Here is a 95830-nt window from a genome sequence, read left to right on the forward strand (position 1 = left end):
AGGAAAGGTATATGGGCCAATTTCGCCGCACCGTTACCTTGCCTACCACGGTCAAGGAGGATGAAATCAAAGCTACTTATCGCAACGGTATCCTGGAAATCCGGATGCCCAAAGAAAATCCCGGGCGCCGGAAGACCATCGATATTGAATTCGCATAAACCCACGAGCCCGGTGCTACCACCGGGCGATTAGCTTTACGGGCAACAAGGAGATGATGTTTTTATGTCGAATTAAAAGCTGGTCGTAAAATCTCCGAGGAGAAAAGCGTAGAGCCATGGAAAGACAGCGTTACCTCGAACTGGACTTTCTCCGGGGCATTACCTTAATTGCCATGATCCTTTGGCACCTGGCCTGGGATTTGATGTATTACTACGACTATCCTTTTCGCCTGGACCGGGGAGTGATGTACTGGGGCTTTCAATTTATCGCCCCTACCTTTATGCTGCTGGCGGGCATCAGCTGTTCTTTCACGCGAAATCATTACCGCCGGGCCTGGCGGGTGTTGTTGTTCGCTATGGTGATTACAATAGGTTCGTATTTTTATGACCCGGAGCAGGCCATCCTGTTTGGGATTCTTCATTTCATGGGTGTGAATATGCTGCTCTACCCGGTCTACCGCCGTTGGCCCAACTGGCTGCTCTTGACCATGGCCCTGTTACTGGTTTTGTCCGGTAGGATGGTAGCCGGAGTAGATATGTCCCATAACTGGTTGCTGCCCCTGGGTTTCAGGAGTTCCACTTACCGATCTTTCGATTATTTTCCTTTGATACCTTATGCCGGTTATTTCCTCACCGGCGTGGTCTTGGGGCGTGTTCTTTACCCCAACGGGCAAGCCCGCTTCCGGGTGCCCATGCCGCCGAATCCCATCAGCCGGCTGGGGCAGCATTCCTTGACGGTTTACCTGGTGCACCAGCCGGTACTATGGTCCGGCCTGTATTTGCTTCACAGGTGGGGATTGATTTAGGATGCAAAAACCAGGCAAAATCTTGTTGCAGGCTGATTTAGCTTATGATCTCTCAAAATTTGTGTAAATTGCGGCAGGATTAACTGTTCTTCTGACGAACTTAAGTAAGCTAGAGTGCAATTAGTACAATTCATAATTGTGCAATAATTTACCAGATCCCTTGGTTTAGGAGGAATTGTGATGGAAAACCGTTTTAAGAGTTCCTTGTTGGACAAGAACACAGTTTCTGTCACCTGGGAATTGGTGCCCGGTAGAGGAGCCAAAGAGCCGCAGCAGGAGTTTGCCGTTCAAGCCGCCGAACAGGCCGCCAAGGGGGGCAAAGTTCATGCCCTGACCATTACCGACAACCCCGGAGGAAACCCGGCCATGCTGGCCGATTACCTGGGGATGGAGGTCTTCCAAAAAGGCATTGAACCGCTGGTGCACTTTACGTGCAAAGATAAGAACCGCAACCAGATGGAGAGCCAGTTGTATGCTTTAGATAGAGCGGGAGTACGCAATTTGCTGGTCATGACCGGCGACTACCCAGTGACCGGTTTCAAAGGGCGCCCGAAACCGGTGTTCGACCTGGACCCGGTGCATGTGCTGGAATTGATTGAAGAAATGAACAAGGGGTTAGAATACCCGGGCATGAAAGGGACCATCAAGCACCAGCCCAGCGACTTTTTTGCCGGGGCGGCCGTATCCCCCTTTAAAGCCACGGAAGCGGAGCAAATGGTCCAGTATTACAAGCTCAAGAAAAAGCTGGATGCCGGCGCCAAGTTCATCATTACCCAAGTGGGGTACGATGCCCGCAAGTACCACGAGCTGCTGCTGGTCATGAAGCAGCTGGGCTACGACCATGTGCCGGTGGTAGGCAATATCTACGTGCTGCCTTTCGGTGCTGCTAAAGTGATGAATGCAAACCGCATTCCCGGCTGTGTGGTGACGGACAAATTAGTCGCCGATATCGAGAAAGAAAAAGACGCCCCGGACAAGGGCTTGGAAGCAAGACTGTTACGTGCCGCCAAGATGTATGCCTGGATGAAAGGCCTGGGCTTTGCCGGGGTTCATATCGGCGGGCACAACGTCAAGTACGAGCATGTGGAGTTTATCATTGAAAAAGGCGAGGAACTGAGTGCTAACTGGCAGGACCTGATTCATGAGTTCGATTACTCCATGCCGAACGGTTTCTACCTGTTTGAGAAAGACGAACAGACGGGCCTCAACAAGGAAGTGCCGGTGGACCGGAAGAACAGGCCCCTGGATGCGCCTGTGCCTTTCGTTTACAAGCTGTCCCGGTTTATGCACAACCTGATGTTTGAACCCGGGAAGAACTTGTTCGGCACCATGCAGAGAATCGCCGCCAACGCGGAAGGAACGCCCCGGGCGAAGCGTCTACACCGCTTTGAACACGCCAACAAAGTATGGCTGTATGACTGCAAGGATTGCGGGGATTGTGCCCTGATGGATTTGGCTTACGTGTGCCCCATGTCCCAGTGCCCCAAGAACCAGCGCAACGGGGCCTGCGAAGGCAGTTATTACGGTTGGTGTGAGGTGTATCCCAACGAGCGCAAGTGTGTCTGGGTGCAAGCCTACGCCCGGTTGAAGCAGTACGGTGAAGAGGAACAGCTGAATTCTTACCGGGTGAAGCCCTGCAATTGGGACCTGTACCAGACTTCCTCCTGGATCAACTTCTACCTGGGCAAGGACCACTCGGCGGAACGCCTTGGCATTAAGCACCCCAAGCAAAAAGAGGAGAAAAAGTAAAAGCTGGCCACCTGCGCCAGCTTTTTTGTATGAAATTGTATAAAAAGTATTGATCAATTTGCCATAATGGATTAATATGTCTAAGAATGGATAAAAATTACAACTCATGTCGTGCTTACTGCTTGGCCTCGGAATACTCTTCCCGGATTTCCTGAATCACCAGGCGGATTAACTCTTTTAACCCGTCGTAGCTGTAGGGGGTGGTCATGGCCGGGTGGTCTACACGCCCTAACAGGTAGTCCGTGGATACCTGGAAGAAATCGGCAAATTTGATAATGGTCTCTATATCCGGCTCCCGTTCATCTAATTCATACATGGACAAGGCGGAACGGCTGATGCCGATGACTTCCGCCAGCCTTTCTTGGGTCATGTTTTTTTGCATCCTGAGGTATTTTAGTCTCTGTCCCAGTCCCAAGTTCAACACTCGCTTTGCTTAATTAATCATTGTTTATGTCTTCAGATTCAAGGATAGCATAAAGGATTCCGGCTTTGAGCCACTAGTTGAGGCTCACGGGGCGGATGCCCTGCTGCCGGTAGTTGCATGTAGAGAATAAATATTTTATGATTAAGCTATCAACTACTTGCCACAAGATGTGATAAGACGGGAAGGTTAATGGAAAATGAAAAGAAGTTGCTGTGTAGTTTATCATTGTCCCCATTGTCACTTTCCTATAACTATTATCGGTGATCCTGCTCCCGTAGATGAATTGCTGGCCCGGTATTTGGCGAAAAATCCCCTGTGCCATCAATGTCTAAAAGCCATAAGTTAATTTCGTTTATTTTTTTTCCGCCTGAAAAAGGAATGGAGGCATTTAGGTAGAAACATAGAAAAAGTTTTAAATGAAGGAGTGGCACTAGATGTCTAGTGAACATGTTTATAATGATGTTATTGACCTTGCCAGAGAATTAGTCAGGATACCGAGTGAAAACCCGACCGGTACGGAAAAAGAAATCGGGGAATATGTGTTTGACTGGTTGAAAAGGGCCGGTATTGAAGTATGGAAGGAGCCGGTGGAAGGGGAGCGCTTCAACGTCCTGGCCCGGATCAAGGGAGAAACCGGGGATGTTCCTTCTCTCATCTGGCTGGCTCACCTGGATACGGTGCCGGCCGGGGAAGGGTGGACGAAAGACCCTTTCGGTGGAGAAATCATTGACGGCCGGCTCTACGGCCGGGGCAGTGCCGATATGAAAGGCGGCCTGGCGGCAGCCATGGTGGCTTTAAGACGGCTGGCCTCCCAAGGCTTTAAACCCAGAGGGGATTTGCTGCTGGTCGCTAGTGTGGATGAAGAGGGGCCCCATATGCTGGGCGCCATGGATGTTTACCGGAAAGGGTTCGCCAGTAAGGACTGTTACCTGGTGGCGGTGGAACCCTCGGACCTGAAAATCCTGGCCGCCCATAAAGGGCCCTTGTGGTACCGGCTGGAGGTCAAGGGTAAAATGGCCCATGCCGGCATGCCCCAGCAGGGCATCGATGCCATTCATGGGATGAGTGCAGTTCTTTTGCGGCTGAAAGAGGCGGTGCAGGCCCTGCCTTATGATGACGACCTTTTAGGGCGGGCCACGGTCAATATCGGCAAGATCCGGGGCGGGGTAAAGACCAATGTGGTGCCCGATTATTGTTACGCGGAAGTGGATCTTAGGGCCACTTATCCCATGACGGTGGAGGAGGCCGATGCCGTGATTGACAGGGCCTTGCAAGAGGGTGTGGCCCCGGTGCCCGGTGCGGTCGCCGCTTGGCAGCGATTGGGCCTTAAAAGACCGCCCCAGAAGATACCCGCTGATTCCCCTTTGCTTCGTTCATTTCGAGCTGCGGCCCAGGCGGTGCTGGGCCGGGCGGAAATTGCCGGTTTTCCCGCTTATACCGATGCGGCCATCATTGCCAGTTTGGTAGGCAGTCCCCATTGTTTAACCTTCGGTCCCGGCAGTCTGTCCCAAGCCCATGCCGTGGATGAATTTGTTCCTGTTCAGCAATTGCCGCTGGCTGCCCAGGTGTTAGCCCAGGCAGCAGTTCACTTACTTAACCCGTAAATTTGTTGGAGGTGGTAGATGATGCACAAAAAGCTGTTTATTCCCGGACCGGTAGAGGTGAAAGAGGATGTACTGGCGAAGATGGCCACGCCGATGATTGGCCACCGGAGCAAGGAAGCTTCCGAGCTGCAGCGGCGGATCAGCGCCAAAATGCAGCAGCTCTGGTATACGAAGCACCGGATCCTGCTTTCCACTTCCTCCGGCAGCGGTTTGATGGAAGGAGCCATCCGTTCCTGTACCAGGAAAAGAGCTGCCGTGTTTTCCGTGGGTGCTTTCGGGGACCGCTGGTATGAGATGGCCGTGATGAATAATGTGCCGGCGGATAAATTTGCCGTGGAGTGGGGCAAGGCGACCCTGCCGGAAATGGTAGATGAAGTGCTGGCCACCGGCAAATACGACCTGATCACCATTACCCATAACGAAACCTCGACGGGTATAGCTAACCCCCTGGAGGAAATTGCCCCGGTGGTGGAGAAATATCCAGACGTGGTCTACTGTGTGGACGCAGTCAGTTCCGCCGGGGGTATGAAAATCGAGGTAGATAAATTAGGGATTGATATTTGTATCACTTCCACCCAGAAAGCCCTGGGGCTGCCGCCGGGACTGGCCATTTGCACCATGTCGGAAAAGGCCGTCCAGGCGGCCCGGGAGGTTAAATACCGGGGGTATTATTTAGATCTATTGTCGTTGTATGAATTTATCGAAAAGAAAGATTACCAGTATCCTTCCACACCTTCGTTGTCCCACATGTTTGCTTTGGATTACCAGCTGGACCGGATCCTGGCCGAAGGGCCGGAAGAACGTTTTGCCCGGCATAAAGCCATGGCGGATTACGTGCGCGGCTGGGCGAAGACCTATTTTGCCCTTTTCCCGGAAGAAAAATACGCTTCCGATACTTTGACGGTGATTGCCAACACCAGGGAAATCAACGTGGGAGAGCTGAATAAGAAACTGGGTGAGCGGGGTTTTGCCATTTCCAACGGTTACGGCAAGTTGAAGGATAAAACCTTCAGAATTGCCCATATGGCAGATCTCACCTTGGATGAAGTGAAGGAACTCTTAGGGTGCATCGAAGAAATCCTGGCGTTGAACTAGTGAGGCTGTGGATGGTACAGACAAGGAGGCACAAAATGGCGATTATCAGACCTTTTCGTGGGATTAGACCCCTTCCGGAACGGGCGGCCCGGGTGGCCGCTCTTCCTTATGATGTAGTAACCACGGAGCAAGCCCGGGACATTGTACGGCATAATCCCGATTCCTTTCTCCGGATCGATAAAGCGGAAGTGGATTTGCCTGAGGATATTGATTTATATGACACCCGGGTGTATGAACAGGCGGCCGCCAACCTGCGGGAGTTCCGCCGGCAGGGTATTCTCGTGCAGGACCAACAACCCTATTACTACATTTACCAGTTGACCATGGCGGGACGCACCCAGACCGGTTTGGTGGCGTGTACCGCCGTCGATGACTATTTAAGGGGTGTCATCAAAAAACATGAATTGACCAGGACCGATAAAGAGGAAGATAGGATCAAGCACGTGGATTACTGCAACGCCCATACCGGACCGATTTTCATGACTTATCGCGCCCAGGCGCAGGTTAACCGCTGGCTGCAAACCTGGATGGAGGAGCACCCGCCCGTTTATGATTTTGTCGCCGAGGACTGGGTGCGGCATGAAGCATGGATGATTGATGATCCTGCTTTGATGGAAGACCTAACCAGAGCCTTTCAAGGGATCCAGCCTCTCTACATTGCCGACGGGCATCACCGGTCCGCCTCGGCGGTGAAGGTGGCCTTAAAAAGGCGGGAGGCGAACCCGGGTTACCGGGGGGATGAAGAGTTTAATTACTTCCTCGCCGTTCTCTTCCCCCATGACCAATTGCAAATCTTGCCCTATAACCGGGTTGTCAGCGATCTGAACGGACTGTCCCCGGCCGGATTCCTGGCGCAGGTGGGGCAAAAGTTTGATATAGAAGAGATAGGCGAAAAGCCCTACGCTCCCGCGGCACCCCATACCTTTGGCATGTTTCTGGAGGAAAAATGGTACCGGCTCGTGGCTAAACCCGGTTCTTTCGATGAACAGGATCCGGTTAAATCCCTGGATGTCTCCATCCTGCAGGAGAACCTCCTGGCCCCGGTGCTGGGCATCACGGATCCGCGCACCGATGCCAGGATTGATTTCGTCGGGGGTATCCGCGGGCTGGAGGAATTAGAAAGGCAGGTGCGGCAAGGGAAAGCCTGCGCTTTTGCCCTGTACCCCACCACGGTGGAACAGCTCATGGCCATCAGCGACGCCGGGGAGATCATGCCTCCCAAATCCACCTGGTTCGAACCTAAACTACGAAGCGGTCTCTTTATACATGAATTGTAAAGGCCGTCAACTATTGCCCTTTAAAGTCGCCGGCCCGTGTAGTAGAATAGACTTGTATTTCGTAGAGAGAGGTGAAACCATTGGCAAAGGTATGGTATTCCCCCGTATCAGACGGTGAAAGCCGGGAAGCGGTGGCAGCAAAGGTGCTGCAGTTGTTTGACGCCGCAGGTTTTGAGCAGCTTTTCGCTAAAGACGACCTGGTAGCGGTGAAGCTGCATTTCGGGGAACAGCATAACACCGGCCATATCAAACCGGATTATATCAAGCCCTTGCTGCAGCGGCTGAAAAGCTATGGGACTAAACCCTATTTAACTGATACTAATACCCTCTACAAGGGCCAGAGAACCAATTCCGTGGATCATCTCATGCAGGCTTATGAACACGGTTTTTCCATCGAGAACTTAGGTGTGCCCGTGATCATTGCCGACGGGCTGTTGTCCCGCAATCACAGGGATGTACCCATCAAGGGCAAGCATTTTGCGACCGTGACCCTGGCCAACGACATCCTGGACAGTGACGCCCTGGTGGTGTTGAGTCACTTGACAGGGCACATCATGACCGGCATGGGAGCCGCCATCAAGAACCTGGGCATGGGCGGCGCCAGCCGCAGCGGCAAGCAAAAACAGCATGCCGATGTAAAACCGGTGGTAGATAAGGAGAAGTGCCGGGCTTGCGGGGCTTGTCTCCGCCGCTGCCCGAAAGGGGCCATTTCCTATGTGGAAGGCGTGGCCTTTATCGATCATGAGACCTGCTACGGCTGTGCCGAGTGCATCGCCGCTTGCCGGACCGGGGCCGTGAAAGTGAGCTGGAGATCCTCCGGGATACGGCTGCAGGAGAAAATGGTGGAATACGCCCTGGGCACCGTGCAAGGGAAAGAAAACAAGATTTGTTTCTTCAACTTTTTGATGCATGTGACCAAGGAATGCGACTGCGTGGAGCGAGCCCAGGATAAGGTGATTGGCGATATCGGCATCCTGGCGTCTTACGACCCGGTCGCCATTGACAAAGCTTCCTTGGACCTGCTTGCGCAGGCAGCGGGGCGCGACTTGTTGAAAGAGCTGTGGCCGGAAAACGATGCCGGGGTCCAGCTCCGGCATGCGGAGGCACTGGGCCTGGGTTACTTGCAGTATGAATTGGTACAAGTTTAATTGTTAAAGAGGCTTGTATCGCGGCTAATCTTCGTCTACAATGGAAGGGATTAGCCGCTTTTTGTCACAAAAGGGCAGCAGAGGGCGGCGATTCCCGCAAAATGGAGGATGATGATTTGAACAGAATTGCCATTATTACCGACAGCACCTGTGATTTGGACCGGGAACTGGCCGACAAACTCAACATTCACGTACTGCCCTTAAAGGTGGTTTTCCCAGATGGAACAGAGTATCAAGACGGCGTTAACATCACCCCGGAAGAGATTTACGCCAAGATGCCGGCAGAAACCCCCGGTACTTCCATGCCGGGGCCGGGGGAAATCAGGGCCTTGTTTGAGAAGCTGCGGGATGAGGGTTACCGGCAGGTGATTGCCATTCATATTTCCTCCGGGTTGAGCAGTACTCTGGACGTGGTACGCATGGTAGCGCAGGATTTCCCGGAGTTGGAAGTGGAAGTCATCGATTCCAAAGCCTTGTCTCTAGCCCTTGCCTTCTTGGTGTTAAAAGCTGTGCAGCTGCGGGACCTGGGTATCAAGTTCAGGGAGATCGTGGAGGAGCTTTACCGGGCGCGGCCAAGAATTAAGGTGTTCTTTGTGGTGAAGACCCTGGAGTACCTGAAAAAAGGCGGCCGCATCGGCCTGGTCAGCGGCTCCCTGGGGGAAATACTGGACGTCAAGCCTATTATTTCGATTAATGAGGACGGGAAATATTATACCTACGGTAAAGTACGTGGTCGTGGCAAATCCCTGGCCAAATTGAAAGAGATCTTTCTGGAAAAAACGAAAAATAAGACAATTAACTTTGCCGTGGCCCACAGCGATGCGTTGGAGGAAGCCAAAGCCATTTACCAGGAGCTGCTGGAATGTACCACGTGCAAGATTAAGGAGAGCTGGTTTGGGCAAATCGGACCGGCCATGGGAGTCCATGCGGGTCCCGGCTTGGTGGGGATTGCCTACGAAGAGCTAGGTTGATAAAAACCCGTAGCTGTTACGGGTTTTTTTATGCGGGCAGGTAATGACCTGGTTTCCGTCGAATGTTAAGGTAGTAGATATGGGTCTATGGGAGGCAAACAGACAGTGGTTATACCCGGGCATTGGTGGATCATCAGTGCCGTTGTCGCACTGGCCTTGTACTTAATAGGAGACTACTTGTGCCGGCTGGAAGCAGCCGCGCCCGTAGGGCTATATGAGATAGACCGGATGGACAAGAAAAGTTTCCAGAGGTTTTGCGGCCGGCTGCTGAAACAGGTCGGCTACCGGGTGTCCCGCCCGAAAGAAGCCAGGCAATGGGTGAGCTTTGTCTTGGAAAAAGACGGTTTGAAGATGGCCCTGGTGGCAAAGCAGTACGGCGGGCCCGTCGGGGTAAGACCGGTGGAGAAGGCCAGTGCAGGAGCTGCCCGTAATCGCTGCGCCCGGGCCATTGTGTTAACCAACCGGGAGTTTACCCCGGAGGCACGGCAGCGGGCGGCGGAGCTGGGGGTGGAGCTGTGGGACCGGGACAAGCTGGCTGACCTGATTATCGTTTCCCGCAGCCGGCATCTATAAGGAGTTAGAGGTTATGCCGGTAGCCTCCGGCAGCTGGGCACCCGTTACGGCTGCCGGTATTTTTATGCCCGGGAAAATGGTTTATTTTCCCATGACCTAAAAAAGCAAAAATGGGCGAGAATAGTATTAATATTGGCATAATTACGAGAGGAGCGATGAGTTACATTGCGTAAAGCATGGGCAGTGATGTGGAGTGCTTTCCTAGCCTCCGTAGCGGTGGTGTACAACCAATTTAAAGTGTCGCCGGCCATGGCCGTCTTAAGGGAACAGTTACAGGTGGACATGGTTACCGGCGGCTGGTTGATGTCTATCTTTGCGGTGGCCGGGGTGATGCTGGCGCTGCCGGCGGCCGCCGTTCTCATGCGCCTGGGACCCAAGCTGAGCGGTTTGCTGGCGGTGGGCAGCGTCATGGTAGGTGCCGCCACCGGCGCTTTCGCCGGTAACCCTGTGACCCTGCTGATTTCCCGGGGCATCGAAGGCATCGGTCTAGGGCTTATCTCCGTGGTGGCCCCGGCGGTGGTAGCCATGTGGTTTGAGCCCCATGAACGGGGTCTGCCGATGGGCATCTGGGCCGCCTGGGTGCCGGTGGGAGCTACCCTGGCCCTGAACCTGGGGCATCCTTTCATTAATGCCTTTGGCTGGCGCGGTTTCTGGTGGTCCGGCGTGTTGCTGGCGGGAATTGCTTTCCTCCTCTACGCTTTAGTCGTCACCAGCCCGGAAGGGAAAAAGGAAGGCGGGGCGGAACCGGCGGGGCCGGCTCCTTCCCTGGTGGAAGGCTTAAAAGTGCCGGCTATTTGGGTATTGGGCTTATCTTTTGCCGGTTATAACTTTGTGGCCATCAGTTTCGGCACCTGGGCACCCTCTTTCTTCCAGGAACGCTTCGGTTTGGATGCCGGTCTGGCCGGCTTTTATGCGGGTTTAGTGTTTCTGGTTGCCGCTTTCATGGTGGTGGTGGCGGGTAAGGTGCTGGATCAAGTGCGGAATCGCTATCAAGTGCTGCTCATCTCGGTGGTGCTGACCTCTTTGATTTACAGCTGGGCCTTCCTCTTGCCCAAGCCGGAGTTTATTCTTCCCTATGTCATGGTTGTACCGCTCATTTCTTCCTTCTACCCGCCCTCGGTATTCACCTTGGCGCCGGAGACCATGCCTTCTCCGGCCTTGGCGGGCGTGGCCATGGCGGTGGTCAACATGGGTTCCAATTTCGGGGCTCTGATAGGGCCGCCCCTGGTGGGGTTTGCGGTCAACGCCGGCGGGAGCTGGTCTTACGGCAGCGTGCCGGTAGCGTTTGCCATGCTGGTGAGCGTGATCCTGGCCTTCGTCTTTGCTGCCCTGGCGGCGAAAAAACGCCCCTAATAGGGCTCCTGGCAGCCGGCGATTAACACCGAACGGTAGACTAGCGGTTTGTCAACAAATTGGGGAGTGCGGCAACCCACACTCCCCTTTGCTTGTAGTGATAAGCTATTTGACTTTGAAAGCTGTAGTAGCGGCTGGTTTAGAAGTTGAGTAGGCCGGGTAATAAACCTTGGCGGTGTAATTGCCTTTGGGTAGGTCCGGCAGGTACACAAAGCTATAGCTGGCTCCGCCGGCGGCCAGGGTCGTGGTGCCAAGGCTGCTGCCCAGGTTGGCGCTGTAACGCCAGGTGTACCCGTTGTCACCGGTAACGACTACTTCGAGAGCTTTGCTCATGGGATAATGAATTTTAACATCTTTGTTGGTAACGTTCTTCACTTCGAAAGCCACTTGGGGCTGCTTGCTGCCGTTGTACCAGGCTCTAAAGCTCAACTTGCCGGCCAGATTCCAATCGGTATCGCTGCTCCCGCTTCCTTGGTTATAGGAGAAACTGTAAGAAGCCACCGGATCGCTGCCTTTAGTCCCGTAGAAATAGGCGTAGGCATGATAGGTGCCTTTACTCAATTTAGGCAGCTTGGTGGTATACACTTTGGCTTGCCCCGGTGCCAAAGTTTCTGTCTTGGAACCCTGGGCGTACCACTTGGTCCAGGAGTCCTGCCAGACCTTTTGCCAGGCGGAGTTGAAGACGGTAATGTCAAACTCCTTGGCGGAGGGGAAGGATAACTTGATGCTCTTAGAGGAAGTGTTTTCCACCACGAACATGAGCTCTTGCTCATTCACTTGGAACAAGCGGTAGCTCAGGGTTTGCTTGTCCCGGTCCGGCGTCGGGTTTTGGCCGCTGCCGACGGTGAATTGGGTTTGGGCCACCACTCTGCCGGCGGAAGGTCCAGCGGCGAAGTACGCACTCAGGGTATAGTTCCCATTGGACAGCTTGGGCACATCTACTTTATAAAACTTGGCATGCCCGGGTAGGAAGTTTTCCTGCTTGCCTGTTTTGCCGAATTCCTTGGTGTCGGAGTAACGCCAGACTACTTGATTACCCTTTTTCAACACAAGTTCAAATTCCCTTTCCGTGGGGAAGTTCAGTCTCACCACTTGGCTGGATGGGTTGGTAACCAGGAAATAAAACTGGCCCTGGTCTTTCATGTAGTACACGAAATAACCCAGCGGGTCACCGGCCGCGGGAGCGGCAAGGGTGGGTGCTGCCAAAACAGGCAGCAAGAAAGCGGTTACGATTAGGATGCACAACCATTTCTTTGTACGGGATACCATTATAATTCCTCCTTCGGTCTTCTGGTTTATTCAGTTTTGGAGCACCGCTACTGACATCAATTATAGACGATGGGTGGTCGGGATGGTTGCATATTATACCCGGTAATTGTTGGGCCCCTTGGCAGAGTTGGCTAATAGGAAGCAGCCGGAGGAGCTTAATTCCGTCACGGGGTTTTCAGCACAACCGGCCATGTTGTTCACCCGGGAAATCTTTAGGTTAAGTCTAACGCCCTGGGCAGCTCGTTGCCTGTCAATTTTAAAAATTTAAAAGAAACTGCCATTGGATTTATCTAAATGAGCTTTTTTAAAAACTTTACAAGGAAGAAAAACAATTATATAATGAAAACATTAAGAGAGCAGACTAGAATACCGGTAATGCCGGAATAAGGAGGTTGTAGCATGGTGGAGTTTGATGCCGACCAGCCTTTGTATACCATTGGGGTCGTGGCGGAGCTTTTGGGGGTCCATCCGGAGACCCTGCGGGTGTGGGAACGGAATGGCTTGATCAAACCTGCCAGGAGCAACAAGCAAAGGCTCTATTCCAACAATGACTTGAAACGTCTCCGGTTTGTGAACAAGATGATTGAAGAAAAAGGCTTGAACCTGGCCGGGATCAAGCAGCTGATCCAGCTTTATCCCTGCTGGTGGATGAGAAACTGCGAGGGTGGAAGGTTTAGAGAAGATCAGCCGCAAAATTATGCCAAACCCTGCTGGAAAGAAGAAGGAACTTATTGTATCATAATTGAGGATAAAGCTGACATGTGCAGTTCCTGTGAGCATTGCCCGCATCGCGTGGCAGATTGAGGAGGATGGTAGTTTGGCAAAACGTAAGGTTGCGGTGGTTGGTTACGGCAATGTAGGCCGTTATGCCGTAGAGGCGATACAGGCCAGCCCTGATTTTGAACTAGCCGGTGTGGTGAGGCGGTCCCGGGGACAAAAGCAACCTCCTGAATTGACAGGGGTGCCGGTAGTGGCGGATATTAAAGAGCTTCCTCAGGTGGAAGGCGCCGTGCTGGCCGTACCCACCAGAATGGTACCGGAGTATGCTAAGCACTGCTTATCTTTGGGAATTAACACCGCGGACAGTTACGATATCCACGGGGAGTTAGCTCATCTGAGAAGTGAATTAGATGGGGTAGCCAAAGCCCATGGCAGCGTGGCGGTTATTTCCGCCGGCTGGGATCCGGGCACTGATTCCGTCATCCGCCTGTTAATGGAACTCATGGCACCGCGGGGCATTACCTATACTAATTTCGGCCCCGGCATGAGTATGGGGCACAGCGTGGCCGTGCGGGCCATCCCGGGCGTTAGAGATGCCCTCTCCATGACTATGCCTGCCGGTTTTGGCGTCCACCGGCGCATGGTGTATGTGGAGTTAGAGCCCGGCGCAGAATTTGAGCAAGTCAAGCAAGCTATTTTACGGGATCCGTACTTCATCCATGATGAGACCTTCGTATATCAAGTGGACGACGTTAAGCAATTGATGGACGTGGGGCATGGGGTCCTGATGGAAAGAAAAGGGGTCTCGGGCCAAACCCACAATCAAATCTTCAAATATGAAATGCGGATCAATAACCCGGCTTTGACGGCCCAAGTGATGGTGGCGGCACTGCGGGCAGCTTTCCGGCAGCAGCCCGGGGCTTATACCATGATTGAAATACCGTTAATCGATTGTCTCCCCGGCAACCGGGAAGAAATCATTAAACGGCTGGTATAAAAGAGGCAAGGGAAAAAGATACCTGCCTCTTTTTGTTTTTGTTTTTCTCCACAAGGATAATGGCAGGAGGTGCCGAATTCATTGCTTATGATGGTGAAATTTAGAAGATTTTGGCGAAACCTTCATGTAGGGAGTTTCGTCAATAGGTGTATGAGCTTAGCATAATTGTGGCGAGCTTCATATAATCTTATTGTGCACTGAGAGCAGGAAACCGGGGAGGATCAATCATGGGGAGAAAAATATTGATTGCGGCGCTTAGTTTAATGCTGGCTTTTGCGGTGGGTTGCATCTTTGGTTTTGGTTATTACTATGTCAGTTCCGGATTTCCCGGTGTGAGCGCCACTCCCTTGGAACCTTCCTCTCCCCCACTGCCTGAAGAGGGGCAGGAGGTCTCCCGGGACAGTCTTCCTGCCGGTGAGGATGCAAGCCAAGAACTGCCTGCCGGGGAGAGGGGTCTGCCGGCAGGAACCGGTGAGCCGGATCAAACAGGTACCATCTTTGCGCCGGACGTGATTGAGGAACCCGGTGCCGGCCCAGGCGGCGGTGCTGACCCGGCCGGAGGGGCGGCAGGAGCCAAAATTGCTTATATCACCATAGACGACGGGCCTGACCCGGTCCACACCCCGGCTATTTTGGAGATCCTGGACCACTACAATGTAAAAGCATCCTTCTTTGTGCTGGGCACCAATGCCCAGAAATATCCGGAGTTAATCAAGCTGGTGCACGAAAAGGGGCACACCATCGGCAATCATACCTACAATCACATCTACAAAGAAACCTATGCCAGCGACGACAGCTTTTGGGATTCCGTAAAGAAAACCGAGGATATCCTGTACGAGCTGCTGGAATACCGGCCCACTCTCATCAGGGAACCGGGCGGCCGGTTCAGGACCAATCCGGAGAAACAGCAGATGATCCGGGATCAAGGGTATGATCTAGTATATTGGAATATAGATTCCTACGATTCCCGCAGCCCCATCCCGGATAAGGATACGATTTTTGCCAACGTCAAGCGGCAGGCGCAAAAAGAGCACCTCTGGCCCGCCATGGTGATCCTGTTCCACGAAAGCGGCGGGCACCGGAGTACGGTGGAGGCCCTGCCCCTGGTGATTGAATACTTGCTGCAGGAAGGCTTTACCCTGAAGCCTTTGGCGGAAATGGACAAAACGGTGATGGCGGACCTGCCGAGACCATAATTATCTACAGTATGCATTATTGGAATGCTGTTTTTTGGCACAGCGACCTTTTGCCCTGAGCAAAAGGTTTGTTTTTTTGCCTCATACAGCCAAGGGCGGCAATACATTAGTTTTTCGTACCTGGATAAACTAAAGGCAGGCAAGGGCCGCGGTGACAACCGTAACATTTGTTCAAAACATCAAAGCAAGCAGGATTCTGCTCCTCTAAAGAGAATTAAAAATATACAGAAGATGTTAGACATCTATACCATAGGAAAAACTCTCTGCCAAGAACATAAACGCATAAGGAGGATCAAAAATGGGTGACCTGATGCGACCTATTCCGTTTAAGAAGATGGTGAATTGGGTGCTGCAAGAACTTGAGGACAGCGGCTCCATCTACGGGGTGCCTAAGAACAAATTCTACCGTAAGAAGACTGAGGCATGCCTGCCGATGTTTGACAGCTGCTTGGGTATTCCCATCGGTCCCGCCGCCGGTCCCAATACCCAACTGGCCCAGAACATTGTGACTTCTTTCCTGGCAGGCGGGCGGTTTATCGAATTGAAAACCGTGCAAATCCTGGACAAGTTGGAACTGCCTAAACCCTGTATTAATGCCCAGGATGAATGCTACAACACCGAGTGGTCTACGGAACTGGCGATTGAAGATGCTTTAAACGAGTATATCAAAGCCTGGTTCTTACTCCATGTCCTCGATAGAGAGCTGTTTCATCATGAATCCCCGTCTTTCATTTTCAACATGAGCGTCGGCTATGACCTGAAAGGAATCCAGTCTCCCAAGGTGGATGCTTTCATTGAAGGTTTAAAAGATGCCTCCCGAACGGACATCTTCCAGGAATGCAAGGGCGCTCTGAAAGAAATGCTTCCCCGCTTTAAGCACATTGATGAGGCCTTTGTGGACAGTATCTCGCCGCATATTTGCAATTCCATAACCTTGTCAACGCTGCACGGGTGTCCCCCGGCGGAAATTGAAGCTATTTCCAAGTACCTGCTGACGGAGAAAAAGCTGCACACCTTCGTCAAGATGAACCCAACCCTTTTGGGATACGATTTCGTGCGCCGTACCTTCGACAGCATGGGGTACGATTATATTGCCCTGAAAGAAGAATCTTTTACTCACGATCTGCAGTACAGCGATGCGGTACCCATGCTGCAGCGGCTGAAGCAGGTAGCCAAGGAACAGGGCAAGGAATTCGGCGTGAAACTCTCCAACACGCTGCCGTCTCCCATTAAAAGAGGAGAACTGCCCGGGGAAGAAATGTACATGTCCGGCCGTTCCCTGTATCCATTGACCATCAATCTCGCCAGGAAGCTGGCCAACGAGTTTGACGGGGAATTGAAAATCTCCTACTCCGGTGGTGCCGATTACTACAACTTAGGCAGGATCCTGGCAACGGGTATCTACCCGGTAACCATGGCCACCACCCTCTTAAAACCCGGCGGTTACCAGAGGTTCTACCAATTGGCTGAGATCGCCGAGGAAGCGATGGGCCAAGGGCTGCCCGGAAAAATCGATCTGGAGAAACTGAATAGACTGGCCGATGACGCCCTCAAAGATCCGAATTTCCAAAAAGGCAAGCGGACGGTGCCCAGCCGGAAGATTGACCGCCGGCTGCCGCTTCTGGATTGCTTCGTGGCACCCTGCACCATCGGCTGTCCCATTGAGCAGGATGTGCCGGAGTATATCCGCTTAGTCGGGGAAAAGCGCTTTGAAGATGCCTTCCGGGTGATCGTGGCGAAGAACCCCCTGCCCTTTATTACCGGTACCATCTGTAACCACCTGTGCCAGACCAAGTGCACCAGGATCGACTATGATATTTCCGTGATGATCCGGAACCAGAAACTAGAAGCGGCGGAAAACGGCTATGACAGCTATATGGCCAAGCTGGAAACACCGGCCAAAACCGGCAAAGCCAAGGTGGCCGTGATCGGAGCCGGTCCTTCCGGTTTGGCGATGGGTTACTTCCTGGCCCGGGCCGGGCTGGATGTGACCATCTTTGACAAGAGAACAAAAGCCGGCGGTACCGTCCAGTGGGTCATCCCGGACTTTAGGATCCCCAGGGATGCTATCCAAAAGGATATAGAGCTCATCAAGAGGATGGGTGTGAAGTTGGAACTGGGTGTGGCTCCGGACTTTTCCGTGGAGGAATTGAAGCAGCGGGGGTTTGACTACATCTACTTAGCTATCGGCGCCGGCAAGTTCCTTCCCCTGGACATCGAGGGAGAACGGGACAAGGTGCAAAGCGCCTACCAGTTCCTGGCCCAATTCGTGGAGGATCCCAGCCGGTTGAACCTGGGGAGAAATGTCGCCGTCATCGGCGGCGGCAATACGGCCATGGATACGGCCCGGGCAGCTACCCGGGTGGCCGGTGTGGAGAAAGTCTATATCGTTTACCGGCGAACCAGAGAATACATGCCCGCCGACCGGGAGGAAATCACGCTGGCCCTGTCTGAAGGCGTGGAACTGCTGGAGCTCCTGGCGCCGGTTTCCCTGGCAAACGGCATCTTGAAGTGCCAAAAACTGCAGTTGGGTGAATTCGACAGCGCCGGGCGGCGTAAACCGGTACCCATTGAAGGTGCTTTCCTGGAGCTGCCGGTGGACACGGTCTTGACGGCTACCGGCGAGGGTATCGACTCAGAAATCTATGCCAAGAACGGCATTGCCCTCGATGACCGGGGCTACCCGAAAGTGAACCCGGATACCCTGGAAACCAACTTGGAGAATGTCTATATCGGCGGCGACGGCTTGTACGGGCCGAAGACGGTGGTGGAAGCGATTGCCCATGCGGCGAAAGCAGCCAGGGACATTTTGGCCAAGGAAGGCATGGGCGCAGCCAGTTGGGATCCGGAAACCAGCTTTGATCCGGAAAAACAGAACCAAGAGATCCTGGCGAAGAAGGGCGTCCTGAAAGAGCCCGAGGAGGCGCCGGAAAGCGAAAGATGCCTGGAATGTAACACCATTTGCGATATCTGCGCGGAGGTCTGCCCGAACCGGGCCAACTTCACCGTGGAAGTTCCTTCCCTAAGCAATAAGAACCAGATTGTGCATATCGACGGCATGTGCAATGAGTGCGGCGACTGTGCTACCTTCTGCCCGTACCAGGGTGCCCCTTACCGGGAAAAGATGACCCTGTACTGGAGCGAAGAGGACTTCTTCAACAGCGCCAACCCGGGCTTCCTGCTCCTGGAAGGCGGGGATACACCGACCTTCAAGGTGCGCCTGGACGGTGAAGTGAAGACGGTGAAATTTGATGCCGACGGCAAGACCAAAGACCTGGCCAATGAATACATTGCCGACTTGATCTGGACAGCTTATGCCGATTACAACTACCTGTTCTAAGGGTGAGCGGCAGTGCTGCGGCTTTCGGGAAGGGAACCGGCCTTCCCTTCCCGGAGTCCCTATTCTAAATAGGAGGTGTTGCTATGTTCATTGTAGGCAACGGATTGGTGATTACCGTTGATGAACAAGGCACGGTGTTGGAAAACGGTGCGGTGGTGGTGGAGGGCAATCTAATCAAAGAGATCGGTGATACGGCAGCCATGAAAGCCAAGTATCCCCAGGCGGAGTTCATGGATGTCAAGGGCAAAGTGATTATGCCCGGCATGATCAACGCCCATCACCATTTTTACAGTACCTTTGCCAGGGGCATTCCTTCCAAAGGCGGGAAGCCGGCCAAAACTTTCGGTGAAGTGCTGGAAGGTTTGTGGTGGCGGTTAGATAAGACCTTGACTTTGGAGGATGTTTACTACAGTGCCATGCTGCCGATTATTGACTGCGTCAAATGCGGAGCCACCACGGTTTTTGACCATCATGCCAGCCCCCATGCCGTCAAAGGCAGCCTGGACATGATTGCCAAAGCGGTGCTGGAAGCAGGTATTAGGGCCTGCCTGTGTTATGAACTGTCCGACCGGGACGGGGAAAAAATTACCCAGGAAGGTATTGAGGAAAACGTGGACTTCCTGAAGAGAGTTGCCCAGAATAACGAAGGGGACATGCTGGCGGCTTCCTTCGGGCTCCATGCTTCCCTGACCTTAAGCGATGAAACGTTACGAAAAGCCAAAGAGGCCGCCAGTGCCTTAGGGGCCGGTTTCCATGTCCATACCGCCGAAGGACCTGAGGATGTGGAAGACAGCCTCAAAAAATCCGGCATGCGCGTGGTGGAAAGGCTCAACAGCTTTGGTATTCTCGGTCCCAAGACCTTGGCCATTCACTGTGTCCATGTCAATGACCGGGAAATCGAAATCCTGGCAGAAACGGGCACCAACGTAGTCCACAACCCGGAATCCAACATGGGCAATGCAGTCGGGGTTTCTCCCGTGACCAAGATGTTAAATGCCGGGGTCACCGTCGGGTTAGGCACCGACGGGTTTACCTCCGATATGTTTGAAAGCGTGAAAGTGGCTAATGTGCTGCATAAACACGCTGCCCAAGATCCCAGCGCCTCCTGGGCGGAAGTGCCGCAGATGATCTTTGACAACAACCAGAAAATCGCGGCTAAGTTTTTCCAAAAACCCTTGGGTAAACTGGTGCCGGGTGCTTATGCGGATATTATCGTGGTGGATTACTATCCCTGGACCCCGGTCCATTCCGGCAACTACTACGGCCACGTGCTTTTCGGCATGTCCGGGCGGGCTGTGGAAACCACTATCGTTAACGGTAAAGTTTTGATGAAAGACCGGCAGCTGTTGTTTGTGGACGAGGCGGAAGTAGCCGCCAAGGCCAGGGAACTGGCTGTGAAAGTTTGGGAAAGATTTTAACAGTAGTTTTCTGGACGGGTGGAGTTTTGCCTAGCCGCGGCTCCACCTTTTCCTGACTTCAAACAACTTCCTGCAGGGCAGATGAGGAGGGGGTAAACATGTTACAGTTTGTGCTGAACGGTCGGCAAGTGACTGTCGACCCCGCCCAGGAAAGTTGGAACTTGCTGGAGTACCTGCGCCGGGAAGCCCGGTTAACTTCCGCAAAAAACGGTTGTTCGGAAGGAACCTGCGGCGCTTGTACGGTGCTCGTTGACGGTAAGGCCACCAGGGCCTGTACCGTGAAAATGTCCAAAATACAGGGTAAACAAGTCATTACCGTGGAAGGTTTGTCTGAGCGGGAAAAAGAGGTGTATGCTTGGGCCTTTGGCGTGGCCGGCGCCGTCCAGTGCGGTTTTTGCACTCCCGGCATGGTGATGAGCGCCAAAGGGCTCTTGGACCAGAATCTTAACCCCACGGAAGACGAGGTCAAGAAAGCCATTCGCTTCAATATTTGCCGCTGCACCGGCTACCGCAAGATCATCGACGGCATTTTATTGGCTGCCAAAGCGCTGCGGGGGGAAATTACGCCGGAAGAGTACAAGGGCAGCGGTCGCCTGGGCGAGCGTTTTGTACGGCCCGATGCGGCGCCTAAAGTACTGGGTACGGCGGAATACGTGGATGATTTGTTCTTCCCGGGTATGCTCTATGCCAAGGTCTTGCGGGCTCCCAAGCCCCGGGTTTTGGTGAAAGCCATTGATGTGTCTGAAGCCAGAGCTTTGCCCGGGGTGACGGTGCTGACGGCGGAAGACATTCCAGGTGACAATTACCAGGGATATATTGTCCATGACTGGCCTACCCTGGTGCCGGTGGGAGAAGAAACCCGTTACGTGGGCGACGCCCTGGCCATCGTGGCGGCACCTACGCCGGAAGAAGCGGAAAGGGCCCGGGAACTCATTAAAGTGGACTATGAAGAGCTGGAACCGGTGACAGACCCGATCCGGGCCCTGGCTGAAGACGCCCCTAAAATTCACCCGAAAGGGAACTTGCTCACTACCACCACCGTTAAAAGAGGCAACGTGGAGGAAGCGCTGGCCCAGTGTGACCATGTGGTCACCAACACTTACCGGACTCCCTTTACGGAACATGCTTTCCTGGAACCGGAGAGTGCCCTGGCGGTACCGGAAGGGGAGCGGCTGACGGTTTATGTGGGTACCCAAAGCGTCCACCATGACCGGCACACCTTGGCAAAGGTGCTGGGCATGCCGGAAGAAAAGATCCGGGTGGTCAACAAGTTTGTGGGCGGGGGTTTTGGCGGCAAAGAAGACATGAGCGTGCAGCACCATGCGGCTCTGTTGGCCATGGCCACCGGGAAACCGGTGAAACTCACCTTGACCAGGGAGGAAAGCCTGAAAGTCCATCCCAAGCGCCACCCCATGATCATGGAAGTGACCACCGGGTGCGACAAGGAAGGCAAAGTCCTTGCCATGAAAGCCAGGATCTACTTCGATACCGGTGCCTATGCTTCCCTGGGAGGACCGGTGCTGCAGCGGGCTTGCACCCACGCCACCGGGCCCTACTACATCCCCCATATCGATATTGTCGGGTACGGCGTCTACACCAACAACCCGCCGGCCGGGGCATTCCGCGGCTTTGGCGTGACCCAGTCGAACTTTGCATTAGAAAGTCAACTGGACATTCTAGCCGAAAAAGCCGGCATCAGTCCGTGGGAAATCCGGTACCGCAATGCCCTCCGCCCGGGGGACCGCATTGCATCCAACCAGATTGCCGCAGAGGACACTAATATTGTGGATACCCTGCTGGCGGTGAAGGAGGAATTTGAAAAGCACCCCTATGCCGGCATCGCCTGCGCCATGAAAAACGTGGGTCTCGGAGTCGGCAACCCGGATACCGGGCGCTCGGTACTGGTAGTGGAAAAAGGCCGGGTGAAAGCCTACACCGGTGCTGCCTGTATCGGACAAGGTATCGGTACCGTGGTGCACCAGGTCATCTGCGAAACCACCGGTTTGGCCCCCGATTCGATCGAGGTGACCCTGGCCGATACGGATCTGACCCCGGATTCCGGTGCCACCACCGCTTCCCGGCAGAGCTTGTTTACCGGCGAGGCTGTCCGCAGGGCGGCGGCCCAACTGGCGGAAGACCTGAAGCATCATTCCCTCGAGGAGTTGGAAGGAAAGCGCTACGAAGGGGAATACCTGGGTGTTACCGACCCGCTGAATGCGCCGGTGGAGAACCCGGTTAACCACGTGTCCTACGGCTTTGCCACGCAGGTCTGCATCCTCAATGAAGAAGGCAAGGTCCAGAAATTCATTGCCGCCCATGACGTCGGTAGGGTGGTTAATCCCATTGCCTTGGAAGGCCAGCTGGAAGGCGGCATTGTCATGGGGATGGGGTACGCCTTGACGGAGGATTTCCCCGTGGAAAACGGGGAACCGAAAGTCACCAAGTTCGGTCGCTTGGGACTGCTCCGGGCTACCGATATGCCTGAGTTTGAGATTAAGCTAATCGAGCCCAAGATCGGCAAACTGGCTTACAGCATTAAAGGGGTAGGGGAAATTGCGTCCATTCCCACCGCTTCCGCCATTGCCAATGCTTACTATCGCTTTGACGGGAAGCGGCGGTTTAGCTTACCCTTAGAAGATACCCCTTATCGTAAAAAATAGCGTACGGTTCATGGTTGGTTTGATGCCGGCAGGTGGTACTGCCTGCCGGCATCGCTGTTTGTTATGGGATTTAATGCTATGCAATCTTCTCTATAATGCCAATATTCTCTTTATACTCTATTATTGCTTTATTCTGCTTTCGTTCCGGAACGAGGCGGGGGAAAATAAAAGGCGTAAAAGCTGGGCAAGCTATTCACGCCGGTCCTTTTACGCCCGTAAAGGGGGTGGTACTATCGATTGGCGGAGCTGATTGACCAATGAAGCTGTTCTGTTTCGCTAGGCTTGAACTGCTAATCATGGGAGGATGATGGAATTGTCTGCTGAAAAAGTTGCCGGTGTAGCAGAAGAAAGACGTATTCAGCCCCTGTATGATGTAGAAGATGTGCCCCCGCTTAAAGAGGCCGTACCTTTAGGGATCCAGCATGTCCTGGCGATGTTCGCCAGCAACGTGTCCGTGCCCATCACGGTAGCCGCTGCCATCGGCTTGTCAGTGGCTGACCGGGCATTCTTGGCCCAGTGTGCCATGCTCGTAGCCGGTATCGCCAGTTTTGTGCAGGCACGTCCCGTCGGCCCTATCGGTGCCAGGCTGCCGGTGGTGATGGGTACCAGTTCCGGTTTTTTACCTGTCTGTCTGTCCATCGCCCAGCAGTACGGCATGGCCGCTTTGATGGGGGCCGCTTTTGTCGGTGGTTGGCTGGAAGTGATTCTTGGGTTTTTCTTAAAAGGATTACGTCGTTTCTTTCCCCCGGTAGTGACAGGTACTGTGGTGCTCACCATTGGTTTGTCTCTCTTGCCCATTGGCGTGAAAAACGCCGCCGGCGGGATTGGCGCTGCAGACTTCGGGAGTTTTAGTAATCTATTATTAGCCGGAATCGTCTTTGTTATCGTGGTTGTTATCCATCAACTAGGGAAAGGCTTCCTCGGGGCTTCCGCCATATTAATCGGTACCATCGTTGGCTTCCTGGTAGCAATTCCCATGGGTAAAGTAGATTTTACGCCGGTAGCGGAAGCCGGTTGGTTCTCTTTTCCCAATCCCCTGGCTTACGGTATGTCTTTTGAGTGGCCGGCCATTATGGCCATGCTGTTCATGTACATTGTGACGACGGTGGAAACGGTGGGCGATATCTCCGGGATTACCATGGGAGGTGCCGGCCGGGAGGCTACGGATAAGGAATTGTCCGGCGGTATTATCGCCGACGGCTTCTTCTCCAGCTTTGCTGCCATCTTTAACGCCCTGCCTAATACTTCTTTCAGCCAGAACGTCGGTCTCATTTCCTTCACCGGCATCATGAGCAATTATGTAGTGAAAGTAGGTGCCGTTTTCTTAATCCTCTGCGGCTTGTTTCCCAAGATCGGCGCTCTGGTGGCCTGCATTCCCATGCCCGTTTTCGGCGGCAGCCTCCTGATCATGTTCGCCTTTATTGCCACCTCCGGTATTACCCTCATTGTTTCCGGGGGGTTGACCAAGCGCAACCTGCTGATTGTCGCCGCATCCTTGAGCTTGGGCTTTGGTTTATCCGGTGTACCGGAAGCCATGCAGTATTTCCCGGAAAGCGTGAAGCTCATCTTCTCCGGGGCCGGGATCGTGCCGGCTTGTATCGTAGCTTTAGTGCTGAACCTGGTGCTGCCGCAAGACGAACGGCAAAACGGCACGGCCCGGGCTTAAAAAGCGCAAAAAGTTGAAAACGAAGGTCTCTAGGCTGCCCGCCTTGCGGAAGACTGGGGACCTTCCCCTTTAATCATTACCGGCTTTAGGGAGGGATGATACTCGTGTTGGTACATGGCCTGCCCCGTTGCTCGAAAAAATTTTTTGCGCTAAAGAAGGATTTTTGACACACAAGTGGAAATATAGATATAGTTGTCTGACATCTAAACAACACCCATTAACGCCCGCCGTTTGTAATTATCCATACTTGGGGGAAAAACAATCATGTTTCATACCAGGGTACCTCTTTATATAGAGATTGCCAAAGAGCTAAAAAAGCGCATCAATGATGGAGTTTATGCTCCGGGGCAGCAGCTCCCTTCCGAACCGGAGCTGGCCAACCAGTTTGGCGTGAGCCGCGGGACTTTGCGGGAAGCGTTGTCGGTGCTGGAAAAGGAAGGCGTCATCCGGAGAAGACATGGTATAGGTTCTTTTGTAGAGACACATTATAATAAAGTAATTGCTGGTATGGAAAAACTGGATCCCCTCATTGAGACCATTCGCCGTGCCGGGTACGAAGCGGAGGACCAGGTCCTTTCCATCCGCCAGACGGAGATCGATGCCAAGGCAGCGGAAGCCTTGGAAGTAGAGATGGGATCTGTGGGATATGTGATTGAAAGTGTTCGCCTGGCGGACAAAGTACCGGTAATTTACTGTTTTGACATCCTGCCCGGCTGGTTGGTACCTGATCCGGGGCTCTTGAACCAGCGCTACCGGTACGATTCCTTATCGGCCCTGTTAAAAGAAGTCTTTCGTTTGAAACCCCATCAATTTGTTTCCACCGTCAGTGCGGTGCTGCCGTTCCCCAAGACCCAGCGGATTCTAGGGATAGACAAGAAAACCCCGTTAATCCTGATTGAAGGCACATTGTATGACGAGGACGGGAGAGCCTTAAACTACGGCAAGCAGTTGTTCCGTTCCGACAAGTACCAGTTCCGCCTCGTCAGGAAATAAACAGCAAGAAACTTGGCCTTACCTATCGTGATCACCGTAAGGAGGTGAAGTAAATTCAGGGACCTTTGGAGGAGAGCATAGCGTTATAGGTTAGGCGAGTTCAACAAAATTTTGAGCAAGGAGTAGATAGGCAAATGGATTTCAAACAGATTTTACAAAAAGCTGAAGCTTATAGAGGCGACATGTCCAAATTCCTGCGGGATCTCATCGCTATTCCCAGCGAAAGCTGCCAGGAAAAAGGTGTTATTCACCGCATTAAAGAAGAAATGGAAAAAGTCGGTTTTGACAAAGTGGAAATCGACCCCATGGGCAACGTCCTGGGCTACATCGGCAAAGGCAAGCACTTAATTGCTATGGACGCCCATATCGATAACGTCGGGGTTGGCGACCGCCGTTTATGGGAATTTGATCCCTACGAAGGCAAGGAAGACGATGAATGCGTTTACGGCCGCGGCGCTTCCGACCAGTTGGGCGGCATGGCTTCCATGGTTTACGCCGGTAAAATAATTAAAGACTTAGGTTTGGAAGACGACTACACCTTGTTGATAACCGGTACCGTCCAAGAGGAAGACTGCGACGGGCTCTGCTGGCAGTACATCATCGAAGAATCCAAAATCAGACCTGAATTCGTCGTGCTCACTGAACCCACCAGCTGCCGGATTTACCGGGGCCACAGGGGCAGAATGGAAATCAAGGTGACCACCTACGGTGTCAGCTGTCACGGCTCCGCACCTGAAAGAGGCGACAACGCTATCTACAAGATGGCACCCATCCTCACCGAGCTGAGGGCACTGCACGAAAACTTGATGGACCATCCCTTCTTGGGCAAAGGTTCTTTGACCGTATCTGAAATCTTCTTTACTTCTCCCTCCCGCTGCGCAGTGGCGGACTCCTGCACCATTTCCATTGACCGCCGGCTGACCGCAGGGGAAACCCACGAATACGCCCTGCAACAGATTAGGAACTTGCCTTCCGTGAAGGCAGCCAATGCGAAAGTGGAAATGTACACCTATGAACGCCCGTCCTGGACCGGTTTGGTTTACCCGACGGAATGTTATTTCCCCACCTGGTTGATTGAAGAAGATCATCCAGCCACCAAGTCCCTGGTTGATGCTTACAAAGGTCTCTTCAACGATGCGCCTGAAGTAGACAAGTGGACCTTCTCCACCAACGGTGTTTCCATTATGGGTCGTTACGGCATCCCGTGCGTCGGCTTCGGTCCGGGGGCGGAAAAAGAAGCCCATGCTCCCAACGAGAAAACTTGGAAAGATCACCTGGTGAAAGCTGCCGCTATGTATGCCGCCATACCGAAGATTTACGTCCAAAAATATGCCCATGAAATGCCTGAGCAAACGGAAAACCTGGTCGCTGTGGATAAAAAATAAAAATTAATCATAGAAGCTCATAAAAAACATGAGGAGGTACATTGACATGCAAACCATTTTTAGAGGCCGTCATTTTATCACTTTGAAGGACTTCACCAAAGAAGAAATCGATACCATGCTGGATGTGTCCTTCGACCTGAAGAAAAAATTCGCTATGGGGGTTGACACTCCTTACCTGAAATACAAGACCATCTTCTTGATGTTCTTTGAACAGTCCACCCGGACGCGGAACTCCATGGAAGCCGGTATTGCCCAACTGGGCGGCCATGCCAACTTCTTGGATACCAGCAACATGCAGATTGCCCACGGCGAATCCGCCAAGGACACCGCCGTCATCCTATCCCGTTTCGGCCACGGTATTGCCGTCCGGAACTGCTTCTGGGGCGAAGGTAACAAGTATATCACCGAAATGGCCAAGCACTCCACCGTGCCCATTATGAACCTGCAGTGCGACTTGTATCACCCGTTCCAAGCTTTGGCCGACTTGATGACCATGCAAGAAAAACTGGGCGACCTGCGCCGGAAGAAAGTATCCATCATCTGGGCTTACGCTACGAGCCATAAGAAACCCATTTCCGTACCCGTGTCCCAAGTGCTGCTGTTCCCCCGTTACGGCATGGACGTATGTTTGGCCTACCCGAAAGGCTGGGAGCTGCCTGACTGGGTCATCGAAGAAGCCAGGAAGTTTGCCGAAGAAAACGGCGGCAGCCTGACCATCACCCATGACGAAGAAGAAGCTTACCGGGATGCTGACATCGTTATTCCGAAGAACTGGGGCAGCTGGGTCACCAACCAAAGCACTGCCGTAGTGGACGATGCTCTGGAAGCCAACCGGCACTGGAAGTGCACCGAAGAGAAAATGAAACTGGCCAAACCCCACGTCATGTACATGCACGCCCTGCCTGCCGACCGGGGCAATGAAGTGGAAGACTCCGTCATCGACGGGCCGCACTCCATCGTCTATGATGAAGCGGAAAACCGGCTCCACACTGCCAAGGCAGTGATGACCCTCCTCATGAACGGCAAGTAAATTGCAGTCTGAATCCCCGCAGCGATGCGGGGATTTTAATTGTGCTTAAATATAGAAAAATTTATCACAGGATACTTTACAATAAAAAAGATTAATGCTAAAATGGCATTAGGGAAAGTACATAGGAGAACTTTCACAAATACAAAGCGGAGAATGAAGGATACGGGAGAGTTCCCGGCGATACACGCGCGGGCACCGAAGGAGCAAGCTTCAAACCGCCAATTTGAAGCGAAACTCTCAGGTCAAAGAACCGTATCCTAACTCACCTCTGGAAAGTCTTCCACGGACGCCGAAGGAGTAACACTCTCAGGCAAGCCAGACAGAGTGCAGGCAGCAATGCCTGCCTATTTTTATGCCAAGATTGCACTATTTTTCACATAAGCCAGAAATTTTTGCTGGCATAAATTATTGGTCCTTACTAACACTAATCTTGACGCAAAATCCCTTGCTGCCCGGGAGGGAAAGCCCATTGACACCGGTTTTAATCAGCAATAATCCCCTTGTTTGGGAAAGGTATCCATCCGCCGTCAAAGTACAGGGCACGTTGAAGGACGTGCTCCTCCGGACCAGGGACGGGATCCATCGCGGCATGAAACTTCTCACCCATCCTCTTACCGGTAGTATTAAACCCAATCAATCGCCCTATAAATCCGTGCTCCTCATCCAGCAAAGGGGCAATACCGTAGACTTGTTTTCGCTGCAGCTCATTGAGGAGGCTTTAGCCACGGTGGCAAAATTTCGATCCTTGTCCTGCGATTTGCCTGCTGCCATTAAGCAAGACTATCAAGTGATTGATTTATCCTTTGTGGTATCCGCCTGGGATAGCCTCAGACCGTTAGGCATAACGGAACCAAATGACCAGCCAAAGGAGGCATGATTACATGGAGAAAAAGCTGTGGGACATTTTAATCGTGGGCGGCGGTCCTGCCGGCCTGGCGGCGGGGATCTACGCCTCCCGGGCTAAAATGCAAGCCCTGCTCTTGGAAAAAGCCAAACCCGGGGGGCAAGCCGCCACTACTGAGGAAATGGAGAATTACCCCGGTTTCGGCAGGGGCGCCACGGGGCCCGGCATTATGGAAGCCATGCGCAAGCATGCGGAGGAATTCGGCACCACCATCATCAAGGAAGAAGTCGTGGATGTGGAACTGGAGAGCCATATCAAAAAAGTGATCACCAAAAGCGGCAACGTTTATGAAGGCAAAGCCCTGATCCTGTGTCCCGGCAGCAAACCGCGCTCTTTAAACATTAAAGGGGAGCAAGAATTTATCGGTAAAGGTGTTTCCTGGTGTGCCACCTGCGACGCGGATTTCTTCGAGGACCTGGATGTGGTGGTGGTGGGCAACGGTGACGCCGCCATTGAGGAAGCCATGTATCTCACCAAATTCGCCGAAACCGTGACCATTATCGTCATCCACGATGAAGGGATCCTGGACTGTAACAAGGCCAGCGCCGAAAAGGCCTTTGCCAACCCCAAAATCAAGTGGGTCTGGAATTCAGTGCTGGAGGAAATCAAAGGGGACGGTTTGGTGGAAGCGGTGGCGGTGAAGAACCTGAAAACGGGCGAAATCTGGGATCTGCCCACCAACGGCGTGTTCTTCTTTGTCGGAACGGTGCCGCAAACCGGTTTTCTCAAGGGAAAGCTGGAACTGGATGCCCAGGGATACATCGTCACCAATGAAAAAATGGAAACCAGTGTGCCCGGTGTCTATGCCGCCGGGGACTGCCGGCGCAAGTACCTGCGCCAGGTGGTAACAGCAGCCTCCGACGGGGCCATAGCAGCGGTGGCGGTCGAGAAATACCTGGCGGAGGAGGAAGCTTTCCAAGTACAGGTGCTGGAACAAAAAGTGCCGGTGGCAGTGGTGTTCTGGGCCCCGCAAAATGAGAAGAGCATTGAAATGGTATCGGCCCTGGAGCAGGCCATGACCGGTTTTGAAAAAGCGAAGCTGGCGAAAATCGACGTCTATCGCAACCAGCTCACGGCATCCCGTTACCAGGTGAAGGAAATCCCTGCAGTCCTGGTCTTCCGGAACGGGGAAGTGGCGGCCAGGTTTGAAGGGGATTTCCAAGCGGATGAAGTGGTGCAGCAGATAGACGCCGGTTTGGCATAAATGGTGACTAAACTGAGACCATAATTAGGGGGTGAGCAGATGATTATCGTTGACAAGGATAATTTTCAGGCGGAAGTGCTGGAGGCTGAGGGGCTGGTGGTAGTGGATTTCTGGAGCCCGAAATGCGAACCCTGCCAGGCGCTGATGCCGGAGGTAGCCAAGTTGGCGGAAAAATACAGCGGCCAAGCCAAGTTCTGCAAGCTGGACACGGCCGCGAACCGGCGGCTGGCTATCAGCCAGAAGGTATTAGGATTGCCCACCATTGGTTTTTACCGCAACGGCGAGAAAATCGCTGAACTGACCAAAGAGTTTACCATTGATGACGTGGAAGCGAAACTCAAAGAACTGCTGTCATAGGGCAATACGCGAGGAGGTGACAAGCATGCGCTTAGAAATCGGCAACATTTATATCAAAGACGTACGGTTCGGCAGTCAAACGGAAGTAAAAGACGGGGTGCTATACATTAACAAAGAAGAGCTGGCCAGGGTCACCGCTAATGATGAGCGGATTGCTTCCGCGGAAGTCTTTTTGGCCAAGCCGGGGGATGAAACCCGAATCATTCCGGTCAAGGACGTGATTGAACCCCGGGTGAAAGTCTCCGGCTCCGGTGGGATGTTCCCCGGCTTTATCGCCAAAGTGGATACGGTGGGCGAAGGCAGAACCCACGTGCTGAAAGGTACCGCTCTGGTGACCACCGGCAAGATCGTCGGCTTCCAGGAAGGCATCATCGACATGTCCGGCCCCGGCGCGGAGTATACTCCTTTCTCCAAGACCCTGAACATCGTGGTCAAAGTGGATCCCATCGACGGGCTGCACCAGCACGAGCATGAAGCCGTAGTCCGCCTGGCGGGCTTAAGAGCCGCCGCATACTTGGGCGAAGCGGGTAAGAACGTGGAACCCGACGATGTGCAGGTATACGAAACGAAACCCCTCCTGCAGCAAGCAGCCGAGTATCCCGATCTGCCTAAGGTAGCCTATGTCTACATGCTGCAGACCCAAGGATTGTTGCATGATACCTACGTCTACGGCGTGGATGCCAAGCGCATCATCCCCACTTTGATTTACCCGACGGAAGTCATGGACGGGGCCATCGTCAGCGGTAACTGCGTCTCCGCCTGTGACAAGAACCCCACTTATGTGCACCAGAACAACCCGGTGATCCATGATCTGTACGCCCGCCACGGCAAGGACTTGAATTTCATCGGCGTGGTCATCACCAATGAGAACGTCACTTTGGCCGATAAAGAACGTTCCTCCAACATGACCGCCAAGCTGGTGGAGTTAATCGGCGCCGAAGCCGTCATCATATCCGAAGAAGGTTTCGGCAACCCCGATGCGGACCTGGTCATGAACTGCGCCAAGATTGAACAGAAAGGCATTAAGACGGTCCTGATTACCGACGAATACGCGGGGCAAGACGGTGCATCCCAGTCCCTGGCCGACTCCACGCCCCATGGTGATGCAGTTGTGACGGCGGGCAACGCCAACGAAGTAATCACCCTGCCCCCCATGAAGACTGTCATCGGCTATCCGGAAGTGGCCGATGTGATTGCCGGCGGCACTGCGGGCAGCTTAAAACCCGACGGCAGTATCACCGCAGAAATCCAAGTGATTACCGGTGCCACCAATGAACTCGGTTACCATTATCTCACCGCAAAAGGGTTTTAACAGCGAATGGGAATTTAATGACTAAAGAAAGGAGCGAGATAGAGATGCTACAAGGGAAAAAAGTAGCCATCTTGGGCGACCGGGACGGCATTCCGGGTCCGGCCATCGAGGAATGCGTCAAGTCCGCCGGCGCGGAAGTGGTTTTTTCCACTACCGAATGCTTTGTCTGAACGGCGGCCGGTGCGATGGACCTGGAAAACCAAGCCCGGATCAAAGAATTAGCCGAAAAATACGGTAACGAAGACCTGATCGTGGTCTTAGGCGGTGCGGAAGCAGAAGCCAGCGGTTTAGCCGCCGAAACCGTATCCCAAGGCGATCCGACTTTTGCAGGTCCATTAGCGGGAGTCTCGTTGGGACTCAAGGCTTATCACATTTTCGAACTGAAAGACGAAATCGACCCGGCAGTCTACGACGAACAAGTTAGCATGATGGAAATGGTGCTGGATGTGGATGCCATCGTCAACGAAGTGAAGACTTACCGGGGCTAATTGCCACAGAAAAGGGGGGATCAGCGTGAAGCGCGTGGTACACTATATCAACCAGTTCTACGCAGGTATCGGCGGCGAAGAGAAAGCGGACCACAAGCCGGAGGTCCGGGAGGGCCATGTGGGACCCGGGATGGCCTTTCAACAAGCCTTCAAAGACGAAGCGACCATTGTCGCCACCGTCGTCTGCGGGGACAGCTATTTTAATGAGAATATGGACACGGCTTTAGCGGCAGTCCTGGACATGATTAAGCAATATGAACCGGATTTGGTCCTCGTAGGTCCGGCTTTTAACGCCGGCCGTTACGGGGTGGCCTGCGGCGCGGTGGCCAAGGGAGTGGCCCAAACCCTGGGCGTGCCGGTAGTCGGCGGCATGTTCCCGGAAAATCCCGGTGTCGACATGTACAAGCAGTACGCCTATTTCATTGAGACGGGCAACTCCGCCGCCGGCATGAGGAAAGCCGTGGCAGGCATGTCGGCCCTGGCCCTGAAACTCTTGCGAGGCGAAGAAGTGGGCGAACCTGAAACCGAAGGATATATTCCCCGGGGCATCAGGAAAAACTTCTTTGCCAAAGAAAGAGGCTCCAAGCGGGCGGTAGATATGCTCCTCAAGAAGATCAGAGGGGAATCCTTTGTCACCGAATATCCCATGCCCGTCTTTGACCGGGTACCCCCGGCTGCCCCGGTGAAGGACATTACCAAGGCTAAAATCGCCTTAGTATCTTCCGGCGGCCCGGTGCCCAAGGGCAACCCTGATCATATTGAATCCTCCAGCGCTACCAAGTACGGCAAGTACAGTTTGGCCGGCATCAATGATCTCAACCCGGACAACGGCCAAACGGCTCACGGCGGTTATGACCCGGTCTACGCCAACGAGGACCTGGACCGGGTGCTGCCGGTGGACGTCATGAGAGAATTGGAAGCCAACGGAGAAATCGGCAGCCTGCATGAATACTGGTACTCGACGGTGGGTAACGGCACATCCGTGGCCAACGCCAAGAAATACGCGGCGGAAATTGCCCAGGACTTACTGGCAGCAGGAGTGGATGCCGTCATCCTGACCTCCACGTGAGGGACCTGTACTCGTTGCGGTGCAACGATGGTGAAAGAAATTGAAAGAGCAGGCATTCCTGTGGTGCACATGTGTACGGTAGTACCCATTTCCCTGACCGTAGGTGCCAACCGGATTGTCCCCACGGTGGCGATTCCTCACCCCCTCGGGAACCCAGCCTTGTCCCGGGAGGATGAAAAAGAGCTGAGACGGACGCTGGTCCGGAAGGCCCTGATGGCCTTGCAAACGGAAGTCAGCGGGCAAACTGTGTTTGAGCAGTAATTGCCTTGTCGGGGCGAGGTCCCTGTGCCGCCCGGGCCGAGCCAGTAGAGGGCTCAGGTTGGTTCTCGCCCGTGCAGCAAAATGTCACGCTCAAGGGGACACCTCCAACCGGTGTCCCCTTGCAGTTTTTCAATAGTGGTGGAGGTGAGACGATGAATTACCCGGTCATTAAAGGTGCCAGTTATGCTTTAGTGCATGCGCCGGACCTGGTGCTGCATTTAGGTACCACCCAGACTTCGGAAGCTTTGAAAAACCCCAATTCGGAACATTTACAAAAACTGCCTGAACATTTTCGCACCTTTGCGGAAGCGGTGCAATACGCCCCTAACCAGGTGTATATCGGCAACATGGAGCCCGATGCCCTGGCGGGAATTGCCAAGCCCTGGTATGAAAACCCGGTGGAAGGAGCCCAACGTTTCGGCCGCTTCGGGGAAATCATGCCTTTAGATGAGTTTTTCGGCCTCATGAAAATTGTGGACGCCTTTGACCTGGTTCACCTGGAAGACAGCTTCCAAAGCCGGGTGAAAGAGAAACTGGCGGCCCACCCGGTTTTGCAGGGGTTGAAAGACCTGGGCAAGTTGGACAAAGCCGGCACTGCTTTAGAAGCCATTCGGGATTTAGTAGCGAAAGACCTGGCGGAAGGCATGTATCTCGACGGCAAGCTGGTGGGCTGTGTCAAGCGAGCCCATGAGTTTGACGCGGCTTTATCCCACCATGTGATGTTTGAAAACCTGGCCAGCAAAGCCTCCGCCGTCCTGGCCTTAATGCACTTGTTTGCCAAGACGGGCCTGAAACCGGAAGAGGTGGATTATATCATCGAGTGTTCCGAAGAGGCCTGCGGCGACATGAACCAGCGCGGGGGCGGCAATTTTGCCAAAGCCATCGGGGAAATCTGCGGCTGCATTAACGCCACCGGTTCCGATACCAGGGGCTTTTGTGCCGCGCCGGCCCATGCTCTGGTGAATGCGGCGGCCCTGGCCCAGGCAGGTGTGTATGCAAACATTGTCGTGGTGGCCGGCGGCTCGACGGCGAAACTGGGGATGAACTCTAAGGATCATTTGAAGAAAGGCATGCCGGTGCTGGAAGACATGATCGCCTCTTTTGCCGTCCACGTCAGCCAAAATGACGGCGTCAGCCCCGTGATTCGCACCGATATGATCGGCAAGCACAATATCGGTTCCGGGGCTTCACCGCAAGCGGTCATGCAAGCCATCGTGATGGACCCGCTGGAAAAGGCCGGCATCAAGCTAAGTGACATCGATCGCTTTGCGCCGGAAATGCAAAACCCGGAAATCACCGTACCGGCCGGCGCCGGGGATGTGCCCAATGCCAACTACAAGATGATTGCCGCCTTAGGGGTGAAAAAGGGGTATCTTGAAAAAGAGAAGCTGGCGGAAGAAGTGGAAAGGTTCGGCATGCCAGGCTTCGCCCCGACCCAAGGCCATATCCCCTCCGGGGTACCTTTCATCGGCTTTGCGCGGGAAATGATCATGGACGGCCGCATCCGGAGAGCCATGATCATCGGTAAAGGCAGCTTGTTCTTGGGCCGCTTGACCAACCTCTTTGACGGGATCTCCTTCATCATGGAGAAAAACTCCGGCACAGTGGAAACGGGGGTTAATAAGGACGAGATCAGGCTGATGATTGCCGATGCCATGCGCGACTTGGCCAAGGCTTTCAAAGGAGAGTAAGTCTAAAATCTCCTCATCAGGGAGGTGAGACGATGGATAACCGACAAATCCGTGCCACCATCGGGACGATTTTTGAAGAAATTGCCGATGGTTTGGTTACCGGCAGTTTTGGCAAGAAAGTAAGAATAGGGCTCACCATTCTAGGCAGCGAGCACGGTCCCGGGGAAGTGATGCAGGGAGCGGAACTGGCCCAAAAGCAAAACCCCGACCTGGAGGTCGTACTGATCGGGAGCGGCGTCGAGACTGCTTTGGCCATGGTGCCCGCCCAAGACGAGAAAGAAGCCCACGCCTTGATGGACGATATGCTGGCCCAGGGCGAGCTGGACGGGGCCGTGACTATGCACTACAATTTTCCCATCGGTGTCTCCACCGTGGGCCGGGTGATCACCCCGGGCCGGGGCAGGGAAATCTTCCTGGCCACTACCACCGGCACTTCCGACACCGAGCGGGTATCCGCCATGCTCAAGAACACCCTTTACGGCATTGCCACCGCGAAAGCCTGCGGGATCCCTAATCCTACGGTAGGCATCCTGAACATCGAAGGGGCCAGGCAGTTGGAGCGGGCCCTGCTCAAATTGCAGGAAAGGGGCTATCCCATCAACTTCGCCCAGTCGGCCCGGGCCGACGGCGGCCTGGTCATGCGGGGCAATGACCTGCTGCTGGGCGTACCGGACGTGATGGTGATGGACAGCCTGACCGGCAACGTGCTCATGAAAATGTTCTCCGCTTATACCAGCGGCGGCGACTACGAGACCTTGGGCTACGGGTACGGTCCCGGGGTGGGCGAAAAATATGACCGGATTATCTGTATTATTTCCAGGGCCTCCGGCGCCCCGGTGATAGCCGGCGCTGTTCGTTTTGCCGCCGATTGCGCTAAGGGTCAAATCCTGGCTAAAGCGGCGGAAGAATTTGCTTTGGCCAGGCAAGCGGGATTGGATGAAATGCTTGCCACCCTGGCTTGTCCCTTGAAAGGGGATAAGAAACCCGAGGGCGGGGCTCAGGTGTCTGCACCTCCGGCGAAACCGGTGACGGCGGAGATACCCGGGGTGGAAATCTTAGAACTTGAAGAGGCGGTCCAATTGCTCTGGCAGTCGCATATTTATGCCCAGAGCGGCATGGGCTGCACCGGTCCCATTATCCTGGTGGCCCCGGAAGACAAAGAAGCAGCCGTAAGAATTCTCAAAGAAGCCGGTTACCTGTAAACAAAAAAAACGGGCGGTTGAATGTTAACTGTACTAATAAAGGGACAGGTTAGCTTTACCATGGCTTGTCCCTTTATATTATTATTGACAAAGATTTTTCTAAACGCTAGTATATGAGTATAACATCATATAATCATAGGTGGTGGTAAATTGGAGCTGATCGTCATACTTAAGGCTCTGGCGGATAAAACCAGGTTAAGGATGCTGCACCTGTTAAAGGAACGGGAATTATGTGTTTGTGAAATCGAAGAAGTCTTAGGTATACAGCAGTCCAATGCCTCCCGGCACCTGGATAAACTCCGGAATGCAGGGTTGGTCTGTTGGGAAAAGAGAGCCCAGTGGGTGTATTACCGCCTCAATGAAGAGACTCTCCGGCATTACCCTTTCCTCAGCGCGATAATTAGAGAAGAGGCCAATAAGCTTCCATGCTGCCGGCAGGATATGCTCCGGTTGGAGAACGTGAAAGGCTGCGAAAGCTGCTCGGCGCGTCAGTAATAACTGAACAAATCTTTATGGGGCTTTTATAAATGGAGGTGTTGTCATTTTGACAAAGTCGGTAGCGACAAGACTATCCTTTTTGGATAGATACCTTACTCTATGGATTTTCCTGGCTATGTTCCTGGGGGTAGCATTGGGTTATCTTTTTCCTGGGTTTGCCGGATTTCTGGACCGTTTATCCCTAGGGACTACTTCGATTCCCATTGCGGCCGGACTCATCGTTATGATGTACCCGCCTTTGGCTCGGGTTAAATACGAAGAGCTGGGTAAAGTATTCAAGAACCGTAAAGTGCTGGGGCTATCCCTCCTACAAAACTGGGTCATAGGGCCTGTTCTTATGTTTGTACTGGCTATTCTCCTTTTATCCAACCATCCGGAATACATGGTCGGGGTTATATTGATAGGATTAGCCCGCTGTATTGCCATGGTTATAGTCTGGAACTCCCTGGCAGGGGGAGACAATGAATATGCGGCTGCCTTGGTAGCTTTCAATTCCCTGTTTCAGGTGGTGTTTTATTCCATTTACGCTTACATCTTTGTGACCCTCCTGCCGGATTGGCTTGGTTTGGGCGGCATGGAAGTGCGGGTATCCATGGGAGAGGTGGCCAAAAGTGTAGCCGTCTATCTCGGCATTCCTTTTGCTGCCGGGTTTCTGACCCGCCTTTTCCTGCGGCCTGCCAAAGGGATCGACTGGTATGATCAAAGGTTTGTTCCCGCCATATCTCCTGTTGCTCTGTACGCCCTGCTGTTTACCATCGTAGTAATGTTCTCCCTTAAAGGAGAGTATATTGTCAACCTGCCCCTGGATGTCATACGCATTTCCACACCGCTGCTTATCTACTTTACAGTGATGTTTGGTGTGTCCTTTTTCATTTCCCAAAAAATGAAAGTGAATTACGGCCAGACCGCGGCCCTTTCCTTTACCGCTGCCAGCAACAATTTTGAACTGGCCATAGCCGTTTCCGTAGCCGTATTCGGCATTGATTCCGGTCAGGCCTTGGCAGCAGTGGTAGGGCCGTTGGTGGAAGTGCCGGTAATGATTGGTCTTGTTAATGTAGCCTTGTACTGGCGGAAGAAGTATTTCAACTCCGGTTCAACGGCCGTGAATACCAATAATTAATAGGAGGAAACATTATGGAAAAAATCCGTGAGGAAGTACAGAAACACTATGGTGAGATAGCCCGTCAGATAAGGACGGGCGGGCAGGGATGCTGTTGTGGGCCCAGCAGTTCCTGCTGCAGCACCATTACCCGTGTAGACATCAACTATCACCATGAAGACCTGTCCGCCTTGCCAACTGAAGCACTCCGGGCCTCGCTGGGATGTGCCAATCCCCATGCTCTAGCTGAATTGAAGGAAGGAGAAACCGTACTGGATTTGGGAAGCGGTGGAGGTATTGATGTCCTACTGGCCTCCCGGTATGTAGGTTCCACCGGAAAAGTCTATGGTCTGGATATGACTGATGAAATGCTGGCCTTGGCAAACAGCAACAAGGAACGCATGGGAGCAGATAATGTGGAATTCTTGAAGGGCTACATCGAAGAAATACCTCTGCCGGATGAAAGTGTGGATGTAGTGATGTCCAACTGTGTAATTAATCTCAGCAGTGACAAAGGTAAGGTAATGAGTGAGATATACCGTGTCTTAAAACCCGGGGGTAGATTAGCCATTGCCGATATAGTATCCACCCGGGAAGTTCCCGCAGAGATCCGGCAGGTTACTTCCTTGTGGGTATCCTGTATCGCCGGCAGCCTGGGTGTGCAGGAATATGAGCAACTGCTGGCTCAGGCCGGGTTTAAGCAGATCAGCGTTGCTCCGGTAAACTACTATACTAGGGAAGTCCTGCAGGGCTTAGGCGCCCAGGAAACCAGCCTAACTGAAGCCCAGTGGGAAATGGCCGATGGCGCTTTCGCCGGTGCTTTAATAAAAGCGGTGAAGTAAAACAAAACCCTCCTAACCCAGAGCCGTATTTGTGTGGAGACCCCCCGGCTATCACTCAATGTTTTAGATTCCCAGCTTCCCCGATCCTTCGACCCGGTACGCCACGCCTTTTTTCACATCCCCATCGGCGTGAAGGGCAACGGCAATGGACGCTATCCGGGTTTAGACCGGGGAGTGGTGTTGTTTACCGGGGCCGGCATCATGAAGACCGGCCCCTTGCCTTGATGTTGGCGTGGGGGCTTTTCCACATCATTTTGTTTGGTTTCTTTACCCGGTATAACCGAGGGTGTGGAATCGCTAATAAGGTTCACTGACTACCACATAATCGCCGTCTTCAATCAAATCGAAGAGCTCCCAGTCGGTATCTTCGAAATGCCACCATTCCAACTGGATGGAACGGAAGCCGGCTTCCCGCATCACTCGCTCCAGCAACTGGGCATTTTGCTTCTGCAGGGGAGTGGCTTGGCGATAGCTCCTGGTGGCCTTCTCCGTCATATCGTCAAAATCGCTGGGCATATCCAGTTCATTGCCCTCCCAGTCCGTCAGGGTCACATCCACGGCACATCCCCTGGTGTGTTTCGACCCCTTGGCGGGATGGGCAAAGTAGCTCTTGTCCTCCGCGTTTTCCCACAACTGCAGCTGCACCGATGCCGGGCGATAGCCGTCCCACAGCTTCAGCCGCAGTCCTTGCCGGTTGAGCATGTCACTGGCATGCTTCAGTTTTTCCGCCGTCTCTATTCTGAGCAGGGCTTCATACCCGGGCTCGTACAGGGGCCTGCCTATAATGTTGTTGCCGGAGGCATACCGGAGGTCGATAATCAGGTTGGGAATGTATTCCTGTAATTTCACCAGCCGGGCTTTCCCCCGTGCCCGGATGGCTTCTTCCGCCATTTTGTACTCCGACAGTTCGTTGATTTTCTGCAGGATCCGGACTACCTCTTTTCCTTTGGCCGGGGTGGGCTGGAAATTGTTCCTATCCCTCGTGGAGGAAATGTAGCAGGGAATATAATACGGTTCCCTGAATTCCACGATGGACCGGTCAGTGCCGTCAAAGACCACTTCCTGCTGGTAAATGAATGTATCCTGGTCAGCGGGATTCTTATGGCCGGCATAGCAGAAGTTGCCCAGGCTGTAAACGATGTAACGGTCCCGGTAACGCTCCACTCCTTGAATCACGTGGGGATGGGAACCTGCCACCAGATCGGCGCCGGCATCGATGGCCGCATGAGCCAGAGAACGCTGACGTTCCGTGGGCTCATAGCTGTATTCTTGACCCCAGTGAAAATACACCAGTACCAAATCATTCCGGCCTTTCAACCATTGAACCTTATTCCGGACCTCCGCTTTCAGCAGTTCATGGTCGACACCTTGCTCGAATTCCCCGAACTCGTTAAACCCGGCCATCCCGATTTTCACACCCTTGATTACCGTTTCGTACACATCATCGTAGCCGAAATAGCCGATGCCGTAGCTGTCCAGGGCGGCCTTGGTGTCCTGATATCCCTGTACCCCGTAATCGTAAGTGTGGTTATTGGCCAGGTTGACCACATCCACGTTGCCTGCCGCCAGGATCTGCCCGTACTCGGGTCGGCCTTTGAACCAAAAGTTGCGGCCGTAGTCAAATTTCTCTTCCCGCCGGGCAACCGCGGTCAAAGGGTTTTCCAAGTTGGCCACGGTCAAGTCATCGGCGGCGAAAATGTGAGCCACATTGGCAAAAAAATACCCGTAGTCTCCCTGCACCTGCTGCAAGACATCCTCCAGGTAGTGTTCATAGGGAAAACGAAATTCCGTGCCAATCAGTACGTCTCCGACCAGGCTGATCTTGATCACCACGTCCTCCGGTACCGGGGGCCGGGTTTCGGTCTGGGCAGGCTCGGGCCCGGAACGGGCCGGTGCCGCCGGGCCAATTAGATGCCACATGTCAAACACATACTTGCCGAACAAGACCATGAAGGCAAGCAATACCAGGGGCACGGTAGTCCTGAGCACCATCTTTGCCATGGTAATCACCCTTGTCGACAATTTTTGCCAGCCTTACCGTTATTGTAATTGGTTGTATTACATATTTCAAGAATATTCATACTAAACGGTGAAGCATATTTCCTAAGCTCCGGTTATTCTGAGTACTCACCAAGAGTCAAGTTTCTGGCCCGTGCCGGAACAACAGCCTGCATTCCTGTCCCGCCGGTGCTCAATGCCTCTCCTCCTCAGCATCCCAGGCCGGTTTATAATTTCATCAATTGATGCTATAATCTGATGGACGATTTTCTAATTTCTGCACTTATTGAAATGCTTAGCAAAGGTGAGGAAATGATGGCACAAACCTGTTCCCATTGCAAGACAACCCTTAGATGGGGTAGCAAGTTCTGCGGGTATTGCGGTACACCGGTGGCACCGGAGGAACGCCGCTGCCGTAAATATGCAAGTATGAGAAGGGAAAATTGATCCCGGTATGAACCGGTAAGCACCCGGTCCCCTCTAGCTTCCCATCCCCCGTCCCCAAACGGGATGGGACCGGGGTACTGTTGTTGATATTATCAAAGGTTAATGGCCGTGGAAAGTTACTTGCTTGCCATCCACTTTAGCCCCGTTGGAACAGCAAGGCATACCCAGCTGTTGCATAGCGCTGTTTCCTTAGTTGGAAACAAGAAAAAACCAGTCCCTATCCTTAACGATGGGGACTGGTTTTTTAACATTCTTGCTTCCTTGTTTTTCCTTTGTATCATACTCAACGTGGCCCACTTTTGCCGTGATGCTTAGACTATCTTTTATAATTCTTACGAGCAGCGAAAAGATTTGGTCAAGTCTCTTACTTTTGCCGACCGGTGTTCATGCAGTGAAAAAAACAGATAGACTACATAAATTATTATGCAGTCTATCTACTGCCGCAGGCTGGTTAACCCGTGACCGGCTTTGTTATTGCTGTTCAAATTCATCCTTTCCTACACCGCACAAGGGGCATACCCAGTCATCAGGCAATTCTTCAAAAGGAGTTCCCGGAGCGATACCGCTTTCAGGGTCCCCTACCTCGGGATCGTATTCATACCCGCACACTGTGCAAACCCATTTTTCCATACTAGCTGTCCCTCCCAGGGAAAGAATTGGTACATATGATTATAGCTGAATTCTCAGTGCTTTGAAAGCTTTATTTTATTTATTTGACAATCAAAATGGGGATATGCACGGCATGACATACCTTTTCACTCACGCTGCCTAAAAGGATCTCCTGCCAGTTGCCTAGACCCCGGCTGCCTATAACCACCAGGTCATAACCGTCAGCATTGGCGGTTTCCGCAATCTTTTCCGCCGCATGCCCCACTTCAAAACGGGTCCGGACCCGGATGTCTTTTTCCCGGAGTACTGCTAAAGTGCGGTCAAGAACCGGCTGGGCTTTGCCGGCTAAGGCTTCTTCGAAAGTAACTGTGTCGGAGGCCAATTCGTGCTGCAGTTCCGTGGTTAGTTCCGGGGTGAGCGTCAGCACGTGCAGCACGGTTACTTCGGCGCCGGGGATTAGGGCAGCCAATTCCCGTGCCGCTTCCGCTGCTTTCAGCGCGTGGGTAGAACCATCCGTTGCCAAAAGGATTTTCTGGTACATACAATGCATCCTTTCCCTCGAGTTTTGGTCCGGTGTTATTAACCATTACCTAATATTCCCTCAAAAATCTATTTCTACTTTCCGGCGAGAATTCCTTGTGGACACAGGAACATAACCGGGCAGAGGCAAGAAATATCATTGAAATTGTCGAAACAAGTATTATAAGATGGAAGTAACAAAAGCCGGTACAGGCGCATATGATGTCATCCCCAAACAGCATGCTCAGAAAGGAGAGGAGAGACCGTGTTGAAGACCTTAGTGGTGCTGGTGGCGGCCTACTTGTTAGGCTCCATACCGGTGGCGTACCTGTTGGTGAGGAAGGCTTATGGCCGGGACATCAGGCGCATCGGCAGCCGCAACGTGGGCGGCATGAATGTGGCGCGCCATGTGAGTTTCGGGCTGGGCTTGTTGACGATCTGCCTGGATATGGCCAAAGGTATCTTAGCCTTGCTCCTGGCCAAATACTGGGCAGGCACGACCGCGGCTTTAGTGCTGGCGCCTGCTCTGGTGATTGCCGGTGATATCTGGCCGGTATTCCTCGGTTTCCGGGGCGGCAAAGGACTGGCGGCCGGGTTTGGGTCTCTGCTGGTGGTCAATGGCTGGCTGGCTTTTTGGGTATGCTTTGCCATGGGGATGGTAGTAATCCTCAGCCGGAATGCTGACTTGGCTGTTTTGGTGGCGTGCATCCTGCTTCCTTTCCTGTCCTGGTGGCAGTTGGGCGGCTTCGGCTGGTTTTTCTTCGGGGTGCTGGTAGCCTTGCCGGTGGTGGCTAGACTCTGGTCACCGCCCGGGCGGACCCTTCACTATAGATTCTTGAGTCATTAAGTCATGGAAACGGCGTGCTGGCATGCAGCAGCCGGATACCTCAGGGGCGGTTTGGCGCCGGGAGGCGCCGCCGTCCTTTTTGCACGCCAACATCAGAAGAGTAGCAAAAGCGGGAAAAGTGGAACTTGGCCAGCAGGAGAGGAGATAGCCAATTACAGTCGAATTCTCTCTAAGAACCAAAAATTCCATGCTTATTTGTTGCTGCACCGGTTGATGCTAGTGTGAGCAGAGATTAATGGCGGAAAGGAGAATGCCCAATGTATCAATTGAATCCTCCCCAGCGGATCCTATTGGGGCCCGGGCCCAGCGATGTCCATCCCCAAACCCTGCAAGCCCAGGCGCTGCCTCTCATCGGCCACATGGACCCCGCTTTCATCGAAATCATGAATCAAGTAGCTGAAATGCTGCGGGCAGTGTACGGCACGAAAAACCATTTGACCCTCCCCATCTCGGCTACCGGCAGTGCCGGCATGGAAACGGTGATGGTGAACCTGCTCGAGCCCGGCGATAAGGCTTTGATCTGTGTCAACGGCCTTTTTGGCGAAAGAATGACGGACGTGGCGGCCAGGACCGGGGCAGAGGTTACCAGGGTAGACGCCCCTTGGGGAGAGGCCATCGACCCGGCCAAAGTAGCGGAAGCCATGGCGAAGGATCAGTATAAATTAGTAGGCATCGTCCATGCGGAAACGTCCACGGGGGTGAAGCAGCCCCTGGAAGAGATTGCTAAGATCGCCCATGATCACGGTGTTTTGTTTGTGGTGGACTGCGTTACTTCCATTGGGGGCATTCCAATTGAAGCTGATCAGGTAGGCATTGATGCTGCTTACGCCGGCACCCAGAAATGCTTGTCCGCACCTCCCGGGCTGTCACCGGTGACTTTCAACGACCGTGCGGTAGATGTGATAATGAACCGGAAGACCAAGGTCCAAAGCTGGTATTTGGACCTGAGCATGATTGCCAAGTATTGGGGCGGAACCACCAGGGCATATCACCATACCGCTCCCATTTCCAGTGTCTACGCCATCCACGCCGCGTTACGCCTGATTCACGAGGAAGGTCTGGAAAACGTATTTGCCCGCCATGCCAAGAACGGCCTCGCACTACAGAAAGGTTTGGAAGCCATGGGGCTTAAGCTGGTGGTAGAAAACGCGGATCACCGTTTGCCCGAGTTGACCACTGTCTATGTTCCGGAAGGAATCGCGGATGGAGCCGTCCGTTCCCGCTTGTTGCATGAATACGGCATTGAAATCGGCGGCGGCTTGGGTGTCTTTGCCGGGAAAATCTGGCGCATCGGCCTCATGGGGCACTCCTGCCGCAAGCGGAACGTGCTGATGGTCTTGTCCGCCCTGGAAACGATATTGTCCCAAATGGGCTACCGGTGCGAGAAAGGCGCTGCCATGGCGGCGGCGGAAGCGGTGTATGCCGATTAACCGGATAAAGCACATTGGTTCATTGCTTGCTGTACTCCATCCACCTTGCATCGGGTTAATAGATGCAAGAAACGGTAACTGGGCTCATCACCATGGGCCCAGTTTTTTACTCCCTTTGTCTGGGCAATGAACGTTGGGTTTTGGGGGAGTTTGGTCTCGCATTGTTTCGCCGGGTTGGAAGATGGCAAAATACATATTGCCAAATAGGCGCCGAAAAACAATGATAGCGGCAAGTTTATTTATCATTGGCTGCACTGTTGGGAGCCAAAATGGCATTTTCAGACAAGCAGGCAAGTATTTTGCAGGATATTGACTTAAGGTGCTGAATTAACTCATTAGAATTGTTTGTGGGGGCCGGAGGTGGTAGTGATGTCAGTATGCCCGATGGATTTTAAACCAGAATATAATCTTTTGGCTGATGCATATCTGGGTAGCAAAGAAAAACTCAATGAAAAACTAAGAAAGCTGGCACAAATGGCCAAGTCGGAAGATTGGGATTTCAAAGACGAGCGATATAGAGACGAGTCAAAGCCGTTCTCGATTCTATATAACTATCTAAACTTTACTTATGATCGCTTGAAGGAAGAGGGGAAACTGGCATTTTCCCCCGATGGGACAGCGATGTGTTTCAATACCGGTTTGCAAACAGATTTGGACAATGATATTTATGCTTTTTTCATTAAGAACATGATTCCGGGCAAACAACCATGGTACCTCGTGAAGTTTTGTGAGCCTCATGACAGAGAACTGGCGGTGTTCAGCAAGTTACCCGATATCGCCGAATATATAGATAATGCCTCGGATTTAATATTTGATAGTAAGTTGCTGCCGATACGTGTTAACTATGAACATATCATTAGAGACAATAGAGAAAGGTTTTCTTCTGTAGTTGACTATGACGAGTACGAGCTGCGCCAGAGCGTTGAAAGTGCCATTAAACGAGTTGAGGAAAGGGTGCGTCGAAACTACAAAATTGCTATCCCTCAATACTATCCTGTTAAATCGGAGAATATTTCAAAAATACAGTTGCTGTTGCCTTTATGTTTGAAAAGCCCTCACAAGGCGGATTTAGCATTGGTGGTCAGTAGAGAAGGAAATGCTTATATAGCCAAGACCGTACTACCGCTGGATTGGGCTTACATGAATTCCAGGCGCATTGTGAGACCTGATGCTGACTGGATATTGGAACAATTTGGCGGCGGGGATAAATGAAATAGATAATTCTTGAACAATCCGTTGCTTTTGAATGGGACTTAGAGTATAATTTTACTGCGCAGAGGTTAAAATCTACCTAGATATTAAGTGCTGTTTTGTACACATGTAAGAGCCAAGATTTATTATTAAAGAGCGTTGCGCTGACTAGCCAGAGAAATTTGGACAGATTTAAAACGTATGCAAAAGTGATATTTAACGTACAGTTAAGAGTGACAGAAGATTTAAAGACGAAGAGCAGGCATTAGCCTGCTCTTAGCCTGTTGACGAACGTTGTCAACAGGCTTCTTAAGTCATCCCTGGGATGCATGAAAAATCGTATGAGCTATCTACTGGCGCAGGGTTGTTGCCTGGGCTGTCAGGTGGGGTTCGCATTTTTCAAATCCAATGATAACAAGAAACTAGAAACAGGCATTTTTTGATATGCTTCTCACAAACCTTTCCCATGCATATTGAATTTGATGTCCAGTTGGTGTATAATTAGCAACATCACGGGCGTGTAGCTCAGCTGGGAGAGCGTCTGGTTCGCATTCAGAAGGTCGAGGGTTCGAGTCCCTTCACGTCCACCATGGAAAGGCTGTCACCGAAAAGGGGGCAGCCTTTTTTATTTTGTCTTCATCCCTGCCTGTGCTCACCCGGCCGGGACAAACCCATGGGCGAAAAGAGGCCACCACAAGTAGAACAGGTCGCGTCGGATTACGAGTGCGCAGTCCGGGCAGGAGGAGAGATATCCGTATGACTACCGGGGCAAAGGGTTCGTGAACGGGGTACTGCGCGATGTACATGGAGATTACCGGTGGTACGAGAGGAGAGGAGGGGAGCCTAAGGTAACCCTCCTCCATGTTTTTAAGGATGATGGCTTTGCATGGGCAAGCAAATAGGGCCGGAGCCGGCGCCGAGACGGTGCCGGCTGGCTGCCTGCAGGCGCTGCCAGACGTAATCTTTGGCCCTGGCAATGGCCTCCACCGGCGGCAGGTCGAAGCACAAGTACGCGGCGACGGCGGCGGCCAGGGTACAGCCGGTGCCGTGCTGGTTTCTGGTTGCAATTCTCGGCTTGGCGAATTCATGGAATACAGCGCCGTCGTAATAGAGGTCAATGGCTGTGTCTCCTTGGAAGTGTCCCCCTTTGAGCAGTACTCCTTTGGCCCCCAGGTGATGGATGCGCCGGGCCGCTTCGCGGGCAGTCTCAAGGCCGCTGATTTTCATCCCCGCCAGCAGCTCGGCTTCGTGTTTGTTGGGGGTAATGATGAGAGCCAGGGGGATTAATTTCTCCCGGACCACTGCCACGGCATTTTCTTCCAATAGCAAATCCCCGCTGGTGGCTACCATTACCGGGTCCAGTACCACCTTTTCCAGGCGATATTCCCTGAGCTTGGCGGCCACCGTGGCGGCAATTTCCGCGTTGCCCAGCATGCCGATTTTGACGGCGTCGGCCCCCAAGTCGGAAAGGACGGCGTCAATCTGGGCTGCCACAACCGGTGCCGGAATGTAGTGAATGGCGGTCACCCCCAGGGTGTTTTGCGCCGTGACGGCGGTGATGGCGCTCATGCCGAAAACACCGGTGTTTTCAAAGGTTTTCAGGTCCGTTTGGATGCCGGCTCCCCCGCCGGAATCGGAGCCGGCAATTGTTAAGGCTTTTTTAATCATGTTTTTCCTCACCTTGTAAATATTTAATAATATCCCGGAAATCCTCAAAAGGCCGGTAAGGGATGCTCCTGCGGCGGCAGTAGTCAGCCAGGCTCCTTTTGGCAAACACCATATCGGCCAGATAAACGGGACAGCGGTCGGAATAGCCGTCGCCGATATAGACCCTGGTGCTGTGCTCGTCCATTAAATCCAAAATAAGCTTGCTCTTGCAGGCGCCGCAGCGGCCGCACTTTTCATTATAGTAAGGGGCCTCGATATCCCAGCCGTCCGGGCCCAGGCGCAACTTGTTGGCGTAGAAGGGGATTTCCAGCCCGTGTTTCTGTAAAATCAATTCAATATAATCCTCATACCCGTCGCTTAAAATGTAGACGGGGTAACCTTGTTTTCTGGCCCAGGCTGCAAAGGCGGGGAAACCGGGATCCAGCTGTTGGGACGCGGCCAATGCAGCCAGTTCAGCCCTACTCATGGTGACCATCGCCAGGGTTTCCCGGGCACAGTCCACGGTGGACAGGGTTCCCTCTTCCCACCGCCGGTTCAGTTCTTCCCACCCGGGCCGGGCATACTGCATGATCATGGCTTCGCAGACATCCCGGCAGGTGACGGTGCCGTCGAAGTCGATGAAGAACATCAATTTCTTTTCCATAGCTGCGCCACCCTTTGGGCCGCTTTTTCGATATCCGGCGCTCCCATGATAGCCGATACCACGGCTACCCCGTCCACGCCGGTCTTTTGTACTTCAGGGAGGTTTTCCGCATTAATGCCCCCGATGGCCACCAGGGGCAGCCTTGTGGCTTGCCGCAGCCGGTGCAGGCCGTCGAGACCGATGGGAGCACCGGCATCTCCTTTGGTGCCGGTGGCAAAAACCGGCCCGGCACCGAAATAGTCCACTCCCGCTTCCAGCCCTTCTTGTATTTCCTCCCGCTTGCTGATCGATAAGCCCAGAATTTTATCCGGCCCCAGCAGGGCGCGGGCTACCTTCGCCGGCAGGTCAGACTGACCCACATGCAGCCCGGCGGCATCGACGGCTAGGGCAATATCCAGCCGGTCGTTGATAATGAGCGGGACATGACGGGGACGCAAAGCTTCCTTCAAGGCCAGGGCCAATTGGAAGAAATCCCGGCTGGAGGCCTCCTTTTCTCTCAACTGGACTACCGTGACACCGCCAGCCACGGCCTGCAGCACCGCTGTGACTAAGTCCCGCCCCCGCAAAAAGCTCCTGTCAGTGACCAGGTACAAGGAATAGTCTATTCTGTCCTTTTCTGCCATGTTATCCGGCCCTCTCTCAAGATGTCGTTTTTCCTTACATGGTGCAGCGCATCGGCGAAAGCAGGGCGAAAACTGCCGGGACCATTGTCCCCGGTTTTCCGGGCCGCCAATTCCCCGGCGATGTTAAAGGCAAGCAAGCCGGTAATGCCGGCCAGCCAGGGATCCTGGGGAGCCACTCCCAGGCAGGCGGCCATGACACCTCCCACCATGCAGCCGGCGCCGGTGATCTGCTGGAAGTATTCGGTGCCGTTGCTGACGGTGACGATGCCGCCCGGTCCTGCCACCACATCCACTTTGCCGGTGGCAACAACGGTGGTGTCATGCCGGAGACTTAAATCCCGGCAAGCCTGTACCAATCCTTCCCCTTCTTCCAGGGAATCCACTCCTTTCGCTTTCCCGGCTAAGCCGGCAAGGCTCTTGATTTCCGCCCCGTTGCCTTTAACCACTTTGACAAATCCCATGGACATCAGTTCATGACTCAAGTACACCCGGTTGGACAGAACCCCGCAGCCTACCGGGTCCAAGACGCCGGGGATGCCGTGGTCCCGGGCGGCCCGGCCGGCAGCCATGATGCCCTGCTGTTGGATGTCGGTTAAGGTGCCGATGTTGATGTACAGGGCGGCCGCCAGCGGGGTGAAGACCGCTGCTTCGTCAGGATGTTCCACCATGGCCGGGGATGCCCCCGCCGCAATGATGACATTGGCTACGTCGTTGATGGTGACGTAGTTGGTGATGCAGTGGACTAAAGGGTTCTTGGCTCTTACTTCTTCCCACAAGGACGCGCATGCTGAAAGTACCTGGCTGGTTTCCATTTTCGTACCTCCTCAGGCGAAAAATAAAGGTGAACCAGCCCAGTCAGGTTCACCTTTGATTTCGAAAAATCACTGCAAACACTTTCCTACGCTGGTATTAACCAGATCAGGTTAAAAGGGTCAGAAGCTCTTGCTTCTATCTCAGCCCCAGACCAGGAGCTCCCCTAGTGTTTGGTATTCAGCTGTTCATTGGATTAAAACCATTATATCTTTCCTTTCCAGGCCAAGTCAAGGCAAAAGAGGAAAACAATTGTTGTTGTCAAGTGTACAGTAGTGGACACTTACTGGACAGGAGGGACACAAATTAGAACCGGGATTGGCGGGCCGGACGGGCTGGTATCGATTTTGCATTAACAGACTATACAGAATATTGAAAATAGGGTAAGGAGATGGTTTGATGCGGGAAGCGGTGATTGTGGAAGCGGTAAGAACTCCGATCGGTCGCCGGAAGGGGATGTTGAGCGGCATCCGGCCGGAAGAATTGGCCGCCCTGGTCCTCAAGGAAGTGGTGCGGCGGGCGGGGATCGAACCTCACCTAGTTGAGGATGTCATCATGGGTTGTGTTACCCAGTCGGGAGAGCAGGGTTTCTGCCTGGGCCGGGTGGCGGCGTTGATTGCGGACTTTCCGATGCACGTTCCCGGGCTGGCCATTGACCGCCAGTGCGGCTCCAGCCAGCAGGCGATTCATTTCGCCGCCCAGGCCATCATCAGCGGGGATATGGACGTGGTGATTGCCGCCGGGGTAGAACACATGACCCGGGTGCCCATGGGCTCCAATTTTCTAGGGACCCCATACAGCGAAGCCCTCACTTCTCGTTATGAGATCATCAACCAAGGGCTTTCCGCTGAGAGAATTGCCCGGAAATGGGGCTTCAGCCGGCGCCAACTGGAAGAATTCGCCCTGGAGAGCCACCGCCGGGCCATTCAAGCCCAGGACGAGGGGCGGTTTGACCGGGAGATTATGCCCGTCGAAGTGACCCTGCCCGACGGGACTACGGCCGTGTTTAAGCAGGATGAAGGACCGCGGCGGGATACCTCGTTGGAAAAACTGGCGGCTCTCAAGCCGGCCTTTATGGAAGACGGTATGATTACCGCAGGGGTTTCCAGCCAGATCAGCGACGGGGCCGCGGCGGTGCTGTTGATGTCCAATGAAATGGCCCGGGAGTTAGGGCTGAAGCCCCGGGCCCGGGTCATCGGCCGGGTGGTGGTTGGGTCTGACCCCACTTTGATGCTCACCGGTCCCATTCCGGCTACGGAAAAAGTGCTGAAGCGGACGGGTTTACGCCTGGAGGACATTGATGTGTTCGAAGTCAATGAAGCCTTTGCGCCGGTGGTGCTGGCCTGGCTGGCTGATACCGGAGCCGATCCGGCGAAGGTCAACCCTAACGGCGGCGCCATCGCCTTAGGCCATCCCCTGGGTGCCAGCGGGGCGCGGCTCATGACAACGATGCTGCATGAATTGGAAAGAACCGGCGGGCGCTTTGGCCTGCAGACCATGTGCGAAGGATACGGGATGGCCAACGCCACGATTATCGAAAGGCTTGATTAATGCCCTGGGAAGGAGAGATGAAAGATGGAAATGAAAAATAAAGTCGCTTTTGTTACCGGAGGAGCTTCCGGCCTCGGGGAAGCTACCGTCAGGAAGGTGGTGGCCCTGGGCGGCAAGGCTGTCATTTTCGACCTGGATGAGGCCAGAGCGAAAAAACTGATGGAGGAATTGGGGGAGACGGTGCTGTTTGTCAAAGGTGACGTGACCAAGGAGGCGGATGTGTCCGCCGCCGTGGAAGAAGCTTGCGCCAAGGGCGGGGGTATTCACCTGGTGGTCAACTGCGCCGGCATCGCCATTGCGCAAAAAGTCCTCGGCAAGAAAGGCGTGCATGATTTAGAGAGTTTCCATAAAGTGATCAATGTGAACCTCTGCGGCACTTTCAACGTGATCCGCCTGGCGGTGGCCCGGATGGTCAATAACGAGCCGAACCAGCACGGGGAGCGGGGGGTCATCATTAACACTGCCTCCATTGCCGCTTTTGAGGGCCAGATCGGCCAAGCCGCCTACAGCGCCTCCAAAGGCGGGGTGGTGGGGATGACGCTGCCGCTGGCGAGGGAGTTCGCCCCTTACGGCATCCGGGTGGTCACCATTGTGCCCGGTATTTTTGAGACCCCCATGTTTGACCAGTTACCGGAAGCGGCGAAACAAGCCCTCGGCGCCATGGTACCTTTCCCGTCCCGTTTAGGTTACCCGGAAGAATATGCCCTGCTGGTGCAAAGCATCGTAGAGAACCCCATGCTGAACGGCACTTATATCCGCCTGGACGGGGCGATCCGGATGCAGCCTAAATAGCCGGAGGTGTCGCCACGTGTATGCCTTGTTAGAAGGCTTGCGGGTGCTGGATTTGACCAGGCTCTTGCCCGGCGGTTATGCCACCCAGCTTTTGGGAGACTTAGGGGCCGAAGTGTTGAAGGTCGAGGACCCATGGCAAGGGGATTACATGCGCTGGATGCCGCCCCGTCTTCCCGGGACAAAGGAGAGCAGTCTTTTCTGGGGGCTTAATCGCAATAAGAAGAGCATGACATTAAATTTAAAAAGCAAAGGGGGCAAGGAGATCTTCCTCAACCTGGTAAGAAGGTATGATGTAGTGGTGGAAGGATTCCGCCCCGGGGTGATGGAGGAACTGGGTTTAGGTTACGAGGCTCTTAAAGAGGTTAATCCCGGCCTCATCATGTGCTCCATTTCCGGGTATGGCCAGGACGGACCTTACCGGGAACGGGCCGGTCATGACCTGAATTTTGTCGCCCTGGCGGGGGTTTTAGGGCTGACGGGGGAGGCCCCGGACCGTGCCCCGGTGGTTCCCCCGGTCCAGTTCGGAGACCTGGGCGGGGGCGCTTTGATGGCCGTGGTGGGTATCCTAGCGGCCTGTCTTGCCCGGCAGCGCACCGGCCGGGGACAGTATATCGATGTCTCCATGCTGGACGGGATGATTTCCTTGATGACCATGGTCTTCATGGAAGCCGGGGCGGCCGGTCCCGGGCACCTGCAGCGGGGGAACATGCTTCTCACCGGTGCTCTGGCCAACTACAATATCTATCAAACGAAAGACGGCAAGTACCTGGCCCTAGCGGCCTTTGAGGACAAGTTCTGGCAGCGGTTCTGCCGTATCATTGAGCGGGAGGACCTGGCCCGGCGGGATCACCTGCAGGATCCGGCGGTGCAGGAGGAAATCATGCAGGTTTTCCGGGGCAAGACCAGGGACGAGTGGATGGCGTTACTGGGGGGAGAAGATATTTGCTGTGAGCCGGTCCTGGAACCGGCAGAAGTAAAGGAGCACCCCCAGGTGATCGCCCGCCGGATGTTCATGGAGCTTACCCATTCCGGGGCCGGCCCGGTGGAGGTGGTGGCCCCGCCGCTGAAGTTTCCCGGTGCGCCGCCCCGGGAGGTCTTACCCCCGCCCGGTTACGGGGAGCATACGGTGGAGGTGCTCACGGGGGAACTTGGTTTGACGCCGGAAGAGATACAGAAGCTAAAAGAAGAAGGTGTGCTCTAAAATGGAAGGAGTTATTCCTTCCATTTCTTTAAAGGAGAACAGGGAGGGCATACCGAATAATCTCACAGGACGGCGGAAAGGGGGAAAAGGCCATGCGGTTGGGTGACATGATGACCACTAATGTTCCCCTTTTAAAAGCGGAAGATACCCTGGCCCATGCGGTGAAGCTGCTGCGGAAAACTAAGCTTGACGGGATACCGGTCGTGGATGACACCGGGTTATTGATCGGGATTTTTACCAAGGCCAATTTAATGGACGCTTTCCTGGCAGGAGCCGGGCCGGGAGAAACCATCACTCCCTATTACCAAAAAAGAGTGTTAGCGGCGCGGGTGGATACCCCTTACGAAAAAGTGGAAGAAGCGGTCAAGACCAGTCCCGTGGGTACGGGGGTGGTAGTGGATGATCGGAATAATGTGGTGGGCATTTTCACCAAAGTCGATATGATCATGTCCCTCTTCAAAAGGACGGAGAGGCTGGCCAACCAGCTCACCACCGTTTATCATTCCATGCATAACGGGGTGATTGTGGTGGGCCGGGATTACCGGGTGGAGCTCATCAATCAATCGGCAGCCAACATCCTGCAGCTGGACCGGGCCGGCGTGACGGGCAAGCCTTTCCGGGAGATGTTTCCCGGGATGGACCTGGCGCCGGTCATTGAACAGTCCCAGTGGCACATCGGCCTGAAAGCCAACTGGTACGGTGTGACCGTCATGTGCAATGTCAGCCCCTTGACGGCAGGAGGGCAGGCGGTGGGAGCCATCATTATTTTCCAGCCCCTGACGGAATTGGACCGGATTGCTTCGGAGCTGGAAACGACGAAAGAACTCTATGAAACCTTGTTGACGGTGTTGAATATTGCTTATGAGGCGATTGTGCTGATCAATGAGGAAGGCAAGATTTCCCTGGTGAATGAAGCCGCCTGCCGGTTTTTCCGCAAGCGGGAAGAGGAATTGCTAAACAGGGCCATCGAGGAAGTAATGCCCAATTCCCGGCTGCCGCGGACCCTCAAGACAGGGATGGCGGAAACCAATGAGGTGCAGATGATTGAAGGCCAACCTTGTATTGTCAGCCGCAGCCCCATCGTGCGCAAGGGCAAAGTCATCGGGGTGGTTGGGAAAATCACTTATCAAAAACTGGAGGAAGTGCGGGAGTTATCGGAAAAACTGGCGGAAATGGACCGGGAACTGAGCTATTACCGTTCCAAAGCGGAAGAAGCCAGGCAGTTGGTGACTTTTCGTCACATCGTCACGGTGAATAAAGAGATGCAGACCATCAAGCAGGAAGCGGAAAGGGTGGCCCGGGGGAATTCCACGGTGCTTTTGACCGGGGAAAGCGGTACCGGGAAGGAACTGTTTGCGGAAGCCATCCATAATGCCAGCCCCCGGCGGCAAAAACCCTTTATCCAGCTCAACTGCGCTGCCATTCCTGATAACTTGGCGGAGTCGGAACTCTTCGGCTATGCCCCCGGAGCTTTTACCGGGGCCCAGCGGGAAGGGAAGCCGGGCAAGTTTGCCCTGGCCAACGGGGGTACCTTGTTTTTGGATGAAATAGGGGATATGCCTTTCAACCTGCAGGGTAAGCTGCTGCGCTTCTTAGAAGACCAGACTTTTAGCCCGGTCGGCAGCACGCAAACCGTAAAAGTGGACGTGCGCATTATAGCGGCTACCAACCAGGATTTGTGGCGCAAGGTGGAAGCCGGGGCGTTTCGCCGGGACTTGTATTACCGGCTGAATGTGATTAACTTTCATTTGCTTCCCTTGCGGGAGCGGTCGGAGGACATCATCCCCCTGACCTACTTGTTCCTTGAGAAGTTTAACGAGACCTTTGGGGTACATATTACGGACATCGCGCCGGAGGTGAAAACGGCTTTATTGGCCCATGCTTGGCCGGGCAATGTGCGGGAATTGAGGAACGTTCTGGAGCGGGCGGTGAACTATTCCACGGGCCGGGTGCTGGAACTTGATGCCCTGCCTTACTACCTGCGCCAGGGACAAGGGCCCGGTATGGCACGACTAAATCATACGACCGTGGGCCGGCAGAAGGAGCATTTAGACCGGGATGTTTTATTGGCAGCATTGGAGGCCCACGGGGGCAACAAATCCGCCGCCGCGAAAGCCTTAGGTATCAGCCGGTCCTGGTTGTATGAGAAACTGCGGCAGTACGATTTGCTGTAATACGGGGCCGCCGGGCAAGATGACACCGGGTGGCTGAGCGGGAGTGGAATTGGTATAATGAGATTGTCAACCTTAGCGAAAGGGGGCGGTGGAGCTGGAGTGGCTGCACCTCACTGAGTTGTTTACGAGAGACTACCAGGCTGCGTCCCTGGTCATACAGCAAATCACCATTGCTGCTGGTATCTTTTTGCTTTTCTTGCTGCTGCAGCGTTTTCTGGCCAGGGAGATCATAGCTTTAATACTGCGCATTGCGAAACAGACACCTACTGAATTTGATGATCAACTGGTCAAGGCTTTTGAAAAACCGCTCCAGTTGTTTTTCGTGGTGCTGGGCATCTACCTGGCGCTGATGTACCTGCCCCTGCGCCCGGAGTATAACCAAGCGGTGATTAAACTATTTCGTTCGGTGCTCATTATTCTGGCCACCTACGGTTTTTACAACCTGGCGGGCAGTCACGAGATTTCCGGTACCGGCTTGACCAAGTGGTTCGGCATTGAATTGGATAAAAGCCTGGTGCCGTTTCTCTCCAAAGCGGTCAGAATACTGATCGTGTTTTTGGGATTCGTTATTGTAGCCGGGGAATGGGATTTCGATGTGAACGGTTTCCTGGCCGGTATCGGCCTGGGGGGATTAGCCTTTGCCCTGGCGGCCCAGGATACGGCGGCCAATATCGTGGGGGGATTTGTGATCCTTACGGATAAACCTTTCAGCATCGGTGACTGGATTCAAACCCCAAGTTTGGAGGGTACGGTGGAGGATATTAATTTCCGCAGTACGAAAATCAGGACTTTTGCCGATGCCCTGGTCACGGTGCCGAACTCCACCCTTGCCAAGGAGCCCATCACCAACTGGAGCCGGATGGGAAAAAGAAGAATAACTTTTAAATTAACGGTACCATTCGACACCCCTCGCGAGAGTCTAGAAAGATGTGTAACCGGCATTGAAGAGATGCTGCGGGCGCACCCGGAGATCCACCAGCAGACCATTTTTTCCCGGTTTGACAGCATTGGCAATTACGGTTATGAAATATTCCTTTACTTTTTCACCAAGACCACCGTCTGGGCGGAATTCCTGCGGGTCAAGGAAGACGTGAATTACCGGATCCTGGCCATCATGGAAAGGGAAGGAGTAACCCTGGCTATGCCCAGTACCAGCGTCTACATGGTTGCCCAGCCGGAAGAAAGAGGGCTTAAAGGGTTTCCTGAAGCGTGATGCCCTGACGCCTCAAGGGGCGGGGATTCCTTACCCTTTCCTGCGTAACACTTGCTACACCGGGTATTTCCCGGCCCCCAGGAACTGAAGGGCGCTGTGGAGCCCGGCAAGCTTTTCTCCCTGGCCCGGGGCAAGGCTATCAACTTTGTCTCCGGGGAAGGCGTGGCTAAAAGGGCGGCGATGATCCTGACCACGGCAGGCTACCTGTTATAGGTGAAAAACCATTACTATTCAATAAACACGATAAATATTATCATTTCTTTAGTGCTAATAATTGTTTGCAAAAGTCTTAATAGAATTCCTAATCTGCGGCACCAGGGGTTAGCGAGCAAAGCGCCGGCGGTTAAGACAGGATACACAGGGCATTGTCAGGTAGAAACATTCTGAACGTAAAATCTTTTGATACTTGGCTATAACTTGCAAATCAAACCGGCCCCGCCTTTTGACAACCAACCGGCGCATCTCCCTTTCCCATGTGCAGAGACTGCAAATCGAATAAGATTCTGTTCCAAGGATTCTTCACGTTTGTACAGAAACGCAGCAGCTAAAATAATTATAAGAACCGGCTGGGACTTGCCCCAATAAGCAGCTAGATATCTGATTCTTCAGCAGTAAAATGAGTGGGACAAGGATCCTGTCCGAATGTCCCTAGACGGAAGGGTTAATGAGAATTGGTTCTATATGGCAAACAGTGTTCATCCCTATTTGCGAAAACTAGTTGGCTCTATTCTACCGGTTATATCAGGGCGGAAAGACATCTGCTTATGGAGCCCTTGCTGCATCAACATCACAAAATGGGTTTCCCGACCGAGACATAAAAAACAGTCGGGAGCATTGGAAAAGCCTGCAACCACAGCGGTTTGCAGGTTTTTTGTGTCATTGCACCTCAACCGGAACATTGGACAAGATGTATGAAGCTTTGTTACCCAACTAATTCACAAATAAAATTGACAGCGAAAAAACACGATCATATAATAAAAATAACATATGGTAAGGAGTTGTGACCCATGTTTATCCGTCTTTTCCTTTATCCTTCAAATAATCTACCAATCGTCATACCCGTGGTTTTAATTATTGGCTTTATCGTTGGTTCCTTGACGGACTTGTCAGCATTAAAAAACTGGATTTTGCCTGCAACTTTTTGTATGATTTACCCCACGATGATCGGCTTCCGGCTTCAAGAAGCCTTTAACTTATCTCATGGCAAAGTGGTTTTTTGGTCTGTGGTGATCAATTTTATTTTCATTCCTCTGCTGGCCTATGGATTGGGTATTAGTTTTTTCCGGGATCATCCCCAAGTGTTCGCCGGGTTGGCTATCGCCTCCCTACTACCCACCAGCGGCATGACGATTTCATGGACCATGTTGAGCAAAGGAAACGTGGCAGCGGCTGTTAAAATGACGGTCATCGGGTTGTTAACCGGTTCTTTCCTTGCGCCCTTGTACTTGCTATGGATGGTGGGAAAATATGTGCCCGTCGATGTGCTGCAAATATTCCGCACCATTATTGTGGTAGTGGTGGCTCCCCTGATCCTGGGATATTTTACTCATAAGTGGTTACTGAAACGTTATTCTCCACAGGAATTCCAGCACCGCATCAAGCCGTACCTACCCGCGATTAGCATCTGGGCCATGCTTTTCGTTATCTTTGCCAGTACAAGTATGAGGGCCAAAATGATCCTGAGTGAGCCCCAAATTCTTTTAAGCGCTGCTATTGTATTGATGGTTTTCTACCTGGGGAATTTCCTGCTGAGCACTCTGGTCGGTAGGTGGCAGTTCGACCGAAATGATGCCCTGGCGCTGGTATACGGTACAGTAATGAGGAACCTGTCTATTTCCCTGGGGATTGCCGTTTCCGCTTTTGGCTCGGAAGCCGCCCTGGTGATTACCTTAGCATTTATTATCCAAGTACAAGGAGCAGCCTGGTATGCCAAGCTGGCGGAATCGATGGGGTTCTTCTCCCCGGTTAAAGCCCAAAGCCATAAAATATAGCGAAGTCATTTGGACACAAAAAGGACACAGGTGAATGATACGTTCTCATGGTCCCAGGCCTGAATTCCGGTTATTTCGGGTGTCTAATCCAATGAGAGCATATTAAGTTTCCCTTGTGTCCTTATGTTGTATATTTACAAACTGATATAAAAAACCACGGGGCGAAAAAACCCCGTGGTTACTATGTTTATTACTGGTGGGCACGGCTGGTTTCGAACCAGCGACCTCTTGAATGTGAGTCAAGCGCTCTCCCACTGAGCTACGCGCCCATGCCGTTGTCTTAATCTATTTTAAAACTCTTAGACCGTCACTGTCAAGAGATAGGGAGTAATTAATTCATGGCAAATCCAAGGGAAAGCCGGGAGGAGCGGATATTTGAAAAACAATAATGTTGTGGTAGACTTAGATCAAGTTGCATTTCATGGATAATCATGACGATGAAAGAGGGGTTTGCTTCCATGACCAAAAGAGTTCCCAATAGAGCAGAAGCCTATGAACTCTTAACCAAGTACAATCAAAACGACAGCTTGATCAAGCATGCGCTGGCGGTAGAAGGAGTCATGCGGCACTTTGCTGAACTGCTGGGTGAAGATGTGGAGAAGTGGGGTGTTATCGGCTTAGCCCACGACCTGGATTATGAAATGTACCCGGACCTCCATTGCAAGAAAGTCAGGGAAATCCTGGAGGAGCATGACTGGCCTGAAGATTATATCCGGGCGATTGAAAGCCATGGTTGGAAAATATGCACTGATGTTGAGCCGGTAGAAAAAATGGAAAAAGTATTATACACCATCGATGAACTCACCGGTTTAATCGCTGCTACCGCCCTGATGCGTCCCAGTAAGAGTGTTTTGGATTTAGAAGTCTCTTCCGTCAAGAAAAAATGGAAGCAGAAAAACTTTGCCGCCGGGGTGAACCGGGAGATCATTGAAGAGGGAGCCCGGATGCTGGGTATGGATTTAGCGGAAGTCATCCGGGAAACCATTAACGGGATGCGCAAAGTGGCAGAAGAAATCGGACTGAAAGGAAACCTGTAATTGACTAGGAGGATTATATGGCCGAACCCCATATCTTAGCATTGGAATGCCCGGAAGTAACCATCGAGGATTTGTTCAAAGCCGAAGGTTCATCCTATGCCGGCAGGCAGCCGAGCCCCAGTGTGCTGGCCGTCCACACAAAGATGCTAGAAGAGGCTTATGGTCTGGTACGCCCGGTAATGGCCTGGCGTGAGCTGGACATCCTAGGGGCAGGAGACAAGGAGCTTTTCCTGGAGGAAGGTATTACCCTGTCCAGCCGCCTGCTGGCCAAGGTGACGGGCCGAGGAGATAAGCTGGTCTGTTTTGCCTTGACCCTGGGTGATGCCCTGGACCGGCTAGTAGATGAATACATGAAAGATAATAAATTTGCCCATGCTTATGCCTTGGACGCAGCCGGTTCCGCTTTTGTAGCCAAGACTGCGGCTGTGGCGGTGGAAAAGCTCGGACGGGAGTTTTACCCCGGGCAAAGAGCTTCCTTTCCCATGGGCCCCGGCCATTCCTATTGGAAGGAGCTGGAGGACCTGCGCACCATTCACCGGCTGGTTAAGGGAGAACTAATCGGCATCAGCCTGACGGAAGCTAACCTAATGCTGCCGAAAAAATCTGTCGCCATGGTCATTGGTATCGGGAGCAATTTGCCCGACATGGAAGGAAAGGTGCATTGTGATTTCTGCACTTTGCAAAAGACATGCAACATGAGGAGTTTCAACCAAAACTGTTAAGAGGCTACCGGACGGTAGCCTCTTAACATAGACCAATGTTCCTGCCAAGCTGTTCTTAGGTTGTCACCTGCTCCGCTTGTTAAAGGAGGGTAATGGCTGGTCGCTGGATAATTAAATCTTACCGACTAAATCAATACCGGGCTTAAGGGTTTGTGAGCCGGGACGCCATCTTGCCGGGCACACTTGATCGCCATGCTCGGCCACAAATTGGGCAGCTTGCACTTTCCGCAGTAATTCAGAAGCATCTCTACCAATGCTGTTGTCGTGCACTTCATAAGCTACGATCTTGCCTTCCGGGTTAACAATGAAGCTGCCTCTTAAAGCCAAGCCTTCTTCTTCAATGTATACGTCGAAATCCCTGCAGAGCTTGCCGGTGGGATCCGCCAGCATGGGGAATCTGATTTTCTTGATAGTCTCGGAAGCATCCCACCAAGCCTTGTGCACAAAGTGGGTGTCGGTGGACACGGAATACACTTCTACCCCGATTTTCTTGAACTCGTCGTAAAGCTCAGCCAGGTCGTTTAATTCCGTGGGGCAGACAAAAGTGAAGTCAGCGGGATAGAAAACAAATACAGCCCACTTGCCCAGCACGTCCGCTTTGCTGACGTCCTTAAAGTCCCCATTCACAAAAGCCTTCACGGTGAAATCAGAAATCTCTTTACCAATGAGTGACATGAAAAAACCGCCTCCTCGTAGTATTTATTTATTTGCTCCGGTTGACCCGGTTATTTGTTGTTAGCATGAACTATTTTGAAAGAACAAATACGAGCCAGAGTCATTTAGCTCTCAGTAAGCACTAGGCAAGCAAAAAAATATTTATCAGTAATAGTTATTAATATCATAGAATATAAGCTGGACCTTGTCAAGGCTTTTAGGAAAAAATAATGAAAAATACGGCATCTATGTAAGCTGCTCCCGTGAGGTATGTAAAGCAAGCCCGATTCATTAGGAGGAATGGAATTTGCAAAAGTCGGAACTGCAAACACCTGCCATCTTGGTTGACCTGGACATCCTGGCCGGTAATATAAAGAGATACCAAGCCTTGTGCAACAAGAACGGCAAGCAGCTCTGGCCCATGGTGAAAACCCACAAGAGCACGGAAATTGCCGCCCTGCAGCAGGATGCAGGAGCGACCGGCTTTCTTTGCGGCACTCTGGATGAGTGTGAGGGCCTTTGCCGGGCAGGGATGACGCATATCATGTACGCCTACCCGGTGGCAGGCAGTGCCAATATCAAGAGAGCCATTGAGCTTGCCAAGAAGTGCAACTTCATCATCAGGATTGACAGTTTAGACGGCGCCAGGAGGATCAACGAGGCCGCCCAGAAGGCGGGTATCCAAATCAACTATACTATTATTATTGACAGCGGGCTTCACCGTCTAGGCATCCCGCCGGAGCATGCCGCAGACTTTGCCAAGGCATTGAAGGACTTAACTAATTTGGCCTTTAAAGGCATCTCCACTCATCCCGGCCATGTCTACGCGGCCTCCGGTGAGTGGGATTTGGCCAAGTATATCCAAGATGAGAAAGCCGCTGTTGCAAAAGCCGTGGCGAAGTTAAAAGAGGCCGGTTTTTCCCCGGAAATAGTCTCCAGCGGTTCCACGCCTACTTTCGCCGGTGCCGTAGAGGATCCAAACATCAATATCCTGCACCCCGGCAACTATGTATTCCACGATTACATCCAGATGTCCCTGGGAGTTGCCCGGGAAACGGACTGCGCCCTTTCGGTATTAACGACGGTTATTTCTTACCCGGCGGCGGAGCGTTACATCTGTGATGCCGGTGCCAAATGCTTGGGTTTGGATAAGGGTGCCCACGGCAATACTGCCGTCCAAGGCTATGGCTATATTAAAGGCCATCCCGAACTGGCCCTGATCAGCCTGTCCGAGGAAGTGGGCAAGATCCGGTCAGCAGGCCCTACGGGAATCAAGGTAGGCGACCAATTGGAGATCATCCCCAATCATGCCTGTTCCGCCGCCAACCTGACCGGCTATCTCATCGGCTGCCGGGGAGAGAGGGTGGAGCGGGTTATCCAGGTGGACCTGAGAGGAAATTCAACGCCGAAAAACGTGCCGGAGTTTTTGGGGCATCAGTAAGTATGATTGCCCGGCAGCCGTTTCCGGCCGGGGAGGTTCAAACCAGAGTATCAAAAAGGTACCCATGGTAATGTTTTTTGTGAATAGTTAGGGGAGCTAAACTTATCATTGCAATGGCATGATAAATGGTTCACAATAGATAGCAGGAGTACCTGCCGGGGGAATAGCCCCATGGACTCCTAGTACGATTTTGGGCCAACAACAGCAAAAGAAATCGAAGGGATCAATAGATGGAGCAGTGGCAAAAGAACTTATACGTCATGGTGGCAGTACAGTTCGTAATGATGGCGGGAGTCAACATCGTCGTTCCTTTTCTTCCCCTTTTTGTGGGGCACCTGGTGACGGCAGGCCCGGCAGTTGTTAGGAGCTGGTCGGGTCTGCTGATTGCTATCCATTCCTTGTTTGCTGCTTTGTTATCCCCCGTCTGGGGCAGCTTGTCGGACCGGTGGGGCCGAAAGCCCATGGTGGTCAGGGCTTGTCTTGCCGTGGCCGTGTGTACCTTCTTGATGGGCTATGCGCAAAATGTGTATCAACTCCTGGTCTTAAGAATCCTGCAGGGCTGTTTTTCCGGGTTTTCCGCGGCGGCTCTGACACTGGTGGCTTCCCAGACCGAAGAAACCAAACTGGGCTATGCTTTAGGTTTACTCCAGACAGGTCAGGTGCTGGGGGTTTTGGTGGGACCATTGCTGGGAGGACTGTTGGCCGACTTGTTCTCCTACCGGGATACATTTCGGGTTACCGGCTTGATGTCTTTAGCCGCCGGGATAGCTGTGATCCTGCTGGTCAAGGAAAGATTCACGGCCAAAGAGGAGGAGGGCAGGGCCCATTTCCTGCAGGAACTGGCCGCCTGCTGGCACTTGCCTATCATTCAAGTGATGTTCGTGGTCTTGTTTTTCACCCAGTTGAGCATCCGGATGGTGGAGCCCATTATGTCCCTGTTTGTGGAAAGCCTGGTCAGTGGAGAGGCTTTGGTGGCCACAGTGACCGGGCTTGTCTTCTCCGTAACCGGGCTGGCCCAGTTCTTGAGTTTGCCTGTCATTGCCAGGAAGAGCGACAGTTGGGGATATCGCCGGGTCCTAATCATTTGCTTGCTGGGCGGTGCCATGGCCTATTTCCCCCAAGCCCTGGTGGGAAGTATCACCGCTTTGCTGGCGTTCCGTTTCATTTACGGCCTCTTTCTGGGAGGTACGGTACCGATGATTAATGCTCTCATTGGCTTGCTGACCCCTGCCGAGCACAGGGGGCAGGTCTACGGGCTCACGTCCAGTGCCTTTTTCCTTGGCGGCTTTATCGGACCCTTAACGGGCGGTTTCTTGGCTGCTCACTTAGGATTTCTGCCGGTGTTCTTTTTCATTTCAGCCTTGCTGGTGATCAATACCGTGCTGGTGATCAAAAAGGTGCCCCAGTCAGCCTGATCAGCAACAGGACTGGTGATTGGCCCCGGAGCCAATCTTTACAACGGTGCCTGCATCGTTTTCACGATGGTGCGTAGCAAGCGCGCCTGGTCGAGGAGAGAAACGTTGCCAAGAAAGGCGATGTAGTAGTCTTTATCGGGACAATAGAAAGCTGCCGCGCCAAAACCCGGGATGGTACCGGTATGACCGATTAGGACATCGCCTTCAACCACCAGCCTGCGCAGGCCCAGCCCGTAACCTGACTGGGCGGGAATATCCTCATCGGTGAAAGGCTCGAATTCCATCATCTGCTCCAGCGCTGCCGGGCTGATGATCCGGCCGGTGAATAACCCTTGCAAAAAACGGCTTACATCCGCAGCATTCGCCGCTATGCCGCCGGCGGCATAGGCCGTACTCGCCCAACCCCGGTTATCGGGCTTAATCTTGTTGATGCCCAAGGGGAACAGGTCCCGGTCGTAACCGGTGATCAACAATTCCGGGGGCCGGGCTTCGGGTAGAATATATGTGTTTTGGAGCTGAAGGGGAGTCAGGATGAAGTCCTGGAGCAACTCCCCGTATTTTTTTCCCGTCACTTGCTCCGCCAGCAATCCCAACAGGAAATAATTCGAGTTGGAATAGTAATGCTTTTCTCCCGGCGCGAAATACGGGTTTCCTTTGATGATATATTGATAGATGGCATCCGGCTCCCAGTGCTTGCGGGGAAGAAAAGTTGTTGTTAACAGAAGGGGCCAGTTTTCCGTATAGTTGTAGATGCCGCTCGTATGATTCAGTAATTGCTTGACGGTGATGTCTTGCGCATGGTGAAGATCGGGGAACCAGGCATCTATCGTCGTGTCCAGGGAAAGAAGCCCTTCTTCGCAGAGTTTCATAATGATGGTGGCAGTATAGATCTTGGTGACGCTGCCTACACGCAAGAGATGGCCGGGCGTAATATTCGTGGTCCGGTCATAGTCTACCGTTCCCAGGGCCAAATCCCATGCTTCCCCCCGGCGTATCACCGATACCTGCAGGCCGGGTATGCCTAATTCGTTTAAATCCTGCAGCAAGCTATGGTACAGGTTTCCCTGCCACTCATTTTCAATCCATGGACCCGGTTCATGAGTATATACAGTTAACCGGTTCTTTTGCGGCCAGAACGATAGGCTCACGATCCCAATCAGGCACACAAGCATCACCGGGATAATTCTTCGTTTCATAACCATGCCTCGCTTTCCGCTCTCTCCGAAGGCTTATTTCTTGCTCCCTCGCCGGGAAGTTTTTCGTGGGCGTTACTTACATAATTATAACACGATTATAACATGATTCCTTTTCCATGCCTCGTTGTTTGGGTGCCGGAAGAACGGGGCTTTTCCCGGGCATGGATGGGTTATGGCGGTCGCCGGCGGTGCAAGGCGGCAGTTTTTCGTGAAACTGTGGTGATACCGTTGACATGGATGCTGCCCATCGGGTAAGATTAAATCAGTAATTTACTAATTAACTAAATTACTCAACCAGTAAATAAGCGCATGGGATGCTGAAGGAGGAAAAGCCGTGAAAATACCCACTACCCTTAAACACAAACCGGTCATCGTAGTAGAAAACTACGAAAACGTAGACGGGCGCTATGCCTATCGCTCCGATGCCAAGGGGCTTTCCGTGGGCTTGGCCCAGTGGAACGACCGGGGCAAAGTAGATATTTCAGCCAAAGTTTGGCGCCATACCGGGGAAAAGTGGTCCCGGCAGTCGGAGGAGCTGCCTTTACACCGGGTACTGGATTTGGCCATTTTGGTGACGAGAACCCTGCTGCATTTTCGTGAAGCATACCGGTATGAGCACCTGTATGATAAGGCAAACCCGGTGATCGACCGGGTAGGGCTGCAGGGGGATGCCATGACCGTGGCCGTTTGTACTGACAATGAAAAAATCGATGAGGACATCAAGCTGTTCCGCCAGGCCTTAAGTCAGGATGATGAGCTCATCGGGGAACGCCTCCACACCCTGGCCAGGATCCTGAAAGAAATGGGATACTAAAGACTGAAAGAAGGTGCAGCCTTTGGACCGTAAAAAGCAGTTGAAGGAGCAGTTTAAGAGCATGAAGCCTGCAATGGGCATCATGATCATCCGCTCCAAAGTCGGCAATAAGTGTTTCCTGCAGCCCACCCAAAACCTGCGGGGTGCCATCAACAGCACCAGGTTTAAACTGGACGCCGGCATTCATCCCAACCGTGCCCTCCAGCGAGATTGGCACCAGTACGGGGCGGACAGCTTCGCCATCGAAGTCCTGGCAGAGCTGGAATACGACCGGGATGAAACCAAAACGGATTACACTGAGGAATTAGCCATCCTGCAGATGATCTGGGAAGAGAGATTGCTGAAAGAAGACATGGAGTTCTATTAGGCGGGAACAATCCGGCTGTGATCCCAGTCCTGAATGGGGAGGGGGATCAAAGATCAATGAAAAGAATAGGCATGTTAATACTGGCTGCCGGTCTGGCGGTGTTGGCCGTCGCCTGCGGTCATGGCGGTGGCGGTTTGCCGCCCCATGAAGCACAGGAAGAAAGCGGTATTCGGACCGTTACCGGCTGCGACCTGGATGAAACCCGGCAGCCCAGCGTGGCGGGTATCTGTCTCGGGGATCACAAAGATAAAGTGAAGGAGCTGCTGGGCGGCGACTTTACGGAGATCCCCTACGCCGAAGCAGGGCATTTTGATGAGCCCTATGTCCTGTGGGAGTATCCTGCAGGGTACAGTATTGCCATCGGCCGGACCTCCGGCCGGGTCCTGCAAATTGCTGCCACCGCGCCGGGAGCCGGGACCAATTTGGGCGCTCGAGTGGGGGATAGGGCAGGGGAGGTTTTGGCCCTGTACCGGGCGTCCTACGAAGAGCCGGTCAGTATCCACGGGGGAGACTTACCGGGCGTTTTTAAAGTGGAAAACGGGCAAGCCGTGATTTTTGATTTCAACATGGAAGACGGGCTGGTGAACCCTGCCGGTGTAGAGCCGGAAGGGGTGGTGGAAAGGATTGTTTTGACCTATCCGGTGTACCTGGATGATTCTTTTTAGCCGGTCATAAATAAGGAGACGGGATGGTGTGGTGATATACCCCCTTTCCATGACCCTGAATGCCGGTCATGCCGGGTGTCAATTCTCCGGGGGAGAATATCAACCTACTATCCCGTCTTTTTGTGTTCTTGTCTCGCAGGCAGGGGCAGCCAGGCATCATCATGATGCCGCGGGTGTGGCACCCCTGCTGGGCGACCGGCGTATCATGATTATATAACCAGATATTAGAAAGGATGGGTTAAAATGCATAACTACCATGGATCCGGCTTCCCGCCTTCGGGATGGGTATATCCTCCCTATCATGGAAAAGGGAAACCGCCTTTACACATACGGGATCAGGGGCCGAACCCTTTTACCGTTAATATCGAGGAGATGGTCCTGCAAAACAACTATTTCCGGGTGGCCCTGTGGACAGGTAACCATCTCCAGCTGACCCTCATGAGCATCAATGCCGGGGAAGACATCGGGTTGGAGATGCATCCCGATACGGACCAGTTTATTCGTATTGAACGCGGTCAAGGCCTGGTGGTGATGGGAGACAGCAGGGAAAACTTGAACTTCCGGCAGCGGGTCTATGATGATTACGTCATTTTCATTCCCGCCGGGAAGTGGCATAACCTCATCAATACCGGCCGCACTCCTTTGAAGCTGTATTCCATTTATGCCCCGCCGGAACATGCCTGGGGCACCGTACACCGCACCAAAAAAGAGGCGGAAAAACACCACCAGGGCTATTAACCCGGCGAGAAACCGGTAGATCCTCACACCGGTTTTCAGGCCTACTTGGTTAATTCTTCCGTTTCCTTGCACAGCTCCTGTACCTGACCCGCGATGCTCACACCGATTTCCGCCGTGGCATTAACGGCATGATCCAGTTGGCTGAATACTTGTTGAATCGATTTGAGATGGCGGTTAAACAGGTTGAATTTTTCTCCCATTTCCCGTAGGAAATCGTTGTTTTGCTTGGCTCCTTCCGCGGACTTGACTGCCGGCTTGCCTACTTCATGGGCCACACCGAAAATCCCCGGCCCGCTTCGCCGGCCCGGGCCGCCTCGATGGAAGCATTGAGGGCGAGGAGGTTGAACTGGTCTGCGATGCTTTCGATCTGGCGGATGATGGTCTGGGAATTATGCATCAGGCGCTGGATATCCTGGGAAGCCGCCGGCAAATCATTGACCCGGCGGTTCACTTCCGCCACACCGGCCGACACTCCTGCCGGGTGGCCGGACAGCTTTGCGTTGGCCGCCGTCCTGGGCGATGATGATGGATAAGCTTTCTGCGCCGGTCGGAACACCCTCGCGGCTTCAACTTAATTCCGTGGGGTTTGGTCAGCCACCGGGGGGGGGTGATCCGGGCAGCGGGAGCGGGGGAGCACGATGATGTACCCGAACATTTGCCACCGAGATGCTTAAGATGTATAATAGACAAAAGAACAACTTGAAAGGTGCAGCGGCCTTTTCAGGATGAATGGGAGGGAAAAGAGATGGCGGGATACTCCCAGTCGGAAGAAGACTATCTAGAAGCTTTGTATATTATCGGCATGGAAAACAAAGTCATCCGGGTCAAAGATGTGGCTCAAGCTCTCAATGTGAAGATGCCTTCCGTTGTCGCTGCCATTAAATCCCTGGCGGAAAAAGGCTTAGTGGAAAAGGAAAAGTACGGCCATATTGAGCTGACCAAGGAAGGAGAAGCGGTGGCCCAGGATGTTTATGCCAGGCACCAGATGCTTTATGCCTTCTTCCATGAGATCTTGGGGCTGTCCCCCGAGGTGGCCGAAGAGGATGCGTGTAAGGTTGAGCACTATTTGTCCCCGGAAACCAGGGAACGGTTGATGCATATGGTGGAGTACGTGCGTGCCTGCAAGGATGACGAAGTCAAGTTCTTGGACCGGTTTATGCATTTTGTAAAAACGGGTGAAAAGCCGGGACCTTGCGAAGGCTGCCGGCTGGCGGCAAAAGGAGAATAACAGGAACGATTAACTTCACTCTTTCGGCAGGGTGAAGTTAATTTATTTTTCGACAAAACCTCCAATTCTTAGTGATTTCTTGCGGCAGGAGATAGGCGGAGCAGCCAGAATAGTCTAAAAGTGTTTGCTTTAATTCACTGCCGCCGAGGAGGCGGTTCAGGTTGAGAGGGGTGGTTCCGGTATCATTGAAGAGCCGCATGGACTTTCATCATCTTGCACCGGGGGTGGGAGAAATTTCACAGTCAGTCAATTATTTGGGCCAATTAACCCTCCAAAAAGGCCAATACCTCCAGATCCCATCCGGGATCAGGGATAAGTTGGACCTAAAAGCAGGAGACAGCTTGGCCATCGAGCTGGAGGGAAACACCATTGTCCTTAAGCCGGTTGCGGAACCGTCGGCAGACCGTTCCGTTAAGCATAATATCATTGTTTTCCCATGTGTGGGAAAGTCACGGGAGCCGTTGATCAAGGTTCCTGTACATAAAACACCGGACGAGAACGAAATCAATAAAGTCGGTTAGAGCGAGGGTCGTGCCCCTCGCTTTGCTTTTTCCTCAACCCTCCTGTGATGCATATTGGTGCCACGCCAGGGGAAGAATGATAAGGCTTTCCTCTATGACCATGTGATCAAAGGCGAGTATACAGGAGGGGTTGAGTCGTATATGGAACTCGTGCTTGGCTTCATCACTGCGGTGGTACTCATGCTGTTACGACGTGCCTGGGATAAGCCCGGGCCCTTAGGAGAGCTGAGAGACGTGCCGCTGGACCCGGAAAGGCTCAAGCGCCATGCGGCCGATGTGGCCAAATCCCACGGTACCGAACCCCGCCTCAACACTGCCAGGATCCTGTTAAGACGCTTGGACGCCAACTACGACAGGATTTCGGCGGTTTATCAATACCTGCATGAAAAAGCCAACACCGGCCGGCAGATGTCGCCGGCCTCGGAATGGATCTTGGATAATTATTACCTGATCGAGGAACAGGCAAAGGCAGCCAGGCAGGAATTGAACCGGGAAAGATTGATCAAACTGCAGGTCCTGGACCGGGGCTACCTGAAAGGCTACCCTCGCATCTATGGCATCGCCCTGGAACTGCTCAGCCACACCGACGGGCGGCTGGAACAAAAGGATATTACCGGTTTTGTGGCCGCCTACCAGGAGCACCGGGTATTGACCCAAACGGAAATATGGTCTTTGCCCTTAATGCTCAAGGCGGCTTTACTGGAATATACCAGGTATTTGGCCGATAAGGTGTATGAGACGGAAAAGAAATGGGATGAAGCCCACCGCATTGCCCGTTTGCCGGAAGAAGAACGCATGCCCGCCGTGAAAGCGGTGCTGCAGGGCGCCCCGGCGAACCATCACGGCGCTTTCGTGATGGAGCTCTCAAGGCAGCTCCGGAGCCAAGAGAAAGAGGACCCCTTGGAGAATTTCCTGGCCCAGCACTTCCTGGATTTAGGCACTACCCTGGACCGGGTCATTGAGCAAGAGCACTACGAACAAGCCGCCAGGAAAGTGTCCATAGGCAACGCCATTATCAGTTTAAAAACCATTTCCCTGTTGGACTGGGAGACCATCACCGCCTCCCTGAACCGGGTGGAGCAGCTTCTCCTCCATGATCCGGGTCAGGTTTATGCCGGCATGGACCAGGCCTCCAAGGCCTATTATCGCCATCAAATCAGCCTGCTGGCCCGGAAGTTACGGATGCCCGAGACCCGCGTCGCCCGGGTGGCCGTGGGTTTGGCCAAGCAAGCCTCCGGTCAAGATCCCCGGACCACCCATGTGGGGTACTACCTGGTTGGGGAAGGCCGGGGACGGCTGGTGGCCGCCCTGCGCGGCCAGAATCCGGCGGCCGGGGGGCGGCAGATGTCGCCGGCCTGGTATACCGGGAGCATTGCCCTCGTCACCGGCCTCCTCCTGGTGGCGGTGGGCCGGTATGCCTATGCCTGGGCCGGGGGAAGTTGGGCAGCGGCCCTGGTGGCGGTGGCGGTCGCCCTGCTGCCGGCCGGCGACGTGGCTGTTTTCCTGGTGAACCGGTTGGCCTGCCGCTTGGTGAAACCGGCCTTTCTCCCGAAACTGTCCCTGGCGGAGGGCATTCCCCCGGCAATGGCCACCATGGTGGTCATTCCCAGTTTATTGCCCAGTGAAGAAAAAGTGACGGAACTGCTGGAGCGGCTTGAAACTTACTACCTGGCCAACCGGGAGGACAACCTCTATTGCGCCCTGGCCGGGGATTTGAAGGATGCGGCGGAGCCCAGCTTGCCTGAAGACGAGAGGATCAGGGAAGCGGGGCTCAAAGGGGTGGAAAGGCTGAACCGGCTTTACGGCGGCGGGAAAGAGATTTTCTTTTACTGCCAGAGGGAACGGAGATTGTGTCCCACCCAAGGCCGCTATACGGGTTGGGAACGGAAAAGGGGAGCCCTGGTGGAATTTAACCGGCTCCTTTTAGGCGCCGGGGATACTACTTATACTACGGTCTCGCCCGGTTTGGAGCAATTACAAGGGAAAATCAAATATGTCATTACCCTGGACGCCGACACCCGCTTGACCATGGATGCGGCCAAGAAGCTCATCGGCACCATGGCTCACCCGCTGCATCAACCGGCAGTGGACCGGGAGCGGGGGACGGTGGTTAAGGGTTACGGCTTGATCCAGCCGAGAATCGGCATCGGCATCGAAAGCGCCCATCAATCGGTGTTCACGCGCCTCTTTGCCGGCAGCGGCGGCATCGATCCTTATACCACCGCCGTCTCCGATGTCTATCAAGACCTGTTCGGTGAAGGAATTTTTACCGGCAAGGGCATTTACGACCTGCAGGTGTTTCATCAACTGCTGGCTGATGCCATCCCGGACGGCTGCGTGTTAAGCCATGACTTGCTGGAAGGAAGCTATCTCAGAGCCGGCCTGGCGACGGATATTGAGCTCATCGACGGGTATCCGGGCAATTACGGCTCTTTCGCCGCCAGGCAGCACCGCTGGGTGCGGGGGGATTGGCAGCTCTTGCCCTGGCTGGGCAGGCGGGTGAAGAACCGGCAGGGCAGGGTGATTCCCAACCCCTTGTCCGGTTTATCTAAATGGAAGATCTTTGACAACCTGCGGCGGAGTACGGTGCCCGTCGGGCAGTTAGTCCTGATTTTGCTGGGTTTCGGCTGGCTGCCCGGGCATCCCCTGTTCTGGCTCGGCCTGGCGCTGCTGCCCTATTTCATCTCACCCCTGGCCGGGCTGGTGGCGGGACTGTTCACTCTTAGGCCCGGGCGGGCCTGGCAGGATGTGCAAAATGCTTTCCTGCAAGGCTTAGTTTTAACGGCTTTCCTGCCCCACCAGGCCTGGCTGGCGGTGGATGCCGTCACCAGGACTCTCTACCGGGTGCTGGTTTCCCGCAAGTTTTTGCTGGAATGGGTGACAGCGGCCGAGGTGGAAAAATCCATGCGGAATGACCTGCCGGGTTATGTGCGCCGCATGAAGGCCGGGATCATCTTTGGGGTGGGCATCTTGGTTTTAGCGGCTGCGGCCCGCCCGGCTTACTTGGTTTATGCCGTGCCCCTCGGAGTCCTCTGGGCCTGCTCGCCCTGGCTGGGGTATCAAATCAGCCGGCCCCTGAAGCCGCCGCGAACCGTTTTGGCAGAGGAAGACATCAAACTGGTTCGCCGGTTGGCCCGGCGTACCTGGGCTTATTACGAGGATTTTGCCAATGAAGAAAATAACTACTTGCCGCCGGACAATTACCAGTTGGACCCGCCCAACGGGTTGGCCCACCGCACTTCGCCCACCAACATCGGCTTCTTGCTGCTGTCGGTGGCGGCGGCCCGGGATTTTGGCTATATTACCACTTCCGATTTTGTGGACCGGGTAAGCAAGACCTTGTCCACCATCGATAAGCTGGAAACCTGGCGGGGCCACTTGTTCAACTGGTATCACACCAAAACCCTGGAACCCCTGCGCCCCTTTTTTATCTCCACGGTGGACAGCGGCAACCTGGCCGGGTACCTGCTGGTGACGGCCAAGGCCGTGGAGGAGTATCTCCATAAACCTCTCTGGGGGCGGGAACTGTTCCAAGGACTCCGGGATACTTATGAACTGGCCTTTCCGGGAAGGGAATCCTTGGAGCCGGAATTTGCCGGTGAAACCGGGACCCCGTCGCCCTCTCACCTCCTGGACCGGCTCTTGAAACTAAAGGAAGAACTTCCCGCCGGGAAGCCCTGGCAGCAGAAATTCCATCACCAGGTGGACCTGTTCCGGCAGGAAGTAGAGAAACTGCTGCCCAACAGGGAAACGGTGGAGCTCTTATGGTCCGCCGGGCAGGAAGCTGCCGTGGATGAAGTAGCCGGAGCTTTAGCCCTATTGAACGCAGGAGCCGCTCCGGTGGAACTGGCGCAGGTTTATCACAGGCTGCTTGATCTCTTGCCCCGGCTGGAGTTGGAAGACCGGGAAGCCTGCGCCGGGGAACTGCGCCGGGTCCTCGCCAACACGGAGGGCCTCATCCGCCAGATGGAGAAAACGGCGGGGAGGCTTTATGAACTTTTTGCCCAGATGGATTTTCGTCCCTTGTATGACGACCGTCATGACCTCTTCGCCATCGGCTATGACAAAGAGGAGGAAAGACTCACCAACTCCTACTATGACCTGCTGGCTTCCGAAGCCCGGCTTACCAGCTACCTGGCCATTTGCAAGGGAGAAGCGCCGCAAAAGCACTGGTTTAAACTGGGCAGAGCCTTATCCGAGGTGGAGGGTCGCCGGGGACTGGTCTCCTGGACCGGCACCATGTTTGAGTACTTGATGCCCAGCCTGGTGATGAAGCATTATCCCCATACCTTGCTGGACCAGACCTACCAGACAGCTCTGCTGGCGCAGGAACTCTACGGGGAGAAAAGGCGGGTGCCCTGGGGCACTTCCGAGTCCGGTTACTATGCTTTTGACCTGCAGCTGAATTACCAGTACAAGGCTTTCGGGGTACCGGATTTAGGGCTCAAAAGAGGACTCATTGAAGACATGGTGGTGTCCCCCTATTCCACCATGCTGGCCTTGCCTTTTATTCCCCACAAAGCCCTGGCCAACCTGAGGCGATTACTGGCCGACGGGTTGGAAGGGGAATATGGGCTTTACGAAGCCGTCGATTACACCCCGGAAAGGCTGCCTGCCGGCGAGAAGCGGAAAATCGTCCTGAGCTTCATGGCCCATCACCAGGGCATGAGTTTGGTGGCCATGGATAATCTCTTGCACGGGCAAATCATGCAGCGCCGTTTCCATGCCCATCCCCTGGTCAAAAGCGGCGAGATCCTCCTGGAAGAAAAGGTACCGGCCCGGGCCATTATCACCAAGGATTATAAAGAAAAAGTGGAGCCCCTGGAGGAACAGCCCAAACCGGCGGCGCAGCCGGTCCGCACCTTCGAGCTGGAACCGCGCCGGCTTTTGCCCCGCTGTCACATCCTATCCAACGGCCGTTACTTTTTAATGATGACGGACCGGGGTCTGGGCTACAGCCGGCGGGAAGGAGTGCAGCTGACCCGCTGGCGAAGGGACAGTCTTTTAGGCGGGTACGGGTTCCATGTCTTTCTCAAATGCCTGCAGACCAACAAGGTCTGGTCCGCCGCTTATGAACCCTTGCGGGAGGAACCGGACAGCTACCAGGTCACCTTTGCCCTGGATAAAATCACTTTCACCCGGGTCGATGACCTGCTGACCACCCACACGGAAATCGTGGTGGCTCCGGAAGATGATGTGGAGATCCGCCGGATGACCGTTGCCAATAACAGCCGGGAAGATCTGGTCTTGGAAGTGACCAGCTACGGGGAACTGGTTTTGGGTGACCACTTGGGGGATATAGCCCACCCGGCTTTTAGCAGCCTGTTCGTGAAGACGGAGGCGCTGCCGGAAGAAGCCATCCTTTTGGCTTCCCGCCGGCCGCGAGCTCAGGGGCAGCCCTCCCACTGGGCGTTCCATACCCTGGTGGTGGAAGGAGAGGTCCTGGGCCAGCTGCAGTACGAAACGAGCCGGGGCAACTTCCTGGGGCGCAACCGCACCGTCCACAATCCCCAGGCCCTAGAGAAGCCCCTCGGGGGCAGTACGGGTACGGTGCTGGATCCCATTTTCAGCCTGCGGCACCGGGTACGGGTGCCGGCGGAAGGAGCCGTTACCATCACCTGGCTCTTCGGCTACGGGGAAAACCGGGAACAGGCGCTGGCATTAGCCCGCAAGTACCGGAAAGGGGAAATGCGCCTCAGGGCTTTTGAGATGGCCCAATCCCGGAGCCAGATCGAAGCCAATTTCCTGGCTTTAACGGCGGAAAGAATTGCTCTATACCAGGATTTGATTCCCTACTTTCTATTTCACAACCCCTTGCGGGTCAAACATGGGCATGAAATCGCCCAAAACCGGAAAGGCCAGCCGGCCCTTTGGGCGTACGGCATCTCCGGGGATCATCCCCTGGTCCTGGTCACCGTCGCCACCCGGGAAGGCATCGGTCCGGTCCGGGAAATGTTGAAAGCCCATGAATACTGGCGCATGAAAGGGCTCACCGTGGACCTGGTGATCCTAAATGAAGATCAAAGCCAGTACTTCCAGCCCCTGCAGGAACTGCTGCAGGAGACGGTGGCCGTGGGGTATGCCAAGCACTGGTTGGACCGGCCGGGAGGAATTTTTCTCCGCCAGGCCCGGGTCATGCCCGGTGAGGACCGGCAGCTTCTGTACGCGGTGGCGGCGGTGGTCATTGATGCCGGTAAACCCCTGGCCGCCCAGCTGCGGCTGCCCCAGCGGGAACTGCCTCCCAGGAAGCAGTTCGTGAAAGCCGCCCTTCCCTATGAAAAACAGGAGGAACCCCTGGACCTGCAGCTGTGGAACGGCTACGGGGGCTTCAGTCTTGACGGCAAGGAATACGTGATCCGGCTGCGGGAGGGTACCACCACCCCGGCACCCTGGATCAACGTCGTTGCTAACCCTGGTTTCGGTTTCCAGATCTCCGAAAGCGGGGCCGGGTTCACCTGGGCGGAAAACAGCCGGGAAAACAAGCTCACCCCCTGGTCCAATGATCCCGTTTCGGATCCGGTGGGGGAAGCAGTCTACCTGCGGGACGATGAGACCGGGGCGCAATGGAGCATCACGCCCCAGCCCCTGCGGGACGATGCCCCGTATACGGTCCATCACGGATTAGGCTACACCCGTTTCCATCATCACAGCCGGGGTCTGGATCAGGAGCAGATTATGTTCGTGCCCCTCCGGGATCCCGTAAAAATCACCCTGGTGCGTTTAACGAACCGGACCCCGGAACAACGGCAGCTCAGCTTGTACTATTATTTGCGGCCGGTGTTGGGGGTGACCGATGAGGTGACGGCACCCCATATTGTGACCGGCTATGATGAGGCGGAGCAGGTTATCTCCGTCCGCAACCCGTACAACACCGATTTCCCCCAGCGCATTGCTTTTGCGGCGGCATCGGAACCTATCGCTTCTTACACCGGAGACCGCTTAGAGTTTATCGGTCCCGGGGGCACCCTGGCGGCGCCGGAAGCCCTTACACGAGAGCACCTGTCCAACCGGGTGGGCGCCGGTTTGGATCCCTGTGTGGCGGTGCAGCTTCCAGTGCACCTCCAACCGGGAGAGCAGAAGGAGATCGTCCTGTTGCTCGGGCAGGCGGGCACCTATGAGCAGGTGAAAGAAATTGTGGGCCGGTACAGGGACGTCCAGGCGGTGCAGCATGCGTTACAGGAAGTGCGGTCCTACTGGGAGACCACCCTGGGGGTTATTCAGATCAGGACTCCCGATCCTTCCATGGACCTGTTGATGAACTGCTGGCTCATGTACCAGAATATCGCCTGCCGCCTGTGGGCCCGTTCCGGCTTTTACCAGTGCGGCGGGGCCTACGGCTACCGGGACCAGCTGCAGGACAGCTTGAATGCCATCTATATCTCCCCGGAGTTGACCAAGAGGCAGTTGCTCTTGCATGCGGCCCATCAGTTTAAAGAAGGCGACGTGCTGCACTGGTGGCATCCTGGCGCCGGGGACCGGGGAGTCCGCACCCGGTTTACCGACGACCGGCTGTGGCTGCCCTATGTGCTCCTGGAATACCTGGAGCGCACCGGGGATTACGGCATCTTGCACTTGGAAGCCCCCTATTTGGAAGGGGACGAACTGCCGCCGGGAGAGGACGAAAGATACTTCACGCCCCGCTTGTCCATGGAAACCGGCACCCTCTACGAACACTGCCTGCGGGCTATTGAGATCAGCTTGAAATTCGGCCGCCACGGGCTACCCCTGATAGGCTCCGGTGACTGGAACGACGGGATGAGCACCGTCGGCAACCGGGGGCAAGGGGAAAGCGTCTGGCTGGGCTGGTTTATCTATTATATCCTGAAGAAATTTGTACCCGTCTGCCGGCGGATGGAGGATGAAGAACGAGCCCGCCGGTATGAGGAAATAGCCTTCAAGCTGGGGGAAGCGCTGGAAAGAGAAGGATGGGACGGCGCCTGGTACCGGCGAGCCTACTTTGATGACGGTACACCTTTAGGTTCCGCCGTCAACAGTGAATGCTCCATAGACTCCCTGGCCCAGTCCTGGGCGGTGATTGCCGGAAACCGGCGGGTCGAACGGCGAGAGACCGCCATGGCGGCGGTGGAACAAAACCTGGTGGACCGGGATTTGGGCCTGATCAAGCTCTTCACCCCGCCCTTTGAAAACGGGGATCTGGAGCCCGGCTACATTAAAGGCTATGTGGCCGGGGTCAGGGAAAACGGCGGCCAGTACACCCATGCCGCCGCCTGGGTGATTAAGGCCTTCGCCATGCTGGGGCAGGGAGACAAAGCCGGGGAACTCTTTCACATGATCAACCCCATCAACCATGCCCGTACCCCCATCGAGTGTACGGTTTACAAGGTTGAGCCTTATGTGGTGGCGGCGGATGTGTACAGCGTCAGTCCCCAGGCCGGTCGGGGCGGCTGGACCTGGTATACCGGAGCCGCCGGGTGGATGTACCGGGTGGGGCTGGAAGACATCCTGGGCTTCCGGGTCCAGGGGGACAAGCTGTTTCTCAATCCCTGCGTGCCCCGGAACTGGCCCGGTTTTGAAATCAACTACCGCTACGTCAACACGTGTTACCATATTGTGGTGGAAAACCCCCACGGGGTTAACGGCGGCGTGAAGGAAATCATCCTCGACGGGCAGCCGGTGACCGGCGGGGTGCCGCTGGTGAATGACGGGAAGACCCACCGGGTCCAAGTGGTGCTGGCGGGGTCCCGTGCTCCCGCCGGTGCGGGCGGAAAAAGCAAGAGTTAGAATGTCCAAGGCCGGACTGTTTCCCGGGAAATAGTCCGGCCTTTCCTGTTACCTCCCTTAAATATTGAAGGAAAAATAAAAATTTCTTTAAAAAGTTGTGAACATGAAGGGTAAATAATAATTAGCGCGAAAAAACCATTAATGTGTCGTAAAGAAATTATTGATAATAATAATTATTATTGATAAAATATATCGTGGAAAGGAGGTCCTGGTACCGGTGTCCAAAGGGATTGATTACGAAGGTTTGATTGGAGAAATTGAAAAATGCTGCCTGCAATGTGACGAATGTGAGCATGACGGGTGCCTGATCGGGTATTGCAAGAAGAATTTAATGACCGCCTTGAAGAACAACGATGATTTCATTCCTAACGGTTTGACCGGTCTTCCCTACGGGGATGTTAAAGTATACCAGGAGCAGAGCATCATCGACTTTGTGGGTTTCTTGTTAAACCAGTGCCGCAACTGCCATGTCTACCATGATGAGGACTGCATCGTCAACATCGTCCGGTCGGCCCTGGAAGTGATTTTGGTCGGGGAGCCCCAGGAATACGGGGGCAGCAACGTCAAGTACTTAAGTGAACTGCAGAACGTCAATCCCGAATTGGCGGCCAAAGTGCTGAAGGCATTTCAAGACAAAAAGAAATAAAAAAGGAACAAACAAGGGGGTTATTTGGATGGAGAAAAGAGAATTGACGGTGGAAAACGTCACCGGTGAAACCAAGGGCACGGAGCTGGAAAGGGTGGTCAAGCAAAACTTTACCGGTGAAACCACTGAAGCCGGTCTGTACCTGGCCATGGCCAGGCTGGCCCAGCGGGAAGGCTATCCCGAAATCGCCGAAGTGCTAAAAACCATTGCTTGGGAAGAAGCAGAGCATGCGGCCCGCTTTGCCGAGTTGAACGGCATGATTCAAGATAACCTGTGGGAGAATCTAAAAGAAATGCTCGAGGGGGAAACCTTTGCCAATAAAGGGAAAAAAGAAGCCGCCGACAAAGCGGCGGCTCTGGGATTGGAAACGGCCCGGGACTATTTCAATGAATCCGCTAAAGATGAAGCACGGCATGCCCGGATGCTGGAGGGCATCTTGAACCGGTATTACCGCGGCTAGTTGAGCCGGCACCGAAAAACTGAGCCCGCCATGAGGTGGGCTTTTTTTTGTCAAGAAGGTGGCTGGTATGCTCCGGGAGTTGGTGGGGCAGGATTCATGGGTGCCCGCTGCGAATTTTTATATGTTGCAGCAAGAGCTGTGGCCGGAGGTGGAAGGCATGGAAGCAACTGTTCTGACCGGTACCGTAAAACATATCGTCTATCAATCCGAGGACGGCACCTTCACCGTGGCTCGTTTCAAGACCGGTGAGGAGACCATCACCATTGTCGGTGCCCTTTGCGGGGTCCAGAAAGAGCAGGAGCTCCGCATCTGGGGCACGCCGAAGACTCATCCTAAATACGGGGATCAGCTCCAAGTGGAACGGTTTGAAGTGCTGCTGCCTTCCGGCCGGGAGCAGCTGATCGATTACCTGGTTTCCCATGTCAAACACGTGGGTGAGAAAAGAGCCGCCGCCATCGTCGAGGCATTAGGGGAAGAATGCCTGAAAGTCATCGTGGAACAAGGGCCCGGCGCCCTGGCGGGGGTGCAGGGGATTAGTGAGGAGCTGGCGGCGGAAATCTACCAAACCCTGGCCAACAACCTGGAACTCCAGTATGTATTGTCCGCGCTGCTGCCCTACGGGCTGACCGCCAATATGGTGGTAAAAGCCTATCAAGCGTGGGGCTTTAGCGCTGTGAGTGCCGTCAAGGAGAATCCTTATTTACTGGCGGAGATTACTTCCATCGGCTTTTTCCGGGCGGACCTTATTGCTAAGAACCTGGGGATCCCGGCCGATGCCGCCATCAGGCTGCAAGCGGCTTTAAAGCACCTGCTGATGGAGGCGGAAGGACAAGGTCATTGTTTCTTGCCCAGGGAGGAGCTGTTGACGCGGATGCAGTCTCTCCTCAACCAAAGAGATGAGACTTTGCGGCACAAACACCGGGAGGCACTGGAGGTGCTGCTGTTTAACCGGGAACTGGCGGGAGAGGGGGATAGAGTGTACCTGCGGCGCCTCTATGAGGCGGAGGAAAGAGTAGCCCGGCAGGTCAAAAGGCTGTGCTATCCCAAGCCCACGGCGTCGCCGGAAAAAGTCCTGGAGTGCGTGGAACTATATGAAGCGGAAACCGGCCTCGCCCTGGCGGAGGAGCAGATAGCCGCGGTGCGGGCGGTGATGGAAACGGGGCTTTGCATCCTGACCGGCGGCCCCGGGACGGGCAAGACGTTAACCGTCAACGCGGTCATTACGGTGCTGCGCATGCTGCAGGAAGACGCTAAAGTAATCCTCGCCAGCCCCACCGGTCGGGCCAGCCAGAACCTGGCGGAGGTGACCGGGGAGGAGGCGGGCACCATCCACCGGCTCCTGGGGATTCGCCCGGGCGAAGGCCTGGAGCATGATGCCTCCAACCCCTTGGACTGCGATCTGCTGGTGGTGGATGAGGTGTCCATGCTGGATATTTCCCTGGCAGCCATGCTGTTTGACGCCGTAGACCCGGTGAAAACCCGGGTGCTGCTGGTGGGCGATGCGGACCAGCTGCCCAGTGTGGGACCGGGTAACGTCCTCCAGGATTTGATTGCAGCCGGGGTCCCCACTGTGCGGCTCAGCCACATTTTCCGGCAAGCGGCTTCCAGCCAGATTGTCAGCAACGCCCACCGGGTCAACCGGGGGGAAAGCTTGATCATTGACCCCGGCAAAGGAGACTTCTATTTTCTAGAGCATGACGATCCGGAGGCTATCGCCCTCATCATTAAGAAGGCGGCCTTGAAGTTTCTGGAACTGGGGTACGGTCTCAAGGACCTGCAGGTGCTGTCCCCCATGCACAAGGGGCCCATCGGTACCAAAGCCCTGAACCGGATTTTGCAGGAAGCATTAAACCCGCCCCATCCCCAGGCCAGGCAAGTGCAAGTGGGACAGGAGGTGTACCGGGAAGGGGACCGGGTGATGCAGCTCAAGAATAATTACCAGAAACAAGTCTTCAACGGGGATGTGGGCTTCATTAGAGAGATAGTCTTGCCCGATCCGGAAGCGGGACTGGATTTGGAAGTGCTGGTGGAAATACGGGGGGAAATGGTGCCCTATACCAGGGATGAGATTTTAGAGGAGTTGTCCCTGGCCTACTGCATGACGGTGCACAAAGCCCAGGGGGGAGAAGTGCCCGTTGTGATCATGCCGGTCAGCACCCAGCATTACATCATGCTGGCCAGGAATCTGCTATATACCGCCATTACCCGGGCCAAAGAGAAAGTGGTACTGGTGGGCACCAGGCGCGCGCTGGCCAGGGCTATCGCCAACAACAAAACGACCCTCAGGTATACCGCACTGGCGGAGAAGATACGATCATTTGCCTAATTGCTTGACGGGGCAAAAAGTATTACAATTTTAAAGGAAAAGTTTGCTAGCAGCCTAAGGAGGTTTTGCGGGTGCGGTCTAAGAGTATATGGCGCGACTGGATTCTACCATTAATCGTGGCCGTGGTCCTGGCGCTGACCATTAGAACCTTTGTGGCGGAAGCCAGGTATATCAATTCCGAATCCATGGTGCCTACTTTGCGGGTTAACGACCGGGTCTTTGTGGACAAGATATTTTATAAAATGAAGGGCATCGAAAGGCAGGATGTTATTATCTTCGCCCCGCCGCCCCAAGCCCATACCAGGGACGACTACATCAAGCGCGTCCTCGGCCTGCCCGGTGATGAAGTGGAAATCAGGGACGGGATGCTGTTCATCAACGGGGAAGCGGTGGAAGAAATCTATCTCGCGGAACCCATGGAAGGGAGCTACGGGCCGGTGGTGGTGCCGGAAGGACAGTTCTTCGTACTGGGGGACAACCGGAATAATTCCAGTGACAGCCGGGCCTGGGGATTTGTGCCCATAGAAAACGTCAAAGGGAAAGCCATCCTGCGTTTCTATCCCTTCGAACGCTTCGGCATCTTAAGTAAATAGCTGAAATTAGTATAAAGGCCTCCTCATTCATTCATACTAAAGAAAAGTAAGGTATGCAATGCAATGGAAAGGAGGCATTTATTATTTTTATGCGCAGGAAACTATGGCTCTTGTTTTTTGTATTAGTGCTCTTGATCCCCTTAACTGTGGGCTGCCGGCAAGCGGCGAATGAGATCCGAGAAGAGCAGCAGCAAACGGAAGAGCAGCAGCAGGAAGACCATACCCAGGCCATCCGGGAGGAATGGTCCAAGAGCGCCCATGCGGTGGCGACCAATGCCCAGGAGGAGAATTCGCCGGCCAAACGAGATGAATGCATGAGATGCCATAATGGCCAGGCTTATGTCAAGCAGGTTACCTCCGCGGATGAGTTGAATGTGGATGAACCGGTGGGACAGGATTGTGATACTTGCCACAGCGGTCATGGTAAAGAGGTCTGGGCCTCTGGTCTGGTAACACTGCCGGCGGGGGAAGTCAGGGATGGGGGCGGTGCTCTTTGCATGGATTGCCACAATGCCCGCAAAACCCCGGATCCGGAGAACCGACCTGCCCCTCACTCTTCCGCGGAAGCAGATATTGTGATTGGTACCAACGGCTATCATGTGGAAGGAGTTACTTACAGCTCGTCTCCCCATACGGCGGTCAAAGACACTTGCTTTGGCTGTCACATGGCCGATTTAGGCGGGGGCTATCCCAGCCATACCTTTAAAGCCGATGTGAAGCCTTGCCAATCCTGTCACCAGGGCATCAGCGACATCAACATGAAGGCGAAAGCTGACTATGACGGGGACGGCTCCATCGAAGGTTTCCAGGAGGAAGTAGACGGTTTACTGAAGCTCTTGCATGACACCATCGAAGCGGAACTGGACGGGGGTACTTTCTCCACCGGTCACGGGCAGATCGTCTTTACCGATAAAGACGGCAATGAAATGAGTGAAGTGTCACCGGACCTGTATCATGCTGCCTGGAACTATTACCTGGTGATGAATGACGGCAGCAGGGGTATTCACAACCCCGTTTACGTGGTACAGCTGCTGCAGCAATCCGTCCTCATGTTGGGCGGGGACCTAAAGGACGCCAAGCAGTTGTAAATGAGAAAGGGCTGCTTTTATGCAAGCAGTCCTTTTTTTTGCCGGTGCTAGGAGATTAAACCGGCAATGAGGCGGTTGATTTCATCAATATGCTGGGTGATGAGCTGCAGGTTGTGGGATTGTGCTTCCGTGGTTTTAGCGTTTTGCTGCAAGCCGCCGCTGATTTCCGTAATCACTTGCGTGATCTCTGTTAAAATGGAAGTGATTTCGGAGGTGGAACGGGCGCTGTCCCTAGCCAGCTTCCTGATCTCTTCCGCCACCACGGAAAAGGCCCTCCCGGCGGCACCGGCCCGCGCGGCTTCTATGGAGGCGTTAAGGCCCAAGATATTGGTTTGGTTAGCGATGTTGTTAATGAAATCCAGGACCTTCCCGATCTTGCTCAGCTTTTCTTCTGCCGCCAGGGCAACTTCTTCCATGGATTTGGCGGTGGCGGCGATTTCTTGTGCCGCCGAGGCCAGGTCCTCTAAATTGGAGGATACGGCTTGGATTTTGGCGGCCACGTCATTAGTGACGGCCCTGGCTGCCTGCTCATGCAGGGTTTTGGCGTAATTAGCCTCGGCGTATTTGGCCCCGATGAGGCAGATAGGTTTTACCACTTCGGGATCTCCTGTGCAGGATACGACACCGACTCGTTTGCCTCCTACGATAATGGGAAAGTTCCACCCGGGACGCAAAAGAGGGTTCTTGGCGGCCATTTCTTCGGTGACGACGGCGGAATCCATTTTGCCGGACAGGATGTCAGCCGCGACAGGGTGATAGTTGCCCAGGCGTTCCTTGGCGGTGGTAGCGATGATTTTTCCCCCTTCGCCCATGACATGGATGGGGTAGCCGGTGGCGGAGTGGAGCAGGTCTACAATTTGGTTGGCTAATTCCAATGGTATGTAGCGGTGAGTGTTGTCGCTCATTTATCGGCCCTCCTAGGTGTTACTAAGCTATTATAATTATACGCGCTTTATCCTAATCCCTTTTTGTTATATAAATTATAAATTGTTCCCTGAGTGCACCGGGCCCCGGGGGCAAAAGAAATTTTTTCAACCTCTTGCATTTCCGTGATAATGTGCTATAATTAATGATGTCTCACGCAGGCAAAACCATATACGTGGGCGAGTAGCTCAGTTGGGAGAGTACCTGAATGGCATTCAGGGGGTCGTGGGTTCAAGTCCCATCTCGTCCACCATTACCTACATGTATTGCAGGGTCTACTACCCTGCAATCTCGCTTTATAAACCACTTTTGCGCGAAAAAGTGGTTTTTCTTTTGCAAGCTATGCTTTTTTCTGAAAATTTTGGTAAAATAAATAGTATAATGATTTATTACCTGGTATTGTTAATAGGGCAGGATTTTGCTTATTTTTCACGAAAAGTCAGAGTACACCATTTCAAGATATCCCTCGTAAAGTAGTATTAATAGGGGCAAACGGGTGATCAACGTGGCTAAGATCAGTTTAGGGCTGTACCCGGACAACGTAAGCGCCACACCATTATATCGCAATCTCTTGCTGGCAGGGTACGATGTCTGTCTTTTGCACAATCTGAAGGACGCCAGAGACTTTGATTTAATCATTGTTTGCTTGGATTTCCTCTTCGGCGATTTGGGCGAACTCTTCCTGGCGATCAGGAACAAACCCGTTTTGCTGGCCACCGAAGAGGAAGAGGCCGTGGAATACGCGGCGGAATGGGGTGTCATGGGGATTGTGGGCCAGAATTGGAGTCCGAAAGACCTGCGGATGGTGATCGAATTCTTTGCCGTGAAAAGCAGGTACTATCCTCGCCGCGAAGTTGCCCTCCCGGAATCCGGTCCTACTCCGGTGACGATTCTATTGGTAGAAGATGATTTGTTGACCGCCGGCGTGGTGATGGACAGCATCGGCGAGTTCGGCGACGTGGTCCATACTTCCAGCGTGAGCGAAACGGAGAGTGTCTTGTCCCAGCGGAAGTTTGACTTGATTATCCTGGATGTTTTCTTGCCGGACGGGAACGGTCTTACCTTACTTCGCGAAATCAAGCAAAACCCTTTCTACGAAACAATTCCGGTCTTGGTCTTTTCAGTCAATGAAGATTTGCGCGCTAAACTGCAAGCCTTTGAGCTGGGCGCCAGCGATTACCTGCTCAAACCGTTTCATATCGCCGAGTTAAAAGCGAGAGTCAAAGCTTTAATCGGCGGCAAGCAGAAACAAGAGGTGCTGTTGTGCAATCTTAAACAGATGAGCGTTTTGGCGGAACAGGACGGGTTGACCGGCCTGTACAACCACCGCTATTTTGTAGACAATTTAAAACACCGGTTCCATTTAGCGAAGGAGCATAATATTCCCATTGCCGTGCTGATGTTGGATGTGGACGATTTTAAATTCTACAATGATCGCAACGGGCATTTGGCCGGGGATCAAGTGCTGCGTGAAGTGGCGCAGATTATCCGCTCCATGGTGCGGGGGGATGACATTGCCGCCCGTTACGGCGGGGAAGAATTTGTGGCCCTGCTGTGGGACGTAACGGAGGCGCAGGCTTTGAAAGTGGCGGAAAGGATCCGCGAGGCCATTAGCTCTTATCCTTTTCCCCAGCGCGAATACCAACCTAACGGTAAGGTGACGGTCAGCATCGGCGTGGCGGTGACACCGGCTGATTCCCCATCTGCTCTGTTGCAAAAGGCAGATGAGGCTCTTTACCGGGCCAAGTTGGCAGGCAAGAATAAAGTAATGATTTAAATAAGTGGGCAGGGGGGACCACTATTGCTGTACCAAAGGTTCAAACAACAGCTGCTGGCCATCGGTGTTTCCTTGGTGGTTATTTGCCTGATTATACTTGGGTCTTTCATTTATAATTACTATTTGAGCCGTCAAATAGATTTGCAGCACCAGCAATTAAGCAATGTGGTCAAGACTTTTCAATACCACTCCGAGTATGTGAGGGCCTACAGCGCCCACCCGGAATCGGTAGCGTCCATGCCGGACTACCGGGAATGTGAATTCAATCAAGTGTTAATGGGCATCGAGCCGCCCAACTATGAAATCAGCACCTATTACGAAAAGGTGGTTGCCGTCCATGAAGCCTTGCACCACGCCCTAAATGCAGGTTCCTTTAACGATGTGGTTATCTCGTCGGAGGAACTGCATGCGGCCCTGGGCGAATTCGGCTATCATCTCACCAATTACATCGGGCAGCTGGAGCGGACCAGAACGAAAGTCATTGCCGCCGTTGCATTGCCCGGCCTCTTCTTGATTATCGCCCTCCTGTGCTGGCTCTACCTCAGAATGTACCAGTTAATCCATCACAGGATTGTGGAGCCCTTAAGCCAATCCCTGGCCATCCTGTCCCGGGCCGGGCTGTTCACCAACCCGGGGGAAGATGAGCCGGACAACATTCTCCGGGCGGTGACTAAAGCCACCCAGATCATCGATATGGATAACGCCAGGCGGAGGCTGTACCCCTTCTGGAATTCCGTATTTACGGAAGAGGAACTGCTCAACGGTTCATTAGATTTATTCGGGGAACACCAGGCCATCGGCAGTGCCGCCTATTATCGCTATGACAGTTTTACCGATGAGCTGGTGTTGACGGCTTCTTATGCTTTCCCCGCCGAAGGAGAAGAGCGGATTCCCCTGGGCGTGGGTCCCGTCGGCGAGGCGGCCCAGCGGCACAAACCGATCTTTGTGGAAAGACCCGAGGTGGAGCTTTCCCTGGGCTTCACCAAAATCCGCCCGGTGAAAATGGCCTTCTATCCCGTCGGCACGCCCCATCTATTCGGCGTCCTGGCTTTTGCATTCAGGGAAGAAGTTACCGAAGAGCAGCTGACGGTGGTAGAGTTCTTTGCCGCCCAGTTGGGCATCGTCATCGACCGGGTGCGGCAGCTGGATGATTTGAAGCGCATGACCTGGGAGCTTGGCAACCGCACCAGGGCCCTCAACAAGGAATTGCGGTACAAGGATTCCATCCTGAACAGTTCGGCGGACGGCATCGTTATTCTAGGCTTGGAGGGAGATATCCGTCTCTTCAATCAAGGCGCGGAAGAAATTACCGGCTATGATGCCAAGGAAGCCATCGGCCGCAGCTGCTGCGACATCTTTTGTCACCGCGACAAAGACTTCAATCGACTATGCGGTACCGATGACTGTGCCAACTGTGTCATTCGCAGCACCAAGGTTCCCAGCCGGGGCAGGGAGTTGTTCATTCAACACAAGGACGGCCGGTTTGTCCCCATCTTGTTAAGCGCGACACCTTTGTATAATGATCAAGGTGAAGTGACGGAAATCCTGCAAATCTTTAAAGACGTAACCGAGCTGCGCAATACCTTAACCCAATTGGAACAAGCCAACCGGAGCAAGACTGAGTTCCTGGCCACCATGTCCCATGAACTGCGCACTCCCCTAAACGCCGTTTTGGGATTTGCGGAGTTGTTGGAAACGGAAACTTTCGGTCCCCTGAACGAGCGCCAGCAACGATATGTCTCTAACATCCTCACCGCCGGGCGGCACCTGCTGTCCTTGATTAACGATATCCTGGATATCACCCGTGTTGAGGCGGGCAAATTGGAATGGGAATACGGGCCCATCGACGTGGCCCAGGTTTTCGGCAGCGCGGTCAATCTTTTAAGGGAAAAAGCCGTGCAGAACCAGCTTAAACTGTCCTTGGAAGTGGAACCCGGCTTTGACCGGTTCACCGGCGATGAGCGCAAGATCAAGCAGGTCTTGTATAACTTAATCAACAACGCCATTAAGTTCACTCCCGCCGGTGGGCAGGTTGGGGTACAAGTGGCCCGGGAGGGCGAAGACATGCTGATTACCGTTTGGGATACGGGCATCGGCATTCCCCGGGATAAGAGAGAGGCGGTCTTCGAGCCCTTCTACCAGGTGGATAACTACCTGACCAGGTCCCAGCAGGGTTCCGGCCTGGGGCTGGCTTTAGTGAAGAAGATGGTGGAGCTGGCAGGCGGGCGTATCTGGATTGAGGACGCAGAAGGCAAGAGCACCGTTTTCAAAGTACTGCTGCCTGCCACCAAACCAAGCCGGGCGCAGGAACTAAGCAGCGTGAGTCCCGCGGCGGAGCAAGAGGACCCTTTCCCGGCGGCACAACCCGAAGCCAGGTTATCCCTTGACAAGCGCAGGAAAGCCGTGGTCATCGAAGATGACGCCAAGTGTGCGGAACTGCTGGCCGAGTACCTAAAGGATATGGGCTATAACTCCTTCATCGTACCCACCGGGGAAGAGGGATTGGGTATGATCGAACAATTAAAACCGGACCTGGTGGTGCTGGATATTCTCCTGCCCGGCATGAACGGTTGGGAGACACTGGCATCCTTAAAGTCCAAGGCGACCACGGCTCACATTCCCGTCATCGTCGTCTCGATTCTGGAAGAAAGGGAGAAAGGGCTGGCTTTGGGCGCCATGGATTACCTGACCAAGCCGGTGGAACGGGGCCGCCTGATCAGCTGTGTCCAAAAGGTGGTGAACCGGGAAGCCGGCAAGCGGAGCAAAGCCCTGGTGGTGGATGATGACACGAAAGCCTTGGAGTTGTTTAATGACTACCTGGTGGGAATGGGTGTCGATGTCTTCCTGGCCCCGGATCCCAGGGAAGGGCTCAGGGTGGCGAAACAGATCCTGCCCGATATTATCTTCTTGGATTTGATCATGCCCGGTCTTGACGGTTTTGCCTTCTTAGAGGAGAAGGAAAAGGATCCGGCTTTGAAGGACATCCCGGTGGTAGTGCTGACCTCCAAATCCTTGACGCCCCGGGAGAAAAACCTTTTGGAACAGCGAGTGGAATATGTGGCGCGGAAGAGCCAATTCGGCCGTGAAGCCTTCCGCACTACCGTAGAGAGGATCGTGGGAAAGAATGAGCGGTAGTATGCAGCGCACAGCTCTGGTGGTGGAAGATAACCCGCTGAACATGGAGCTCATCGAGGAGTTGCTGCTGGCTAAGGGTTGGACAGTGCTGAAAGCCTATGATGTGGAAGAAGCCAGGCAAGTGGTGGCCGCGGGTTTACCTGATCTCATTTTCCTGGATATCCAACTGCCGGGACAGGATGGCTTGAGCTATGCCGCCCAGTTGCGGATGGAATACGGGGCCAAGGTGCCGCCGTTAATCGCCATCACGGCCCAGGCCATGAAAGGTGACGGGGACAAAATCCTGGCGGCTGGATTTGATTATTACTTGCCCAAACCTTTTGAATTTGCCCAGTTTTACCGGATTATCGACGAGGCCTTAAACAGCCGGTGACGGCGGCAGGAGGACAGGGCTCGCCCTTGCTTCTCCCGTGCGGAGGGGAAGGGCGAGCCTTTGTTTGGGAAAATATTTTTAGCCAGGTTATTGAAAGTTTCCCCTTCATGCCATATACTAATAGTAAGACGATTCAGAAGATTAAGAATCGGAAAATTAAGAATCAGAATCTTCTGAATCGGAATCTTCAGAATATTAATATTCTGAAAAAGGGAGGGTTTTCACATGTCGCTCCGGCCTGAACTGGTAAGCCAAGAAGTAACTTGCGGTATGGACACTGTCGCTTGCGCCCGGGAGGATGTTTTCGAAGGACGCGGGCTGTATCGCTTTCTTGCTACCGGTTTTTCCTACCTGTTTTCTACGGCCTTTGTATCAGTATTCCTGGCGATGGGATTTGCCGCCGTTGTCACCATCGTAACCATTTTAGTAGGGGTGCTGGGTGGATTTAATTAATTGAATAGGAGGTGCAATATGCCATGTCACAGAAATGGATGACGGTGCTGAAAGTTTCTGGCATTATCATAGGTGGTTTCTTAATCCTCATTCTTGCCGGGTCAACTTGGGACTATTCCGGCAGGCCTGACTTCTGCATCTCCTGCCATACCATGGAATCGGTCACCAGGAGTCACCAGACATCGGCTCATGCCGAGGTACGGTGTACCGATTGCCACCTGGGGGTTGGCTTTGCCCCCACGATGCTGCTCAAGAAGGCCACCGATGCGAGCCAGATAGTTAAAAATCTCACGGGCACATATGAAAGGCCCATTCGTATTCGCCACAACGTTCCTGTTACCCAATCGTGTGAAAGCTGTCATTATACCAAAGCTTTCAGGCGGGAAATGGTCAAGGTCACCGATTGGTTCGAGGATGACCGGAACAACACCAGGAAGACCACCGCTATCCTGCTGAAAGTCGGTGACGGGAGTCAAGTGGAAGGGATCCACTGGCACGTAGAAAACTCCATCGTCTATGGTAAAGATGCAGAAGGCCAAATCGTTTCCATTGAAGTGGAAAAAACCGACGGGACTACCGGGATTTATCGCAAGGAAGGCGCCGGGGACCCGGTCACTTACAAGAAGATGGACTGCGTGGACTGCCATAACCGGGTGGCGCACCAGATCGATACTCCTTCCTCCATTGCCGACAAGTACTTGCTGGAAGGGAAACTTGATGCCTCCCTGCCCTATGTAAAACGGGAAGTGGTAAGACTGCTGGAGCAAACCAAGGATACCGACCCGGCCCGTTGGCCGGAGCTCTTTGCCGGGATTGTCAAGTTCTATCAAGACAAGTATCCTCATGTTTATGAAGCGGAGCAGGAGAAAATCGAGGAGCTTCCTGCCGTCGTGGCAGAAATGGCGGGCCAGATCAATTTCCCGAATATGAACGTGACCTGGGAAACCTACGAGGACAATTTAGGGCATGACGGCTGCTTCCAGTGTCATAACCCCAACTTCAAGCTGGAAACAGCCAGCGAAGGCTCCGAGCTGCCGCAGACGGTAAGTATGAATTGTGAAATCTGCCATGACATGCCGGTGACGGTAGAGGGAGGCAATAAGCAAGTAGTCATCGACTTGATGTAAAACTTGAGGACATGGGTTTCACCCCTCTCTAATAAAAATGAGGGTTCCGAAGCGAGGTAAGTGATTCGGAAGCCCTCCTTTTTTTATGGCAAGAGATTACTGCGGCTGGTACATGCCGTGGGCCTGCATGTACTGGAACAGTCCTTCGCCGTGCTGCTGCTCTTCTTTTTGAATGTGATTGAGGATGGCCCGTCTTTGCGGGCAGGTAAACTCAAAGATAGCCGTATTATAAGCACCGGAGACGTATTTTTCCGTCATCAAGAGGTCCGTCAGCAGGGCCGCATCCTGCGGCCGGGCTTGGTTAAAAGCGGCTGTTTGCGGCTGGGGCTGGGATTGGGGTTGTTGCTGCGATTGGTTCACGGGAGGAACCTGCCCCGCCAGCAGTTGGTTAATGGTGTTTAGGTGCTGCCGTTCTTGTTCGGCATAACTGTTGAGCAGCTGTTTTAGTTGAGGATCCTGCACTTGGGCGGCGTAAGTTTGGTATTTTTGGATACAGATCTCCTCATGCTTCTTTTGATCTTCCAGCAACATTCTTTCTTTCTGGGTTAATGGTTGGGTCATAAATCGAGACACCTCCTAATTCTAGTGTTTACGAATTAATCTGAAATATGTATTTGCTGAAACATCAAAAAGATGTCATTAATACCCAGTTTTTGCACATTGAATAAGACCCAAATTGATTCTATAATGGTACTGATAATGGCTGAAAATACCCCCCACAGGCGGCGGGGTTTTCCTTTTTCTCAGCCAATCGCCTTCTTATTTCCAGCGCAGGAAATCCATGTTAGATCATGAGAATTCTGTAGCAAGGGGGTGGATAAGCAGGGCGGCGGTGTTTTTTTTTGGTCGTATGCTTGTTTTAAGGATGGAATGAAAATCAGGAGGGGGAACTCATGTTAAAAAACAGAAAAATAAGTTTGGTAGTATCACTTTTGGTAATGATCAGTTTCCTGCTGGCCGGTTGTGGTGGCCAAGGCTCCAACAACCAGCAAGGCGGCGGTGAAACAGCGGAGGCGGTTATTACTTACAACTTAGGTACGGAGCCGGAAACCCTGGACCTGGCCAAGGCCACCGGTAAACCGGAAGCCACCATCCAGATGGCTCTGTACGAAGGTTTAACCCGTTTAGATGCGAACAACCAGCCCATCCCGGGTATGGCCGAGAGATGGGAGATTTCCGATGACGGTTTAACCTATACTTTCTACCTCAGAGACGCGAAATGGTCCAACGGCGATCCGGTGACGGCCTATGATTTTGAGTACGCTTGGATCAGGCTGTTGGAACCCGCCACGGCTGCTGAGTACTGCTATCAGCTCTTCTATGTGAAGAACGGTGAAGCGTTCAATGCAGGTGAGGTAACTGCCGACCAAGTAGGCGTCAAAGCACTGGATGAGAAGACCTTGCAAGTCGTTTTGGAAAGTCCCACCCCTTACTTCCTCAGTCTGACCGCTTTCCCCAACTTGTATCCGGTTCATAAAGCCACTGTGGAAGCGGATCCGGAAAACTGGGCCGGCGCTATGGAAACCTTGATTTGCAACGGGCCTTTCATGCCGGTGAACTGGGAACACCACCAGAAATTTGAAATGGTGAAAAACCCCAATTACTGGGCTGCCGATGACGTGAAAATCGATCGCTTGGTCTTCACCATGGTTGAATCCGAGACAACAGAATTGGCCATGTTTGACGCAGGGCAAATCGACATTGCCGAAAACCCGCCCATTGAAGAAATCCCGCGGTTGCTGTCGGAGGGTACCGCACAGTTATTCCCCGATTTATCCGTCTACTACTATATGTTTAACGTGGAAAAAGAACCCTTTAACGATCCCAGGGTGAGGAAGGCCTTTGCCATGGCTATTGACCGCCAGGCTTTGATTGACAACGTCACTCAAGCCAGCCAAATGCCCGCTTTTGCCATGGTGCCTTACGGTATTCCCGATGCCAAACCCGGCGATGACTTCCGGGAAGTAGGCGGCGACTACTTCAAAGAAGATTTAGAAGAAGCGAAGCGCCTCCTGGCCGAAGCCGGTTATCCGGACGGCAAAGGGCTGCCTGAAATCAAGATCCTGTACAATACCAACGAAGCACACCAGAAAATTGCCGAAGCCATCATGGAAATGTGGAAGAAAAACCTGGGTGTAGAAAACATCTCCCTGACCAACCAGGAATGGGGCGTTTACCTGAACTCCCGTAAGACCGGGGATTACCAAGTGGCCAGGGCCGGTTGGGCCGCTGACTACACCGACGCCATGACCTTCCTGGATATGTGGACCACCGGTAACGGCAACAACCAGACCAACTGGGGCAGCCCCGAGTACGATGCCCTGATCAGGGAAGCAAAAATGAATCCCGATCCGGAAGCCCGGGTCAAGGCAATGCATGATGCGGAAGCGATTCTCATGGAAGAAATGCCGGTATTACCGATTTACTTCTATACCAACGTGAACATGTACAAACCCTGGGTCAAAGGCGTTGTCGTCCCCATGGTGGGCGGTTACCAAGAATTCCGTTGGGCTTACGTGGAAAAATAGGTTAGACGGTACTTCAGGCGGAGCTAACCCGTTTGGGTAGGCTCCGCCTCCTCAAGTTATCCCGCGCACCCGGAGTAACCGGTAGCGGCCCTTAGGACTATTTTGCTGGAAAGGGGGTCAAAACAGCAGTGCTGCGTTTTTTTTGCCGTAGATTCTTTACCATGTTCATGGCGCTTTTGTTTATCACCACCTTTACCTTTTTTGGCATGAAAATCATACCCGGCGGGCCTTTCGACAGTGAAAAGCAGCTGCCGCCGTCCATTCTCAAAAATATCGAGGAAAAATACGGCTTTAACGATCCCCTGCACAAGCAATTTACCGATTACTTATCCGGGGTGCTGAAGGGGGATTTGGGGCCTTCTTTTAAATACCCCAACCGGACGGTGAACGATATCATTAAGGACAGCTTCCCGGTGTCTGCCACCTTGGGGGCCGTTTCCTTGTGCTTGGCTGTGTCCGTGGGCCTCAGCTTGGGTGTTCTTTCGGCTTTGAAGCAGAATCGCTGGCAGGACCACATGGCTGTGATCTTGGCCACATTAGGTTTTTCCGTGCCCAGTTTTGTGCTGGCGGCACTCTTGCAGTATGTCTTTTCCTATAAACTAGGCTGGGTGGTGCCGGCCATGTGGGGTACCTGGCAGCAGACCATCCTCCCGGCCATTTCGCTGGCGGCCTTGCCGACGGCTACTATTACCAGGCTGATGCGTTCCAATATGCTGGAGGTACTGCAAGAGGACTATATCAGGACCGCCAGGGCGAAGGGATTAAAGAACCGGGTGATTATCTACCGGCATGCCATCCGTAACGCCCTGATGCCCATCATCACCTACTTGGGCCCGATGGTGGCCGGCATTTTTACCGGAAGCTTTGTGGTGGAGCATATCTTTGCCATTCCCGGTCTGGGCCGTTACTTCGTCAACAGCGTGTTTAACCGGGACTATACGGTGATCATGGGTCTGACCATCTTCTACAGTATTTTCCTCATGACCATGAACCTGTTGGTTGACTTAAGCTATGCCCTCATCGATCCTCGAGTGAAAATCAGCGGTGGAAAGGAGTGAGCGATGTGTCCATGATATCACCCGAGATGTTTAAAAGAGTAGTACAAGACCGGAAGGAAGCGGAAATCATCGCTCGCCCCAGTACTACCTACTGGCAGGATGTTTGGCGCCGCCTGAAGGCCAATAAAGTAGCCATGGGCAGCTTGGTTTTCATCGGTCTCTTGGTCATAATGGCGATTATCGGACCGTATCTCAACGAATACAGCTATTCGGATCAGTTTTTGGAATTGAAGAACACCCCGCCCGGCAGCCAGTTCTGGTTCGGTTCCGATACTTTGGGCCGCGATTTGTTCACCAGGGTTTGGTTGGGAGCGCGCATGTCCCTGGCGGTAGGATTTGTGATTGCGTTCATCGTGCTGTTGATCGGCGTTTTTTACGGCGGGATTGCCGGGCTGGCCGGCGGCTGGGTCGACGAGATCATGATGCGGGTGATCGAGATTATTTCCGGCGTTCCTTTCGTCCTGTACGTGATCTTGCTGATGGTGGTTATGAACGAAGTTTTCCAGCTTAAAGGGAGCAATTTCATCACCATCTTAATCGCCATGAGTATCATTTACTGGATCCCCATGGCCCGGTTGGTGCGGGGGCAGATCTTGAGCTTGAAAGAACAGGATTATGTCCTGGCGGCCAAGGCCTTGGGCGCAAGCCAGATGCGGATCCTGATCAGGCATGTGATTCCCAATATCATGGGACCCATGTTAGTTTACCTGACTTTGACAATTCCCGAAGCTATCTTTACGGAAGCTTGGTTAAGTTTTTTGGGCCTAGGGGTATCGGCGCCCTTTGCCAGCTGGGGAACCCTGGCCAGTGACGGGGCCAAGGCTTTAAGGTCTTACCCCTGGCAGCTCTTCTTCCCTGCCCTGTTTATCAGTTTAACCATTCTAGCTTTCAACCTGTTCGGCGATGGGCTGCGGGACGCCCTGGATCCCCGCACGCGGAAGTAGGAGGTGAACCCATGGCCAAGAATTTGCTGGAAGTGAATAACCTCAGAGTATCATTTTTTACTCATGCCGGCGAAGTACAAGCGGTACGGGGCGCTACTTTCGCTTTGGAAGCGGGGGAGGCGGTGGCTCTGGTAGGGGAGTCCGGCTGCGGCAAGAGCGTTACCGCCCAGTCCATCATGCGGCTCATCCCTGATCCGCCCGGGAGGATTGTGGACGGCAGCATCCTTTTTGCTGGGCAGGATTTGGCTTACGCCTCAGAAAGGCAAATGGAAGAAATCCGCGGCAACCAGATCGGGATGATCTTCCAGGACCCGATGACTTCTTTAAACCCGACCATGACCGTTGGGCGGCAGATTATGGAGGGGATTATCAAGCACCAGGGTCTGACCCGC

At 53.6% G+C, this 95830-nt stretch carries 82 protein-coding genes, 3 tRNA genes, 1 pseudogene and 2 riboswitches; of the genes and pseudogenes, 70 read left to right on the plus strand and 16 right to left on the minus strand.

Annotated features, from left to right (window positions below; translation table 11 throughout):
• The 3 genes from GXX34_01935 to GXX34_01945 form a co-directional block, all read left to right on the plus strand.
• A partial coding sequence (locus tag GXX34_01935) for an Hsp20/alpha crystallin family protein (protein HHW06290.1) occupies positions 1 to 158 on the plus strand: 158 nt, incomplete at its 5' end.
• A 116-nt stretch (positions 159 to 274) separates the two neighbouring features.
• A complete protein-coding gene (locus tag GXX34_01940) occupies positions 275 to 964 on the plus strand; it encodes a DUF1624 domain-containing protein (GenBank protein ID HHW06291.1) in 690 nt (229 codons plus the stop codon).
• A gap of 180 nt (positions 965 to 1144) precedes the next feature.
• Entirely contained in the window at positions 1145 to 2713 is a 1569-nt protein-coding gene (locus tag GXX34_01945) for a methylenetetrahydrofolate reductase (GenBank protein ID HHW06292.1), read from the plus strand.
• Positions 2714 to 2828: 115 nt separating this feature from the next.
• On the opposite strand, the gene GXX34_01950 is transcribed toward GXX34_01945, so the two are convergent.
• Positions 2829 to 3095 carry a helix-turn-helix transcriptional regulator gene (locus GXX34_01950; protein ID HHW06293.1) on the minus strand — a complete coding sequence of 89 codons (267 nt, stop codon included), beginning with the start codon at positions 3093 to 3095 and terminating at the stop codon, positions 2829 to 2831.
• A 476-nt stretch (positions 3096 to 3571) separates the two neighbouring features.
• On the opposite strand from GXX34_01950, the gene GXX34_01955 reads away from it, so the two are divergent.
• The 7 genes from GXX34_01955 (at position 3572) to GXX34_01985 (ending at position 11158) form a co-directional block, all read left to right on the plus strand.
• Complete coding sequence (locus tag GXX34_01955) at positions 3572 to 4741, plus strand: M20 family metallopeptidase (GenBank protein HHW06294.1); 1170 nt, start codon at positions 3572 to 3574, stop codon at positions 4739 to 4741.
• Between the two features lie 21 nt (positions 4742 to 4762).
• The gene (locus tag GXX34_01960) at positions 4763 to 5836 is read left to right on the plus strand and encodes an alanine--glyoxylate aminotransferase family protein (protein HHW06295.1); all 1074 of its coding nucleotides are present in this window, start codon (positions 4763 to 4765) and stop codon (positions 5834 to 5836) included.
• A gap of 35 nt (positions 5837 to 5871) precedes the next feature.
• A complete protein-coding gene (locus tag GXX34_01965) occupies positions 5872 to 7113 on the plus strand; it encodes a DUF1015 domain-containing protein (protein HHW06296.1) in 1242 nt (413 codons plus the stop codon).
• An 80-nt stretch (positions 7114 to 7193) separates the two neighbouring features.
• Positions 7194 to 8261, plus strand: a complete 1068-nt coding sequence (locus GXX34_01970; GenBank protein ID HHW06297.1) for a DUF362 domain-containing protein — start codon at positions 7194 to 7196, stop codon at positions 8259 to 8261.
• A 101-nt stretch (positions 8262 to 8362) separates the two neighbouring features.
• A complete protein-coding gene (locus GXX34_01975; GenBank protein HHW06298.1) occupies positions 8363 to 9232 on the plus strand; it encodes a DegV family protein in 870 nt (289 codons plus the stop codon).
• Positions 9233 to 9337: 105 nt separating this feature from the next.
• A complete protein-coding gene (locus GXX34_01980) occupies positions 9338 to 9805 on the plus strand; it encodes a restriction endonuclease (protein ID HHW06299.1) in 468 nt (155 codons plus the stop codon).
• Between the two features lie 186 nt (positions 9806 to 9991).
• Positions 9992 to 11158, plus strand: coding sequence for an MFS transporter (locus tag GXX34_01985; GenBank protein HHW06300.1), 1167 nt, complete (start codon positions 9992 to 9994; stop codon positions 11156 to 11158).
• Positions 11159 to 11263: 105 nt separating this feature from the next.
• Here GXX34_01985 and GXX34_01990 read toward each other — a convergent pair whose 3' ends face one another.
• A complete protein-coding gene (locus GXX34_01990) occupies positions 11264 to 12427 on the minus strand; it encodes a hypothetical protein (GenBank protein ID HHW06301.1) in 1164 nt (387 codons plus the stop codon).
• A gap of 399 nt (positions 12428 to 12826) precedes the next feature.
• On the opposite strand from GXX34_01990, the gene GXX34_01995 reads away from it, so the two are divergent.
• From GXX34_01995 to arsM, 21 genes are all read left to right on the plus strand, one after another.
• Positions 12827 to 13231, plus strand: coding sequence for a MerR family transcriptional regulator (locus GXX34_01995; protein ID HHW06302.1), 405 nt, complete (start codon positions 12827 to 12829; stop codon positions 13229 to 13231).
• 13 nt (positions 13232 to 13244) lie between these two features.
• On the plus strand, positions 13245 to 14144 hold the full coding sequence (locus tag GXX34_02000; GenBank protein HHW06303.1) for a diaminopimelate dehydrogenase: 900 nt from the start codon (positions 13245 to 13247) through the stop codon (positions 14142 to 14144).
• Positions 14145 to 14371: 227 nt separating this feature from the next.
• Positions 14372 to 15340, plus strand: a complete 969-nt coding sequence (locus GXX34_02005) for a polysaccharide deacetylase (GenBank protein HHW06304.1) — start codon at positions 14372 to 14374, stop codon at positions 15338 to 15340.
• Between the two features lie 298 nt (positions 15341 to 15638).
• Positions 15639 to 18680, plus strand: a complete 3042-nt coding sequence (gene ygfK, locus GXX34_02010; protein HHW06305.1) for a putative selenate reductase subunit YgfK — start codon at positions 15639 to 15641, stop codon at positions 18678 to 18680.
• 83 nt (positions 18681 to 18763) lie between these two features.
• Positions 18764 to 20098 (plus strand): putative aminohydrolase SsnA, encoded by a 1335-nt coding sequence (gene ssnA, locus GXX34_02015; protein ID HHW06306.1) that lies wholly within the window; start codon positions 18764 to 18766, stop codon positions 20096 to 20098.
• Between the two features lie 98 nt (positions 20099 to 20196).
• A complete protein-coding gene (gene xdh, locus GXX34_02020) occupies positions 20197 to 22758 on the plus strand; it encodes a selenium-dependent xanthine dehydrogenase (GenBank protein ID HHW06307.1) in 2562 nt (853 codons plus the stop codon).
• A 304-nt stretch (positions 22759 to 23062) separates the two neighbouring features.
• Entirely contained in the window at positions 23063 to 24424 is a 1362-nt protein-coding gene (locus tag GXX34_02025; protein ID HHW06308.1) for a purine permease, read from the plus strand.
• A gap of 264 nt (positions 24425 to 24688) precedes the next feature.
• The gene (locus GXX34_02030; GenBank protein ID HHW06309.1) at positions 24689 to 25417 is read left to right on the plus strand and encodes a GntR family transcriptional regulator; all 729 of its coding nucleotides are present in this window, start codon (positions 24689 to 24691) and stop codon (positions 25415 to 25417) included.
• Positions 25418 to 25551: 134 nt separating this feature from the next.
• Entirely contained in the window at positions 25552 to 26802 is a 1251-nt protein-coding gene (locus tag GXX34_02035; GenBank protein ID HHW06310.1) for a YgeY family selenium metabolism-linked hydrolase, read from the plus strand.
• Positions 26803 to 26848: 46 nt separating this feature from the next.
• Positions 26849 to 27832, plus strand: coding sequence for an ornithine carbamoyltransferase (locus GXX34_02040; protein HHW06311.1), 984 nt, complete (start codon positions 26849 to 26851; stop codon positions 27830 to 27832).
• Positions 27833 to 27985: 153 nt separating this feature from the next.
• Positions 27986 to 28095: riboswitch (glycine riboswitch) on the plus strand.
• Between the two features lie 206 nt (positions 28096 to 28301).
• The gene (locus tag GXX34_02045; protein HHW06312.1) at positions 28302 to 28709 is read left to right on the plus strand and encodes a GrdX protein; all 408 of its coding nucleotides are present in this window, start codon (positions 28302 to 28304) and stop codon (positions 28707 to 28709) included.
• Positions 28710 to 28713: 4 nt separating this feature from the next.
• A complete protein-coding gene (gene trxB, locus GXX34_02050) occupies positions 28714 to 29940 on the plus strand; it encodes a thioredoxin-disulfide reductase (protein ID HHW06313.1) in 1227 nt (408 codons plus the stop codon).
• Positions 29941 to 29979: 39 nt separating this feature from the next.
• Positions 29980 to 30297 (plus strand): thioredoxin, encoded by a 318-nt coding sequence (locus GXX34_02055; protein ID HHW06314.1) that lies wholly within the window; start codon positions 29980 to 29982, stop codon positions 30295 to 30297.
• Positions 30298 to 30322: 25 nt separating this feature from the next.
• Complete coding sequence (locus GXX34_02060) at positions 30323 to 31609, plus strand: beta-aspartyl-peptidase (GenBank protein HHW06315.1); 1287 nt, start codon at positions 30323 to 30325, stop codon at positions 31607 to 31609.
• Between the two features lie 44 nt (positions 31610 to 31653).
• On the plus strand, positions 31654 to 32097 hold the full coding sequence (locus GXX34_02065; protein ID HHW06316.1) for a glycine/sarcosine/betaine reductase complex selenoprotein A: 444 nt from the start codon (positions 31654 to 31656) through the stop codon (positions 32095 to 32097).
• 25 nt (positions 32098 to 32122) lie between these two features.
• Complete coding sequence (gene grdB, locus GXX34_02070) at positions 32123 to 33427, plus strand: glycine reductase complex selenoprotein B (GenBank protein ID HHW06317.1); 1305 nt, start codon at positions 32123 to 32125, stop codon at positions 33425 to 33427.
• Positions 33428 to 33579: 152 nt separating this feature from the next.
• Positions 33580 to 35118: a glycine reductase gene (locus GXX34_02075; GenBank protein HHW06318.1), complete on the plus strand. Its 1539-nt coding sequence runs from the start codon at positions 33580 to 33582 to the stop codon at positions 35116 to 35118.
• A 32-nt stretch (positions 35119 to 35150) separates the two neighbouring features.
• Entirely contained in the window at positions 35151 to 36320 is a 1170-nt protein-coding gene (locus GXX34_02080) for a glycine reductase (protein HHW06319.1), read from the plus strand.
• A 150-nt stretch (positions 36321 to 36470) separates the two neighbouring features.
• Complete coding sequence (locus GXX34_02085) at positions 36471 to 36815, plus strand: winged helix-turn-helix transcriptional regulator (protein HHW06320.1); 345 nt, start codon at positions 36471 to 36473, stop codon at positions 36813 to 36815.
• 49 nt (positions 36816 to 36864) lie between these two features.
• Positions 36865 to 37938, plus strand: a complete 1074-nt coding sequence (gene arsB / locus GXX34_02090) for an ACR3 family arsenite efflux transporter (GenBank protein ID HHW06321.1) — start codon at positions 36865 to 36867, stop codon at positions 37936 to 37938.
• 11 nt (positions 37939 to 37949) lie between these two features.
• Positions 37950 to 38759, plus strand: a complete 810-nt coding sequence (gene arsM, locus GXX34_02095) for an arsenite methyltransferase (GenBank protein HHW06322.1) — start codon at positions 37950 to 37952, stop codon at positions 38757 to 38759.
• A 297-nt stretch (positions 38760 to 39056) separates the two neighbouring features.
• Here arsM and GXX34_02100 read toward each other — a convergent pair whose 3' ends face one another.
• Entirely contained in the window at positions 39057 to 40760 is a 1704-nt protein-coding gene (locus GXX34_02100; GenBank protein ID HHW06323.1) for a hypothetical protein, read from the minus strand.
• A gap of 255 nt (positions 40761 to 41015) precedes the next feature.
• On the opposite strand from GXX34_02100, the gene GXX34_02105 reads away from it, so the two are divergent.
• Complete coding sequence (locus GXX34_02105) at positions 41016 to 41204, plus strand: zinc ribbon domain-containing protein (GenBank protein ID HHW06324.1); 189 nt, start codon at positions 41016 to 41018, stop codon at positions 41202 to 41204.
• 471 nt (positions 41205 to 41675) lie between these two features.
• Here the strand turns inward: GXX34_02105 and GXX34_02110 are convergent, their stop codons facing one another.
• Complete coding sequence (locus GXX34_02110) at positions 41676 to 41834, minus strand: rubredoxin (GenBank protein ID HHW06325.1); 159 nt, start codon at positions 41832 to 41834, stop codon at positions 41676 to 41678.
• A gap of 79 nt (positions 41835 to 41913) precedes the next feature.
• Positions 41914 to 42354 (minus strand): universal stress protein, encoded by a 441-nt coding sequence (locus tag GXX34_02115; protein ID HHW06326.1) that lies wholly within the window; start codon positions 42352 to 42354, stop codon positions 41914 to 41916.
• Between the two features lie 243 nt (positions 42355 to 42597).
• Between GXX34_02115 and GXX34_02120 the strand changes: the two genes are divergently transcribed.
• From GXX34_02120 to GXX34_02135, 4 genes are all read left to right on the plus strand, one after another.
• Complete coding sequence (locus tag GXX34_02120; protein HHW06327.1) at positions 42598 to 43179, plus strand: acyl-phosphate glycerol 3-phosphate acyltransferase; 582 nt, start codon at positions 42598 to 42600, stop codon at positions 43177 to 43179.
• 257 nt (positions 43180 to 43436) lie between these two features.
• The gene (locus GXX34_02125; protein HHW06328.1) at positions 43437 to 44609 is read left to right on the plus strand and encodes an alanine--glyoxylate aminotransferase family protein; all 1173 of its coding nucleotides are present in this window, start codon (positions 43437 to 43439) and stop codon (positions 44607 to 44609) included.
• Between the two features lie 384 nt (positions 44610 to 44993).
• On the plus strand, positions 44994 to 45821 hold the full coding sequence (locus tag GXX34_02130; protein HHW06329.1) for a DUF3825 domain-containing protein: 828 nt from the start codon (positions 44994 to 44996) through the stop codon (positions 45819 to 45821).
• Between the two features lie 493 nt (positions 45822 to 46314).
• A tRNA-Ala gene (locus GXX34_02135) sits at positions 46315 to 46390 on the plus strand.
• 277 nt (positions 46391 to 46667) lie between these two features.
• Here GXX34_02135 and thiD read toward each other — a convergent pair.
• Genes thiD through thiM form a run of 4 tightly spaced genes read right to left on the minus strand, consistent with a single transcriptional unit; the run spans position 46668 to position 49546 of the window.
• Complete coding sequence (gene thiD, locus GXX34_02140) at positions 46668 to 47468, minus strand: bifunctional hydroxymethylpyrimidine kinase/phosphomethylpyrimidine kinase (protein ID HHW06330.1); 801 nt, start codon at positions 47466 to 47468, stop codon at positions 46668 to 46670.
• Entirely contained in the window at positions 47461 to 48111 is a 651-nt protein-coding gene (locus tag GXX34_02145) for an MtnX-like HAD-IB family phosphatase (GenBank protein ID HHW06331.1), read from the minus strand. The genes thiD and GXX34_02145 overlap by 8 nt, the downstream gene beginning before the upstream one ends.
• Complete coding sequence (locus GXX34_02150) at positions 48096 to 48734, minus strand: thiamine phosphate synthase (protein ID HHW06332.1); 639 nt, start codon at positions 48732 to 48734, stop codon at positions 48096 to 48098. Before GXX34_02150 ends, GXX34_02145 begins: the two co-directional genes overlap by 16 nt.
• Positions 48713 to 49546, minus strand: coding sequence for a hydroxyethylthiazole kinase (gene thiM / locus GXX34_02155; protein ID HHW06333.1), 834 nt, complete (start codon positions 49544 to 49546; stop codon positions 48713 to 48715). Before thiM ends, GXX34_02150 begins: the two co-directional genes overlap by 22 nt.
• A 66-nt stretch (positions 49547 to 49612) precedes the next feature.
• Positions 49613 to 49722: riboswitch (TPP riboswitch) on the minus strand.
• Between the two features lie 221 nt (positions 49723 to 49943).
• On the opposite strand from thiM, the gene GXX34_02160 reads away from it, so the two are divergent.
• From GXX34_02160 to GXX34_02190, 7 genes are all read left to right on the plus strand, one after another.
• Complete coding sequence (locus GXX34_02160) at positions 49944 to 51095, plus strand: thiolase family protein (protein HHW06334.1); 1152 nt, start codon at positions 49944 to 49946, stop codon at positions 51093 to 51095.
• A gap of 24 nt (positions 51096 to 51119) precedes the next feature.
• Positions 51120 to 51887, plus strand: a complete 768-nt coding sequence (locus GXX34_02165) for a 3-hydroxyacyl-CoA dehydrogenase (protein ID HHW06335.1) — start codon at positions 51120 to 51122, stop codon at positions 51885 to 51887.
• A gap of 16 nt (positions 51888 to 51903) precedes the next feature.
• On the plus strand, positions 51904 to 53088 hold the full coding sequence (locus tag GXX34_02170) for a CoA transferase (GenBank protein HHW06336.1): 1185 nt from the start codon (positions 51904 to 51906) through the stop codon (positions 53086 to 53088).
• 92 nt (positions 53089 to 53180) lie between these two features.
• Positions 53181 to 55262 (plus strand): sigma 54-interacting transcriptional regulator, encoded by a 2082-nt coding sequence (locus GXX34_02175; protein ID HHW06337.1) that lies wholly within the window; start codon positions 53181 to 53183, stop codon positions 55260 to 55262.
• Positions 55263 to 55410: 148 nt separating this feature from the next.
• On the plus strand, positions 55411 to 56475 hold the full coding sequence (locus GXX34_02180; GenBank protein HHW06338.1) for a mechanosensitive ion channel family protein: 1065 nt from the start codon (positions 55411 to 55413) through the stop codon (positions 56473 to 56475).
• A 51-nt stretch (positions 56476 to 56526) separates the two neighbouring features.
• Complete coding sequence (locus GXX34_02185) at positions 56527 to 56688, plus strand: hypothetical protein (protein ID HHW06339.1); 162 nt, start codon at positions 56527 to 56529, stop codon at positions 56686 to 56688.
• 794 nt (positions 56689 to 57482) lie between these two features.
• On the plus strand, positions 57483 to 58466 hold the full coding sequence (locus GXX34_02190) for an arsenic resistance protein (GenBank protein ID HHW06340.1): 984 nt from the start codon (positions 57483 to 57485) through the stop codon (positions 58464 to 58466).
• A 194-nt stretch (positions 58467 to 58660) separates the two neighbouring features.
• Here the strand turns inward: GXX34_02190 and GXX34_02195 are convergent.
• A tRNA-Val gene (locus tag GXX34_02195) sits at positions 58661 to 58735 on the minus strand.
• A gap of 189 nt (positions 58736 to 58924) precedes the next feature.
• On the opposite strand from GXX34_02195, the gene GXX34_02200 reads away from it, so the two are divergent.
• Positions 58925 to 59503 carry an HDIG domain-containing protein gene (locus GXX34_02200; GenBank protein HHW06341.1) on the plus strand — a complete coding sequence of 193 codons (579 nt, stop codon included), beginning with the start codon at positions 58925 to 58927 and terminating at the stop codon, positions 59501 to 59503.
• A gap of 17 nt (positions 59504 to 59520) precedes the next feature.
• Positions 59521 to 60225, plus strand: coding sequence for a Vitamin B12 dependent methionine synthase activation subunit (locus GXX34_02205; protein HHW06342.1), 705 nt, complete (start codon positions 59521 to 59523; stop codon positions 60223 to 60225).
• A 111-nt stretch (positions 60226 to 60336) separates the two neighbouring features.
• On the opposite strand, the gene ahpC is transcribed toward GXX34_02205, so the two are convergent.
• Positions 60337 to 60900 (minus strand): peroxiredoxin, encoded by a 564-nt coding sequence (ahpC, locus tag GXX34_02210; protein HHW06343.1) that lies wholly within the window; start codon positions 60898 to 60900, stop codon positions 60337 to 60339.
• 286 nt (positions 60901 to 61186) lie between these two features.
• Between ahpC and GXX34_02215 the strand changes: the two genes are divergently transcribed.
• Positions 61187 to 62320 (plus strand): amino-acid racemase, encoded by a 1134-nt coding sequence (locus GXX34_02215; GenBank protein HHW06344.1) that lies wholly within the window; start codon positions 61187 to 61189, stop codon positions 62318 to 62320.
• Between the two features lie 230 nt (positions 62321 to 62550).
• Entirely contained in the window at positions 62551 to 63735 is a 1185-nt protein-coding gene (locus GXX34_02220) for a multidrug efflux MFS transporter (protein ID HHW06345.1), read from the plus strand.
• A 38-nt stretch (positions 63736 to 63773) separates the two neighbouring features.
• Here GXX34_02220 and GXX34_02225 read toward each other — a convergent pair whose 3' ends face one another.
• Positions 63774 to 64931, minus strand: coding sequence for a beta-lactamase family protein (locus GXX34_02225; protein HHW06346.1), 1158 nt, complete (start codon positions 64929 to 64931; stop codon positions 63774 to 63776).
• 334 nt (positions 64932 to 65265) lie between these two features.
• On the opposite strand from GXX34_02225, the gene GXX34_02230 reads away from it, so the two are divergent.
• Genes GXX34_02230 through GXX34_02250 form a run of 5 tightly spaced genes read left to right on the plus strand, consistent with a single transcriptional unit; the run spans position 65266 to position 67515 of the window.
• Entirely contained in the window at positions 65266 to 65745 is a 480-nt protein-coding gene (locus GXX34_02230; protein ID HHW06347.1) for a hypothetical protein, read from the plus strand.
• Between the two features lie 22 nt (positions 65746 to 65767).
• Positions 65768 to 66112 (plus strand): GIY-YIG nuclease family protein, encoded by a 345-nt coding sequence (locus GXX34_02235; GenBank protein HHW06348.1) that lies wholly within the window; start codon positions 65768 to 65770, stop codon positions 66110 to 66112.
• A gap of 56 nt (positions 66113 to 66168) precedes the next feature.
• The gene (locus GXX34_02240) at positions 66169 to 66777 is read left to right on the plus strand and encodes a hypothetical protein (protein ID HHW06349.1); all 609 of its coding nucleotides are present in this window, start codon (positions 66169 to 66171) and stop codon (positions 66775 to 66777) included.
• A gap of 28 nt (positions 66778 to 66805) precedes the next feature.
• Positions 66806 to 66994: a hypothetical protein gene (locus GXX34_02245; protein ID HHW06350.1), complete on the plus strand. Its 189-nt coding sequence runs from the start codon at positions 66806 to 66808 to the stop codon at positions 66992 to 66994.
• Between the two features lie 26 nt (positions 66995 to 67020).
• Positions 67021 to 67515: a cupin domain-containing protein gene (locus GXX34_02250; GenBank protein HHW06351.1), complete on the plus strand. Its 495-nt coding sequence runs from the start codon at positions 67021 to 67023 to the stop codon at positions 67513 to 67515.
• A gap of 41 nt (positions 67516 to 67556) precedes the next feature.
• On the opposite strand, the gene GXX34_02255 is transcribed toward GXX34_02250, so the two are convergent.
• Together GXX34_02255 and GXX34_02260 are read right to left on the minus strand one after the other, a co-directional pair.
• Positions 67557 to 67790, minus strand: a complete 234-nt coding sequence (locus tag GXX34_02255; GenBank protein ID HHW06352.1) for a hypothetical protein — start codon at positions 67788 to 67790, stop codon at positions 67557 to 67559.
• Positions 67790 to 67882, minus strand: a pseudogene (locus GXX34_02260) (hypothetical protein). Before GXX34_02260 ends, GXX34_02255 begins: the two are co-directional and overlap by 1 nt.
• Before the next feature lie 378 nt (positions 67883 to 68260).
• Between GXX34_02260 and GXX34_02265 the strand changes: the two are divergent.
• From GXX34_02265 to GXX34_02300, 8 genes are all read left to right on the plus strand, one after another.
• Positions 68261 to 68743: a metal-dependent transcriptional regulator gene (locus GXX34_02265; GenBank protein ID HHW06353.1), complete on the plus strand. Its 483-nt coding sequence runs from the start codon at positions 68261 to 68263 to the stop codon at positions 68741 to 68743.
• Between the two features lie 161 nt (positions 68744 to 68904).
• On the plus strand, positions 68905 to 69264 hold the full coding sequence (locus tag GXX34_02270) for an AbrB/MazE/SpoVT family DNA-binding domain-containing protein (protein ID HHW06354.1): 360 nt from the start codon (positions 68905 to 68907) through the stop codon (positions 69262 to 69264).
• Between the two features lie 180 nt (positions 69265 to 69444).
• Positions 69445 to 78006 (plus strand): glycosyl transferase, encoded by an 8562-nt coding sequence (locus tag GXX34_02275; GenBank protein ID HHW06355.1) that lies wholly within the window; start codon positions 69445 to 69447, stop codon positions 78004 to 78006.
• Positions 78007 to 78223: 217 nt separating this feature from the next.
• Positions 78224 to 78652: a hypothetical protein gene (locus tag GXX34_02280; GenBank protein HHW06356.1), complete on the plus strand. Its 429-nt coding sequence runs from the start codon at positions 78224 to 78226 to the stop codon at positions 78650 to 78652.
• 28 nt (positions 78653 to 78680) lie between these two features.
• On the plus strand, positions 78681 to 79112 hold the full coding sequence (locus GXX34_02285; GenBank protein ID HHW06357.1) for a rubrerythrin family protein: 432 nt from the start codon (positions 78681 to 78683) through the stop codon (positions 79110 to 79112).
• A 157-nt stretch (positions 79113 to 79269) separates the two neighbouring features.
• Entirely contained in the window at positions 79270 to 81438 is a 2169-nt protein-coding gene (locus GXX34_02290; GenBank protein HHW06358.1) for an ATP-dependent RecD-like DNA helicase, read from the plus strand.
• Positions 81439 to 81503: 65 nt separating this feature from the next.
• The gene (gene lepB, locus GXX34_02295) at positions 81504 to 82031 is read left to right on the plus strand and encodes a signal peptidase I (GenBank protein ID HHW06359.1); all 528 of its coding nucleotides are present in this window, start codon (positions 81504 to 81506) and stop codon (positions 82029 to 82031) included.
• 89 nt (positions 82032 to 82120) lie between these two features.
• The gene (locus tag GXX34_02300) at positions 82121 to 83119 is read left to right on the plus strand and encodes an ammonia-forming cytochrome c nitrite reductase subunit c552 (protein ID HHW06360.1); all 999 of its coding nucleotides are present in this window, start codon (positions 82121 to 82123) and stop codon (positions 83117 to 83119) included.
• A 47-nt stretch (positions 83120 to 83166) separates the two neighbouring features.
• Here the strand turns inward: GXX34_02300 and GXX34_02305 are convergent, their stop codons facing one another.
• Complete coding sequence (locus GXX34_02305) at positions 83167 to 84024, minus strand: chemotaxis protein (GenBank protein HHW06361.1); 858 nt, start codon at positions 84022 to 84024, stop codon at positions 83167 to 83169.
• A 196-nt stretch (positions 84025 to 84220) separates the two neighbouring features.
• Here GXX34_02305 and GXX34_02310 point away from each other — a divergent pair.
• The 6 genes from GXX34_02310 (at position 84221) to GXX34_02335 (ending at position 90908) form a co-directional block, all read left to right on the plus strand.
• Positions 84221 to 84296: transfer RNA gene (locus GXX34_02310), tRNA-Ala, on the plus strand.
• Positions 84297 to 84548: 252 nt separating this feature from the next.
• The gene (locus GXX34_02315; GenBank protein HHW06362.1) at positions 84549 to 85820 is read left to right on the plus strand and encodes a diguanylate cyclase; all 1272 of its coding nucleotides are present in this window, start codon (positions 84549 to 84551) and stop codon (positions 85818 to 85820) included.
• A 24-nt stretch (positions 85821 to 85844) separates the two neighbouring features.
• Entirely contained in the window at positions 85845 to 88955 is a 3111-nt protein-coding gene (locus tag GXX34_02320; GenBank protein ID HHW06363.1) for a response regulator, read from the plus strand.
• A gap of 1 nt (position 88956) precedes the next feature.
• Positions 88957 to 89328, plus strand: a complete 372-nt coding sequence (locus GXX34_02325) for a response regulator (GenBank protein HHW06364.1) — start codon at positions 88957 to 88959, stop codon at positions 89326 to 89328.
• A 225-nt stretch (positions 89329 to 89553) separates the two neighbouring features.
• Entirely contained in the window at positions 89554 to 89781 is a 228-nt protein-coding gene (locus tag GXX34_02330; protein HHW06365.1) for a hypothetical protein, read from the plus strand.
• 23 nt (positions 89782 to 89804) lie between these two features.
• Positions 89805 to 90908, plus strand: coding sequence for a hypothetical protein (locus GXX34_02335; GenBank protein HHW06366.1), 1104 nt, complete (start codon positions 89805 to 89807; stop codon positions 90906 to 90908).
• 96 nt (positions 90909 to 91004) lie between these two features.
• On the opposite strand, the gene GXX34_02340 is transcribed toward GXX34_02335, so the two are convergent.
• Positions 91005 to 91469: a spore coat protein gene (locus tag GXX34_02340; GenBank protein ID HHW06367.1), complete on the minus strand. Its 465-nt coding sequence runs from the start codon at positions 91467 to 91469 to the stop codon at positions 91005 to 91007.
• A 332-nt stretch (positions 91470 to 91801) separates the two neighbouring features.
• On the opposite strand from GXX34_02340, the gene GXX34_02345 reads away from it, so the two are divergent.
• The 4 genes from GXX34_02345 to GXX34_02360 form a co-directional block, all read left to right on the plus strand.
• Positions 91802 to 93436, plus strand: a complete 1635-nt coding sequence (locus GXX34_02345) for a peptide ABC transporter substrate-binding protein (GenBank protein HHW06368.1) — start codon at positions 91802 to 91804, stop codon at positions 93434 to 93436.
• Positions 93437 to 93564: 128 nt separating this feature from the next.
• Positions 93565 to 94494 (plus strand): ABC transporter permease, encoded by a 930-nt coding sequence (locus GXX34_02350; protein ID HHW06369.1) that lies wholly within the window; start codon positions 93565 to 93567, stop codon positions 94492 to 94494.
• 5 nt (positions 94495 to 94499) lie between these two features.
• Entirely contained in the window at positions 94500 to 95438 is a 939-nt protein-coding gene (locus GXX34_02355) for an ABC transporter permease (protein ID HHW06370.1), read from the plus strand.
• An 11-nt stretch (positions 95439 to 95449) separates the two neighbouring features.
• Positions 95450 to 95830: ABC transporter ATP-binding protein (locus GXX34_02360; GenBank protein HHW06371.1), on the plus strand; the 381-nt coding region annotated here is incomplete at its 3' end.

The sequence above is a fragment of the Clostridia bacterium genome (assembly GCA_012840125.1).
Classification (GTDB): Bacteria; Bacillota; DULZ01; order DULZ01; family DULZ01; genus DULZ01.

What these genes read in the sequence shown, in the direction of transcription:
- GXX34_02290 (HHW06358.1), top strand. Translation starts at nt 79,270, where the DNA reads ATGGAAGCAACTGTTCTGACCGGTACCGTAAAACATATCGTCTATCAA.
- GXX34_02125 (HHW06328.1), top strand. Translation starts at nt 43,437, where the DNA reads ATGTATCAATTGAATCCTCCCCAGCGGATCCTATTGGGGCCCGGGCCC.
- GXX34_02055 (HHW06314.1), top strand. Translation starts at nt 29,980, where the DNA reads ATGATTATCGTTGACAAGGATAATTTTCAGGCGGAAGTGCTGGAGGCT.
- GXX34_01975 (HHW06298.1), top strand. Translation starts at nt 8,363, where the DNA reads ATGGAGGATGATGATTTGAACAGAATTGCCATTATTACCGACAGCACC.
- GXX34_01990 (HHW06301.1), bottom strand. Translation starts at nt 12,427, where the DNA reads ATGGTATCCCGTACAAAGAAATGGTTGTGCATCCTAATCGTAACCGCT.
- GXX34_02150 (HHW06332.1), bottom strand. Translation starts at nt 48,734, where the DNA reads ATGGCAGAAAAGGACAGAATAGACTATTCCTTGTACCTGGTCACTGAC.
- GXX34_01945 (HHW06292.1), top strand. Translation starts at nt 1,145, where the DNA reads ATGGAAAACCGTTTTAAGAGTTCCTTGTTGGACAAGAACACAGTTTCT.
- GXX34_01940 (HHW06291.1), top strand. Translation starts at nt 275, where the DNA reads ATGGAAAGACAGCGTTACCTCGAACTGGACTTTCTCCGGGGCATTACC.
- GXX34_02030 (HHW06309.1), top strand. Translation starts at nt 24,689, where the DNA reads ATGTTTCATACCAGGGTACCTCTTTATATAGAGATTGCCAAAGAGCTA.
- ahpC (HHW06343.1), bottom strand. Translation starts at nt 60,900, where the DNA reads ATGTCACTCATTGGTAAAGAGATTTCTGATTTCACCGTGAAGGCTTTT.
- GXX34_02285 (HHW06357.1), top strand. Translation starts at nt 78,681, where the DNA reads ATGGAGAAAAGAGAATTGACGGTGGAAAACGTCACCGGTGAAACCAAG.
- GXX34_02110 (HHW06325.1), bottom strand. Translation starts at nt 41,834, where the DNA reads ATGGAAAAATGGGTTTGCACAGTGTGCGGGTATGAATACGATCCCGAG.
- GXX34_02305 (HHW06361.1), bottom strand. Translation starts at nt 84,024, where the DNA reads ATGAGCGACAACACTCACCGCTACATACCATTGGAATTAGCCAACCAA.
- GXX34_01955 (HHW06294.1), top strand. Translation starts at nt 3,572, where the DNA reads ATGTCTAGTGAACATGTTTATAATGATGTTATTGACCTTGCCAGAGAA.
- GXX34_02105 (HHW06324.1), top strand. Translation starts at nt 41,016, where the DNA reads ATGGACGATTTTCTAATTTCTGCACTTATTGAAATGCTTAGCAAAGGT.
- GXX34_02175 (HHW06337.1), top strand. Translation starts at nt 53,181, where the DNA reads ATGCGGTTGGGTGACATGATGACCACTAATGTTCCCCTTTTAAAAGCG.
- GXX34_02335 (HHW06366.1), top strand. Translation starts at nt 89,805, where the DNA reads ATGTCACAGAAATGGATGACGGTGCTGAAAGTTTCTGGCATTATCATA.
- GXX34_02240 (HHW06349.1), top strand. Translation starts at nt 66,169, where the DNA reads ATGAAAAGAATAGGCATGTTAATACTGGCTGCCGGTCTGGCGGTGTTG.
- GXX34_02075 (HHW06318.1), top strand. Translation starts at nt 33,580, where the DNA reads ATGAATTACCCGGTCATTAAAGGTGCCAGTTATGCTTTAGTGCATGCG.
- GXX34_02115 (HHW06326.1), bottom strand. Translation starts at nt 42,354, where the DNA reads ATGTACCAGAAAATCCTTTTGGCAACGGATGGTTCTACCCACGCGCTG.
- GXX34_02005 (HHW06304.1), top strand. Translation starts at nt 14,372, where the DNA reads ATGGGGAGAAAAATATTGATTGCGGCGCTTAGTTTAATGCTGGCTTTT.
- GXX34_02060 (HHW06315.1), top strand. Translation starts at nt 30,323, where the DNA reads ATGCGCTTAGAAATCGGCAACATTTATATCAAAGACGTACGGTTCGGC.
- GXX34_02130 (HHW06329.1), top strand. Translation starts at nt 44,994, where the DNA reads ATGGATTTTAAACCAGAATATAATCTTTTGGCTGATGCATATCTGGGT.
- thiM (HHW06333.1), bottom strand. Translation starts at nt 49,546, where the DNA reads ATGGAAACCAGCCAGGTACTTTCAGCATGCGCGTCCTTGTGGGAAGAA.
- ygfK (HHW06305.1), top strand. Translation starts at nt 15,639, where the DNA reads ATGGGTGACCTGATGCGACCTATTCCGTTTAAGAAGATGGTGAATTGG.
- GXX34_02200 (HHW06341.1), top strand. Translation starts at nt 58,925, where the DNA reads ATGACCAAAAGAGTTCCCAATAGAGCAGAAGCCTATGAACTCTTAACC.
- GXX34_01950 (HHW06293.1), bottom strand. Translation starts at nt 3,095, where the DNA reads ATGCAAAAAAACATGACCCAAGAAAGGCTGGCGGAAGTCATCGGCATC.
- GXX34_02145 (HHW06331.1), bottom strand. Translation starts at nt 48,111, where the DNA reads ATGGAAAAGAAATTGATGTTCTTCATCGACTTCGACGGCACCGTCACC.
- GXX34_02160 (HHW06334.1), top strand. Translation starts at nt 49,944, where the DNA reads ATGCGGGAAGCGGTGATTGTGGAAGCGGTAAGAACTCCGATCGGTCGC.
- GXX34_01985 (HHW06300.1), top strand. Translation starts at nt 9,992, where the DNA reads ATGTGGAGTGCTTTCCTAGCCTCCGTAGCGGTGGTGTACAACCAATTT.
- thiD (HHW06330.1), bottom strand. Translation starts at nt 47,468, where the DNA reads ATGATTAAAAAAGCCTTAACAATTGCCGGCTCCGATTCCGGCGGGGGA.
- ssnA (HHW06306.1), top strand. Translation starts at nt 18,764, where the DNA reads ATGTTCATTGTAGGCAACGGATTGGTGATTACCGTTGATGAACAAGGC.
- GXX34_02250 (HHW06351.1), top strand. Translation starts at nt 67,021, where the DNA reads ATGCATAACTACCATGGATCCGGCTTCCCGCCTTCGGGATGGGTATAT.
- GXX34_02220 (HHW06345.1), top strand. Translation starts at nt 62,551, where the DNA reads ATGGAGCAGTGGCAAAAGAACTTATACGTCATGGTGGCAGTACAGTTC.
- GXX34_02300 (HHW06360.1), top strand. Translation starts at nt 82,121, where the DNA reads ATGCGCAGGAAACTATGGCTCTTGTTTTTTGTATTAGTGCTCTTGATC.
- GXX34_01965 (HHW06296.1), top strand. Translation starts at nt 5,872, where the DNA reads ATGGCGATTATCAGACCTTTTCGTGGGATTAGACCCCTTCCGGAACGG.
- GXX34_02340 (HHW06367.1), bottom strand. Translation starts at nt 91,469, where the DNA reads ATGACCCAACCATTAACCCAGAAAGAAAGAATGTTGCTGGAAGATCAA.
- GXX34_02035 (HHW06310.1), top strand. Translation starts at nt 25,552, where the DNA reads ATGGATTTCAAACAGATTTTACAAAAAGCTGAAGCTTATAGAGGCGAC.
- GXX34_02325 (HHW06364.1), top strand. Translation starts at nt 88,957, where the DNA reads ATGCAGCGCACAGCTCTGGTGGTGGAAGATAACCCGCTGAACATGGAG.
- GXX34_02080 (HHW06319.1), top strand. Translation starts at nt 35,151, where the DNA reads ATGGATAACCGACAAATCCGTGCCACCATCGGGACGATTTTTGAAGAA.
- GXX34_02205 (HHW06342.1), top strand. Translation starts at nt 59,521, where the DNA reads ATGGCCGAACCCCATATCTTAGCATTGGAATGCCCGGAAGTAACCATC.
- GXX34_02165 (HHW06335.1), top strand. Translation starts at nt 51,120, where the DNA reads ATGGAAATGAAAAATAAAGTCGCTTTTGTTACCGGAGGAGCTTCCGGC.
- GXX34_02265 (HHW06353.1), top strand. Translation starts at nt 68,261, where the DNA reads ATGGCGGGATACTCCCAGTCGGAAGAAGACTATCTAGAAGCTTTGTAT.
- xdh (HHW06307.1), top strand. Translation starts at nt 20,197, where the DNA reads ATGTTACAGTTTGTGCTGAACGGTCGGCAAGTGACTGTCGACCCCGCC.
- GXX34_02345 (HHW06368.1), top strand. Translation starts at nt 91,802, where the DNA reads ATGTTAAAAAACAGAAAAATAAGTTTGGTAGTATCACTTTTGGTAATG.
- GXX34_02330 (HHW06365.1), top strand. Translation starts at nt 89,554, where the DNA reads ATGTCGCTCCGGCCTGAACTGGTAAGCCAAGAAGTAACTTGCGGTATG.
- GXX34_01960 (HHW06295.1), top strand. Translation starts at nt 4,763, where the DNA reads ATGCACAAAAAGCTGTTTATTCCCGGACCGGTAGAGGTGAAAGAGGAT.
- GXX34_02025 (HHW06308.1), top strand. Translation starts at nt 23,063, where the DNA reads ATGATGGAATTGTCTGCTGAAAAAGTTGCCGGTGTAGCAGAAGAAAGA.
- GXX34_02190 (HHW06340.1), top strand. Translation starts at nt 57,483, where the DNA reads ATGTTTATCCGTCTTTTCCTTTATCCTTCAAATAATCTACCAATCGTC.
- trxB (HHW06313.1), top strand. Translation starts at nt 28,714, where the DNA reads ATGGAGAAAAAGCTGTGGGACATTTTAATCGTGGGCGGCGGTCCTGCC.
- GXX34_01995 (HHW06302.1), top strand. Translation starts at nt 12,827, where the DNA reads ATGGTGGAGTTTGATGCCGACCAGCCTTTGTATACCATTGGGGTCGTG.
- GXX34_02040 (HHW06311.1), top strand. Translation starts at nt 26,849, where the DNA reads ATGCAAACCATTTTTAGAGGCCGTCATTTTATCACTTTGAAGGACTTC.
- GXX34_02275 (HHW06355.1), top strand. Translation starts at nt 69,445, where the DNA reads ATGCTGTTACGACGTGCCTGGGATAAGCCCGGGCCCTTAGGAGAGCTG.
- GXX34_02225 (HHW06346.1), bottom strand. Translation starts at nt 64,931, where the DNA reads ATGAAACGAAGAATTATCCCGGTGATGCTTGTGTGCCTGATTGGGATC.
- GXX34_02100 (HHW06323.1), bottom strand. Translation starts at nt 40,760, where the DNA reads ATGGCAAAGATGGTGCTCAGGACTACCGTGCCCCTGGTATTGCTTGCC.